Origin of the sequence: Streptomyces sp. NPDC059816, from assembly GCF_042732055.1 — a bacterium.
In the GTDB taxonomy this organism is placed as follows: Bacteria; Actinomycetota; Actinomycetes; order Streptomycetales; family Streptomycetaceae; genus Streptomyces.
Window position 1 is genome coordinate 112,901 of the sequence record NZ_JBHWIQ010000016.1, and the last position, 101,626, is coordinate 214,526.

Annotated in this window: 79 protein-coding genes and 1 pseudogene (1 of these 80 only partly in view); 46 read left to right on the forward strand and 34 right to left on the reverse strand. The window is 71.5% G+C overall.

The genetic code is table 11. From position 1 onward, the window contains the following. From ACFV88_RS21755 to ACFV88_RS21810, 12 genes are all read left to right on the forward strand, one after another. Positions 1–1,565 carry the 3' portion of a nitrite/sulfite reductase gene (locus tag ACFV88_RS21755; protein ID WP_385493354.1) on the forward strand. 145 nt of this gene lie to the left of the window's left edge, so only the last 1,565 of its 1,710 coding nucleotides appear in the window; its start codon lies beyond the left edge, outside the window; the stop codon is at positions 1,563–1,565. Continuing rightward, positions 1,562–1,741 (forward strand): hypothetical protein, encoded by a 180-nt coding sequence (locus ACFV88_RS21760; RefSeq protein WP_385493355.1) that lies wholly within the window; start codon positions 1,562–1,564, stop codon positions 1,739–1,741. The genes ACFV88_RS21755 and ACFV88_RS21760 overlap by 4 nt, the downstream gene beginning before the upstream one ends. After that, positions 1,738–2,493: a phosphoadenylyl-sulfate reductase gene (locus tag ACFV88_RS21765; RefSeq protein ID WP_385493356.1), complete on the forward strand. Its 756-nt coding sequence runs from the start codon at positions 1,738–1,740 to the stop codon at positions 2,491–2,493. Before ACFV88_RS21760 ends, ACFV88_RS21765 begins: the two co-directional genes overlap by 4 nt. Continuing rightward, positions 2,490–3,098, forward strand: coding sequence for an adenylyl-sulfate kinase (gene cysC, locus ACFV88_RS21770; protein ID WP_385493357.1), 609 nt, complete (start codon positions 2,490–2,492; stop codon positions 3,096–3,098). Before ACFV88_RS21765 ends, cysC begins: the two co-directional genes overlap by 4 nt. Beyond that, on the forward strand, positions 3,095–4,072 hold the full coding sequence (cysD, locus tag ACFV88_RS21775) for a sulfate adenylyltransferase subunit CysD (RefSeq protein ID WP_385493358.1): 978 nt from the start codon (positions 3,095–3,097) through the stop codon (positions 4,070–4,072). Before cysC ends, cysD begins: the two co-directional genes overlap by 4 nt. Positions 4,073–4,074: 2 nt before the next feature. Then, positions 4,075–5,448, forward strand: a complete 1,374-nt coding sequence (locus ACFV88_RS21780) for a sulfate adenylyltransferase subunit 1 (RefSeq protein WP_385493359.1) — start codon at positions 4,075–4,077, stop codon at positions 5,446–5,448. A gap of 20 nt (positions 5,449–5,468) precedes the next feature. Continuing rightward, the gene (locus tag ACFV88_RS21785; protein WP_385493452.1) at positions 5,469–5,606 is read left to right on the forward strand and encodes a hypothetical protein; all 138 of its coding nucleotides are present in this window, start codon (positions 5,469–5,471) and stop codon (positions 5,604–5,606) included. A 126-nt stretch (positions 5,607–5,732) separates the two neighbouring features. Next, on the forward strand, positions 5,733–6,854 hold the full coding sequence (locus ACFV88_RS21790; protein WP_385493360.1) for an aliphatic sulfonate ABC transporter substrate-binding protein: 1,122 nt from the start codon (positions 5,733–5,735) through the stop codon (positions 6,852–6,854). A gap of 29 nt (positions 6,855–6,883) precedes the next feature. Further along, a complete protein-coding gene (locus ACFV88_RS21795; RefSeq protein WP_385493361.1) occupies positions 6,884–7,672 on the forward strand; it encodes an ABC transporter ATP-binding protein in 789 nt (262 codons plus the stop codon). Further along, the gene (locus ACFV88_RS21800) at positions 7,659–8,672 is read left to right on the forward strand and encodes an ABC transporter permease (protein ID WP_385493363.1); all 1,014 of its coding nucleotides are present in this window, start codon (positions 7,659–7,661) and stop codon (positions 8,670–8,672) included. The genes ACFV88_RS21795 and ACFV88_RS21800 overlap by 14 nt, the downstream gene beginning before the upstream one ends. A gap of 4 nt (positions 8,673–8,676) precedes the next feature. Continuing rightward, positions 8,677–9,456, forward strand: a complete 780-nt coding sequence (locus tag ACFV88_RS21805) for a sirohydrochlorin chelatase (protein ID WP_385493364.1) — start codon at positions 8,677–8,679, stop codon at positions 9,454–9,456. 142 nt (positions 9,457–9,598) lie between these two features. Continuing rightward, positions 9,599–10,501, forward strand: a complete 903-nt coding sequence (locus ACFV88_RS21810; RefSeq protein WP_385493366.1) for a transglutaminase-like domain-containing protein — start codon at positions 9,599–9,601, stop codon at positions 10,499–10,501. A 35-nt stretch (positions 10,502–10,536) separates the two neighbouring features. On the opposite strand, the gene ACFV88_RS21815 is transcribed toward ACFV88_RS21810, so the two are convergent. Further along, positions 10,537–11,109 (reverse strand): DUF1697 domain-containing protein, encoded by a 573-nt coding sequence (locus ACFV88_RS21815; protein ID WP_385493368.1) that lies wholly within the window; start codon positions 11,107–11,109, stop codon positions 10,537–10,539. Between the two features lie 291 nt (positions 11,110–11,400). On the opposite strand from ACFV88_RS21815, the gene ACFV88_RS21820 reads away from it, so the two are divergent. Next, complete coding sequence (locus ACFV88_RS21820; RefSeq protein ID WP_385493369.1) at positions 11,401–13,692, forward strand: MMPL family transporter; 2,292 nt, start codon at positions 11,401–11,403, stop codon at positions 13,690–13,692. A 102-nt stretch (positions 13,693–13,794) separates the two neighbouring features. Here the strand turns inward: ACFV88_RS21820 and mgt are convergent, their stop codons facing one another. Beyond that, a complete protein-coding gene (mgt, locus tag ACFV88_RS21825) occupies positions 13,795–15,006 on the reverse strand; it encodes a macrolide-inactivating glycosyltransferase (protein ID WP_385493371.1) in 1,212 nt (403 codons plus the stop codon). 206 nt (positions 15,007–15,212) lie between these two features. Between mgt and ACFV88_RS21830 the strand changes: the two genes are divergently transcribed. Then, the gene (locus ACFV88_RS21830; protein ID WP_385493372.1) at positions 15,213–16,091 is read left to right on the forward strand and encodes a phosphotransferase enzyme family protein; all 879 of its coding nucleotides are present in this window, start codon (positions 15,213–15,215) and stop codon (positions 16,089–16,091) included. A gap of 45 nt (positions 16,092–16,136) precedes the next feature. Here ACFV88_RS21830 and ACFV88_RS21835 read toward each other — a convergent pair whose 3' ends face one another. The 5 genes from ACFV88_RS21835 to ACFV88_RS21855 form a co-directional block, all read right to left on the reverse strand. Then, on the reverse strand, positions 16,137–17,276 hold the full coding sequence (locus ACFV88_RS21835) for a methyltransferase (protein WP_385493373.1): 1,140 nt from the start codon (positions 17,274–17,276) through the stop codon (positions 16,137–16,139). 314 nt (positions 17,277–17,590) lie between these two features. Next, the gene (locus ACFV88_RS21840; protein ID WP_385493374.1) at positions 17,591–18,322 is read right to left on the reverse strand and encodes a 3'-5' exonuclease; all 732 of its coding nucleotides are present in this window, start codon (positions 18,320–18,322) and stop codon (positions 17,591–17,593) included. A gap of 90 nt (positions 18,323–18,412) precedes the next feature. Further along, positions 18,413–19,654: an SAV2148 family HEPN domain-containing protein gene (locus ACFV88_RS21845; protein ID WP_385493446.1), complete on the reverse strand. Its 1,242-nt coding sequence runs from the start codon at positions 19,652–19,654 to the stop codon at positions 18,413–18,415. Positions 19,655–19,781: 127 nt separating this feature from the next. Continuing rightward, positions 19,782–21,083, reverse strand: coding sequence for a copper amine oxidase (locus ACFV88_RS21850; RefSeq protein ID WP_385493376.1), 1,302 nt, complete (start codon positions 21,081–21,083; stop codon positions 19,782–19,784). A 40-nt stretch (positions 21,084–21,123) separates the two neighbouring features. Further along, positions 21,124–22,002: a Tat pathway signal sequence domain protein gene (locus ACFV88_RS21855; protein WP_385493377.1), complete on the reverse strand. Its 879-nt coding sequence runs from the start codon at positions 22,000–22,002 to the stop codon at positions 21,124–21,126. 179 nt (positions 22,003–22,181) lie between these two features. Between ACFV88_RS21855 and glgX the strand changes: the two genes are divergently transcribed. From glgX to ACFV88_RS21870, 3 genes are all read left to right on the forward strand, one after another. After that, entirely contained in the window at positions 22,182–24,335 is a 2,154-nt protein-coding gene (gene glgX, locus ACFV88_RS21860; RefSeq protein WP_385493378.1) for a glycogen debranching protein GlgX, read from the forward strand. Between the two features lie 103 nt (positions 24,336–24,438). Next, positions 24,439–26,940: a malto-oligosyltrehalose synthase gene (gene treY, locus ACFV88_RS21865; RefSeq protein WP_385493379.1), complete on the forward strand. Its 2,502-nt coding sequence runs from the start codon at positions 24,439–24,441 to the stop codon at positions 26,938–26,940. Between the two features lie 218 nt (positions 26,941–27,158). Then, positions 27,159–28,412 carry a M14 family zinc carboxypeptidase gene (locus ACFV88_RS21870; RefSeq protein ID WP_385493380.1) on the forward strand — a complete coding sequence of 418 codons (1,254 nt, stop codon included), beginning with the start codon at positions 27,159–27,161 and terminating at the stop codon, positions 28,410–28,412. Between the two features lie 226 nt (positions 28,413–28,638). Here the strand turns inward: ACFV88_RS21870 and ACFV88_RS21875 are convergent, their stop codons facing one another. Further along, positions 28,639–29,184 carry an FHA domain-containing protein gene (locus ACFV88_RS21875; protein WP_385493447.1) on the reverse strand — a complete coding sequence of 182 codons (546 nt, stop codon included), beginning with the start codon at positions 29,182–29,184 and terminating at the stop codon, positions 28,639–28,641. A 213-nt stretch (positions 29,185–29,397) separates the two neighbouring features. On the opposite strand from ACFV88_RS21875, the gene treZ reads away from it, so the two are divergent. Continuing rightward, positions 29,398–31,170: a malto-oligosyltrehalose trehalohydrolase gene (treZ, locus tag ACFV88_RS21880; protein ID WP_385493381.1), complete on the forward strand. Its 1,773-nt coding sequence runs from the start codon at positions 29,398–29,400 to the stop codon at positions 31,168–31,170. 49 nt (positions 31,171–31,219) lie between these two features. Here treZ and ACFV88_RS21885 read toward each other — a convergent pair whose 3' ends face one another. The 7 genes from ACFV88_RS21885 to ACFV88_RS21915 form a co-directional block, all read right to left on the reverse strand. Next, a complete protein-coding gene (locus ACFV88_RS21885) occupies positions 31,220–32,248 on the reverse strand; it encodes a phosphotransferase (protein WP_385493382.1) in 1,029 nt (342 codons plus the stop codon). Between the two features lie 32 nt (positions 32,249–32,280). Beyond that, entirely contained in the window at positions 32,281–33,405 is a 1,125-nt protein-coding gene (locus ACFV88_RS21890) for a M24 family metallopeptidase (RefSeq protein ID WP_385493383.1), read from the reverse strand. 229 nt (positions 33,406–33,634) lie between these two features. After that, positions 33,635–35,911: a germacradienol/geosmin synthase gene (locus ACFV88_RS21895; RefSeq protein ID WP_385493386.1), complete on the reverse strand. Its 2,277-nt coding sequence runs from the start codon at positions 35,909–35,911 to the stop codon at positions 33,635–33,637. Between the two features lie 230 nt (positions 35,912–36,141). After that, positions 36,142–36,549, reverse strand: coding sequence for a peptide-methionine (R)-S-oxide reductase MsrB (msrB, locus tag ACFV88_RS21900; RefSeq protein WP_385493387.1), 408 nt, complete (start codon positions 36,547–36,549; stop codon positions 36,142–36,144). Between the two features lie 76 nt (positions 36,550–36,625). Further along, entirely contained in the window at positions 36,626–38,014 is a 1,389-nt protein-coding gene (murC, locus tag ACFV88_RS21905; RefSeq protein WP_385493388.1) for a UDP-N-acetylmuramate--L-alanine ligase, read from the reverse strand. Positions 38,015–38,181: 167 nt separating this feature from the next. Further along, the gene (locus ACFV88_RS21910) at positions 38,182–38,655 is read right to left on the reverse strand and encodes an indole-3-glycerol phosphate synthase (RefSeq protein ID WP_385493389.1); all 474 of its coding nucleotides are present in this window, start codon (positions 38,653–38,655) and stop codon (positions 38,182–38,184) included. A 132-nt stretch (positions 38,656–38,787) separates the two neighbouring features. Continuing rightward, positions 38,788–39,717 carry a pyrimidine reductase family protein gene (locus tag ACFV88_RS21915; protein WP_385493390.1) on the reverse strand — a complete coding sequence of 310 codons (930 nt, stop codon included), beginning with the start codon at positions 39,715–39,717 and terminating at the stop codon, positions 38,788–38,790. Between the two features lie 37 nt (positions 39,718–39,754). Here ACFV88_RS21915 and zapE point away from each other — a divergent pair, with 37 nt between their 5' ends. The 12 genes from zapE (at position 39,755) to ACFV88_RS21975 (ending at position 55,932) form a co-directional block, all read left to right on the forward strand. Beyond that, positions 39,755–40,852, forward strand: a complete 1,098-nt coding sequence (zapE, locus tag ACFV88_RS21920) for a cell division protein ZapE (protein WP_385493391.1) — start codon at positions 39,755–39,757, stop codon at positions 40,850–40,852. Between the two features lie 435 nt (positions 40,853–41,287). Then, positions 41,288–41,773 (forward strand): hypothetical protein, encoded by a 486-nt coding sequence (locus ACFV88_RS21925; RefSeq protein WP_385493392.1) that lies wholly within the window; start codon positions 41,288–41,290, stop codon positions 41,771–41,773. Between the two features lie 539 nt (positions 41,774–42,312). Next, positions 42,313–43,749 (forward strand): SulP family inorganic anion transporter, encoded by a 1,437-nt coding sequence (locus ACFV88_RS21930; protein WP_385493393.1) that lies wholly within the window; start codon positions 42,313–42,315, stop codon positions 43,747–43,749. Positions 43,750–44,097: 348 nt separating this feature from the next. Then, positions 44,098–45,648: an alkaline phosphatase PhoX gene (locus ACFV88_RS21935; RefSeq protein WP_385493396.1), complete on the forward strand. Its 1,551-nt coding sequence runs from the start codon at positions 44,098–44,100 to the stop codon at positions 45,646–45,648. Between the two features lie 733 nt (positions 45,649–46,381). After that, positions 46,382–47,071 carry an alpha/beta fold hydrolase gene (locus ACFV88_RS21940; RefSeq protein ID WP_385493449.1) on the forward strand — a complete coding sequence of 230 codons (690 nt, stop codon included), beginning with the start codon at positions 46,382–46,384 and terminating at the stop codon, positions 47,069–47,071. A gap of 186 nt (positions 47,072–47,257) precedes the next feature. Beyond that, positions 47,258–48,139, forward strand: coding sequence for a polysaccharide deacetylase family protein (locus ACFV88_RS21945; RefSeq protein ID WP_385493397.1), 882 nt, complete (start codon positions 47,258–47,260; stop codon positions 48,137–48,139). Positions 48,140–48,192: 53 nt separating this feature from the next. Beyond that, complete coding sequence (locus ACFV88_RS21950; RefSeq protein WP_385493398.1) at positions 48,193–48,396, forward strand: hypothetical protein; 204 nt, start codon at positions 48,193–48,195, stop codon at positions 48,394–48,396. Between the two features lie 97 nt (positions 48,397–48,493). Further along, positions 48,494–49,270, forward strand: coding sequence for a peptidyl-tRNA hydrolase (locus ACFV88_RS21955; RefSeq protein ID WP_385493399.1), 777 nt, complete (start codon positions 48,494–48,496; stop codon positions 49,268–49,270). 1,343 nt (positions 49,271–50,613) lie between these two features. Then, entirely contained in the window at positions 50,614–51,375 is a 762-nt protein-coding gene (locus tag ACFV88_RS21960) for a DUF4142 domain-containing protein (protein WP_385493450.1), read from the forward strand. Positions 51,376–51,592: 217 nt separating this feature from the next. Continuing rightward, a complete protein-coding gene (locus ACFV88_RS21965) occupies positions 51,593–52,963 on the forward strand; it encodes a DUF692 domain-containing protein (protein WP_385493400.1) in 1,371 nt (456 codons plus the stop codon). A gap of 266 nt (positions 52,964–53,229) precedes the next feature. Next, entirely contained in the window at positions 53,230–54,057 is an 828-nt protein-coding gene (locus ACFV88_RS21970) for a TIGR04222 domain-containing membrane protein (protein ID WP_385493401.1), read from the forward strand. Positions 54,058–54,225: 168 nt separating this feature from the next. Continuing rightward, positions 54,226–55,932, forward strand: coding sequence for an alpha/beta hydrolase (locus tag ACFV88_RS21975; RefSeq protein WP_385493403.1), 1,707 nt, complete (start codon positions 54,226–54,228; stop codon positions 55,930–55,932). A 10-nt stretch (positions 55,933–55,942) separates the two neighbouring features. On the opposite strand, the gene hemQ is transcribed toward ACFV88_RS21975, so the two are convergent. Together hemQ and hemG are read right to left on the reverse strand one after the other, a co-directional pair. Then, entirely contained in the window at positions 55,943–56,662 is a 720-nt protein-coding gene (hemQ, locus tag ACFV88_RS21980) for a hydrogen peroxide-dependent heme synthase (RefSeq protein ID WP_385493404.1), read from the reverse strand. Positions 56,663–56,667: 5 nt separating this feature from the next. After that, complete coding sequence (gene hemG / locus ACFV88_RS21985; RefSeq protein WP_385493405.1) at positions 56,668–58,140, reverse strand: protoporphyrinogen oxidase; 1,473 nt, start codon at positions 58,138–58,140, stop codon at positions 56,668–56,670. A gap of 187 nt (positions 58,141–58,327) precedes the next feature. On the opposite strand from hemG, the gene ACFV88_RS21990 reads away from it, so the two are divergent. Then, positions 58,328–59,425: a DUF4349 domain-containing protein gene (locus ACFV88_RS21990; protein ID WP_385493406.1), complete on the forward strand. Its 1,098-nt coding sequence runs from the start codon at positions 58,328–58,330 to the stop codon at positions 59,423–59,425. Positions 59,426–59,488: 63 nt separating this feature from the next. On the opposite strand, the gene ACFV88_RS21995 is transcribed toward ACFV88_RS21990, so the two are convergent. Beyond that, the gene (locus ACFV88_RS21995) at positions 59,489–60,679 is read right to left on the reverse strand and encodes an RNA-guided endonuclease InsQ/TnpB family protein (protein ID WP_385493407.1); all 1,191 of its coding nucleotides are present in this window, start codon (positions 60,677–60,679) and stop codon (positions 59,489–59,491) included. Positions 60,680–60,840: 161 nt separating this feature from the next. On the opposite strand from ACFV88_RS21995, the gene ACFV88_RS22000 reads away from it, so the two are divergent. Then, positions 60,841–62,226, forward strand: a complete 1,386-nt coding sequence (locus tag ACFV88_RS22000; RefSeq protein ID WP_385493408.1) for an FAD-dependent oxidoreductase — start codon at positions 60,841–60,843, stop codon at positions 62,224–62,226. Positions 62,227–62,336: 110 nt separating this feature from the next. On the opposite strand, the gene hemE is transcribed toward ACFV88_RS22000, so the two are convergent. Then, a complete protein-coding gene (hemE, locus tag ACFV88_RS22005) occupies positions 62,337–63,413 on the reverse strand; it encodes a uroporphyrinogen decarboxylase (protein ID WP_385493409.1) in 1,077 nt (358 codons plus the stop codon). 103 nt (positions 63,414–63,516) lie between these two features. On the opposite strand from hemE, the gene ACFV88_RS22010 reads away from it, so the two are divergent. From ACFV88_RS22010 to ACFV88_RS22030, 5 genes are all read left to right on the forward strand, one after another. Then, positions 63,517–64,188 carry a DUF3000 domain-containing protein gene (locus ACFV88_RS22010; RefSeq protein WP_385493411.1) on the forward strand — a complete coding sequence of 224 codons (672 nt, stop codon included), beginning with the start codon at positions 63,517–63,519 and terminating at the stop codon, positions 64,186–64,188. Between the two features lie 447 nt (positions 64,189–64,635). Then, positions 64,636–65,298 (forward strand): LuxR C-terminal-related transcriptional regulator, encoded by a 663-nt coding sequence (locus ACFV88_RS22015; protein ID WP_385493412.1) that lies wholly within the window; start codon positions 64,636–64,638, stop codon positions 65,296–65,298. A gap of 78 nt (positions 65,299–65,376) precedes the next feature. Then, positions 65,377–66,678: an HRDC domain-containing protein gene (locus ACFV88_RS22020; RefSeq protein WP_385493413.1), complete on the forward strand. Its 1,302-nt coding sequence runs from the start codon at positions 65,377–65,379 to the stop codon at positions 66,676–66,678. A 200-nt stretch (positions 66,679–66,878) separates the two neighbouring features. Next, positions 66,879–68,099: a thiolase family protein gene (locus ACFV88_RS22025; RefSeq protein WP_385493414.1), complete on the forward strand. Its 1,221-nt coding sequence runs from the start codon at positions 66,879–66,881 to the stop codon at positions 68,097–68,099. Further along, positions 68,096–70,228, forward strand: a complete 2,133-nt coding sequence (locus tag ACFV88_RS22030; RefSeq protein WP_385493416.1) for a 3-hydroxyacyl-CoA dehydrogenase NAD-binding domain-containing protein — start codon at positions 68,096–68,098, stop codon at positions 70,226–70,228. The genes ACFV88_RS22025 and ACFV88_RS22030 overlap by 4 nt, the downstream gene beginning before the upstream one ends. A gap of 58 nt (positions 70,229–70,286) precedes the next feature. Here the strand turns inward: ACFV88_RS22030 and ACFV88_RS22035 are convergent, their stop codons facing one another. The 7 genes from ACFV88_RS22035 to ACFV88_RS22065 all read right to left on the reverse strand — a co-directional run bounded on the left by ACFV88_RS22035 (position 70,287) and on the right by ACFV88_RS22065 (position 79,081). Next, positions 70,287–70,652, reverse strand: a complete 366-nt coding sequence (locus ACFV88_RS22035) for an NTP pyrophosphohydrolase (RefSeq protein ID WP_385493417.1) — start codon at positions 70,650–70,652, stop codon at positions 70,287–70,289. Positions 70,653–70,715: 63 nt separating this feature from the next. After that, positions 70,716–72,242 carry an amino acid permease gene (locus ACFV88_RS22040; RefSeq protein ID WP_385493418.1) on the reverse strand — a complete coding sequence of 509 codons (1,527 nt, stop codon included), beginning with the start codon at positions 72,240–72,242 and terminating at the stop codon, positions 70,716–70,718. 188 nt (positions 72,243–72,430) lie between these two features. Continuing rightward, positions 72,431–74,350 carry a 1-deoxy-D-xylulose-5-phosphate synthase gene (gene dxs / locus ACFV88_RS22045; RefSeq protein ID WP_385493419.1) on the reverse strand — a complete coding sequence of 640 codons (1,920 nt, stop codon included), beginning with the start codon at positions 74,348–74,350 and terminating at the stop codon, positions 72,431–72,433. Positions 74,351–74,478: 128 nt separating this feature from the next. Then, positions 74,479–75,771, reverse strand: coding sequence for a sugar ABC transporter permease (locus ACFV88_RS22050; RefSeq protein WP_385493420.1), 1,293 nt, complete (start codon positions 75,769–75,771; stop codon positions 74,479–74,481). Beyond that, positions 75,768–76,595: an ATP-binding cassette domain-containing protein gene (locus tag ACFV88_RS22055; protein ID WP_385493421.1), complete on the reverse strand. Its 828-nt coding sequence runs from the start codon at positions 76,593–76,595 to the stop codon at positions 75,768–75,770. The genes ACFV88_RS22050 and ACFV88_RS22055 overlap by 4 nt, the downstream gene beginning before the upstream one ends. Positions 76,596–76,599: 4 nt before the next feature. Continuing rightward, positions 76,600–77,718: a substrate-binding domain-containing protein gene (locus tag ACFV88_RS22060; protein WP_385493422.1), complete on the reverse strand. Its 1,119-nt coding sequence runs from the start codon at positions 77,716–77,718 to the stop codon at positions 76,600–76,602. Between the two features lie 139 nt (positions 77,719–77,857). Further along, entirely contained in the window at positions 77,858–79,081 is a 1,224-nt protein-coding gene (locus tag ACFV88_RS22065) for an ROK family protein (RefSeq protein ID WP_385493423.1), read from the reverse strand. A 658-nt stretch (positions 79,082–79,739) separates the two neighbouring features. On the opposite strand from ACFV88_RS22065, the gene ACFV88_RS22070 reads away from it, so the two are divergent. Further along, entirely contained in the window at positions 79,740–80,264 is a 525-nt protein-coding gene (locus tag ACFV88_RS22070) for a response regulator transcription factor (RefSeq protein WP_385493424.1), read from the forward strand. A 105-nt stretch (positions 80,265–80,369) separates the two neighbouring features. On the opposite strand, the gene ACFV88_RS22075 is transcribed toward ACFV88_RS22070, so the two are convergent. From ACFV88_RS22075 to ngcE, 3 genes are read right to left on the reverse strand one after another with little or no spacing between them, the layout of a single operon-like run. Beyond that, positions 80,370–81,284 carry a carbohydrate ABC transporter permease gene (locus tag ACFV88_RS22075; RefSeq protein ID WP_385493425.1) on the reverse strand — a complete coding sequence of 305 codons (915 nt, stop codon included), beginning with the start codon at positions 81,282–81,284 and terminating at the stop codon, positions 80,370–80,372. Next, positions 81,284–82,207: a carbohydrate ABC transporter permease gene (locus ACFV88_RS22080; protein ID WP_385493426.1), complete on the reverse strand. Its 924-nt coding sequence runs from the start codon at positions 82,205–82,207 to the stop codon at positions 81,284–81,286. The genes ACFV88_RS22075 and ACFV88_RS22080 overlap by 1 nt, the downstream gene beginning before the upstream one ends. A 50-nt stretch (positions 82,208–82,257) precedes the next feature. Then, positions 82,258–83,706 carry an N-acetylglucosamine/diacetylchitobiose ABC transporter substrate-binding protein gene (gene ngcE / locus ACFV88_RS22085; protein WP_385493427.1) on the reverse strand — a complete coding sequence of 483 codons (1,449 nt, stop codon included), beginning with the start codon at positions 83,704–83,706 and terminating at the stop codon, positions 82,258–82,260. Positions 83,707–84,206: 500 nt separating this feature from the next. Between ngcE and ACFV88_RS22090 the strand changes: the two genes are divergently transcribed. The 4 genes from ACFV88_RS22090 to ACFV88_RS22105 all read left to right on the forward strand — a co-directional run bounded on the left by ACFV88_RS22090 (position 84,207) and on the right by ACFV88_RS22105 (position 90,125). Beyond that, a complete protein-coding gene (locus ACFV88_RS22090; protein WP_385493428.1) occupies positions 84,207–87,551 on the forward strand; it encodes a GH92 family glycosyl hydrolase in 3,345 nt (1,114 codons plus the stop codon). Positions 87,552–88,403: 852 nt separating this feature from the next. Further along, entirely contained in the window at positions 88,404–89,270 is an 867-nt protein-coding gene (locus tag ACFV88_RS22095) for a helix-turn-helix domain-containing protein (protein ID WP_385493429.1), read from the forward strand. Between the two features lie 31 nt (positions 89,271–89,301). Then, positions 89,302–89,625, forward strand: coding sequence for a hypothetical protein (locus ACFV88_RS22100; protein WP_385493430.1), 324 nt, complete (start codon positions 89,302–89,304; stop codon positions 89,623–89,625). A 314-nt stretch (positions 89,626–89,939) separates the two neighbouring features. Continuing rightward, positions 89,940–90,125: a hypothetical protein gene (locus ACFV88_RS22105; RefSeq protein WP_385493431.1), complete on the forward strand. Its 186-nt coding sequence runs from the start codon at positions 89,940–89,942 to the stop codon at positions 90,123–90,125. A gap of 194 nt (positions 90,126–90,319) precedes the next feature. On the opposite strand, the gene ACFV88_RS22110 is transcribed toward ACFV88_RS22105, so the two are convergent. Together ACFV88_RS22110 and ACFV88_RS22115 are read right to left on the reverse strand one after the other, a co-directional pair. Next, on the reverse strand, positions 90,320–90,670 hold the full coding sequence (locus ACFV88_RS22110; protein ID WP_385493432.1) for a hypothetical protein: 351 nt from the start codon (positions 90,668–90,670) through the stop codon (positions 90,320–90,322). A 219-nt stretch (positions 90,671–90,889) separates the two neighbouring features. Continuing rightward, positions 90,890–91,564, reverse strand: a complete 675-nt coding sequence (locus ACFV88_RS22115) for a hypothetical protein (protein ID WP_385493433.1) — start codon at positions 91,562–91,564, stop codon at positions 90,890–90,892. Between the two features lie 96 nt (positions 91,565–91,660). On the opposite strand from ACFV88_RS22115, the gene ACFV88_RS22120 reads away from it, so the two are divergent. From ACFV88_RS22120 to ACFV88_RS22130, 3 genes and pseudogenes are all read left to right on the forward strand, one after another. Further along, entirely contained in the window at positions 91,661–91,981 is a 321-nt protein-coding gene (locus ACFV88_RS22120) for a trypco2 family protein (protein ID WP_385493435.1), read from the forward strand. A gap of 1 nt (position 91,982) precedes the next feature. Beyond that, a pseudogene (locus ACFV88_RS22125) lies at positions 91,983–92,528 on the forward strand (trypsin-like serine protease); the annotation flags it as partial. A 324-nt stretch (positions 92,529–92,852) separates the two neighbouring features. After that, positions 92,853–94,946, forward strand: coding sequence for a tetratricopeptide repeat protein (locus tag ACFV88_RS22130; protein WP_385493451.1), 2,094 nt, complete (start codon positions 92,853–92,855; stop codon positions 94,944–94,946). Positions 94,947–95,440: 494 nt separating this feature from the next. On the opposite strand, the gene ACFV88_RS22135 is transcribed toward ACFV88_RS22130, so the two are convergent. Genes ACFV88_RS22135 through ACFV88_RS22145 form a run of 3 tightly spaced genes read right to left on the reverse strand, consistent with a single transcriptional unit; the run spans position 95,441 to position 99,442 of the window. Beyond that, complete coding sequence (locus ACFV88_RS22135; protein ID WP_385493436.1) at positions 95,441–96,013, reverse strand: DUF6262 family protein; 573 nt, start codon at positions 96,011–96,013, stop codon at positions 95,441–95,443. A 28-nt stretch (positions 96,014–96,041) separates the two neighbouring features. Then, positions 96,042–98,501 carry a tyrosine-type recombinase/integrase gene (locus ACFV88_RS22140; protein ID WP_385493437.1) on the reverse strand — a complete coding sequence of 820 codons (2,460 nt, stop codon included), beginning with the start codon at positions 98,499–98,501 and terminating at the stop codon, positions 96,042–96,044. Continuing rightward, positions 98,498–99,442 carry a tyrosine-type recombinase/integrase gene (locus ACFV88_RS22145; RefSeq protein WP_385493438.1) on the reverse strand — a complete coding sequence of 315 codons (945 nt, stop codon included), beginning with the start codon at positions 99,440–99,442 and terminating at the stop codon, positions 98,498–98,500. Before ACFV88_RS22145 ends, ACFV88_RS22140 begins: the two co-directional genes overlap by 4 nt. A gap of 626 nt (positions 99,443–100,068) precedes the next feature. Between ACFV88_RS22145 and ACFV88_RS22150 the strand changes: the two genes are divergently transcribed. Then, on the forward strand, positions 100,069–101,523 hold the full coding sequence (locus ACFV88_RS22150; protein ID WP_385493439.1) for a hypothetical protein: 1,455 nt from the start codon (positions 100,069–100,071) through the stop codon (positions 101,521–101,523). Positions 101,524–101,626 lie beyond the last annotated feature (103 nt).

Here is a 101,626-nt window from a genome sequence, read left to right on the forward strand (position 1 = left end):
ACGGTCTCAACGTACGGACACGTATTGAGACGATCTACTCCCGGCAGGGTTTCGACTCCATCGACCCGAACGACCTGCGCGGCCGGATGCGTTGGTGGGGTCTGTACACCCAGCGCAAGCCCGGGATCGACGGCGGCAAGACCGCGATCCTGGAGCCGGAGGAGCTGGACGACAAGTACTTCATGATGCGCGTCCGCATCGACGGCGGTCGCCTCACCACCGAACAGCTGCGCGTGATAGCCGAGATCTCGCAGGAGTTCGCACGCGGCACGGCCGACATCACCGACCGGCAGAACATCCAGTACCACTGGATCCGCATCGAGGACGTGCCCGAGATCTGGCGCCGGCTGGAGGCCGTCGGCCTGTCCAGCACCGAGGCCTGCGGCGACACCCCCCGGGTGATCCTCGGCTCCCCGGTCGCCGGCATCGCCGAGGACGAGATCATCGACGGCACCCCGGCCATCGACGAGATCTACCGCCGGATCGTGGGCAACCGGGACTACTCCAACCTGCCGCGGAAGTTCAAGTCCGCCGTCTCCGGCTCCCCGTTGCTCGACGTGGCGCACGAGATCAACGACATCGCCTTCGTCGGCGTGCACCACCCCGAACTCGGCCCCGGCTTCGACGTCTGGGTGGGCGGCGGCCTGTCCACCAACCCCAAGCTCGGTGTCCGTCTGGGCACGTGGGTGTCCTTGGAGGACGTGCCGGACGTCTACGAGGGCGTCATCGGCATCTTCCGTGACTACGGTTTCCGCCGGCTGCGCAACCGCGCCCGGCTGAAGTTCCTGGTGGCCGACTGGGGACCGGAGAAGTTCCGCCAGGTCCTGGAGGACGAGTACCTGCTGCGCAAGCTGAACGACGGCCCGGCGCCCGAGCAGCCCGTGCACCGCTGGCGCGACCACGTGGGCGTGCACCGCCAGAAGGACGGCCGCTACTACATCGGGTTCGCCCCCCGCGTCGGCCGGGTCGACGGCACCATCCTCACCAAGGTCGCGCAGATCGCCGAGGAGCACGGCAGCGGGCGGCTGCGGACCACCGCCGAACAGAAGATGCTGGTCCTCGACATCACCGAGGACCGGGTCGACTCCGCGGTGGCCGCCCTGGAGGCGCTGGACCTGCGCGTCACGCCCTCCCCGTTCCGGCGCGGCACCATGGCCTGCACCGGTATCGAGTACTGCAAGCTCGCGATCGTCGAGACCAAGGCGCGCGCCGCCACGCTCATCGACGAACTGGAGCGCAGGCTCCCGGAGTTCGAAGAGCCGATCACCATCAACGTCAACGGCTGCCCCAACGCCTGCGCCCGCATCCAGGTGGCGGACATCGGCCTCAAGGGCCAGCTGGTGCTGGACGACGACGGCAACCAGGTCGAGGGCTACCAGGTGCACCTCGGCGGCGCGCTCGGCCTGGAGGCCGGTTTCGGCCGCAAGGTGCGCGGTCTGAAGGTGACTTCGCACGAGCTCCCCGACTACGTGGAGCGGGTCGTCCGTCGTTTCGAGGCCGAACGCGAGGACGGCGAGCGCTTCGCCACCTGGGTCACCCGTGCCTCGGAAGAGGCGCTGTCATGAGCGAGCGCGCCGCCCCCTTCCACTGCCCCTACTGCGGCGACGAGGACCTCCGCCCGAACGAACAGGGCCACGGCGCCTGGGAATGCGCGGCGTGCAACCGAGCCTTTCAGCTGAAGTTCCTCGGGCTGCTCGCCCGTGGGCTCCGCCGACAGGACACCGGAGGGGACTCGATATGACCGCCACGGGAACCACCGCACCGCACGACACGGACGGCCGCCGCCCGGCCGACACCACCGATGAGCGCGCCGCCGAGCTGAAGGCCCTCGCCGAGCGGGCCGGACGCGAGCTGGAGGACGCCTCCGCGCTCGCCGTCGTCACCTGGGCCGCCACCACCTTCGGCCCCCGCTTCTGCGTCACCTCCTCCATGGAGGACGCCGTCGTGGCCCATCTGGCGTCCCGCGCCCTGCCCGGCGTGGACGTGGTCTTCCTGGACACCGGCTACCACTTCCCGGAGACCATCGGCACCCGGGACGCCGTGGAGGCCGTGATGGACGTCAACGTCATCACCCTGACCCCGCGTCAGACCGTGGCGGAGCAGGACGCCGAGTACGGGCCCCGGCTCCACGACCGCGACCCCGACCTGTGCTGCGCGCTGCGCAAGGTCCAGCCCCTCCAGGACAGCCTCACCGGCTACGAGGCGTGGGCGACGGGCCTGCGCCGCGACGAGTCGCCCACCCGGGCCGGCACCCCGGTCGTCGGCTGGGACGCCAAGCGCCGCAAGGTGAAGGTCTCCCCCATCGCCCGCTGGACGCAGGACGACGTGGACCGTTACGTCGCCGAGTACGGTGTGCTGACCAACCCCCTGCTCATGGACGGCTACGCCTCCGTGGGTTGCGCACCGTGCACCCGGCAGGTCCTCGAAGGCGAGGACGCCCGCGCCGGACGCTGGGCCGGCCGGGGCAAGACCGAGTGCGGTCTGCACGGATGACCGCCGCCCGTCCGGGGGGCACCGCCCCCCGTCCCCCACACCAGGAGACCGAGCATGCCGAGGAGAAACACGTGAGCGGAGCCACCATCTGGCTCACGGGTCTGCCCAGCGCGGGCAAGACGACCATCGCGTACGAGCTGGCCGGACGGCTGCGCGCCGACGGCCACCGGGTCGAGGTCCTCGACGGCGACGAGATCCGCGAGTTCCTCTCCGCGGGTCTCGGCTTCGACCGTGCGGACCGGCACACCAACGTGCAGCGCATCGGCTTCGTCGCCGAACTCCTCGCCCGCAACGGCGTCCTCGTCCTCGTTCCGGTGATCGCGCCCTACGCCGACAGCCGTACGGCGGTGTGGGAACGGCACGACAAGGCCGGCACCCCCTACGTCGAGGTGCACGTCGCCACGCCGGTGGACGTGTGCGCGGTCCGGGACGTGAAGGGCCTGTACGCCAAGCAGGCGGCGGGCGAGATATCCGGCCTCACCGGGGTCGATGACCCGTACGAGCAGCCCGAGGCGCCGGACCTGCGGATCGAGTCCCAGGACCAGACCGTCCAGGAGTCCGCGACCGCGCTGCACGCACTGCTCACCGAGAGGGGCCTCCTATGACGGCGACCGCGGCCACGGCCCGCGACGGCCACGGCGACGACGTCCGCACGGGACGCGGACCGGCCGGCCAGGAGAGCCCCTACACGCTCTCGCACCTCGACGCGCTGGAGTCCGAGGCCGTCCACATCTTCCGCGAGGTGGCGGGCGAGTTCGAGCGACCGGTGATCCTGTTCTCCGGCGGCAAGGACTCCATCGTCATGCTGCACCTGGCGCTGAAGGCGTTCGCGCCGGCGCCCGTGCCGTTCACGCTGCTGCACGTCGACACCGGGCACAACTTCCCCGAGGTCCTCGACTACCGCGACCGGACGGTGGCCCGCCACGGGCTGCGGCTGCTCGTCGCCTCCGTGCAGGAGTACATCGACCGCGGCGCACTGCGGGAGCGGCCCGACGGCACCCGCAACCCCCTCCAGACCGTCCCGCTCACCGAGGCGATCCAGCAGCAGCGGTTCGACGCCGTGTTCGGCGGCGGGCGCCGCGACGAGGAGAAGGCACGGGCCAAGGAGCGGGTGTTCTCGCTGCGCGACGAGTTCTCCCAGTGGGACCCCCGCCGCCAGCGGCCCGAACTGTGGCAGCTCTACAACGGCCGGCACGCACCCGGTGAGCACGTCCGGGTGTTCCCGCTGTCCAACTGGACCGAGCTGGACGTGTGGCAGTACATCGCCCGGGAGTCCATCGAGCTGCCGGAGATCTACTTCGCGCACGAGCGCGAGGTGTTCATGCGCTCGGGCATGTGGCTGACCGCCGGTGACTGGGGCGGCGCCAAGGACGGCGAGCCGGTCGAGAAGCGACTGGTGCGCTACCGCACCGTCGGGGACATGTCCTGCACCGGAGCCGTCGACTCGGACGCGACCACCCTGGACGCCGTCATCGCGGAGATCGCCGCGTCCCGGCTCACCGAGCGGGGCGCCACCCGCGCCGACGACAAGCTGTCCGAGGCCGCGATGGAAGACCGCAAGCGCGAGGGGTACTTCTAGCCATGACCAACAGCACTGCGACGGCCGGGGAACTCGCCGGCCTCTCGGCGACCACCCTGCTGCGCTTCGCGACCGCCGGTTCGGTGGACGACGGCAAGTCCACCCTGGTGGGGCGGCTGCTGCACGACTCCAAGTCGGTGCTCGTCGACCAGTTGGAGGCCGTCGAGCACGCCTCCCGCAACCGCGGTCAGACGACCCCCGACCTGGCGCTGCTCACCGACGGCCTGCGCGCCGAGCGGGAGCAGGGCATCACCATCGACGTGGCGTACCGCTACTTCGCGACCCCGCGCCGCCGGTTCATCCTGGCCGACACGCCGGGCCATGTGCAGTACACCCGGAACATGGTCACCGGGGCGTCCACCGCCGAGCTGACGGTGATCCTGGTGGACGCCCGCAACGGCGTGGTCGAGCAGACCCGCCGGCACGCGGCCATCGCCGCCCTGCTGCGGGTCCCGCACGTGGTGCTCGCGGTGAACAAGATGGACCTGGTGGAGTTCGCGGAGCCGGTGTTCGCGGACATCGCCGAGGAGTTCACCGCCTACGCGACCGAGTTGGGCGTCCCCGAGGTGACGGCCATCCCGATCTCGGCCCTGACCGGGGACAACGTCGTGGACCCGTCGGCGAACATGGACTGGTACGGCGGCCCCACCGTCCTGGAGCACCTGGAGACCGTGCCGGTCAGCCATGACCTCGCGGAGTGCCACGCCCGGCTGCCGGTGCAGTACGTGATCCGGCCGCAGACCGCCGAACTGCCCGACTACCGCGGCTACGCGGGGCAGATCGCCGCCGGGACGTTCCGGGTGGGCGAGCAGGTCACCGTGCTGCCCTCGGGCCGCACCACGACGATCGCCGGGATCGACCTGCTCGGCCAGCAGGTGGACGTGGCATGGACCCCGCAGTCCGTGACGCTGCTGCTGGCCGACGACGTCGACGTCTCGCGCGGCGACCTGATCGTGCCGACCCTCGACGCACCGGCCACCACGCAGGACATCGAGGCGACGGTGTGCCACGTGGCCGACACGCCGTTGGTCGTGGGTCAGCGGGTGCTGCTGAAGCACACCACCCGCACCGTCAAGGCGATCGTCAAGGAGATACCGTCCCGGCTCACCCTGGACGACCTCTCCCAGCACCGCGAGCCGGGGCAGCTGGTCGCCAACGACATCGGCCGGGTGAAGGTCCGCACCGCCGAGCCGCTGGCGGTGGACGCGTACGCGGAATCCCGGCGTACCGGTTCGTTCCTGCTGATCGACCCGGCGGACGGCACCACCCTGGCCGCCGCCATGGCGGGCGAGTCGTTCGCCACGAACCGCGCCGGGGGCGGCGCCGCAGGGGACGGTGGCCGTGGGGACGGCACCGAGGACGGGTGGGACTTCTAGGCATGAGTACACAGGGGGAGGTGACCGGCCTGATGGACGAACGGGCAACCGGCGTCGGCGTCGGCGCTGATGTCTTCTCGACGTTCGCCAAGGAGGGCGGCCGCGTCGGCAGCGGCGCGCTCGGCAGTGGGCAGGGAGGTGTCGGGCGATGTGTGTGAAGACGTACGCGCACCGCTTGCGCGCCCTCACCCCCCACCTGCTGTACCGAGCTTTACGTAAGCCTGCCGACTTCCCGGCCACGACCTGAGTACGTGAACGCCGGGCCAACGAGAGGACCACCTCCCGTGCCTGCCACGCTTCGATCCACCAGCTTGCGACGCGGTCTGGCCGCCGCCGTCGCCCTCCCGCTCCTCGCGGTCAGCGCGACCGCCTGCGGCTACGGGTCCAAGTCGGACGACGACAAGGACGACAAGGCCGCCCCCGCCGCCAACGCGAAGAAGCTGTCCGCCGACACCGTGAAGATCGGCTACTTCCCGAACCTCACCCACGCCACCGCGCTCATCGGTGACCACCGCGGTCTGTTCCAGAAAGAACTGGGGGGCACCAGAGCCTCGTACGCCCAGTTCAACGCGGGTCCCTCGGAGATCGAGGCGTTGAACTCCGGTTCGATCGACATCGGTTGGATCGGCCCCAACCCGGCGATCAACGGTTACGTGAAGTCCAAGGGCTCCAACCTGCGGATCATCGGCGGATCGGCGTCCGGCGGCGTGAAGCTCGTCGTCAACCCGGACAAGATCAAGAAGCTGGACGACGTCAAGGGCAAGAAGATCGCGACGCCCCAGTTCGGCAACACCCAGGACGTGGCGCTCCTCAACTGGGCCGCCGAGCGGGGCTGGAAGGTCGACGCCCAGAGCGGCAAGGGCGACGTGAACGTCGTCCGCACCGACAACAAGATCACGCCGGACGCCTACAAGGCGGGTTCCATAGACGGCGCCTGGGTGCCGGAGCCCACCGCGTCCAGGCTGGTGGCCCTCGGCGGCAAGGTCCTCCTCAACGAGGCGGACCTCTGGCCGGACAAGAAGTTCGTGATCACTCACGTCATCGTGTCGCAGAAGTTCCTCGACAAGCACCCGGACGTGGTGGAGGCCGTACTGCGCGGCACCGTCAAGACCAACGCGTGGATCAAGGCGAACCCGGAGGAGGCCAAGAAGGCCGCCAACGACAAGCTGAAGGCCCTGTCCGGCAAGCCGCTGCCCACGGACGTCCTCGACAAGGCCTGGCCGTCGATCGAGTTCACCAACGACCCGCTGGCGTCGACGCTGAAGACCGGGGCGGAGTACGCGGTGAAGGCCGGTCTGCTGGAGAAGCCGAACCTCCAGGGGATCTACGACCTCACGACGCTGAACAAGGTCCTGTCGGCCGAGGGTCAGCCCGAGGTCGACGACGCCGGACTCGGCGTCAAGTAGCGGATTCCCGACCCCAGGAGGTGACGACCATGGCCACGACGTTCGCCAAGGCCGCCGACGGTACCCAGACGACCGCTCCCGCGGCGCGGATCGAGCATGTTTCCAAGTCCTTCGCCGGTCCCGCCGGGCCACAGCTCGTCCTGGACGACATCACCCTCGATGTCGCGCCGGGCGAGTTCGTCACCCTCCTGGGGGCCTCGGGATGCGGCAAGTCCACCCTGCTGAACCTGGTCGCCGGGCTGGACAAGCCCACCGGCGGCACGATCAGCACCGAAGGGCGGCCCGCCCTGATGTTCCAGGAGCACGCCCTGTTCCCGTGGCTCACCGCGGGCAAGAACATCGAACTCGCCCTGAAACTGCGGGGCGTGGCGAAGACCAACCGCCGCGACCGGGCGGAGGAGCTGCTGGAGCTGGTCCGGCTGAAGGGCTCCTACGGCAAGCGCGTGCACGAGCTGTCCGGTGGCATGCGGCAGCGGGTCGCGATGGCCCGCGCACTGGCGCAGGACAGTCAACTACTGCTGATGGACGAGCCGTTCGCCGCGCTCGACGCGATCACCCGGGACGTGCTGCACGATGAGCTGACCCGGATCTGGCGCGAGACCAAGGTGTCGGTGCTGTTCGTCACGCACAACGTCCGCGAGGCGGTGCGGTTGGCCGAGCGGGTGGTACTGCTGTCCTCCCGACCGGGCCGGGTGGCGCACACATGGCAGGTCGACATCCCGCAGCCGCGCCGCATCGAGGACAGTGCCGTCGCGGAACTGTCCGTCGAGATCACCGAAAAACTGCGTGGGGAGATCCGCCGCCATGGCCAGCACTGACACGACGGCCGACCAGGACGGTACGGGCTCCGGGAAGGACGGCGCGTCCGCACCCGGCGGGCGTTCCGGCACCGCCTCGGTCACCAAGGAGGGCAAGGCGTCCGCACCGGCCGCCGGGGGCCGCGCAGAGAAGACCCCGGACCTGCACGACCTCGCAGGTGTGGAGGCGGGACTCGACGCACTGGACTCCGTCCAGACCAGCCGCACCCCGCTCCGCGAGACCCTGCTGCGCAAGGTGCTGCCGCCGGTGATCGCGGTGGCGCTGGTGCTGGTGGTGTGGCAGGTCCTGGTCTGGGCCGAAGTCACCGACAGCTACAAGCTCCCCGCCCCGTCCGAGGTCTGGGACGAGGTCGTCACCGCCTGGGAGCGGGGGGTCCTGCTCGAATACATCTGGACCAGCGTTTCGCGGGGTCTGCTGGGCTTCCTGCTGGCGCTCGCGATCGGCACCCCGCTCGGGTTGCTGGTCGCCCGGGTGAAGTTCGTCCGGGCGGCGATCGGGCCGATCCTGTCGGGTCTCCAGTCGCTGCCGTCGGTGGCCTGGGTGCCGCCCGCGGTGATCTGGCTCGGCCTCAACGACCAGATGATGTTCGCGGTCATCCTGCTCGGTGCGGTCCCCTCGATCGCCAACGGGCTGGTCTCCGGCGTCGACCAGGTGCCCCCGCTGTTCCTGCGGGCGGGACGCACCCTGGGCGCCACGGGGCTGCGCCACACCTGGCACATCGTCATGCCGGCGGCCCTGCCGGGCTATCTGGCCGGACTCAAGCAGGGGTGGGCGTTCTCCTGGCGTTCGCTCATGGCCGCGGAGATCATCGCGTCCTCGCCCGAGTTGGGCGTCGGCCTGGGCCAACTCCTCGAGAACGGCCGCAACGCGAGCAGCATGTCGATGGTGTTCCTCGCCATCATCATGATCCTCGTCGTCGGCATCGCGATCGACCTGCTGATCTTCAGTCCGCTGGAGCGGTGGGTGCTGCGCAGCCGCGGTCTGCTGGTGAAGAGCTGATCACATGACCGAACCCGTCCTCCTCGTCATCGCCCACGGCAGCCGCGATCCGCGTCATGCGGCGACCGTCCACGCCCTGGTGGAGCGGGTCCGGGCGCTACGGCCCGGCCTGCGGGTGGAGACCGGCTTCCTGGACTTCAACGTGCCTTCGGTGCCGTCGGTCCTGGAGTCGTTGGCCGCCCGGGGGGTCAGCGAGGTCATCGCGCAACCGCTCCTGCTGACCCGGGCGTTCCACGCCAAGGCGGACATTCCCGCGGTCCTGCGGGAGGCACCGGCGGGGATGCGGGTGCGGCAGGCCGCGGTGCTGGGGCCGTCCCCCCTGCTCACGGCCGCGCTGGAGAGACGGTTGTACGAAGCCGGGCTCACGCCCGGCGACAAGCCCACGACCGGGGTCGTCCTCGCGTCGGCGGGCTCCACAGATCCGGAGGCGATCGCGGTGATCGCAGAAATCGCGCGGGAGTGGCGGCACACCGGTTGGTGCGCCGTGCGGCCCGCGTTCGCCTCCGCGTCCCTTCCCCGCACCGCGGACGCGGTGCGGGCGCTCCGGGCGGAGGGGGTCCACCGGATCGCGGTGGCCCCCTACGTCCTGGCCCCCGGCCTGCTGCCGGACCGGATCGCCCGGGGTGCGGCCGAGGCGGGCGCCGAGGTGCTCGCCGCGGTACTGGGCCCGGCGCCGGAGGTGGCCCGGGTACTGCTCCAGCGGTACGACGCCGCGGTGCGCGCCCCGGGCGGGCACCGCTCCGGGACGGCCGCCGTGGAGGGACGGGTGTCACTCGGGGCCTGACGGTACGCATGCATCCCGTCAGATCGACGCTCCACGCTGATGGCCGCGCACCCCGCCCGGGTGCGCGGCCATCAGCCGTTCCCCCTCGGGGGCGTGCGGTGGTCCTTGACACCGGTCGGGGAAGAATCAGACGCTGACCCCCATGAATTCGAACACCAGTTTCCTTTCGCAGACGCCCTACACCGACCCCGGCCCCCTGGGCGAGGGCGGCATCCTCGATGTGCGGGCCCTGCCCCGGGACCCCTGGGAACTGGCGGGGCTGGTGCGCGGGGTGCTCATCCACATCGCGGAGGCAGCGGCCCGCGACTACGCGATCCCCCTCGAACGGCTCCACGAGGACCCCCAGTCACGCTACGTCTCGGTGATCCTGCGCCTGTTGCGGGAACGCTCCCCCGCGCCCCTCACCGAGGAACGCCCCTACGCCGAAAGGGTCCTGGGGACCTGTCGCGACTTCGCGGTCCTGCACTGTGCGCTGCTGCGCGCCACCGGCACCCCGGCGCGGGTGCGCTGCGGCTTCGCGACCTACTTCCTGAACGGCTACCACGACGACCACTGGGTCACCGAGTACCGACTGCCCGACGGAACCTGGCGACTGACGGACGCCCAGTTGGCGGACGGCCGCTACGACGTGTCGTTCTCCCCCGCGGACGTCCCCCGCGACCGGTTCCTGGTGGGCGCCGACGCGTGGCGGGCCTGCCGCGAGGGTCGCGCCGACCCGACTTCCTTCGGGGTGAGCAGCATCGAGGGGGTCTCGGGTCTGTGGTTCGTCGCCGCGGACACCGTACGGGACCTCGCCGCGCTGAACGGCGTGGAGGCGCTGCCGTGGGACGGCTGGGGCATCGCCGCGGTGGAGGGGGACGAGGACCCCGCGTTCACGGCCGCCGACCGGGAACTCCTGGACCGGGTGGCCGCGGCGACCGCGGCGGACGACCTCCCGCTGCTGCGGCGGCTGTACGCGCACCCCCGGCTGAGGGTGCCCGCGGAGATCCTGTCGTTCACCACGTTCACGGGCGTGCGGCGGGTGACCCTGCCGATCGCCGACTGAGCGGGGCCGCCCCGGCGGTTTCGTCAGCCAGCCAGTCAGCCACGGGTCATCTCCACGAGGCGGATCACGGTGTTCCAGTTGCGGCTGGTGGCCACGGTGTCCCGCCACAGTGCGGGCCGGCCGAGCGCCTCGGCGAGCCGGGAGCGACCGAGGCCGTCGGGGACGTACAGGTACAGCGCCCGGTCCCCGATGCGGAACTCGTCCGGGAGGAACGTCGACCGGTCCAGTGCGGCGAACCGGGCCGCCTCGACCGGCTCCGAGAGGTAGGTGACGTGCAGTTGGCGACCTTCCAGCCCGGCCGTCGGGAAGGGGCAGTCCTCGACCACGGCCCTGAGGTAGGAGTGGTCCCGGACCAGGACCGGCACGGTGAACCCGAAGTGCTCCTCGACGGCCCGGCCGAGTGAGGCGGCCAGAGCGTCGGTGCGGGACTCCGTGGTGACCCCGGCGGCGTTCCGCCCGGCCACGGAGAACACCGCGTTGCCGCTCTGGAGGTGGGTGCGCACGTCCCCGTGGCCGAGCCCTTCGATGAGCCGGCGCAACTCGGCCATGGGAACCTTCCGGTGACCTCCCACGTTGATTCCCCGTAGGAGAGCCGCATACGTCGTCATACGGGTCACCCTAGGGGGCTTGGGGGCCGCTCTCAGGGTCGCCGCGGGCCAAACGGGGCACGGCCCGGGCAGGTTGGGGCGTCGATGCACCCCCGAGTCGGTTCCGCCCTGCCCCTGAGGAAGCTCGGGGTCGGCCGTCCTCCGTCGTGGTGACGGCGCCCCGGCCGCTGGGAGGACATCGGGGCCCCGCCGTTCACCGGGTAGTACGACGTCAACCCCCCTGTCCGCGCCATAACTTCGTGGGAGGCGGCGGCGCACGGCCCCGCCGCGGACGAGGGGGCACATCCCGACATGGGACACAGAGACGTACGCGTGCGGGGATTCGCCGCACGGGCCGGCGGATGGAGCGCCCGGCACAGATGGGCGGCCGTCGGCATCTGGGTGCTGTTCGTGGTCCTGTCCATGGCGGCCGGGTCCGCGGCGGGCCGGGTCGAGGTGTCGTCCAGCGACCAGCTGAAGGGCGAGACCAGTCAGGCCGCCCGCATCATCGAGGACGCGGGCATCGAGGAGCCGGCCAGCGAGTCGGTGCTCGTCCAGGCCAAGGCGCCCGGCGGCAAGGCCACCGACGAGGGGTTCCGCGCCGCGGTGGCCCAGGTGATGGCGGCCGTCCAGGCGACCGGCGAGGTCACCGAGGTGACCTCGCCCTACGACACGCAGAGCATCTCCAAGGACGGTCGCACCGCACTCGTCCAGTTCGACATGCGCGGGGATGGCGAGACGGCCGGCGAGCGGGTCGAACCGGTCCTCAAGGCCGTGGCCGAGGTGCAGAAGGACCACGACGCGCTGCGGATCGAGGAGATCGGCGGCGCCAGCATGAAGAAGACGTTCGACGACGCCTTCGGAGACGACTTCAAGCAGGCCGAGTACTCGGCCGTGCCGGTGGCCCTGGGCATCCTGCTCATCGCGTTCGGCGCGCTGGTCGCCGCGCTGCTGCCGGTCGCGCTCGCCATCACCGCCATCATGGCGACCATGGGGCTGATGGGTGTCGCCAGCCATCTCCAGCCGATGAGCGACACCGCCAACTCGGTGATGCTGCTGGTCGGCCTGGCGGTCGGCGTCGACTACTGCCTGTTCTACCTGCGGCGGGAGCGCGAGGAGCGGGCCGCCGGGCGGGACGCCGCGACGGCGCTACAGATCGCCGCGGCGACCAGCGGCCGGGCCGTGATCGTCTCCGGTGTGACGGTGTGCGTGGCCATGGCCGGCATGATGTTCACCGGGCTTGCGGACTTCCAGGCGATGGGGCTCGCCTCGCTCATGGTCGTCGCGGTCGCGATGGTCGGCTCCGTGACCGTGCTGCCCGCACTGCTGTCCCTGCTCGGCCAGCGGGTCGAGACGGGCCGCATCCCCTTCCTCCACCCCGACAAGCGTCGCAAGCGGACGGGGCGGTCCGGTGCGGACGCCGAGTCCCGGTTCTGGAAGGCGGTCCTGAAGGTCGTCCTGGCCAAGCCCGGGCTGTCCCTGGTGCTGGCGGGCGGGGCACTGCTCGCCGTCGCCGCACCGGCGCTGGGCATGCGCACCCAGGAACTCACCCTGGACCAGGAGTTCGGCGACTCCGTGCCGATCGTCGCCACCTACGACCGGCTGAACGAGGCGTTCCCCGGCGGTTCCGACCCGGCCCAGGTGATCGTCCGGGCGAAGGACGTCGACGCCCCCGAGGTGAAGGCGGCCCTGGCCGACTTCCAGAAGCGCGCCGTGAGTTCCGGTGCCTCGCGCGGCCCGGTCGACATCAAGGTCCACGCCGAGGAGAACGTGGCCGTGGTCTCGGTGCCGCTGGTCGGCGGCTCCGACCAGGACCGGGCCGAGAAGAGCCTCGCCGTCATCCGGGACGAGGTGCGGCCCGCCACGCTCGGTGCGGTCGACGGGGTCGAAGCGCCGGTGACGGGCCAGGTCGCCGGGTCCAAGGACTTCAACGACCAGATGACGGGTTCCGTCGCCCCGGTCTTCGCATTCGTGGTGGTCTTCGCCTTCCTGTTGATGCTGCTGTGCTTCCGTTCGCTGACCATCGCCGTCACCTCGATCGTCCTCAACCTGCTGTCGGTGGGCGCGGCGTACGGCATCCTGGTCGCCGTCTTCCAGCACGGCTGGGGCGCCTCCCTGGTGGGCGCTCAGGGCGTCGGCGCGATCGTCACCTGGCTGCCGCTGTTCCTCTTCGTGATCCTGTTCGGGCTGTCGATGGACTACCACGTGTTCGTGGTCTCCCGGATCCGCGAGGCGAAGACCCGCGGTGACGCCACCCGGGACGCCATCACCCACGGGGTGGTCACCACGGCCGGTGTGGTGACCAGTGCGGCGGTCATCATGGTCGCGGTGTTCGCCATCTTCGGCACGCTGTCGATGCAGTCGATGAAGCAGATGGGCGTGGGTCTCGCGGCGGCCGTGCTGATCGACGCGACCATCATCCGGGGTGTGCTGCTGCCCGCCGTGATGGCCCTGCTGGGGGAGGCCAACTGGTACTTCCCGAAGTGGTTGCGCTGGCTGCCCGATCTGACGCACGACGAGACGCCGGAGCCGATCGCGGCCCCCTCGGCGGCCCGGCCCACCACGGCCGGGGCCACCGACGAAGGGGTGCGGATACCGGTCTAGCGGATACCGGTCCAGGAGCCGGCTGACGGGACCGGGACCGGGTGAGCGGCGGTGCGGGACAGGGCACGGGGCCTGTCCCGCACCCGTCGTGTTCGGGCGGGGTCAGCCCGGGCGCACGGCGCCGGGCAGTTCCGCCTCGATCAGGTCGGCCGCGCGGCGCGTCCCGCCCTCGGCGGTCATGCTCCGCCGGATCTCGGCGAGGCGTCGCGCCACCTCCGGGTCGCCCACCAGGTCGAGCACGGCGGACCGCAGGGCGTCGGCCGTGGCCCGGGCCGTGGGGAGGTGCCGGGCCACCCCGAGGCCCTGGAGCACGTCGGCGTTGCCGAACTGGTCGACGGCCTGCGGGACGGCGACCATCGGGGTCGCGGTTGCCAGGCCCTCCTGGCTGCCGCCGGCTCCCGCATGGGTGACGAAGGCGTCCGCCTGCCGCAGGACCGCGAGTTGCGGCACCCAGGAGTGGACCTCCACGTTGGCGGGGAGCTCGCCGAGTTCCTCCGGCGTCACGAACCTGCCGATCTGGAGGACCAGATGCCAACCGGGCAGGTCCCCGAACGCCTTCACGCACTCCCGGTAGAAGTCGGGCTGTTTGGTGAAGGTCGACCCGAGCGACACCAGCACCACCTTCTGGGCACCGGCCGGGCGCTGCCACGCTCCGGCCTCGCTGCGCTCGCCCTGGCAGGCGCCGACGAAGTCGTACCGGGACGTGTCGACCCGGTCCGCGTTCGGCTGGAGCGCACGCGGGATGAGGACGAGACAGCGGTCGGGTCGCCCGCCGAAGTCCTCCACCGACAGGTCGATGCCGTTCTCCGCGAGCCAGTCGCCGAACGCCTCGTAGTACGCCCTGCCCCGCGGGGTCTGCTTCAGCGGTTCGACCATGGGGCGGGCCACCTCCTCCTCGTACCCCTCCCAGGCCACGATGCCCGGGGAGAGTTGGACGAGGGGGACGTTCCAGCGGTGGGCGAGGACCCGGGCCGGGTACGAGGTGATGTCCTGGAGCACGAGGTCCGGCTCGTCCCCCCGGTAGGCCGCGAGGAGTTGGGGCAGTGCCTGGCGGGCGTCCTCGAAGAACGGTGCGATGTTGTCGATCAGCTCGGTGCCCCAGCCGTCCGGATCGTCGTCGGTGGGCAGGGTCGAGGTCCAGAGCTTGGGCTCCGCGCCGGTCTCGGCGACCTTGTCCGCGAAGGCCGGCGGGATGGCGTAGGTGACCCGGTGACCGCGGGCCACCAACTCCCTGATCACTTCGAGACTCGGGTTCACATGGCCGTGGGCGGCGATGGAGAACATGGCGATGTGGGCACGGCGGGGGGTGGTCATGGCGTCACCATAGACGAGACGATACGTCTCGTGCAATTAGATTCCCGGTCCGCCCCTCACCCACGGGCCCGCCACCGCCTCTCGCCCCTGCGCCGGGCCCGTGCGTCCGCCTGACCGGGCAGGATGCGACACTGACGCGCGACGGGACCCCCACCAGGACGGCGGGCGGACCCGAGGTGTGCGGTGGGATCGGCGGAAGGCTGGGGATGGACGAGGCACGGGCGCGCGAGGTCCTGGACGCTGCACGGCTGCCGTTCGCGGGAACGAACGCCCTGGCGGGCGCGGACGCGGAACTGCTGGCCCTCGGGGAGAACGCCGTGTTCGCGGTGGGCGACCTGGTCGTGAAGGTCGGCCGCGGCCCTCAGCTGCTGGAGCGGGCCCGGCGGGAGTTGGACGTCGCCGCCTGGCTGGCCGCGGCGGGCGTTCCCGCGGTCCGCGCCGCGCAGGCGGACGCCCGGTTGGTGGAGGGCCACCCGGTGACGGTGTGGCACCGGCTGCCGACGGCGGTCCGTCCGGCGCGCGGCGAGGACCTGGCGGTCCTGCTGCGCGAGGTGCACGCCCTTCCCGCGCCGGACGTACCGCTGCCCGGGCGCGACCTCCTCGGCGGGGTGGAGCGTTGGCTACGGCTCGCCGGTGCCGCGATCGACCCCGCCGACGCCGCCTTCCTCCGGGAGCGTCGCGACGGCTTCGCCTCCGCCGCCGCGGCCCTCACCCCCCGACTCGAACCCGGTCCGATCCACGGCGACGCCCTCCCCCGCAACGTCCACGTCGGACCCGACGGTCCGGTGCTGGTCGATCTGGAGACCTTCTCCTACGACCTGCGCGAACACGACCTGGTCGTCATGGCGCTGTCCCACGACCGGTACGGGCTGTCCGCGGACGCGTACGCCGCCTTCACCGACGCGTACGGCTGGGACGTGCGGTCCTGGGACGGCTGCGCGGTCCTCCGGGGCGCCCGGGAGACCGCGAGCTGCGCCTGGGTGGCGCAACACGCCCCGGGCAACCCGAAGGCGCTCGTGGAGTTCCGTCGTCGGGTGGCCTCGCTCCGGGACGGCGACGCGACGGTCCGCTGGCACCCGTTCTGACGGGCCGTCCGGCCCGGCGGGTCGGTGACGGCCCGGCGCTGGACGTCAGGCCGGTGCCAGGCGCCACAGCGAGGTGACCTCCGCCGCACGAGCGGCGTGCAGCGGATCGGCGGTGTCCCGGGCCCGTGGATGCCGCGGCCCGGTGTCGAGCCTGGCCACCACGCGCAGGCCCGCTGCCGCCACCTCGGCCCGTAACGCGCCGCGCGTGCGCAGCCCCAGGTGTTCGGCCAGGTCCGACAGGACCAACCAGCCCTCGCCGCCCGGCCTCAGATGCGCGGGCAGCCAGTACAGGAAGTCGCGGAGCATCCGGCCGCCGGGATCGTAGACGCCCTGCTCCAGCGCCGAGGTGGGCCGGGCCGGAACCCAGGGCGGGTTGCAGACGACGAGGTCCGCGCGGCCGTCGGGGAAGAGGGCGGGGCCCCTGACGTCGACGTGTCCGGCGGGGTGCAGTCGGCGCAGGTTCTCGCGGGCGCAGTCCAGGGCGCGCGGGCTGGCGTCGGTGGCCACGACGCGGTCGACGCCCCGGCCGGCGAGGACGGCGGCGAGCACGCCCGTTCCGGTACCGAGGTCGAAGGCGGTCCGGCGGTCCGTGCCGTGGCCCGCCCGCGGGGGGAGCGGGGCACGGGCGACCAGGTCGACGTACTCGCCCCGGACCGGGGAGAAGACGCCGTAGTGCGGATGGATGCGCGCACCCAGCGCCGGCACCCACACGCCCTCGGTGCGCCACTGGTGCGCTCCGATCACCCCCAGCAGTTCGGTGAGGGAGACCGCCATCGGCTCGGACCGCCGGCCGTACGCCTCGGTGCACGCCCGGCGCACATCGGGAGCCCTGGGCAGTCGGAGTCCGTGTGCGCCCTCCAGGAGGACGAGCAGGCTGCCCCGTACCCGGGCGCGGTGGGTGCGGAACCGGCGGTACTGGTGGAAGGACTGGGCCGGGCCGTCGCCCGGTCGGGGAGGCTTGCGGTCGACCCGGCGGGTCATCGCCCGCAGGAGCTGCTGCGCCTGGGGGTAGTCACCCCGCCACAGCAGGGCGGTCCCCTCGCAGGCCAGCCGGTGTGCGGTGGCGGCCGTCAGCCGGTCGTCGACGGCGATGACGCGACGCGGTGGCGGGGCGGCGCTCTCGGAATGCCAGGGGGCGCTGCGGGGTGCGGGCGCGCCGGGCTCGGTCCAGTGGATCGTGGACACCACGAACTCCTCGTGATCGAAACGTGCGGGGGCACGAAGAGCGCTTCGACGAGGAGCGGGAGCATGCACGGGCCACGGCCCGCGCCATCGCGCGGGTCGGGCCGTCAGGGCTGGTGGGGCTACCGCTCCCGCGTCGAGGCGCGGGGGGTGCGATCGCCGAGGACCATGCCGAGCGTCACGGTGAGCCCTTTCGTCTTCGTTGGAGGAGGGGAACGAGCCTGGCACACGGGCTCCGGCGCGGGCAAACCGCCCCGGCCCGCGGCCCGTCGGCGCCTTCCGCAGCCGCTTGCGGTGCGCCGGTGGGCGCCGCGCGTCTAGACGACGCCGGGTGCCTCGTCGACGAGGTCCCGTAGCGGCCAGGTCGGATCGACGAACGCCGCTGCGTCGCCCTTGCGCCGGAGGAAGCCCTGGAAGTCGGCGGCCCATTCCGCGTACCACTGGATCTGTCGGCCGTGCAGTTCCGCCGGGGCCAGCTCCGCGACCTTGGGGTGCCGGACCGCGATCGCCCGGGCCAGCCGGGCGGCGGCCAGGGCGTCGGCGCCGGCCTCGTGGGCCGTGTCGAGCGCGACGCCGTACTCGGCGCAGACGGCCTCCAGGTTCCGCTTGCCCCGGCGGTAGCGGTCGACGGTCCGGTCGATGGCGTACGGGTCGATCACCGGGGCGGGATCGCGGTCGCCGAGCCTGCTGCGCAGGGAGGGCAGGCCGTACCGGTGCAGTTCGGCGGAGAGCAGGGTGAGGTCGAACGCGGCGTTGTAGGCGACGACCGGCACGCCCGTCCGCCAGTACCCGACGAGGACGTCGGCGATGGCGTCGGCGACCTGGTCGGCGGGCCGGCCCTCGGTCGCCGCCCGCTCCTCGGTTATCCCGTGCACGGCGACGGCTTCCGCCGGTATCGGTACGCCGGGATCGGCCAACCACTCGCGCCGTCCGAGTACCCGGCCCTCCTTCACCTCGATGACCGCCGCCGTGACGATGCGCGAGGTGCGCGGGTCCGTCCCGGTCGTCTCCAGGTCGAAGCCGATCAGCAGCCCTTGGTGCCAGCTCATGGGACCCCCTCCTTCGTGGTGCTTTCCCCCAGTGGCCTCACCTTTGCACGGGCCACTGACAACCAGGTGCCCAGGTCGAGGTCCCGACAGTCAGGAGACCGGCCGGGAGTCGGTCCACGCCAGGTCGAACTCCTCGCGGTACGTCTCGAACAGGGAGCCTTCATCCGATTCGTCCGGCTTCAGCAGGCGACCGCCGCCCCGGAGGACGAGTACCGGGGCCTCCATGCCGCGGGCCCGCCGCAGATAGCTCTGCACGACCCCGACGCCGTCCGCGCCGTCACCGTTCACCAGGTAGGAGGTGAACCGCGGGGTCTCGTCGAAGACCTGGATCTCGAAGGCCCCCGGGTCCCGCAGCCGGGAGCGCACCCGTCGCATGTGCAGGATGTTCATCTCCACGGAGCGGCTGAGCTCGCCCCGCTTGAGTCCCAGCTCCCGTTCGCGGCGCTTGATGGCGCTGGAGGCGGGGCTCAGGAAGAGCAGCCGCACCCGACACCCCGACTCGGCGAGCCGCACCAGCCGCCGTCCGGAGAAGTTCTGCACCAGCAGGTTGAGCCCGATGCCTATCGCGTCCAGGCGGCGGGCGCCGCCGAAGATGTCCTCGGCAGGGAACCGGCGCAGCAGGCGCACCCGGTCCGAGTGGACCGCGACCACGTCCGCGTAGCGGTCGCCGACGAGGTCCTCGACGGCGTCCACCGGCAGCCGGTGGCGGGAGGGTGTGTCGGCGCCCGCGCCGAGCATCTCCAGGAGGCGCGACGAGGCGCGCTCGGCCTGTGCGAGGACCGCCTCCGACAGGGCCCGGTTGCGGGAGACCACGTTGCGGGTGACCTCCAGCTCGTCGAGGGCGAGTTCGACGTCGCGGCGGTCGTCGAAGTACGGCTCGAAGCAGGGCCAGTGCTGGACCATCAGCTCGCGTAGCTGCGGAAGCGTAAGAAAGCTCAGCACATTGTCGTCGGCGGGGTCCAGCAGATAGCCCTTGCGACGGCTGACCTCCCGTACGGCGACGGCGCGCTGCACCCACTCCTGGCCGGCGGGCCCGGCGGCGGCGACGACCCAGTCGTCACCGTGCACGGGCTCGTAGACGGGGCGCAGCACGGCGGCCACGACCGCGCGCAGCCGCTGTTCCACCAGGTTCAACCAGATGTAGGCCCGCCCCGCGCGCTGGGCGCGGGTGCGGACCTCGCTCCACTGCTCGGCGCCCCAGTCCAGTTCGGGTCCGATCTGTGATCCCGTCTCCATCGGACGGGCCAGGGACACCGCTCCGGGTGGGACCTCTGCGGAGCCCTCCTGTGGACCGCCGTCACCAGGAGGCAGCTCCCGCCCGCCCGAGCTCACCTGCCGCACCGCCTTCCGCACCCCTTGTGACCCCCCTGGTCAACGATCAAGGAAGGGTACTCCGGGAGCGGTCGGCGGTGCAGCCCGATGGGAAGGGTGGTGGATTCCCGTGCGGACGGGTTGACGGCTAGTCGAGCGGGCCGACGTTGCCGTTGCGGTTCTTGAGGTCGTCCGGGGTGAGCGGGTTCATGGCCGTCACGTCACGCGGCACGAGCGAGAAGCCCTGCCAGTGGACCGGCATGGGCTCCTGGTCCTCGTCCCTGGCTATGTGGTGGAAGCCGATGTTGACCCAGGTGACGGGGTTCTTGAGGGCCTGACCGTTGGTCCACTTGTCGACGCTGTTGGGCGTGCCGGTCGGGCAGCTCGGGTTGCCGCTCGCGTACTTCTCGCACTTCTTGTACTCCGTGAAGTACACGTCGCGCTTGGTGAACGACCGGCCCGGGAACTTGTCGGTGCGGCCCGGCACGATCTCGTAGCTGCGCGGGTGACCGTCCTTGTTCTTGCCGGTGGTGCTGACCAGCCGCCACCAGCGCATGCTCTTGGCGTCACCGCCGAGTTCCTTGGTGACGGGGGTGCGCTTGGTCTTGGTGATCGGGCTGCGACCGCCGCTCGCCGGGGTCACCGTGGAGTCGTACTGCTCGACCTTGTTCTTGGTGTTGCCGTCGAGCGCGCTGTCGATGCGCCAGAACACGTTGTGGCTGTGGCTCTCGGCGTACGCGGAGGCGTTCTTGCCGATGGGCCAGCCCTGGCTGTCGCCCCCGTCGTAGTCGAACGGGGAGAGCATGCCGGTGGCGCCGACGTTCGAGGAGATGGTGCCGTCGGAGGAGAAGCGCCACTCGGTGATGTACTCGTACCAGGACGCCTTGTTGATCGAGTAGACCAGCAGGTCCTTGCCCTGGGCCTGCCAGACCTTGCTGCCCGAGTCGTTGGCGAGACGGTAGGCGTGGCCCCGGGCGCGGGTGGTGGTGCACAGGCCCTTCACGTTGCCGCGGTCGGGGACCTTGACGGTGCGGATGGTGCCGCCGGGGCACTCGCCGGTCTTGAGGTTCTGGAGGTCGTAACCGAAGGTCGTGGCGGTCAGGTCCTCGTACTCGTTCTTGCCGTCGTCGTACGGCACGTGGATCTGGGCGAGCCGGGCGCTGTTGAGCACCCGGATGGGACGCGCTTCGCCCTTGGGCTGGTAGGTGACCTTGTCCAGGACGACGCCGGCCAGCGGGTCGTAGCGCCAGCACATGCGCCAGGTGGTGCCGCCGTCGAGCTTCTGCTCGATGCGGTAGGCGGCGCTACAGTCGGCGGCCGGAGCCGGTGCGTTGCGCGGTGCCTGCGGGGCGGCCTGGGCGGTGCCCACGGCGGTGCTGCCCATGAGCGCGGTCACGGCGAGGGCCAGTCCGGCGCCCTTGTGGGCACGCGAGATTCTGTGGTCGAGCATCGGGAAGAAACTCCTCGTCGAGAGGGAGGCAGGAAGAGGGTCAGCCGAGGCGGCCGACGGTGCGCGCGCTCAGGTTGACGACGCTCGCGCGGGTGTCGAACCAGGGCCCGTCCTTGACCTTGAAGACGACGCTGATGCAGCGGTCCTTGCCGCAGTCCTTCAGCCCGGCCGGGACCTTCATCGTGGTCTGCTTCGTGAAGATCATGCCGCTGAGTTCCGCCTGGCCGGGCTCGGTCAGTTCCTTGCCGGTGGCGTGGCGGAAGTCCTTCTTCAGGTCCTTGCCGAGCGGGTGGGCGATCAGCACGCGCGCCGCCTCCGCCAGCTCGTCCCGGCTCGGCGGCGGCTGCGCGCCCTTCGCGGTGACGGTGTCCACGACCTTGCCGGAGGACAGGTCCACCGTCTTGGTGACGGTGGCCTCCTTCTCGTAGTCGTAGAACACGACCTCGGCCCTGCGCTTGCTCTCGGTGGCCGGCGCGTTCGGGTCCGGCTCCTGGAGGTTGGTGTACAGGTGCTCCGGGCCCTTGGCCCCCTCGGCGTTCCGGGCGGACCGCTGGAGGTCGCCGGTCGCGGCGAGCTGCTCGGCCTGCTGGAGTTCGTCGTCGGTCAGCGGGTCGCTGCCGATGCCCTTCTCCCCCTCGGCGGGAGCCGGCACCACGTCGGCGGGCGGCGGGGTCGTCGTGCTCCCCGAGTCCGCCGGCGCCTGCGAGCCGTCCGCCGCCTTGTTCCGGTCCCCGTTCGCCGCCGCGTCGGCGCCGCCGTCCTGACCCGATGCCCGCCCCTGCTCCTGGCTCTGGGCGGGACGGTCGTCGGCCGCCTCGTCCGCGCCGGCCATTCCGGGAAGGGTGACGGCCACCATCACGGCCGTCCCCGCGACGGCGATCGCTCCGCCCGCCATGACCTTCCCGACATGGCGTCTCACCAATTGACGCACTGTTTCCCCCAACTCCCCCGTGTGTGAACCCGTCTGTCGACCGGGTTTGCGGTCACCCGGTAGGACGGACCGGGGTCCTAGGAGGTTGCCTGGATCTCGGGAAGACTCTGCCCCCGGTGGCCCCGAGGACGAAGGGCCAGGAACCAGAAAGGGGAAGAGACTCCCCCATGCAGGTCTGGCCCGGACAGGCGTATCCGCTGGGTGCCGCGTACGACGGCGCCGGCACGAACTTCGCGGTCTTCTCGGAGGCCGCGCACCGCATCGAACTGTGCCTGCTGCACGACGACGGTTCCGAGACGGCGGTGGAACTGCGCGAGACCGATGCGTTCGTGCGCCACGCCTATCTGCCCGGAGTGATGCCGGGTCAGCGTTACGGGTTCCGCGCGCACGGCCCCTACGCACCCGAACGGGGGGTGCGCTGCAATCCGGCGAAGCTGCTCCTCGACCCGTACGCGCGCGCGGTGAGCGGGGCGGTCGACTGGGGCGAGGAGGTGTACGGCTACCGCTTCGGGGCGCCGGACCGCCGCAACGACCTCGATTCGGCCCGGCACACGATGGCCTCGGTCGTGGTGAACCCCTACTTCGACTGGGGGGACGACCGTCCGCCCCGTACGGAGTACCACCGCACCGTCATCTACGAGGCCCATGTGAAGGGCCTGACGATGAGCCATCCGGCCCTGCCGGACGAGCTGCGCGGGACGTACGCGGCGCTGGCGCACCCGGCGGTCCTGGAGCACCTGACCGAGCTGGGGGTGACCGCACTGGAGCTGATGCCGGTGCACCAGTTCGTCAACGACCACCGGCTCGTCGACATGGGTCTGGGCAACTACTGGGGCTACAACACCATCGGTTTCTTCGCCCCCCACAACGCGTACGCCTCCTGGGGGGACCGGGGCCAGCAGGTGCTGGAATTCAAGTCGGCCGTGCGGGCCCTGCACACGGCGGGGATCGAGGTGATCCTGGACGTGGTGTACAACCACACGGCGGAGGGCAACCACCTCGGCCCGACGCTCTCCTTCCGCGGCCTCGACAACGCGTCCTACTACCGTCTCGGTGAGAGCCGGCGCCACTACACCGACACCACGGGCACCGGGAACTCGCTGCTGATGCGCTCCCCGCACGTCCTCCAGCTGATCATGGACTCGCTGCGGTACTGGGTCACCGAGATGCACGTCGACGGCTTCCGCTTCGACCTGGCCGCGACCCTGGCCCGGCAGTTCCACGAGGTGGACCGGTTGTCGTCCTTCTTCGACCTGGTCCAACAGGACCCGGTGGTCTCCCGGGCGAAGTTGATCGCCGAACCCTGGGACCTGGGCGAGGGCGGCTACCAGGTCGGCAAGTTCCCCCCGCTGTGGACGGAGTGGAACGGCAAGTACCGCGACACGGTGCGCGACCTGTGGCGCGGCGAGCCGCGGCGGCTCGCGGAGTTCGCGTCGCGGCTGACCGGCTCGTCCGACCTCTACCAGGACGACGGCCGCCGGCCGCTGGCCTCCATCAACTTCGTCACCTGCCACGACGGCTTCACCCTGCGCGACCTGGTCTCCTACGACGAGAAGCACAACGAGGACAACGGCGAGGACAACCGGGACGGCGAGAACCACAACCGTTCCTGGAACTGCGGGGTGGAGGGCGAGAGCGACGACCCGGGAGTGCGGGCCCTGCGGGAACGGCAGATGCGCAACCTGGTCGCCACCCTGATGTTGTCCCAGGGGGTGCCGATGCTCAGCCACGGCGACGAGTTCGCCCGCACCCAGCGGGGCAACAACAACGCCTACTGCCAGGACGGCGAGCTGTCCTGGGTGCGGTGGCCCGGTGGACCGACCGCCGGCGCCGGCGGGGAAGGGGACCCGGAGGACGAGCTCGCCGCCCGTCAGCTCGCCTTCACCCGGGCCATGGTGTGGCTGCGGCGCGACCATCCGGTCTTCCGCAGACGACGGTTCTTCCGCGGACGCCCGGCCCAGGACACCCAGGGCGAGTTGTCGGACCTGGTCTGGTTCACCCCGGAGGGTGAGGTGATGCGCCAGCGGGACTGGAGCGCGGCCCAGGCCCGTGCGTTGAGCGTGTTCCTGAACGGCGACGCGATCTCCGAGCCCGGCCCCCGGGGGGAACCCGTCCGCGACGATTCGTTCCTGCTGATGTTCAACGCCTCCCCCGAGCCCCTGGACTTCGTGGTCCCGCCCGACCACGGACACCGGTGGTGCACCGTGGTCGACACCGCCCACCCCTCGGGCGTCCCCCCGAGGGGCGCGGACGGGGTCAAGGCCGGGGACCGGCTGACCCTGCTGGACCGGAGCCTGGTGGTGCTCCAGCGGGCCGTCTGACCCGGCCCCGCCCGCGCCGGAACGAGGACCGGACGGCGTACCGCTGCGCCACCTGACCGGTCGGGGTGACAGGGAGCCCGCCCGGGCGGGTACGTACGTCCCCATGACGCCTCAGCCCGCCGAGCCCCGTGTCCCCGCACCGCCGACCGCCACGTACCGCCTCCAGCTCCAGCCCTCGTTCCCGTTCGCCGCGGCCGAGGCGGCCGTGCCCCATCTGGCCGCGCTCGGCGTCTCCCACCTGCACCTGTCCCCGGTCCTGGAGGCCGTGCCGGGGTCCACCCACGGCTACGACGTCGTGGACCACGGGCGGGTGCGCGACGAGCTGGGCGGCGAGGACGGGCTGCGGAAGCTGGCGCACACCGCACGGGGGCACGGGCTGGGGCTGGTCGCCGACATCGTGCCCAACCACATGGCGGCGCTGCCCCGGCTGAACCGGCCGCTGTGGGAGACCCTGCGCGACGGCCCGGCGTCCCCCTTCGCCGGCTGGTTCGACATCGACTGGGAGGCCCAGGGCGGACGCGTGCTCCTCCCGGTGCTGGGACGCAGGATCGGTGACGAGCTCGACTCGCTCCAGGTCGACGGGGGCGTCCTGCGCTACCACGAGCACGCCTTCCCGTTGCGGCCCGGCACCGAGGGGCTGCCGCTGGAGCGGCTGTTGGACGCCCAGTGGTACCGGCTCGGGTGGTGGCGGCTGGCCCGCACCGAACTGAACTACCGCCGCTTCTTCACCGTGGCGGACCTGATCGCGGTCCGGGTCGAGGACCCCGAGGTGTTCCGCGCGACCCACGCCAAGGTGCTCGACCTGGTGCGCGAAGGGGTGCTGGAGGGCCTGCGCGTCGACCACCCGGACGGGCTCGCCGACCCCGGGACGTACCTGGGCCGGCTGCACGAGGCGACCGCGGGACGGTGGACGGTCGTGGAGAAGATCCTCACCGCGGGCGAGCGGCTGCCGGCGTCCTGGCCGGTCGCCGGGACCACCGGGTACGACTCGCTGCGGCAGGTGGACGGCCTGTTCACCGACCCGGCGGGGTCCCGGGAACTCCTGCACCAGTACCGCAGGTTCGTCGCGCCCCCGGCCGACCGGGGCGGCCACTGGGAGGACACCGTCCGCAGGGCCGCCCACCGGGTGGTCAACCGGGAGCTGGCCACCGAGGTGGAGCGCCTCACCCGCGCCTGCACCCGACTGTGCGCGGCGGACCCGGTGCTGCGCGACCACGCGCCGTGGGCCCTGCGCACGGCGATCCGGGAACTGTTGGTCCGGCTGCGCGTGTACCGGCCCTACGGGGGCGCGGACCTGGCGCGGGTGCTGTCCGAGGAGTCCGTGCGCGAGGCCAGGGCGGCGTTCGCGGTGCCCCAGGAGGCGGCGGCCGTGGACGCCGTGCGGTCGCTGCTGGCGGGTGGGCCCGGCGACGACACCCCCGAGCGGCCCGAACGGCACGAACGGCCCGCCGGGGCCGAGCAGTCCGACGGGTCACACGGGTCCGACGGGTCCGAACGGTCGGCGTTCCGGGCGAGGTTCGCGCAGACCGCGTCCGCGCTGCACGCCAAGTCGGTCGAGGACACCGCCTTCTACCGGTTCGCCGCCCTGCTGTCGGCCACCGAGGTGGGGGGCGCCCCGGACGCGCCCGCACTGCCGGTCGACGCCTTCCACGCGCACGCCGCGCACCTCCAACGCGACTGGCCCCTCACCGGGACGGTGCTGTCCACCCACGACACCAAGCGGAGCGCGGACGTCCGGCTCCGGATCGCGGCCCTGACCGAGCGCCCGGACCGGTGGGCGGACCTGCTCGCGGAGCTGACGGAACGCTCCGCGCGCCCCCCGGGCCTCCCGGCGCCCGACCCGCAGGTCGCGTGGGTGGCGTGGCAGTCGGCCGTCGGGCTCGGCTTCCCCGGCGACGGCCGACTGGCGGGGGCCGTGCTCAAACACGTGCGTGAGGCGGGGCTGCGCACCTCGTGGACGGAGCCGGACCCGGTCTACGAGCGGGCGGTCGAGGACTTCGTGGCGGCGGGGCCCGGCGGCGGGGCGCCCGAGCGGGTCACCGCCCTGCTGGCGGAGCTGGCGCCGCAGGTGCGGGTCAACGTACTGGGCGCCGCGCTGTTGCACCTGACCATGCCGGGCGTACCGGACCTCTACCAGGGAACCGAGCGGGAGTACCTGGCCCTGGTGGACCCCGACAACCGGCGCCCGGCGCACTTCGCTCCGGCCGGGCCGCCGCCGACCGACGCCGGGGTGGTCGGGCCCGGGCTGTCCGCCGAGAAGACCTCCCTGACGACGACGGCGCTGCGGCTGCGCCGACGGCACCCGGACGCCTTCGGCGAAGGGGCCACGTACACGCCCCTGTACGCCACGGGGCACGCCGCGGACCACTGGGTCGCCTTCGTGCGCTCCGGGGGCGCCCAGCAGGTGCTGGTGGCCGTCACCCGACTGTCCGCACGGCTCGCCGGAGCGGGCGGCTGGGGCGCCAGCGAGGTGGAGCTCCCGGACGGCAGCTGGCGCGATCTCCTGGTCCCGGGGCGCGAGTTCGCCGGGACCGTCCCGGTGGCGGCCCTGTTGTCGGAACTACCGGTGGCCCTGCTCGCCCGCGGGACGGACCCCGTTCCCTGACGGCCGGCCCTGCCCGGTGGCGGGCCGTGCGGGTGCGGTGACGGGAGTGGCCCAGGCGGCGCGGGCACGCCCCCTCCGTACGGCGGGACTACGCCCGACCGCGGAGCCCGCCCGTACGGTCGAAGGAGTGCATTGACCGGTCGCCCGCCCTGAACTCCTTGACAGTGAACGGGACCCGTGGACTACTGCGCATGCGTCGGCAGGAGGACCAAACGGGGGTGAGTCACCTGACGGAGCAGCGCTACCCCACGGTCGCGGAAGTGGTCGCGGCGGCCCGGAGCATGGCGGCCGGTCGGCCGGACGTGAGCAGGTTGCGGCAGGTCGGCACCTCGCGCGCGGGAAGACCGATCCATCTGCTGTCGGTGGGCGGCGCGGGCCCGGCGGTGCTCGTGGTCGCGGGGGCCCACGCCAATGAGCCGACCGGCGGTTCGACCGTGCTGCGGCTGGCCGAACTGACCCTGCGCGACGCGTCGTTGCGCGCCGACACCGCTTGGCACTTCCTGCTCTGCGCCGACCCGGACGGGGCCCGGCTGCACCGCACCCCCGCGCCGCGCTCCCTGTGGGAGTACCACCGGCACTTCTTCCGCCCGGCCGGCCCCGAACAGCCGGAGTGGGCGCCCTCCGTGCTGCCGCCCGACCGGCTGCCCCCGGAGACCCGCACCCTGACGGCGGTCATCGACGAGGTGCGGCCCTACCTCCAGGTGTCCCTGCACGGCACGGACCTGGGGGGCAGCTGGGTGCAGCTCACCCGGGACGTGCCCGGACTGGTGGAGCCCTTCGTCAAGTCCGCCGCGGACCTGCACATCCCGGTGGAGGCCGGCCCCTCGGACGCGGCCGGCTGGCCGGCCTCCGGCCCGGGCGTCCATGTGATGCCTCCGCCGGGCTCGCACCCGGTGTTCCCCAGCATGCCCGACGACGTCCGGCTCAGCACCTGGCACCGGGCGCACCGGTACGGCGGCCTCACCGCGGTCGTCGAGGTGCCCATGTGGGCGAGCGAACTCGTGGGGGACCCCGCTCCGCACCCCGCGCCCGGGCGGGAGCTGCACCGGTTGTCCCTGCGGCTGCGGGCCGACGCCCGGGTGGTGGAGGAGTTCCTGCGGGAGGCGGCGCCCCGGCTGCCCCGCTCGGACGGTGCCCTGTTGCGGGCGGCGCGGTGGGCCCTGGAGCTCGTGCCGGGACTGGCCGACGACTGGTCGGGGCCGCCGCCGGGCAACGCCGGGGCCGCGTACGTGGGGAGCGTCGACGCCTTCGGCCGGCGCGTGCCGCTCCGGGCCGCCGCGATGCTGCTGCGCGTCCTGAAGGGCATCGACGACCGGGCGGCGCCGCGGCTGGAACAGGTGGTCACCCACTGGTGCGAGGCGTTCGCGGAGCGGTTCCGGGCGCGGTGGGTGCCGGTGGAGCACCAGGTGGAGCACCAGACGCGCACGGTGCTCGCCGCGGCCCGGCACGCCCGCGCGATCCGGTCCCGGTAGTTCCTCGCCGGTGGGTGTGCACGGCCGCGGCGACGCGGTCGGCCCCGGAGCGGGAGCGGCCGGGGGCGACCGCTCCCGGAACGCCCGGGGTCGCCTATGGGGGCAGCACCCGTACGAAGATCGGCACCAACTGGTAGTCCGTTCCAACGGAGTTCGCCCCGGTGCCGGCCCCGGTCCGCACAGGTCGCGGCCCCCGGGCCCTGCCGAGGGTTCGGGGGCACCGCGGTCAGCCGGCGGTCACCCGGAAGGTCAGGTGCCCGAAGCCGACGTGGTCCCCGTCCCGCACCACGGCGGAGCCGACGACCCGCCGCCCGTTCACGGTGGTCCCGTTGGTCGACCCCAGGTCGTGCAGCACCCACAGTCCGCCGCGGTGGACCAGCTCCGCGTGCACGCGGGACACCGTCTCGTGGTTCAGCCGCAGCCCGTTGCCGGGGTCCCTGCCTATCCGCAGCGGCTGGTCGCCCGAGTACCCCGGCAGGAGCAGCTTGGGCAGCCGCTCGCCCTGCCACGCCCTGCGCATCCGCTCGGTGAAGCCCGAGACGGCCGACACCCCGCCGAGCACCGCCTGCGTCCAGCGGCGCTCGCTCCGCAAGTCGGCGGTGAGGGCGACGAGTTCTTCGGCGTGCCGGGCGACGAGGGCGAGTTCCATCCGCCGCAGGTAGGTGTCCTGGGACAGCCGGCCCTGGGCGACCCCGTCCCGCAGGGCGGTCAGCGCCCGGTCGCGGTCGGTGTCGGAGACCCGGGCGACGGGGGAGAACGGCTCGGCGGGCACCGCGGACACGGACGGCACTGGCCGCGGGAAGGACTCGGAGGACGACGTCACAGGACCGATTGTCGGACAGCGCGCCCCGAGGTGTCCACAAGCGGGCCGGGACACGGGATCTCCTCGAACGGCGGTGCCTCGGTCGTCGTGCGGCGTGCTTGCCGCACCATGGACCACGGGTCGCCGCGGCCCGGGACCGAAGAAGACGAGAGGTAGTCGTCCGTGCTGTTCGAGGTGTGGGCACCAGAGGTCGGAGAAGTCGTCCTGTACGTCGACGCGACGGTCGACGCGGAGGGCCCCGGCGGGGGCGGGCGCACCCTGGGCCGGGACCCGGAGCGCCCCGGTTGGTGGGCGGGCGAGGCCGAGGCCGTCGACGGCACCCGGTACGGCTTCCGGCTGGACGGCGGTCCGGTCCTGCCCGATCCGCGTTCCCGCCGCCAGCCGGACGGCCCGGAGGGGCTCAGCGCGGTCGTCGACCACGGCGCCCACCCCTGGCGCGTCCCCTGGTCGGGCCGGGAGTTGACGGGCGCGGTGCTGTACGAGCTGCACATCGGCACCTTCACCCGGGAAGGCACCTTCGACGCGGCGGCCACCCGGCTGGAGCACCTGTCCCGACTGGGGGTCACCCATGTGGAGCTGATGCCCGTGTGCCCCTTCCCCGGCCGGCACGGCTGGGGCTACGACGGGGTGTCGCCGTGGGCCGTCCACGAGCCGTACGGGGGACCGGCCGGTCTGCGGCGGTTCGTGGACCGGGCCCATGAGCTGGGCCTGGGCGTGGTGCTCGACGTGGTGCACAACCACCTGGGCCCGTCCGGCAACCGACTGTCCGCGTTCGGCCCGTACTTCACCGACGCCCACCGCACTCCGTGGGGCGAGGCCGTGAACCTGGACGCGCCCGGCTCCGACGAGGTCCGGGCGTACTTCCGGGACAGTGCCCTGGCATGGCTGCGGGACTACCGGCTGGACGGACTGCGGCTGGACGCCGTGCACGCGCTGCGGGACACCCGCGCGTACCCGTTCCTCGAGGAGCTGTCGGCGGCCGTCGACGCGCTCGCCGAGGAGTCGGGACGGCCGTTGTTCCTCGTCGCGGAGTCCGACCTCAACGATCCACGGCTGATCACCCCGCGCCGCCACCACGGCCTCGGGCTGCACGCCCAGTGGAACGACGACTTCCACCACGCGGTGCACACCGCGCTCACCGGGGAGGCCGGGGGCTACTACGCGGACTTCGCCGAAGCGCCCTTCGCGGCGCTCGCCAAGACGCTGACGGGCGGCTACTTCCACGACGGCACGTACTCCTCGTTCCGCGGACGCCGACACGGCCGCCCCCTGGACCGCGCCCGCGTCTCCGGGCACCGGCTGCTGGGGTACGCGCAGACCCACGACCAGGTCGGCAACCGGGCCCGTGGCGACCGGCTGTCGGCGACGCTGTCCCCGGGGCTCCTCGCGTGCGCGGCGACCCTGACCCTCACCGGACCGTTCACCCCGATGCTGTTCATGGGTGAGGAGTGGGCGGCCTCGACCCCGTGGCAGTACTTCACCGACCACCGGGACCCGCAGCTCGCCGAGGCCGTGCGGGCCGGCCGGCAGCGGGAGTTCGCGGCGCACGGATGGGCCGCGGGGGACGTGCCCGACCCGCAGGACCCGGCGACCCGCGAACGGTCCTGCCTGCGGTGGTCGGAGCTGACGGACGAGCCCCACGCACGGGTGCTCTCCTGGTACCGGGAGCTGATCGCCCTGCGCCACCAGCAGCCCGACCTCACCGACACGGACCTGTCGGCGGTCCGGGTGATGTGTGACGAACGGGCGCGGTGGATCGCGTTCCGCCGCGGTGACGTGCGGGTGGTCGTCAACGCCGGCCCGCAGGCCGTCTCCGTCCCGTTCGGCAGCCGTCCCGCGCGCGTGCTCGCCTCCTGGGACCCCCTCTCGCCGCCGGGCGTCGAGGGGATGCTCACCGTACCGGGCGAGTCCTGTGCGGTCCTCCTCCAGCCCTGAGCGCCCCCTCGGCCGTCGGACGCGCAGGTCCGACGGCCGGCGCGCGCCCTCAGTCGTCGTCGCTGAGCAGCTCCAACAGGATCGGCTCCCAGGCACGGGCGAGTTGGGTGCGCAGCAGCGGCACGGGACTGTCGTCGGTGCCGTGCAGGCGGTCCGCGAGTCGGATCACGGTGTCGCAGCGGGCGAGCCACAGGCCCCGCAGACACTCCCGGGCGCCGTAGCCCGCGAGGGTCGCCGCCCGGACCGCGGCCGGGGCCCCCACCGAGATGCACAGCCCGCCGATGTCCTCCGCCGGGTCGCCGACGAAGGCGTCCGTCCAGTCGAGGACCCCGCAGATGCGCCCGTCCCCGGTGACCCGCAGGTGCTCCCCCTTGAGGTCGCCGTGGACCACCACCTCGCCGCTGCGCGGGGCGAGTTGCGCCACCGCGCGGGGGGTCAGCCGGGCGAGCCCCGCCACGTCGAACTCCCGGTCGGGTACGAGCTGCCAGGCGGCGTGCCGCGCACCGGCCCGCAGCTCGTCCAGTGAGCGGGTCGGTGTCCGGGGCAGGCCCAGGGCCTGGGCGTCCTTCGCGGACGCCTCCCGCAGTCCGGACAGCAGGGCCGCGAGGTCCGACTCCCCGGCCGCCGAGACGGGCGCCTCCTCGCCCGAGGCACCGAGCAGCCGGTGGTCGAGGGTGTGGGCCAGGGCGCCGTTCCAGGTGCCGGCGGCGGCGCTGGCGGGCACCGGCACGCCCACGTGCCGGCGGATCAGTTCGCGCAGCCGCAGTTCGCGACCCAGGCGCGCGGACGTCGTGCGGTCGGGTGCCATCCGCAGCACGTGCCGGGTGCCCACCCACCAGGTGAAGAACTCGCCGCCCTCGGTGACGGCCCGTACCCGGGGGGCGTCGTCGGCTGCGGCGGCCGTGGCACGGTCGGTCGGGTCGGTCGGGGTTTCGTGCAGGAGCGTGCGGACCAGGTGCCGCACCTCGTCGTCGGTGGGGCGCGGGGCGCGGTCCGGGGGCGGGCCGCCCGACGGCTGGTGGCCGGGGGGCGGGGCGGGGTCGAGGCGTCGCCGGTCATCGGTGGGAGGTTGCTGCATCTCTCGATTCCAGGGCCGGTCCGTCGCGCGGCTCAGTGCACGATCGCCATGTCGCGCGCGGTGTTGTTGAGTCGACGACCGCCGTCCTCGGTGACGGTCACGATGTCCTCGATCCTGACGCCGAAACGCCCCGGAAGGTAGATGCCCGGCTCCACCGAGAAGCACATCCCGGGGACCAGCGGCTGTTCCTCGCCCTCGATCATGTAGGGCGGCTCGTGGGTGGTCACCCCGATGCCGTGGCCGGTGCGGTGGATGAAGAACTCGCCGTACCCGGCGTCCTCGATGTGCGCGCGGGCCGCCCGGTCGACCTCCTGGCAGGCGATGCCGGGGCGGACCGCGCGGACCCCGGCTTCCTGGGCCTCGCGGACGATGTCGTGCACGGTCTGCTCGGCCACCCCGGGCTCCCCCACGTGCACCGTCCGGGAGGTGTCGGAGCCGTAGCCGTGCAGGAGCCCGCCGAAGTCCAGGACCACCGTGTCGCCCTCCCGGATGACCCGGTCTCCTGCCTCGTGGTGCGGGTTGGCCCCGTTGGGTCCGGAGCCGACGACCGTGAAGTCGACCTGTGTGTGTCCGAACCGTCTGAGCAGGTCCGCCAGGTCGCCGGCGACGTCGGTCTCCTTGCGGCCCGCGAACGGAACCCCCTTGATCTCCTCGTAGGTGGCGTCCGCGGCGGCGCCGGCCGCCGTCAGGCGTTCGAGTTCGGCCGCGTCCTTGACCGCGCGCAGCATGGGCAGGGCGGTCGTCAACGCCGTGTACGTGGTGTCGGGCAGGGCCCGCTGGAGTCCGAGCAGGTGCATGGCCCAGGCGTTGTCGCTGACCGCGAAGCGGCCGGCGGGGCCGAGCAGCGGCGCCGTCGCGGCGTAGGGGTCCTGGCCGTCGGTCCAGTCGCGCAGGGCGAGTGCCGGGGCGCCCGGCGCCTCCTGCGCGTCCGGGGCCTCCAGCGTCGGCACCACGAGGACGGGGTCGCTGCCGGGTGCCACCACGAGTGCGGTGAGGCGTTCGGTGATCGCCGTGGGCCGGTACCCGGTGAGCCACACCAGGTCCGGGCCGGGCGCCACGACGATTCCGTCGAGGCCGGCCTCCGCCGCGGCGTGCGCGGCGCGGGCCAGGCGCGCGGCGTAGTCGTCCGCCGTGAACGGTTCGGGGGTGCTGGTCATGGGTGCCTCCGTCCCTTCGGCCCCGTTCCCGCACCAGCGGGAGCGGGCCCCGGGGACGCGTGCTCGCCCCTCGGTCAGCATCCTGCCCGGGCGCACCGGGTGACGCGACTCCATTGCGGGAGCCGCCCCGGCGGCCGGCGGTCCCCCGACCCGCCCCCGGTCCCCTCGCCCGGCGGTGCGCCCGGCGGTGACCCGCACGGGCACAGCCGGACGAGGGGGCGGGTACGGGTCACCCGGTGGCGGCCCGGGCGGCGGCCTTCCAGGCGAAGGGCTGGCCCGGGTTCGCCGGCACGATGCCCGGTCCCCGACCGGACGGCACTCGGTGCGTGCGCGGGCGGAGCGCCCCCATGCCGTGGGACAGGTGCTCGGGGGCGTACCGCTGGCACTGGCGGTGCCAGGTCAGGATGCCGGCCAGCCAGTTCTCCAGTTCCCCGACGTACCCGGCGAGGAGCTCCCGGGCCTCGTCGTCGAGGTCGAAGTCGTCGTACAGGATCGGCAGTTCATGGGCGACGACGTGCTGGAACTGGCGCAGCCGACCGTTCATCAGGTCGTGGACCATTGAGACGCCCCTCGGGTAGTCGCAGCCGAAGAAGTTCTGGACGACGAGGATCAGGTTGTGCACCTCGCCCTCGTACTCGATCTCCTTCTGGTAGGAGAACACGTCGTTGATGAGCATCCCGTAGTCGATGGCGGCGTTCTCCAGCGAGCGCATCGGGCCGCTCTCGTAGACCTCCGGAGGGACCTTCTTGCCGTGGGCGATCCGGGACAGGCTCAGGGTGAGGTCGGAGCCGAACGTTCCCCTGCGCATCTCGACGTAGTCGACGGGGTCGGGGATGCGGTGCTGCACCTGGTTCGCCAGCTCCCACATCCAGGCGTCCAGCATCGACTCGACGGATCTGCGGAACAGCAGCCGCGCCCCGCGGTCCATGGGGCCCGCCGTCCTCGCCCACAGGTCCACCAGCCCCCGTTCCAGGGCGTTCGCCGGGGCCGTCCCGAGCGCGTCGGGTCGTCCTCCCCCGCTGAGGTCGGGCGTCGCGGTGGTGAGCGGGCCGTCCACCGGCATGAGCGCCTTCAGCCGTTCGGTGAGCGCCTTGGCCCCCGCCACGTCGCGGGAGCGGCCGTACACCACCGGGTACCAGTCGTCCCCGTAGGTGCCCCAGGCCAGCCAGGCCGCACTGAGGTCGAGGGCGGCCCGGGTGCCCGTCGGATCGAGCCCGGCGGAGCACAGTGCCAGGTCGTAGCGGCGCAGCGCGGCCTCGTCCCACAGCCCTTCGTAGACGAAGCCGACGGCCCGGCACCAGTCGACGAGCCCTTCGCGGGCGGCCGCCAGGTGGGGGTTGAGCGTGGTCGTGAACGGCAGGGCGAAATCGGGGATGATCGACGGGCCCACCCGTTGGTGGGGGACGTGGGCGTGGGCGCGCAGGCGCTCGGAGCCGGCCGCCCCGAGCAGTTCCGCGATCCGGGAGGACGCGGTGCCCGGGCCGGTGGGTCCGCCCAGCGGCGAACTCTCCTTGACCGCGCCCTCGTTCATGTAGCGGCTGGAGCGCAGGTGCCATTCGTGGCCGCCGGACTGCCAGTCCTGGAGGCCCTTCACATAGGCGGCGACCGCGGCGCACTGGGCCGGGTCGAGCCCTTCCTCGACGCAGAGGGCGGGGGTCTCCGTGAGCGCGGTGTGTTCGAACTGGTGGAGGCGCGAGGTCAGGATGTCGTTGACCGTGTCGGCGGCCTCCTGGGTGGTGCAGTCGAAGAACGTCTCCAGGACCAGGACGCCGTTGCTGAGTTCGCCCTCCTCCTCGACCTCGCGCTGGTAGGAGAAAAGGTCGTTGCGCAGGTGGACGCCGTCGGAGAACGTCTCCATGAGGACGCGCAGCGGACGGGATCGGGCGACGGCGGCCGGAACCTCGGCGGTGGCGTACTCGACGAGTCCGGCGGACCACGGTGCGCCCCCCACCTTGCGGCGCATCTCGATGTACTCGACGGGGTTGGCGATCCGGCCCTCGTTGATGTTGGACAGTTCCCAGAGCGACTCGTTGAGCAGGTGTTCCGTGCTGACCGCGAATCTCATCCGCCACGCCGACGACATCGACGGCACGGTACGGGCCCACAGGTCGGCGAGTCCCGCCTCCACCGGATTCGTCGGTTCGGGCACGGGCGTCGACGGGTCCCTCGGCATGAACAGCGGGAGTCGGTCCAGGTACGCCTTGCCGCCCGCCCGGTCCTGGCTGCGTTTGAAGGTCTCCAGGAAGTGGTCGTCGAAGAAGAACACCCAGACGTACCAGTCGGTGATCAGCGACAGGGTCGGGCCGTCGCACTCGGGGTGGGTGTAGGCGCAGAGCAGGGCGTAGTCGTGGGCTTCGAGGTCGTCGAGGTCCCAGATGCCGGAACCTTCCAGCATCCCCATCGCGCGGGCCCATGTACGGGTGTGGGCCCGGGCCTCCTCCAGACGGGGGTTCAGGGTCGCCTCGTACGGCATGTAGAACTTCGGTAGTTCGAACGGCTGGGTCATGGCCCCGCCCTACCCCGGCGGCGTCCATGCATCCGCGACTCATCCCATGATCGCTCCATAGCGTGAAACGACGACCGGTCGAACGGAGAAGCCCGAGGTCGGATGCCGGAGAACCATCGCACACGCGTTCGTCGCACAGGAGTACATGGCTCGGGAACGCGGTGCCGGGCGGCCTCCGCGGGGGCGGGGCGGGCGCACCGGGACGGGTGCCCGGCGCCCCCGAAGGTCGCTCAGCCCTCCTCGGGCGCCAGCCGCAGCGAGATGCTGTTGATGCAGTACCGCTGGTCCGTGGGGGTCTGGTACCCCTCACCCGCGAAGACGTGCCCCAGGTGGGAGCCGCACCGGGCACAGCGCACCTCGGTGCGGCTCATCCCGTGCGAGCGGTCCTCCACCAGTTCGACCGCATCGGTGTCCTTGGGGTCGAAGAAGGACGGCCAACCGCAGTGCGAGTCGAACTTGGTCTCCGAGGTGAACAGCTCCGCCCCGCACGCGCGGCAGGAGTAGACGCCCTCGGCCTTGGTGTCCGTGTACTCGCCGGTGAACGCCGGCTCCGTACCGGCCTGGCGCAGCACCGCGTACTCCGCCGGTGCCAGTTCGGCGCGCCACTGCTCGTCCGGCTTCTCGATGTCGTACGCCATGGAACGGTTCCTCACTTCCGTCGGCCGAGCCCGTCCGGAGCGGACCCGCACCGTCCGCGGTGCGGGTCCCGCCCGGCTACTCGGCGAGTCGGTCCAGGATCAGCGGGCCGAGGTCCGTGACGTCGCCCGCGCCCATGGTGAGAACGAGGTCGCCGGGTCGTGCCATTCCCGCCACGACCTCGGGAGCCGATTCCTTGTCGTGCACGGCCCGCACCTCGGCGCCCGCGGCCCGTGCGGCGTCGATGATCAGCGCGCTGGTGACGCCCGGAACGGGGTCCTCGCGCGCGGGGTAGATGTCCAGCACCACGGAGGAGTCGGCGAGGGTCAGGGCCTCGCCCATCTCCTTGCCGAGTTCCTGGGTGCGTGAGAACAGGTGCGGCTGGAAGAGCACCAGGATGCGGGCGTCCCCGACGGCGGCGCGCATCGCCTCCAGATCGGCCGTCATCTCGGTCGGGTGGTGCGCGTAGGAGTCGATGACCTGGACCCCGGCCTGCTCGCCCTTGAGCTGGAGGCGGCGCTTGACCCCGGTGTAGGAACCGAGCGCCCGGGCGAGGTCCTCGGCGGGCACGCCGAGCGCCACGCCGGCGGTGAGGGCGGCGACGGCGTTGTGCGCGTAGTGGCTGCCGGGCACCGAAACGGTGAAGGTCAGCTCACGGCCGTCGAGGAGGACGGTGACCTCGCTCTTCAGGCCCTGCGGCACCACCGAGAGCACCCGGACGTCGGCGTCGGCAAACTCGCCGTAGGTGACGACGCGCGCTCGGGAACCCACCCGGCGGGTGAGTTCGCGGGCGCCCTCGTTGTCGGCGGAGACGACCAGGGTGCCGCCGGGCACGATGCGGTCGGTGAACGTCTCGAACGACTCGTAGATCTCGTCCATCGAGGCGTAGTTGGCGTGGTGGTCGAGTTCGACGTTGAGGACGATCGCGACCTCGGGCGCGTACTTGTGGAAGCTGCGGTCGCTCTCGTCGGCCTCCGCCACGAAGATCTCGCCGCCGCCGTGCTCGGCGTTGGAGCCGGGGGCGTCGAGATCACCGCCGATGGCGTACGAGGGGTCGAGACCGAGCGTCCGCAGGGAGACCGCCAGCATCGAGGTGGTGGTGGTCTTGCCGTGCGTCCCGGCGACGGCGATGGGGCGCAGCCCCGTCATGAGGGAGGCCAGGGCGTCGGCGCGGTGGACCACGGGCACGCCGAGGACCGCGGCCCGGGCCAGCTCCGGGTTGTCGGAGCGGATCGCCGAGGAGACGACGACACAGCTGGCGTCGTCCGCGAGGTGGTCGGCGGCATGGCCGATGTGGACGGTCACGCCCTGCGCCCGCAGCGCCTCGGCGGTACGGGACTCCTTGGCGTCACTGCCGGCGACCTTGGCACCGCGCCGGGCGAGGATCTTCGCGATGCCCGACATTCCGGCGCCGCCGATGCCGATGAAGTGCGGTCGGTCCATGGCGGTGGGAAGGCCGGGTGCCATGCGTGTGTCTCCCTGGGTGCTGTGGCGCTGCGCGCTGCTGGTCGTCGCCGGTTGCGGCTGGTGGTCGCTACTGGTTTGGAGTTGCGCCCGCCGCGCGCCGGGTCGGCAGCCGGTCCCGTACGCCCGAGGGCTCCCGGACGCGCTGGTGGGGCGGCCGGGGCCCCAGCCTATGCCTTGCTGTGCGAGAACAGTTTCAGGACCGGGACGCCCACCTTGTGGCGGGCCCGGGAGGCCCAGTCGCGGTGGAAGAACTCCTCCACGTAGTGGGGGTCGGTGAGGACGATGACCTCATCGGCCCCGACCTCGTCCACCAGTGACTTCAGGGCGTCCAGGGGGTGGTTGTCGACCAGTCGGCCCTCGGCCCGGCACCCGGCGGCCCGCAGCGCCGTCAGGGAGACGTTCAGCGCCTGCCGCGCCGGTTCGGCCGCCTCGTCGCCCTCGGGGGTCTCCCCCTCGCGGGCCGCTTCCTCCAGCTCGCCCAGGGCCACGTCGTCGATGGCGCGCAGCAGGCGGTCCGCCTGGTCACCGCGGGGCTGGAGCAGTACGTGGAAGGTGGCGCCCTCATCACCGTGCAGGGTGGTGACGAACTCCACGTCGACGGACGTGAGGGCCTTTTCGATCATCAGTACGCTCGTGAACACGTCGGGCGCCCTTCTCCATCCGGGGGCCGTCCACGGCCCCTGCGGAAACCATCCTGCCCCGTGATCGCACGGGGTCTGCGTGCTTTAGTCTGCCCGCAGGAAGCTAAGCGGAACAGATCATTCCGCCGAATGTCAGCCTCGGTGGTACCGAGCGAACAAGAAGCCGTCCTCTTCGAGCAGTGACCCGAGGGAGAACCGTTCGGGCACGGGGAGGTCCGGCCCTCCCGCGATGCGCTGCGCGGTCCCGGCCGTGAGCATCGGCGACAGCGTCAGGCACAGCTCGTCGAGCACGCCGGCCGCCACGAACTGGCCGAGCAGCCGGGGCCCCCCTTCGGTGAGCAGGCGGCGCAGCCCCCGGTCCGCGAGGGCCCGTACCGCCCGCGCCGGCTCCACGGCGGCACCGTCCCCGGCGATCACCACCTCGACGCCGGCGGCACGCGCTGCGGCGAGCCGGTCGGCGGGGGCGCCCGCACCGGTCACCAGGAGGCTGGGCACCAGGGGTTCGGTGAACAGCGGCAGCCCGAAGTCCAGGTCGAGGCCCGCGCTCACCACGGCGACGGCGGGGGCGGGCCCCTGTCCGGCGGCGGACCGTCGGGCGGCGAACGCCTCGCGGGCGCGGGCCGGTCGGTAACCCTCCTGGCGTACCGTTTCTGCACCGACCACGACGACATCGGCGAGCCCTCGGAGGGTGCCGAAGATGCGCATGTCGGTGGCGTTGGAGAGGGGCTGCGAACGGCCTTCGTGCTGGGCCGCGCCGTCGAGCGCGGAGACCATGTTGGCGCGCAGCCACACCTCGGGCCCCTGGGGGTAGGCGTAGGCGTCCGCGAGTTCGTCGAGGCTCCACTCCCGGTCCTGCGCGGACGCGGGCGGCGCGTCCGGGGCGGGTGCGGGCGGCGCGTCCGAGGCGGAGGCGGCGGCGGCGGCGGGCGAGCCTGCCGCCGGGGCGGATGCGGGTGTGCCGGCCGGTGCGGGGGTGCCCACTGGTGCGTCGCCGGTACCGGCGGCACCCACCACGAGCGGACGGCCGGGTGTCTGGTCGGTCACAGGGAACAGGCGTCGCATGTCGTGCAGTCTCGCACGGCCCTTAGAGTGGGGAATCGTGTCCTCATCCACCGCAGCCGCGGGCCCCAGCCCCATAGCCGACGTCGTTCCCGTGTCCCTCTGCGCCCGTGAGCCGCAGGTGCCCGCGGAGCGTCTGGTCGCCGAGATGGTCCCCCCGCCGCGCTTCGACGCGGTCCGTTTCGCTACGTACATCCCGGACCCCAACCAGCCGAGCCAGAGCGAGGCCGTCCGGGTGCTCAGCGGCTTCGCGGCCGGGCTGGGCGGGGCGCACGCGACCGGGGCCGGCAAGCGGCGGTGGTTCGGCGGTCGGGCCAAGCCGGCGGCGCCCTCGGGCCCGCGCGGCGTCTACCTCGACGGCGGCTACGGCGTCGGCAAGACGCACCTGCTCGCCTCGCTGTGGCACGCGACCCCGGCACCGCCCGCCCTCAAGGCGTTCGGAACCTTCGTGGAACTGACGAACCTGGTCGGCGCGCTGGGCTTCCAGCAGACGGTGCGCACCCTCGGCGGCCACCGGCTCCTGTGCATCGACGAGTTCGAGTTGGACGACCCCGGGGACACGGTGCTCGTCTCCTCCCTGTTGGGGAAGCTGGTCGACGAAGGCGTGGCACTGGCCGCCACGTCGAACACGCTGCCGGGCAAACTGGGCGAGGGCCGGTTCGCCGCGGCGGACTTCCTCCGCGAGATCCAGGGCCTGTCCGCGAAGTTCCACCCGTTGCGCATCGACGGCGAGGACTACCGGCACCGGGGCCTGCCCGAGGCTCCCGCACCGCACTCGGACGAACAGGTCACCAAGGCGGCCTACGCCACGCCCGGCGCGTCGCTGGACGACTTCCCCCAGCTGCTGGACCACCTCGCTCGGGTGCACCCGAGCCGGTACGGAGCGCTGACGGACGACCTCAGGGCCGTCTGCCTCACCGGTGTCGAGCCGGTGCCGGACCAGTCGACGGCCCTGCGGCTGGTCGTCCTGGCCGACCGTCTGTACGACCGCGAGGTGCCGGTCCTCGCGTCCGGCGTCCCCTTCGACCGGTTGTTCAGCGAGGAGATGCTGAAGGGCGGCTACCGCAAGAAGTACTTCCGGGCCATCTCCCGGCTGACTGCGCTCGCCCGCGACGCCCGGACGCTCGTCGAGCACTGACGCCCCCTGCGCCCGGCTTCTCCGCCTCTCCCCTGCCGCCCCGCCCCCACCCCGCCCTGCCGCTGCCGTGCCGCCGCCCGTGGTGGGGGCCACCTCCGGAGGTGGGCGTGCCTCCCGGCAACGGCTGCGCCGTACGGGTGACTCGGTGCTACGGCGCGCCATCTGGCCAGACAGCGCGTTCGAGCGCGAAACAGCGCGCACCAGCAGCGCACGCTCCCCATCATTCGGCCATCTCCGATCTCCACATGATCGGTTCCGGTCGATCACGCGCACGCAACGTCACGGTAACCACATAAGCGAGTCGGGCCGTTAACGTGGAGATTGCCTTGGGGAACGTGATGCCCGGTCCCGGCCGTTGAGGTCGGCAGACACCGGTGGCCCGCCGCGCCGATACCCCCAGATCGAGCGCCGCAGGACCGATGGGGAGGTGAACGCATGTGTGACGGCCTCGGTACACGGCTGCCGCCCTGCATCATCGCCGCCCTGCTGTTCGCGCTCCATCTGTTCACTCCCACTTCTCCGTTGGCAACCGCACACACTTCCGAGGGGGCCGTGCGCCCACAGTCCACGGCCACCGTCGGTCCACGCCCCGGCCCCGTCGCCCCGACGGCGACGTCCACGAGCCCACCAGCGGAGAGGACCGCGACGGCGGTCCCGGTCCGGGTCACCCGGATGGCCGAAGGGCCCGGGGCCCACGACCGTCTGCGCCACGAACACCCGGTCGAGGAAGCGGTGCAGATCCTGCGGGCGCGCGACCGCCACCGCTGTGAGGAGCACACTCCGCAGCGTCCCCCGCTCCTGAACCGCCTCGGCACCACGACCCCGCTGCCGGCCACCCCGCGGGAGCCGCGGGACGACCGACCCTCGGTCCGACTCAGACCGGCCGACCGCCCGGCGACACTCCAGGTCTTCCGCTGCTGAACCCGCCGCCGGACGGCTCCTGACCGCTCCGGTTCACTCGAAAGGCTCAACACCGGGCACGGAAACCCTCGATGACCCCGTCCGCGGCCAATACCTGGATCAGCCAGCACAGCGGCCCCACCGGGGTCGACGGCAGCACCCCGGCTCCACGTCCGGTGGTCGCCCGACCGTCATCGGTGTAGCCGCGGGCCCCCATACTCGGCCCACGCGGAGCCCGGTCGGTTGCTCTTGCCCGGTCCGCCCACACGCCTGCCCCCCGTTCCCCCACACGCAACACCCACGCGCTGTTCCAGCGCGCAGGAGGCATCCGTATGAACACCCTCAAGAGGCGCGTCAAGCGCCCCGCTTCCGCCGGCCCCCCGGGGTCCGACAGTTCCTCCGCTCACACCGACCCCTCCGACCCCTCCGGTCTTCCCGGGTCCACTGGCCCTTCTGGCCCCTCTGGGTCTGCTGGGCCTACTGGGTCTGCTGGGTCACCGCGCTCACGCGACTCGTCCGACTCCCCCGCCCCCAGCGGATTCGCCGCGCTCCGGCCGGACTTGAGCGCTTCGATCGTCGTCTTCCTCGTCGCCCTCCCCCTGTGCGTGGGCGTCGCCGTCGCCTCCGGGGTACCCGCCGAACTCGGCCTGGTCACGGGCATCGTGGGCGGACTCGTGGCAGGTGCGCTCCCCGGCAGCAGCCTTCAGGTGTCCGGCCCCGCCGCCGGTCTGACCGTGCTCGTCCTGGAGGCCGTGCGGGCCTACGGGCTCGCGGCACTGGGGGTCATCGTCCTGGCCACCGGTGTCCTGCAACTCCTCATGGGCGCACTGCGCTGGGGCCGTTGGTTCCGGGCGATCTCGGTGTCCGTGGTCGAGGGGATGCTCGCCGGCATCGGACTCGTCCTGATCGCCGGCCAGTTGTACGCGATGACCGGCGCCGAGGCACCGGCCGCCGGGCTCGACAAGATCGCAGGGCTGCCCGGCATGCTCCTCGACACCTTCGGCACGTCAACGGCCCGACTGTCGCTGCTGCTCGGCGCGGGCACGATCGCCGTCCTGGTGCTGTGGCGGCACGTACCCCACGCGGCCCGACTCGTACCCGCTCCGCTCGCGGCAGTCGCCCTCGCCACCACCGCATCAGTGGCGTTCTCGCTCCCGGTCGCGAAGGTCGAGGTCACCGGGCTACTGGACTCCGTACGACTCCCGGAGACGGGGGACTTCGCGGCCCTCGCGAACATCGGCATGCTCGGCACCATCCTCGCGTTCACCCTGATCGCATCGGCGGAGTCCCTGTTCAGCGCGGCGGCGGTGGACCGCATGCACCACGGCCGACGCACCCACTACGACAAGGAGTTGATGGCTCAGGGCGCCGGCAACACGGTGTGCGGACTGCTCGGTGCGCTGCCGATGACCGCGGTCATCGTGCGCAGCGCGGCGAATGTGCAGGCCGGCGCGAGGACCAAGGCGTCCCGGGTGCTGCACGGCCTGTGGCTGCTGCTGTTCGCCGCACTGTTCCCCGCAGCGTTGGCGATCATCCCGCTGCCCGCGCTCGCCGGTGTCCTGGTGCACGCGGGGAGCAAGCTCATCCCCGTGCGCGCCTTGCCGCCGCTGTGGCGCGACCACCGGGGCGAGGTGGTGATCCTCGGAGTCACCGCCGTCTCGATCGTGGCCATCAGCATGTTCGAGGGGGTGGTGATCGGGCTGTCGATGGCCGTGGTGAAGACCGCCTGGGAGGCTTCGCACGTACGGCTGGAGGTACAGGACACGGGCGAAGGGACCGTACGGGCGCGGCTGTCGGGCAATGCGACGTTCCTGCGCCTGCCGCGCATCCTGGACACCCTGGAGGCGCTGCCCCACGACCGTGCGGTCGAGTTGGACCTGTCGGGTCTCCACCACCTGGACCACGCGTGCCGGACCGCACTGGAGAACTGGTCCGCCCGCCACGGCACGGGCGGACCCGAGTGCGTCACCGTGACCCCGGTAGGGGGCCGGGCCTGAGGTGACGTTCCCGAGGGGCGCCCGCCCGGGCTCCCCTCGGGAACGCGTACGCGCCAGGTGCCGCCCGACCCGGGAGCCACCGTCCGGGCACGTGGTGCCCCTGCCGGGCCCTGGTCTCCCCCGCGCCCGCACCTGCCGACGTCACAGGCAGCGCGCCCGTACGGAGGATGCGCCGGCGCATCGGGTCGAGCGGTGCGCGCCCGTGCTGCGCCAGCGGGCGGGCGACCGGGTTGCGCCACGCGGGTGGGGACACGGGGCCGGGGTGGTTCCGGGGGTGTGGGGTGCGTGCTACACACAAGGGTTCCTCGTGGTCGTCGCACGTCCTGTCCACCCACAGGAGGTTCCCCCATGGCACGCGCCCAGGAACACGAGCCCACCGAGGCCCGTCGCTCGTCCCCTCCCCCGCCCGCCCCGTACGTTCCCCCCGCCCCCTCCGCCCCGTACGAGGGTTCCGCCCCGGCGGCGCGCCCCGGTCCGGGCGCCGGTGCCCCCGCTTCCCCGGTGACGGAGGCCGCCGGGCGCCCGAACCGGCGCCGGGTACTGGCTCGTACGGGTGCCTTGGGGTTGGGCATCGCGTTCGCGGGCAACCTCTCCGAACTCTTCGCGGGCGATGCCAGCGCACGGCCCCCCGCGGGTCTCGGGAACGACGGTTACGGCCCGCTGGTCCCCGATCCTCAGGGGCTCCTCGACCTACCGCGGGGATTCCGGTACCGGGTGCTGTCGCGCGAGGGCGAACCGCTGCGCTCGGGCGAGGGCCCGGTCCCCGGCAACCATGACGGCATGGCGGCGTTCGCGGGACGCGGTCACCACGGCGGACGGACCCATCTGGTCCGCAACCACGAGAACCGGGCGACCGCCGCGCTACCGGTCCCCACGGTCCCCGGACTGACGTACGACCCGATGGGCAAGGGCGGATGCACGACGCTCACCCTCGACCGCGGACACACCGTCGTGGACGAACGCGTCTCCCTGGGGGGCACGGCCGTCAACTGCGCCGGCGGGCCCACCCCGTGGGGTACCTGGCTCACCTGTGAGGAGACCGAGGACCAGGCCGGCACCAACGGCTACGCCAAGGACCACGGGTTCGTCTTCGAGGTGGACCCCGTGGACCCCCGCAGGACCGGAGCCGAGCCGCTCACCGCGATGGGCCGCTTCCAGCACGAGGCCGTGGCGATCGACCCGCGTGACGGCACCGTGTACGAGACGGAGGACGCGTTCCGCCGTCCGTTCGGCCTCTTCTACCGCTTCCTGCCCGCTCGGCCCCGCGGCGGGCTCGGCTCGCTGCGGGCGGGCGGACGCCTCCAGGCGATGCGCGTGCCGGAGGTCCCCGACCTCTCGTCCGTACGGGAGGCGGGCGCCCGCTTCGACGGGGTGGAGTGGGTCGACGTTCCTGATCCGCTCGCCGTCGAAACCCCCGTCCGGCACCAGGACTTCGGCCCCGCGGGAATCACCCACGCCCAGAAGCTGGAGGGCTGCTACTGGGGCGGGCGCTGCGTGTACTTCGTGTCCTCGTACGCCCGCAGTCGCGAGGGTTCGGCCGCCGACCACTACGGGCAGATCTGGCGCTACGACCCCCGGCGGGCACGGCTCACCCTGGTCGTCGTCTTCGGCCCCGACGCCGACGTCCAACTGCCGGGCGAGCGCCCGGACAACATCTGTCTCGCACCCGGTGGCGGCCTCATGGTCTGCGAGGACGGCGGTGGCGGCCAGCACGTGTACGGAGTGACCCGCAAGGGGGAGGTGTACGCGATGGCCCGCAACAGGCAGGACATCGGCACGCCCCAGGAGCCCGACTGGGGCGAGTTCGCCGGAGTGACGTTCTCCCCGCGCGGCGGCACGATGTACGTGAACTGCTACACCCCGGGGACGACCTTCGCGGTCACCGGCCCCTGGCGCTGACCCGGGACGCCCACACCCTCGTCAACCCGCCCCACCCACCTCCCTCACACGGGTGAAACGGCGGGAAATCGGGTCCAGCTGTGCGGAATCAGGCACTCCGCCGGGGCGGCCCCGCGTTCTCCCTCTGATTGATGCGGGCGGCGCTCGGCGCACGGGGCACGGACCACGGGACGTGCGGTCGGGCTCCGCTGAACACCCGGGGGCGCCCCCGGGCTCCCGGATCAATCGGCGGCCGGCTTCGCGACCCGGTCGCCCGGAAGGAAGCCGAACGGACGGAGGGAGGCGGGGCCCGAGCAAAGGAACGAACGAGCGGATGGCCGACACCCGTGACCGCGGTGCCGGCGGGCCGGACGACCCCCTCGTCCCTCGAATGCACGCATGAGGAGCACCGCGCGCTCGTGATCGCGCAGGCGCCGACCCGTGAGCGTCGCCCCGCGAGCACGACCCGCGGACTCCTCTCCGTGAGCGAGCCCAACGGCCCCACCTCGGCGCCCTGGTACGCCGAGGCAGCCGCCCGCACCCCGACCAGGCGGGGCGCGGCGCAGGGGCCAGGGCCACGCCTCACGGGCGCGCCCGCACGTTCCGGGATCCGGAACGCCGCGGGTGCCGACGGGATGCCCGACGTCACGCACATCGTCTGCTCGCCCCGAGCAGGTGAGCGGTGTTAGACATGCCCGAAACACGTCATGCCACCGTCCACGGGCGTGACGCGGACGAAAGGGGCGTCACCAGCATGCGGTTGCACACCTACGAGTGGGGAACGGGTGACCGGACGGCCGTCCTCGTGCACGGGATCATGTCGGACCACCGGACCTGGCGGCGAGCGGGGCCCGCGCTCGCCGCGCGCGGATACCGGGTGATCGGTGTCGACCTGCGCGGCCACGGGCGCAGCGGCCGGGGCGAGTACGGAGCCCACCTGTTCGCCGACGACCTGGTCGAGACCCTGCCGTCGGGTATCGAGCTGGCCCTGGGCCACTCACTGGGCGCGCTGGCCCTGTCGCTGGCCGTCGAGCGGCTGGCACCGGCGCGGGTGGTGTACAGCGATCCGGCCTGGGCACTCGGCGACACCGAGCTCGACGCCGCCCACCTCGTGGCGTTCCGATCCGCGAGCCGGACCGACATCGCCTCGCTCAACCCCCGCTGGGAAGCGGAGGACGTCGACCTCGAACTGGCGACGCTGCACCTGTGGGACCCGGGGACCGCGCTCAGCCTGTCGGGGGCGGAAGCCGTGAACCGCATACCCGAACGGGCCGTGGTTCCGTCGCTGGTCCAGATCGCGGACCCGAGCCACTTCGTGTCGGAGCCGCTGCGCCAGGAGCTCGAAGTGCGCGGGTTCGAGGTGCGGACCGTGGCCGGGGCCGGGCACTCGATCCATCGTGATGACTTCGACGGGTTCATGAAGTCGCTAGAGGGCTGGAGCTGAGCCCGTGGGGGTGACGGCCACCCCGTGGGGTGGCGGTCGCCATCACGACACCGAACCGGACGGCGACGGCCGCGGGGGCGGGCGCCCGCCCTCCATGACGGTAAGCGGGTGATGTTCGGGCCCCGGGGCGACACCCCCGGCCAGCCGAAGAACGAACTGCCGCTTATATGACTATACGTTCCGCATGTGATCATTTCTGTGCGGAGAGTCGCCGTGGTCGGATTGCTGGGGGTCGTACTCGCGGGGTGCGGAACGGAGGTCGCCCCTCGCCCCGGACGGGACCGAGCACCGTCAACGACCGTGTCACCCGCGCCCGCGACCACCCCTACGGAGGCTCCGGTACTGGCACCCGGTCCAGGCGGCCTGACTCCGGTCTTCATGAACGGACCGCGCACCGAGGACCGCACCGTCGCCCTCACCTTCGACGCCGACATGACCGCCGACCAGGGTCCCCGGGCCGCAGCGGGGGAACAGTTCGACAACCCGGGACTGATCGCGGCGCTCCGCCAACTGAAGGTGCCCTCGACGGTCTTCATGACGGGGCGCTGGGCGGAGGAGTACCCCGACCAGGCGCGGTCCATCGGGCACGATCCACTGTTCGAGGTCGCCAACCACTCCTACAGTCACCACGCCTTCACCCCCGACTGCTACGGACTCCCGACCGTCGAATCGGATCTGATGCAGCCCGACGTCGAGCGGGCGTTCCGCGCCTTCCGGACAGTGGGCATCAAGGACGCGAAGCCGTACTTCCGGTTCCCCGGCGGGTGTTACGACGATCGCGCGCTCCGGACCCTCGCGCCGGTGGGAGTGACGGCAGTGCAGTGGGACGTGGTCGGCGGAGACGCCTTCGCCACGGACGCCGAGGCCGTGGCGCAGGAGGTGTTGGACGGGGTGCGACCGGGATCGGTGGTGGTCCTGCACTGCACCCGGAGCGCCGCACCGACGACGGAGCGGGTGATCCGGGAGGTCGTTCCGGAACTGCGCGAACGCGGGTACCGGTTCGTGAAGGTGTCCGATCTCATCGCACGCGAACGCGACCGGACCGCGGCCACGCCCGCGAAGCGCTGACCCGGAGCGGCGGGGGCAGGAACCGCACGGGTCCGCGGGCATACCCTTGCCCCATGGACGAGTACTGCACGGGCCCGGAGCAGGCCGGACCGACGCCCGGCGTGGCGGCGACCACAGCCGGGGCCGAGGAGCAGGGGCCGTTCGCCGAGTGCGTACTGTGCCGGGAGCCGACCGAGTACCCACAGACGCATCGCGGGATCACGCTCTGCCCTCGGTGCGAGTGGCTGGAGGCCCAGCGTTCCGCCTGCTCGGGCTGAACCGCACCGACCCGCCCAGCACCGCGGCACCGAGGCATCACGCAGCCCTGGAGCGGACCGCTCCAGCACTTCAGGACGGCCCTGGCAGACTGGACGGGTGAGCATCCCCGAAGCCGCACCCGAAGACCCGAACCACCGCCCCGAAGAACGGGCCGCTCCCCCCGAGCCGGGCGCACCGGACGAGGCACGTACGGAGCGCAGCCGCGACGAGGCACCGCAGTTCGTGCTTCCGATGGTCGTGCGCCTGGAGCGCACCGACCCCCCGGAGCGTACGGATGCACTGGAGACGGCGGCACGCGCGGTGCTGGTCATGCTGAGCGACCCCCGCTCCCGGGACGAGGGCGAGTGGGCCGAGGCAGTGCGCCAGTGGCAGGACGCCCGCATCCGCAAGGTGGTGCGGCGGGCCCGCGGTGCGGAATGGCGACGGGCCGAGGCGCTGCCGGGCATCACGGTGAGCGGGAAGTCCGCGGAGGTCCGGGTGTTCCCGCCGGTGCCGCTGGACGGTTGGCCCAAGGACCTGGCGCGGCTCCAGGTCTCGGGTACCGAACTGGAGGACCCGCAGCCTCCGGGGGCGCCCGCCCCGGGCGGTCCCGTGTTGTGGATGAGCCCGTCCACCACCATGACCGCGGGCAAGGCGATGGCCCAGGCCGGGCACGGGGCGCAACTCGCCTGGTGGGATCAGTCGGACGCGAAACGCGCCGCCTGGCGCGCGGCCGGGTTCCCGCTGTCCGTGCGGACCGCCGAACCGGAACAGTGGCAGCGGTTGGTGACGAGCGGGCTGCCGGTGGTGCGTGACGCGGGCTTCACGGAGATCGCCCCCGGCGACACGGTGGTGGCCGAGGGGCACCGCGGGTTCGGCGGGTTCGACAGCTGAACCTCCGGCCGGGCGGCCCCCTACCCGCGCCGCCCGGCGCCCCGGACCAACCCGTGCGCTCCGCCCCCGCTCCAACCCGTGCGCTCCGCCCCCGGATCACACCCGAGCGGGACTCCCCGCACACCTGTTTGACACACTGAGTAACGCATCGGTGACGATTCATCACCTCACCCACTCCGGCGTCCCTCCACAGGGGATCGTCGGCATCCGAAGGGCGCCGGCGGGGGCAGTGACCGCGGGCGCGGGGGCGTGCGGTGACCGTGGGGGATTCCGGGTGTTCGACGTACTGATCGCAGTGGTGCTGGGTGCACTGGCACTGGTGTTCCTGGTGCTGTTGTGGCAATTGGGCGCTCTGGGGCGGGCGACGTCCGCCACCCACGCACTGCGCCGACGCCCACTCGGTGGCACACGCACGGTCCTGGTCACGGGGACGGTGCTCGTGGCGGCGACCGCGACCGTCGCGCTCATGGGGCTGTCCGGGACCGGGCGCCCCGGAGGCACCGACCCGTCCGACCGCGCCGCCCGGAACGCGGAAGGGGCGGGGGTCGGCGTGTCGGGCGGGCGCCTTCGAGGCGCACCGGAACCGCGCCCCGCCACGAGCGGCCGGGGCGACCCGGACGCGGATCGCAACGACCGGGAGGCCACGGGGTCCGGCGCCCCGAGCGCGTCACCGAGCACCACGGGCGGAACGCCCCCATCGGACACGGGTCTCGGCGCCACCGGGAGCGACGATCCCGAGGGCACCGGCCCGGGGAGGCGTGACGGCCGACCGAACTCCACGGGCAACGGAACCGCCCGGCCCGGGAGCGATCGGCCGGGCGGGACGGCTCCGGGCACCGGGTCCGACGAACCCACGAGCGACCCCGGATCTCCGGGTTCCGGAGCCGGTGGCGGCACCGGAGACAGCACCGGAGACAGCACCGGAGACAGCACCGGAGGGACGACGAGTGGCGGTGCCGGAGGAAGAACGGGGGGTCAGGGCTCCGACCCGACCGAGGAACCGGGCGGACCAGGTGGCACCGGTGGACCCGGTACGCCCTCTCCCGGCGTTCCGAGCCCGTCCACCGCACCCGGCGGACCCGGGCGGCCCGGTCCGGGAACCACCCCGGGGTCCAGTCACTGTCTGATCGGAGGGCTCCCGTCCCTCCTCGACCTGGGTGTCTGCCTGTCCGGCTGATCCGGCGCGGTGCCGGCGGGCCGCGGGCCGCTGAACACCGCGGCGGCGGGTTACGTACCTCTCATTACCGCGAGGTGGGTTGAACCCACGAGGAGTCAGCGGTTGATTCTGGTACCCCCCGCGCGCCAGGATGCGCGCGACACCCCCGCCACGGGAGGCCCTCTTGCTGCGGCGCATCAACGGCACGGCGCTGATCATCGGCGCGCTCACCGCCACCCTGGCCGCGCTGGCCTTCCCGGTGTGGTCGTACGCCGACCGGTCCGGCACTCCGCAGGCGAACCTCGCCGCGGGCACGGTGTCCACGCAGTGGGGTCCGCTCACGGCGACCGACCGGGACTTCATCGTCCGGGTGCGGTTGGCCGGGCTGTGGGAACTCCCCGCGGGTCAGCAGGCGATGGAGCGGGCACCGACCGAAGCGATCAGGACCGCGGGCGACCACCTCGTCGTCGGACACACCGACCTGGACAAGCGGGTCCGGGAGGTCGCCGGGCAACTCGGCGTGGCGCTGCCGAGCCAGCCCAACGCCCAGCAACAGGCGTGGCTGCACCAGCTCACGGACGCCACGGGCGTGCAGTACCAGAAGGACTTCGCGAACCTGCTGCGCATCGCGCACGGCAAGGTGTTCGCCCTGATCGCCCAGGTCCGCGACACCACCCGCAACACACTGGTACGGCAACTCGCCACCGATGCGAACCAGACGGTCCTCGACCACATCACGGTGCTGGAGAACACCGGAATGGTCGACTTCGACGCCATCGCCAACGGGGCCGCCACCGGTACCGCGAGCCCCACCGGACCGCCCCCGCCGAGCGGTGTCGCACCTCCCGCGCCGGGCGTCACCGCCGACGCGGACATCTCCACCACCTCACGCCCCTCGGCGACGGTGCCCGGCGTGGTCAACACGGACCGGGCGGAACCTCAGAACTAGCTCTGAACATCCTCCACCGGGATTCGGCCGGGCGCGGCGGGGCCATGAACCCGTCGAACGCGCACGCCGCGTCCGTCCGGGCCGCCGTACGCCACCGACGCACTGCCGCACCGTGCACCGTCCCGACCCCGTCGGGCGGGGCCGCCGGGCAGGGGCACGGGGCGCACCCCGTACGGTCAGCGACGGTACGGCGCTCGGCTCACGGAGGAGGGGGACCATGACCACGACCGCGCTACGCACGGCACCACCGAGGACGCCCCGGCTCGGCACCGGCATCGGATGGCGTCCCGAGATCGCGGACGCCATCGAACGGATGTCCGGAATCGACTGGGTCGAGGTCGTGGCCGAGAACCTCTGCCCGGGGCACCTGCCCGAGTCCCTACTGCGGTTGCGCGAGCGCGGCGTCACGGTCGTTCCGCACGGGGTCTCGCTCGGCCTCGGCGACGCGGACCGGCCGGACGAGGGCCGGCTCGCCCAACTCGCCGCCCGCGCCGAGGCCCTCGGGTCGCCGCTGGTCACCGAGCACATCGCCTTCGTGCGGGCCGGGGGCGGGCTGACCGCCTCGCCGCTGCTGGAAGCCGGTCATCTGCTGCCAGTCCCCCGCACCCGGGACGCCCTCGACGTGCTGTGCGAGAACGTCCGGATCGCCCAGGACCGTCTCCCCGTTCCGCTCGCCGTGGAGAACATCGCCGCACTGATCTCCTGGCCGTACGAGGAGATGACGGAGGGCCAGTTCCTGTACGACCTGGTGGACCGCACCGGGGTGCGCCTGCTGATCGACGTGGCGAACCTGCACACGAACCACGTCAACCGGGGCGAGGACCCGGCCCGGTCCCTGGACGAGCTGCCCGTGGAGGCCATCGCCTACGTGCACGTGGCGGGTGGGGTCGAGCGGGACGGGGTGTGGCACGACAGCCATGCGCACCCGGTGCCCGAAGCGGTCCTGGAGATCCTCACGGACCTCACCTCCCGGGTGGACCCGCCGGGGGTGCTGCTCGAACGGGACGAGGACTTCCCCGAGCCGGACGAGTTGGCGCGGGAGTTGGGGTCGATCCGGGCCGCCATGTCCCGGGCCCGCCCTGCCCCGGCGACCCCGGCACCCCCCACGGGCGCCGGGCACCGTCGGAGCCCCGGGGCGGCCACCCCGACCGCCGACGACGGGCCCGCCGCACGACAGCGGGTGGCCCTCGCCCAGACGGCGCTGCTGTCCGCGCTGGTCGCCGGGACCCCGGTCCCCGAGGGCTTCGACCGCGCGCGGCTCGCCGTGCAGGGCCGGGCGTTGCTGGCGAAGCGGGCGGACGTGGTGGCGAAGGTCGCGCCGGAACTCCCGGTGATCCTCGGGAGTTCCTACCGTAAGGAGTTCCTCGCGTACGCGAACCGTCGGCCGATGACGACCGGCTACCGCGCCGACGCGCTGAGCTTCGCCGAGCACGTCCTGCGCGCCGGCGTCCCCGGCGACGAGGAGGCCCGGCGGGAGCTGACGCGCTGGTGGGTCGACCGGTCCGGGTCCCGGCCGCCGTCCCGGCACCCGTGGTCGCGGCTGGTGCGCTCGGTCCGGGTCGCCCGTGCCCTGCGGTCCCCGGGGTGACGGGCCGACGCGCCTGTGCGGGACCACGGGCCCTGCGGGCCGCCTGCCCCGGGGGCGCGCCGGCGGTACGGCCCCGGTACGTCTTCCGTCGGCGGGGGCCCGGCGGACCCGCGTAGCCGATCCGCTCCCCCGGGCCAGGGCGTCGACCGGCACGGACGGCGCATATGGCCACGCCAGGCCACGGGAGCATCACGACGCGGCAACACCTGGTCCACATCGCGGATGGACGATGGCGGGCACCCCGGCGGTTCGCATAGAAATCCGCCATGTTCTGGCTCATCCTCCTGCTGGCCTGTGCGGTGGCCGGCACCTCGTGCACCCTGCTCTGTCGCGCGGCCGTCCGCGCGGCGGTCGCGGAGGGCACGCCCATCCCTCGTGGGCACCGACTGACCGTCTACGAAGCAGCGTTCCTGTCCGGCGGTCCCCACCGCGTCGCCGAGGTGGCGATGGTGTCGATGGCCCGTCAACGCCGACTGGTCCTCGCGCACACCGGCTGGGCGACCGTGGTCGACCCGCGCGGCCGGGACGCCCTGGAACGGACGGTGCTCGGCGCGATCGGCTCCGCCGGACAGGCGCGGATCGCCCGGGTACGGGCCGCGGTCGCCGGTGACGAGGCGGTGCGCGCCCTCGGTGACCGGCTGGCGGCAGCGGGCCTCGCGGTGCCGGAGCAGACCCGCGGCACCGTCACGCATGCCGTCCTGCTGGTCCGGGTGTCCTCCCTGGTGGTCCTGGGGCTCGGCGCGTTGGCGTGGGTCGCGGCCCCGCCGGCACCGGGCGGTGCCGCGACGACGCACGCCGCCTGGTTCGCCCTGCCCCTGTTGCTGACGGCGAGTTGCCTGCTGATCGCGCGCGTCGAGGCGCGACCGTACACGCGCTGGGCGTCGGCGTCCGGGCGTGCCCTGGTGTGCGGCCTCTCGGCCCGGCCCGGCGGGGACGACCGCACGTATCTGACCGCGGTGGCGGTGGGCGGGGTGCCCGCGGCCGACGATCCCGGCCTGGTGGCGGCGTTCGCCCACCGGGACCACGACGGTGGTGCGGACCGTGCGCTGCGTCCCGGGCCGACCGACCGGGGGTCCGCGCGGCGCGAGCGTTGACGCCGCGCAGCGGGGCCATTGCGCCGACATCCGTCCGCCGGTGCTTTACATCACCCCCACGCACCCCAATCATCCCTTTTGTCAGATGATCCGTACGGGCTTCGGCCTCCCCACCGGGCGACCGACAGTTCCGTGCGCGGCAACGGCGGAGCGAAGAGCAGGAGCACCATGAGAGCAGCCGTCCGCTGGGGCACCGCCGGGTCCCTGGTCCTGTCCGCGCTGTGGGCGGCCCCCACCGGCGCGGCGGGCCTGTCGACCGCGGTGGCGCCCGCCGACCTCCGCCCCGTCGCCCCCCTCTCCGCTCCCCCGACCAGCGGCTCGACGAACGCCCGGGAGGCGGCCGGAGCCCAGGAGGCGGCCGGAGTGCGGGCCGCCGTAGCCCGGGCCGCCGTGCGGGGCATCAGCTTCGGTCCCTGTGCCGAGGAGGAGAACCTCCCGGCACCGGTGGAGTGCGGCACGGTCGAGGTGCCCCTCGACTACGCCCACCCCGACGACCGTCGGATCGCGCTCACCGTGAGCCGGGTGCCCGCCACGGGCACGGACCCGGACGGCCACCCGACCCCGCGGCAGGGCGCCCTGGTGTTCAACCCGGGCGGACCGGGCGGCAACGGCACGTACTTCCCGTTGATCGGCGGCGTCCCCGCCTGGCAGCGCATCGCCGCCGCGTACGACCTGGTGGGCTACGCCCCCCGCGGGGTGGGCCGTTCGGCGCCGCTGTCCTGCCAGGCGCCCGGGGACTTCGTGAAGGCCCCCACCCAGGCCCCCGTCCACCCGTCCGCGTCCTACAAGAAGGAACGCGTCGCCGAGGCCACCTCGTACGCGCGGGGCTGCGCCCGCCGGGCCGGAGACGCCTTGCAGCACTACACGACCCTGAACAACGCACGGGACCTCGACGTGCTGCGGGCCGCGCTCGACGAACGGCAGTTGACGTTCATGGGGGCGTCCTACGGAACGTACCTCGGCGCGGTGTACGCGACGCTGTTCCCCGCGCACGTGCGCCGGATGGTGTTCGACTCGGTGGTCGACCCCCGGCCGGATCGGATCTGGTACCGCAACGACCTCGACCGGACGGCGGCCTTCGAGCAGCGCTGGGCGGACTTCCGCAGCTGGGTCGCCCGGCACGACGACGTCTACGGGCTGGGACGCACCGCCGCCGCCGTGCAGCGTTCGTACGAGGAGGTGCGGGCGGCCGTCGCCGCGGAACCGGCGGGCGGCAAGGTCGGGCCGGGACAGTTGCACGCGGCCTATCTACGGACCGCCCACTACGACGACTACTGGCCGATGCGCGCCGCCGCGCTGTCCGCCTTCCAGGACGGCGACCCGGAACTGCTCGTCGCCCAGGCGGCACCGATCCCGGAGGTGGCCGCCGAAACGGAGAACGCCCACGCCGTGTACACGGCCGTGCGGTGCAATGACGCTCCCTGGCCCACGGACTTCGCCGACTGGGACGCCGAGCACACCGCGCTGGCCGCCACCGCCCCCTTCGCCGCCTGGGACAACGCCTGGACCCATCTGCCGTGCGCGTACTGGCGCGCGCCCCGGCAACAGCCGCTCGACGTGCGGGCGGACGCGGCGGGTCTGCCGCCGACGCTGATCCTGGCCGCCGAGCGGGACGCCGTGACCCCGTACCGGGGGGCGCAGGAGCTGCGGGAGCGGCTGGGCGGTGCGCGGCTGGTGACCGAGCGGGACGCCGGGCAGCACGGGGTCGGCGGCGGGTCGAACGCCTGCGTGAACGCCCACCTCGACGCGTACCTGCTGACGGGACGGCTGCCGGAGGCGGACACGGAGTGCGCGGGGCACGCCCAGCCGCGTCCGCTGGCCACCCGTGGAACGGAACGCGGGCCCGACCCGGCGTACCGGGTGGGCCCGCGATGAGGGTCGGCGGTCAGGCGAGCGAGGCGACCAGCTCGGCCATGCTGCGACGGCGTCCGGTGTAGAAGGGGACCTCCTCACGGACGTGCATCCGCGCCTCGGAGGCCCGCAGATGACGCATCAGGTCCACGATCCGGTGGAGCTCGTCGGCCTCGAAGGCCAGGATCCACTCGTAGTCGCCGAGGGAGAACGAGGCCACGGTGTTGGCCCGGACGTCGGGGTAGCCGCGCGCCATCTTGCCGTGGTCGGCGAGCATCTTGCGGCGCTCCTCGTCCGGCAGCAGGTACCACTCGTAGGAGCGGACGAACGGGTAGACGCTGACGTAGTCGCGCGCGGTCTCGTCGGCGAGGAAAGCGGGGATGTGGGAACGGTTGAACTCGGCGGGCCGGTGTAGCGCCATGTTCGACCAGGTCGGGACGAGGGCGCGGCCGAGCTTGGTGCGGCGGAAGAGGTTGTACGCCTCCTGGAGCGCGTCGGCGGTCTCGGCGTGCCACCAGATCAACAGGTCGGCGTCGGCGCGCAGGCCCGACAGGTCGTAGGTGCCCCGGACCTTGACGTCCTTGGCGGCGAGCTGTGCGAACAGCTCGTCGACCTCGTCGGCGTACCCGGAGCGGTCCTCCGGGAGTACGTCACGAAGGGTGAAGACGGACCACAGCGTGTAGCGGATGACCTCGTTGAGGTCCTTGGCCAGCTTGCCGCGGTGGGGAATCCTTGCGGGGGCGTCGTCGCTCATGTTCCTCATTCTCCTGCGCCGCCGTGGCGGCTTTGCACCGGGTTGCTCATCAGATGGTCCGTACGGTCCGGATCGCCCAGGACCAGGTCGGCCGCGGCCTGCCCGCCGCCCACGCACGCGGGCACGCCGACCCCGTCGTAGGCGGCGCCGCAGAGCGCGAGACCGGGGAGTTTCGCCAGGCGGTCGCGGATCCGTGCCACCCGGGCGTGGTGGCCGACCGGGTACTGCGGCAGCCCGTCGTTCCAGCGGGTGACCCGGCTGGCGACCGGTCGCGCGGTCAGTCCCGCGGCGGCGCCGAGGTCACGGCGGGAGACGGCGACGAGGTCGGCGTCGTCGCGCTCCAGGTCGGCCTCGTCGCCGTGGCGGCCCACGGAGGTCCGGACGACGAGCAGGTCGGGGTCCTCGGCGGCGATCCAGCCCCACTTCTGGGAGGCGAACGTCGACGCCTTGATGGTGTGCCCGTCGACCGGCGGCACGAGGAAGCCGCTGCCCGGGGGCAGGGCCACCTCCGCGCGCCGGTAGGCCAGGGTGATCAGCGCCATGGAGGCGTACTCGACGGTCTCCAGCTCGGTCGCCGCGCCCGGCGCCTCGGCGGAGAGCAGCCGGGCGGCGGTCGGGGCCGGGACGGCGAGGACCACGCCGTCGACGTCCAGGCTCAGGTCGACGGCGGTGACCCGCCAGCGGCCGTCCGGGGTGCGGCGCAGTCCGGTGGCGGGGGTCGCGAGGCGGATCTCCCCGCCGCGGGCGCGCACGGCGTCGGCCACCGCCAGCGGGAGGGTGCCGACGCCGCCCTCGATGCCCATGAAGACGGGGCCGGGCGCGGGGTTCGTGGCGGCTCGGCGCTGGATCTCGCGCACCGCCGCCGTGAGGGAGGAGTGGGTGCGGGCGGCCTCGAAGAGCTGGGGGACCGCCGAGCGCAGGGAGATGCGGTAGGCGTCGCCCGCGTAGACGCCGCCGAGCAGGGGTTCCACCAGCCGGTCGACGACCTCGTGGCCGAGCCGGGCGGCGACGTAGGTGCCGACCGCCACGTCGTCGCCGAGGTCGGCCGGGTCCACCGGCGGGAGTTCGCCTTCCGCGGCCACCCGGCGCAGGCCCTCGGGGGACAGCACGTCGGCGAGGGCGTCGGCGCTCGCGGGCACGCCCATGACGTGCCCCTTCGGCATGGGCCGCAGGGCGCCCCGGGTCCACAGGGACGCCGTGGTGGTGGCCGGGGCACGGAGGCGGTCGCCGAGGCCCACCTCCCGGGCCAGTGCCACCGCCTCGGGCCGGCGCGCGAGCAGGGACTCGGCGCCGAGGTCGACGCGGGCGCCCGCGATCTCACCGGGCAGCAGCTTCCCGCCGAGGCGATCGGACGCCTCCAGCACCGTGACGCGGGCACCGGTCGCCAGGAGGCGGTGGGCCGCGGCCAGTCCGGAGATGCCGGCGCCGATGACGACGAAGCTACGGGGCGGTGCCGGGGCGGTGTGCTCTGCGCGCATGCCCCAACTCTGTCAGAGGTGGGGGGCCGGTTCGCAGGGCCGTTGGTCCCGGTGCGGGTCCGGATTCCCCGGCCGACCGGCGAGTCCGAACCGTGATGCGTTCGCGATGCGTTGGCGACGTCGCGGCGGGGTGCGGTGACGTCGAAGGAGTGTCGGACTGCGCACCACTTCCCAGGGGGAGTCGAAGATGAGTGTTCTGCGAGAGCCCGGTCCCGTGCGGGGCCACCGTCCGGTACGGCGGCGGGCCCGGTGGGTCGCCGGCGTCCTGCTCACCGGGTCGCTGACGCTCGCCGGCTGCGCCGGATCGGGCGGCGACCAGGGGGAGTCGACGAACAAGGGGGCCACGGGGGCGGACGCCCAGGGCTACGCCCCGCCCGGTGACGCCGAGGGCGCCCTGCGCGCGGAGGGCGCTGCGGGCTCCGAGGGCAAGGCCGACGCACGGGCGCCCGGGGGCAAGGCCGACTCGGGGAAGCCGGAGTCGGACGGTGACCTGCGAACGGACCAACTCGCCCAGCGGAAGATCATTCGCACCGCGGAGCTGGTGGTGCGGGTCGAGGACGTGTCCCGGGCCCTGGCCACCGTACGGTCGGCCGCCGAGTCGGTCGGCGGGATCGTCGGCGAGGAGTCGACGGAGCGCGACGACGACGGACGCGAGCAGTCCGAGGTCGTCCTGCGCGTTCCGCAGGAGAAGTACGACGACGTCCTGGAGAAGCTGGGCGACACCGGTACGGTGCTCCGCCGGAACACCGGGGCCGAGGACGTCACCGAACAGGTGGTCGACGTCGAGACCCGCCTCAAGAACCAACGGGCGAGCGTGGCCCGCATCCGGGAACTGATGGACGAGGCGACGAAGATCAGCGACGTGGTGGCACTGGAGGGCGAGCTGAGCAGCCGTCAGGCGGATCTGGAGTCGCTGCTCGCCCAGCAGACGTCGCTGAAGGACCGCACGACGCTGGCCACCATCACGCTGTCGCTCACCGAGCGCCCCGACGCGGGCCGGGACGAGGAGTCCGGCTTCCTGGACTCGGTCGGCGACGGCTGGGGCGCGTTCGTCGCGACGCTGCGCTGGCTGTCGATCGTCCTCGGCGCCGCGCTGCCGTTCCTGGCCCTGGCCGGGGCCCTGTACGCGGTGTGGCGTTGGCTGTTGGGTCCGTGGGTGCGCCGTCGTCGCCCGGTGCCCCCGGCCGGGCCCGCAGCCGGGGGCGCGGTGAGCGCCACGGGCGCCGTGGGGCCCGCGGCGCCGGCCACCGTGCCCCCGACGCCGCGGGCGCCCGACGCGGGCTGAGCCCCCCGGTGCATGCACGTAGCGTGCTCACTTGACGCTCCCCTCCCTAAAGGGAGGGGATTCTTACGGCTCGCGCCGTGAGACTTCCTGTTTCGTCGCCGACTGCCCGCCCGGAGAACTCCGTCGAGGTCTTACACCAGCTCCGCAGGCTGTAACCGCCCGCCCGGCGGCCAGAAGGTTCTTCGCTGCGTTCACGTCCCGGTCGTGGGTGGTGCCGCAGTCGCACGTCCAGGTGCGGACGTTCAGCGGCATCTTCCCGGCGAGGGTGCCGCAGGTGGAGCACAGCTTGGAGGAGGGGAACCAGCGGTCCACGACCACGAGGTTCCGTCCATACCAGGCTGCCTTGTACTCCAGCATCGTGCGCATCTGGTGCCATGCGGCGTCGGAGATGGCGCGGGCGAGGCTGTGGTTCTTGGCCATGTTGCGCACGGTCAGGTCCTCGATCACGAGCGTTTGGTTCTCACGCACGAGACGAGTAGTGATCTTGTGGAGATGGTCGCGGCGGCGGTCGGTGATCCGGGCGTGGATCTTGGCGACCTTCCGCCGGGCCTTGGCCCGGTTGGCGCCGTCGCCCTTGGCCTTCTTCGCCAGACGGCGCTGGGCCAGGGCGAGACGGGCGCGGTCGCGGCGCTCGTGCCGGGGGTTGGCGATCTTCTCCCCGGTCGAGAGGGTGAGCAAGTGGTCCAGGCCCGCGTCGATGCCGACCTCCGCGCTGGTGGCGGGGAGCGGCTTCACGGAGGGGTCCTCGCACAGAATCGAGACGAACCAGCGTCCCGCGTTGTCCTGCGACACGGTCACCGTGGACGGCTTCGCTCCCTCGGGGAGCGGGCGCGACCATACGATGTCCAGCGGCTCCGCCATCTTGGCCAGCGTCAGCTGTCCGTCACGGAAGCGGAAACCGCTGGTGGTGTACTCGGCGGACTTCCGGGACTTCTTCCTCGACTTGAAGCGCGGGTACTGGGCCCGCTTGCCGAAGAAGTTGGTGAACGCCACCTGCAAGTGCCGCAGACACTGCTGCAACGGCACGGAGGACACCTCGTTCAGGAACGCGAGTTCCTCGGTCTTCTTCCACGCCGTCAGCATCGCGGACGTCTGGTGGTAGTTGACCCGCTCCTGTCGCGTCCACGCCTCCGTGCGTGCGGCGAGCGCCAGGTTGTAGACCTTGCGAACACAGCCGAGCGTGCGCGACAGCTCGGCCGCCTGCGCATCGGTCGGGTAGAAGCGGTACTTGAACGCCCGCTTCACATGACTCATGGCCACGCTCACAAACTAGCGGTACCACAGGTGAGAATCAAACCTGCGGGTCAGAGCACGATCTTTCACCCAGGGGACGAAACCCCGCTCACTGCCCTGCTCCGCAGGGGTTTCGCTTCCTCCCCCACCTAAAGATTGGGGGCATCCACGAAAGGACTCAGATGAACGATTCGAGGGAGCGGCTGGTCATCATCGGCGGTGACGCGGCGGGCATGTCCGCCGCGTCACAGGCGCGCAGGCTCAGGGGCCCGGCGGAGCTGGACGTGGTGGCGTTCGAGCGGGGGCACTTCACCTCGTACTCGGCGTGCGGCATCCCGTACTGGGTCGGCGGCCAGGTGGCCGAGCGGGACGAGCTGATCGCGCGGACGCCCGAGGAGCACCGGGAGCGCGCGATCGACCTGCGGACCCGTACCGAGGTGGTGGAGATCGATCCGGAGCGACGCCGGGTCCGCAGTCGGGACCTCGACTCCGGCTCCGAGGAGTGGACGGACTACGACAAGTTGGTCATCGCGACCGGTGCCCGACCGGTGCGCCCCCCGCTGCCGGGCATCGACGCGCCCGGCGTGCACGGGGTGCAGACCCTGGACGACGGGCAGGCGCTGCTCGACACCCTGGACGCCACCGCGGGCCGCCGCGCGGTGGTCGTCGGAGCCGGGTACATCGGCGTCGAGATGGCCGAGGCGATGATCAACCGGGGCTACGAGGTCACGGTCGTCAACCGCGGTCGGGAACCGATGTCCACGCTCGACCCGGACATGGGCCGGCAGGTGCACGACGCCATGAGCTGGCTCGGCATCACCATGGTCAACGACACCGAGGTCACCGGGGTCCGTACGGGGGAGGACGGGCGGGTCCGGGCCGTGACCACCGCCGACGACGCGTACCCGGCCGACGTGGTGATCCTCGGGCTCGGCGTCCGGCCCGAGACCTCGCTCGCCCGCGCGGCGGGCCTCCCGCTCGGCGACCACGGCGGACTGTTGACGGACCAGGCGATGCGGGTGCGCGGCCAGGACGCGATCTGGGCCGGCGGCGACTGCGTGGAGGTCCTGGACCTGGTGTCGGGGCAGGACCGGTACGTCCCGCTGGGCACCCACGCCAACAAGCACGGCCAGATCATCGGCACCAACGTCGGCGGCGGGTACGCGACCTTCCCCGGGGTGGTCGGCACGGCGGTGTCCAAGGTGTGTGACCTGGAGATCGCCCGGACGGGGCTACGGGAGAAGGACGCCCGCGCGGTGGGGCTGCGCTACGTGACCGCCACCATCGAGTCGACGAGCCGGGCGGGGTACTACCCGGGCGCGCAGCTGATGACGGTGAAACTGCTGGCCGAGCACCGCACCGGACGGCTGCTCGGGGCGCAGATCGTGGGCCGGGAGGGCGCGGCGAAGCGGGTGGACGTCGCGGCGGTGGCGCTGACCGCCCAGATGACCGTGGAGCAGATGACGCACCTGGACCTCGGGTACGCGCCGCCGTTCTCCCCCGTGTGGGACCCGGTCCTGGTCGCCGCGCGCAAGGCCGTGCGGGCGGTCCGGGAGGCGGGCTGGTAGACACGGGCCGTCGGACGCGCGCTCCGGCTCCCGTCCGGCCCCAGAAGAAGAACGGCCGGAATCCGACGCTTGGCGGCGGCTCCCCGCGGAAAGGGGAACCGCCGCGGCGATCAGCGTGCCGTGCGGGTGTGCACGTCCTCCACGAGCCGGGTGAGGGCGTCCGGGTCGGTGTCGGGCAGGACCCCGTGCCCCAGGTTGAAGATGTGGCCCTCCAGACCGCGGGCCGCCTCCAGCACCTCGCCGGTCTTGGCGACCACGGCCTCGGTGCCCGCGAAGAGCACGGCCGGGTCGAGGTTGCCCTGGAGCGCCTTCCCGGGGCCCACCCGACGTGCGGCCTCGTCCAGCGGCACCCGCCAGTCCACGCCCACCACGTCGGCCCCGGCCTCGCCGAGCGCACCGAGCAGCTCACCTGTGCCGACGCCGAAGTGGATGCGCGGGACGCCGTAGCCGGCGACGGACTCGAAGACCTTGCGGGACGCCGGGAGCACGGACCGCCGGTAGTCGACGGGGGCGAGGGCACCGACCCAGGAGTCGAAGAGCTGGACGGCGCTGACGCCCGCCTCGATCTGGACCTTGAGGAAGGCCGAGGTGATGCCGGCGAGCCGGTCCAGGAGGTCGGCCCACAGCTGCGGGTCGCCGTACATCAGCGCCTTGGTGTGTTCGTGGTTGCGGGACGGGCCGCCCTCCACGAGGTAGCTCGCCAGGGTGAAGGGCGCGCCCGCGAACCCGATCAGCGGCGTGGCGCCCAGCTCGGCGGTGAGCTGCCCGATGGCCTCGGTGACGTACGGGACGTCCTCGGGGGTGAGGTCGCGCAGTCGGTCGAGGTCGGCGCGGGAGCGGATCGGCTGCTCGATGACCGGGCCGATGCCGGGCTTGATGTCGAGGCCGACGCCGATGGCCTTCAACGGGACGACGATGTCGCTGAAGAAGATCGCCGCGTCGACGTGGTGCCTGCGGACCGGCTGGAGGGTGATCTCGGTGACCAGGTCGGGACGCATGCACGAGTCGAGCATGGCGATGCCCTCGCGGACCTTGCGGTACTCCGGGAGGGAGCGGCCCGCCTGGCGCATGAACCAGACCGGGGTGTGCGGCACGGGTTCGCGACGGCAGGCCTTCAGGAACGCGGATTCCCGGACGCCCTCTCGTGTCGCGGTCGACCGGTCCGTGGGGTTCTCGTTGGCACTCACGTCGGAAAGTCTCCCATGCGGGTGGGGGCGCGATCCGGACAGCCCTCGCCCGCAGGGGTGTCCCTCCCTGCACCGGCGCCGGCTTCCCCTTACTCTTCCCGGCATGGCTGCGGCTCAGGAACGACTGTCGGACGACGCTGGTGGGACGGACAACGGCGAGGGGGTGCCGGGCGGGAACCCGGCGGACGCCGGGCCGCCGGCCTTCCGTGCGGCGGTCGACGCGGTGCGCACGGCACGGCTGCGGCCCGGTGTCGAGATCGAGCCGGTCCGACCGCCCCGACGGCTCGCCCCGCACGCGTACGCGTGGGAGGCCGCGGTGGTCGACGGGGACGAGGACCTGGCGGACGGACGGCTGGTGCTGCTGCACGATCCGGCGGGCCATGACGGCTGGCGGGGCACGTTCCGACTGGTGACGCTGGTCCGGGCGGAGTTGGAGCCCGAGATGGCCGCCGACCCGTTGCTGCCGGAGGTGTGCTGGTCCTGGCTGACGGGCGCGCTGGAGGGCCGGGGCCTCACGTACGGGGAGCCGAGCGGCACGGTGACCCGGGCGGGTTCCCACTACTTCGGCGGCCTGGCCCGCCGCCCGGCCACGTCCCAGATCGAGATCCGGGCGTCCTGGACGCCGCAGGAGGGCGACCGGGGCGTGCCGGACACGGCCGCGCACCTGACGGCCTGGTGCGATCTGTTGGGCCAGGTCGCGGGGCTCCCGCCGTCGCCGTCGGCCGATGCGTCCGTGGTCACCCTGCCGCAGCGCCGCGGTCCGCAGACCTCCTGAGACGCCCGCCCCTCCCCCGCTGCACCCGCCTTTCCCGCCCCGGCCGCCCTGGCTGCCCCGTCCGGCCTTCCCGCGACGCAACGGCCCTCGGCGCGCCCCGGCGACGCCCCCCACGGACGGACGACACCCCCGGCGGCTCCCCGGCGGCTCCATGGCCGCTCCGGCCCGACTCCCCCCAGCTCCACGGCCCGGCTCTCCGGCGACTGTGGCCCGGTTCCCCGGGCCACGCCGACTCCGGGCTGCTGCGGCGCGGCTCCGGGACATACGGGGCTACGTGCAACGATCGCTCAATCGTCCGAATTGCACGAATTGTTCTCACGAATTCGTGATCTTTCTCTAAAGGCGACCGGGTTTGATGCCGAAGAGGTCTGTGACCTTGAAAGCGACGGTTCATCCCGGCTTCATCCCCAGAGCCGGCCCCCCGTCCCGCCACCCCAGGAGGGCCCTGTGTCCGTTCTCCTTGAGCAGCCCGCAAGCCTGGTCGCCTACCGCCCCAACAAGCCGACCGCCATGGTGGTCGTGGCGGACCCTCGGGTCCGCTCCACCGTCACCCGCCACCTGTGGGCGCTCGGGGTGCGCGATGTCATCGAGGCGTCGTCCATCGCAGAAGCCCGCCCCCGCGTCGGCAACCCGCGTGACATTTGCGTCGCCGACGTCCACCTTCCCGACGGCAGCGGTCTCACCCTGTTGTCCGAAACCCGTGCCGCGGGCTGGCCCAACGGCCTCGCCCTCTCCGCCGCCGATGACATCGGCGCCGTTCGCAACGCCCTCGCGGGCGGAGTGAAGGGTTATGTCGTTACCGGTACGCGTACCAATCTCGGCCTTCCGACCCGGCCCGGCGCCGCCCCCATCGGCGCCGCCGCGGCCCGTATGCACCGCCGCCCTCCGGGCTCTCCGAGCCACCCGGGTGGCTATCGCGAGCTGTCCGGCCGTGAGGTCGAGGTCCTGAGACTGGTCGCCGAGGGCCAGTCCAACAAGGCCATCGGGGTCTCCATGGGACTGTCGGCCCTGACCGTCAAGAGCCACCTCGCCCGGATCGCCCGCAAGCTGGGCACCGGCGACCGCGCCGGCATGGTGGCCGTCGCCCTACGCACCGGAATCATCCACTGACCGATACCGATCGCTCGCGCGTCCGCCGACGGAACGTTCCGTCGGCGGACGCGGTGTTTTCGCAAGTACCCTTGACAGGTGACAGACGCCCAAGAGACCGCAGCAGACACATCACTGCGAACCACCGGGGGCGCCCCTCCGGACGACGGCGTCACCGGCGTCACCGCGGACCGTGACCCCATCGCGCTGCTGGAGCCGCGCGAGGGCATCCCGCCGGTCGTCGCCGACGCGGGCGCCCTGACCGACGTGATCTCCGCGTTCGCCCGGGGCACCGGCCCGGTGGCGGTGGACGCCGAGCGCGCCTCCGGCTACCGCTACGGACAGCGCGCGTACCTCGTCCAGCTGCGCCGCCAGGGCGCCGGGACGGCACTGATCGACCCCGTCGCCTGCCCCGACCTCACCGCGCTCGGTCAGGCCCTCGACGGAACCGAGTGGGTGTTGCACGCCGCGACCCAGGACCTGCCCTGCCTGCGGGAAATAGGCATGCAGCCCAGCGAGCTCTTCGACACCGAGTTGGCCGGACGGCTCGCCGGGTTCCCCCGCGTCGGCCTCGGGGCGATGGTCGAGAACGTGCTGGGGTACGTCCTGGAGAAGGGGCATTCGGCCGTCGACTGGTCGACCCGGCCGCTCCCCGAGCCCTGGTTGCGGTACGCCGCGCTCGACGTGGAACTGCTCGTCGACCTCCGGGACGCGCTGGAGGAGGAACTCGACCGACAGGGCAAGCTCGACTGGGCCCGGCAGGAGTTCGCGGCCATCGCCTCGGCGCCGCCCGCGCCCCCGCGCAAGGACCCCTGGCGCCGCACCTCCGGAATGCACAAGGTCAAGCGGCGGCGACAGATGGCCGTGGTGCGGGAGCTGTGGGAGGCGCGCGACCGGATCGCCCGGCGCAGGGACATCTCGCCCGGGAAGGTGCTCGGGGACGCCGCGATCGTCGAGGCGGCACTGACGCTGCCCACGAACGCACGGGCGCTCGCCGCACTGCCCGGCTTCGGCGGCCGGTCCGGTCGACGGCAGCTGGTGGACCAGTGGCAGGAGGCGATCGACCGGGCCCGGGCCCTGTCCGAGGGTGAACTGCCCCAGCCCGGACAGACCGTGAGCGGTCCGCCGCCGCCCCGGGCCTGGGCCGACAAGGACCCGGTGGCCGCGGCGCGGCTCTCCGCGGCGCGGGCCGCGGTGTCCGCCCTGGCGGAGCAGCTGTCCATGCCGCAGGAGAACCTGATCGCCCCGGACACCGTGCGACGGGTGTGCTGGGAGCCGCCGACCGTGGTGACCGCCGAGTCGGTGGACGCGGCGCTGGCCGCACTGGGTGCCCGTCCCTGGCAGATCGAACAGGTCGGCCCCCTGCTGGTGGACGCACTGCGCGCACCCGCCGACGCCTGACCGGAGACCGGATGCGGCCCGCTCGGAGTCACCCGCTGACTCCCGGCGGGCCGTACGCGTTCCGCCCGCTGACACGCGCAGCCGGGGGCGGGGGCTGGGCAGTCTGGTTACTCGCAAGTAGCATGGCGGTACCGCGGTGCGCCGGTGCCTTCGGCTGGGCGGGCCGCGTCGTGCCAGTTCGCGTCTGGAGGAGAGCCATCGTGCCTCGTACCGTCAGGGACGTCGTCTTCGTCGACGGCGTCCGTACCCCGTTCGGCAAGGCGGGCCCGAAGGGCATCTACCACGAGACCCGGGCCGACGACCTCGTGGTGAAGTCGATCCGGGAGTTGTTGCGCCGCAACCCGGGGCTCGACCCGGCGAAGATCGACGAGGTGGCGATCGCGGCCACCACGCAGATCGGCGACCAGGGCCTGACCCTCGGGCGCACCGCGGGCATCCTCGCCGGGCTGCCCCGCTCCGTACCCGGCTACTCCATCGACCGGATGTGCGCGGGCGCGCTGACGGCCGTGACGACGACCGCCGGGTCCATCGCCTTCGGCGCCTACGACGTCGTGGTGGCCGGCGGCGTCGAGCACATGGGCCGTCACCCGATGGGCGAGGGCGTCGACCCCAACCCCCGGTTCGTCAGCGAGAAGCTGGTGGGCGAGTCCGCGCTGTTCATGGGGATGACCGCGGAGAACCTGCACGACCGGTTCCCGCACCTCACCAAGGAGCGCGCCGACGCGTACGCGGTGCGGTCCCAGGAGAAGGCCGCCAAGGCGTACGCCAACGGCAGGATCCAGCAGGACCTGGTACCGATCTCGGTCCGGCGGACCACCCCCGAGGCCGGCGAGACCGGCTGGGGACTGGCCACCGAGGACGAGCCGATGCGCCCGGGGACGACCCTGGAGACGCTGGCCGGTCTGAAGACGCCGTTCCGCCCGCACGGCCGGGTCACCGCCGGAAACGCGGCGGGCCTGAACGACGGGGCCACCGCCTCGCTGATCGCCGCCGAGGACTTCGCCCGGGAGCACGAGCTGCCGGTGCGGATGCGCCTGGTCTCGTACGCCTTCGCCGGTGTCGAGCCCGAGGTGATGGGCTACGGGCCCGTGCCCGCGACCCACAAGGCGCTCGCCAAGGCCGGTCTGTCGATCTCCGACATCGGGCTGTTCGAGATCAACGAGGCGTTCGCCGTACAGGTGCTCGCCTTCCTCGACCACTACGGGATCGCCGATGACGACCCCCGCGTCAACCAGTACGGCGGCGCCATCGCCTTCGGCCACCCGCTGGCCTCCTCCGGCGTGCGGCTGATGACCCAGCTGGCCCGTCAGTTCGAGGAGCGGCCCGAGGTGCGCTACGGCATCACCACCATGTGCGTCGGCTTCGGCATGGGCGCGACGGTCATCTGGGAGAACCCCCACTTCGACGGAGGCGCCAAGTGAGCACGAGCACCGCTGAGCAGCTGAAGGGCGCCGCCGAGGCGTTCCCCGACGAGGTCGTCACCCAGGCGCACGTACGCCATCTGGACCTGCCGAAGGGGGCCGGGCGGTTCGCGCTCATCACCCTCGACAACGGGCTCGACCACACCAAGCCGACCACCTTCGGGCCGCGTTCCCTGGCCAACCTGGACGCCGCGCTCGACCAGGTGGAGCAGGAGGCCACCGCCGGGGCGATCGTGGGCGCGGGCATCACCGGCAAGCCCTTCATCTTCGCCGTCGGCGCCGACCTCAAGGGCGTCGAGGTGCTGACCCGGCACGAGGACGCACTCGCCATCGGCAAGGGCGGCCACGACGTCTTCAAGCGGCTCGCCGGCCTGGCCGTGCCGACGTTCGCCTACTACAACGGCGCGGCGATGGGCGGTGGCGTCGAGGTCGGGCTGCACTGCACCTACCGGACCGTGTCGAAGGCGGTGCCGGCGTTCTCGCTGCCCGAGGTGTTCCTCGGGCTGGTCCCCGGCTGGGGCGGCTGTGCGCTGCTCCCGCAGCTGATCGGCGCGGAACGCGCGGTCTCGGTGATCATCGAGAACGCGCTCAACCAGAACCGGCAGCTGAAGGGCGCCCAGGTCTTCGAGCTGGGCATCGCCGATGCGCTCTTCGAGGGCGCGGACTTCCTGGAGCAGTCCCTGGTGTGGACCGCCGGGGTGCTGACCGGTGAGGTCACCGTCGAGCGGCCCGAGCCGGACCGGGGCGAGGCGTGGGACCTGGCCGTCGCCCGCGGCCGGGCCCTCGCCGACGCCAAGGTGCACGGGGCGGCCCCGGCCGCGTACCGCGCGTTGGACATCATCGCCGCGGCCAAGGACGGCGACCTCCAGGCCGCGTTCGACACCGAGGACCGGGTGCTCGCCGACCTGATCATGGGTGGGGAGCTGCGCTCCGGCCTCTACGCGTTCCACCTGGTGCAAAAGCGCGGGAAGCGGCCGGTGGGCGCCCCGGACAGGAGCCTCGCCCGACCGGTCACCAAGGTCGGCGTGGTGGGTGCGGGGCTGATGGCCTCGCAGCTCGCGCTGCTGTTCGTGCGACGCCTCGAAGTGCCGGTGGTGCTCACGGACATCGACCAGGAGCGCATCGACCGGGGCGTGGGCTACGTCCATGCCGAGATCGACAAGCTGCTGCTCAAGGGCCGGGTGAACCAGGACACGGCGAACCGGCTGAAGGCGCTGGTCAGCGGGGTGCTGGACAAGGCGGAGGGGTTCTCCGACGCGGACTTCGTGATCGAGGCCGTGTTCGAGGAGATCGGCGTCAAGCAGCGGGTGTTCGCCGAGGTGGAGGCGGTGGTCCCGGCGCACGCGATCCTGGCGACGAACACCTCCTCGCTGTCGGTCAGCGAGATGGCCTCCGAGCTGAAGCACCCGGAGCGGGTCGTCGGCTTCCACTTCTTCAACCCGGTGGCGGTGCTGCCGCTGTTGGAGATCGTCCGGGGCGAGCGGACCGACGACGCCGCATTGGCGACGGCGTTCGCGGTGGCCAAGCAGTTGAAGAAGACCGCGGTGCTGGTGAAGGACGCCCCGGCGTTCGTGGTGAACCGCATCCTGACCCGCTTCATGGGCGAGGTGCAGAACGTCATCGACGAGGGCACGCCCGTCGAGGTGGCGGAGCGGGGCGTGGAGCCGCTGGGCCTGCCGATGTCGCCGCTGGTGCTGCTGGAGCTGGTGGGGCCCGCGATCGGGCTGCACGTCTCCGAGACGCTGCACGAGGCGTTCCCCGACCGCTTCCGGGTGTCCCCCAACCTGGCGGCCGTGGTGCAGGCGGGCAAGCGCGGTTTCTACGTCCACGACTCCGGCCGACCGGAGGTGAACCCCGAGGTCGCGGCGCTCCTGGTGCAGGGCGACAGCGTGCTCGACGAGGAGCAGGTGCGGGCCCGGGTCCTCGACGCGGTCGCCCAGGAGATCGGGCTGATGCTGGACGAGGGCGTCGTCGCCGGGGCCCAGGACATCGACCTGTGCCTGATCACCGGGGCCGGCTGGCCCTTCCACCTGGGCGGCATCACGCCGTACCTGGACCGTGAGGGCGTCAGCGAGCGGGTGAACGGGAAGCGGTTCCTGGCGCCCGGTGTGGCGAGCGTTCCCGCGTAGGACGCACGTACGGGGCGGGTAGGGGGCGTGCGGCCCCGTACCCGCCCCGTAGGCGTGCTCAGGGGTAGACGGTCCGGGGGCCGACCGCACGGGCGCCCGCGGCGGTGACCCGGGCGCGCAGTTCCCGGTCGGCGGTGACCACCACGCACTCCTGGGCCGCCCCGGCCGCGAGTTCCGCGATGAGGTCGTCCCCGCTGCCCGCCGCCTCCTCGATCCGGACCCCGGGCACCGGGGCGACGCCCCGGGCCGCGCCCTCGACCACGAGCACGATGTCGAGGGGCCCGACGAGGTGCGCGACGCCCTCGGCGGCTCGGACCGCCAGCCGGTCGCGCAGCCGCTCGGCGGCACCGCGGCGGTCCTTCCACCAGCCGTCGGGGACCGACCCCACGACATTGGCCCCGTCGACGATCAGCAAGGTCGTCATGCCCGGCCTCCTCCCCCGCCGTTGCGGCTCCGCTGTTGCGCTCCCCATCATCGCCCGGCCGGCTCACGGGTACGGGACCTGGGTGTCGTCGTCCGCGGTGGGCGGGGTGGGGCGGCGCGGGAGGCCCTTGCCCAGGCGGCTGTGCGACTTGCCGTAGAGGAAGTAGACGACCACGCCGAGCACCATCCACAGGCCGAAGCGCAGCCAGGTCTCGGCGGGGAGGTTCAGCATCAGCCACAGGGACGCCAGGATCGACAGGACGGGCAGATAGGGCACCAGGGGGGTGCGGAAGGCGCGGTGCAGGTCGGGACGCTGGCGGCGGAGCAGGATGACCCCCGCGGCGACCACCACGAAGGCGAACAGGGTGCCGATGTTGACCAGCTCGGCGAGTTCGCTGATGGAGGTGAAACCGGCGACGATCGCCACGACCCCGCCGAGCAGGATCGTGGAGCGGTAGGGCGTGCCGAAGCGGGGGTGCACCTTCGAGAAGGTCCGGGGGATCAGTCCGTCCCGGCTCATCGCGAAGAAGACGCGGGTCTGGCCCAGCAGGAGGATCATGCAGACCGAGGTGAGGCCGATGGCCGCCCCGAAGCTGATCACGCCCGCCCAGAAGGGGTGGCCCACCGCCTTGAACGCGTCCGCGAGGGGCGCGTCGACGGTGAGGTTCGTGTACTTCTCCATGCCGGTGACGACGATCGACACCGCGACGTACAGGACCGTGCAGATCAGCAGCGACCCGAGGATGCCGCGCGGCACGTCCCGCTGGGGGTTGCGGGTCTCCTCGGCGGCGGTGGCGACGATGTCGAAGCCGATGAACGCGAAGAACACCACGGCGGCGGCGGTGAAGATCCCCATCACTCCGAAGTCGGACGGGGTGTAGCCGAACATCAGCTGGATCAGCGGTGCGTGGATGTCGGAGCTGCCGCTGGTGGACTGGGCCGGGGGGATGAACGGGTCGTAGTTGGAGCCGGTGATGAAGAAGGCGCCCACCACGATGACCAGCAGGACGACCGTGACCTTGATGCCGACGACCACGCCGGTGACCCGGGACGACAGTTTCATGCCCACCACCAGGACGCAGGTGAGGGCGAGGACCAGCAGGCAGGCGAGCAGGTCGAAGTCGAACGACCCGTCATGGGTGCCGGACAGTGCCCGGGGCAAGTGCAGGCCCGCCGTGTCGAGCAGCGACTGGATGTACCCCGACCATCCGACGGCGACCACCGCGCAGCCGAGTGCCAGCTCCAGGATCAGGTCCCAGCCGATGATCCAGGCGGGGAACTCCCCCAGCGAGGCGTAGGAGAACGTGTACGCCGACCCGGCCACCGGGACGGTGGAGGCGAACTCGGCGTAACAGAGGGCGGCCAGGGCGCAGACCACGCCGGCGACGACGAAGCTCAGCGCCACCGCAGGGCCCGCGGTCTCCTTGGCGATCTTCCCGGTCAGGACGAAGATGCCGGTGCCGATGATGACCCCGACCCCGAACACGGTCAGGTCCAGCGCGGACAGAGACTTCTTGAGCGCGTGTTCCGGCTCCTCGGTGTCCTGGATGGACTGCTCGACCGTCTTGGTCCGGAAGAGGGTGCTGCTCACCGGCGTACCTCCGCGTGTGTCGTCCCCGACATGATCGAGAGGCCCGCCGGTGCGCCGGTCCCGGCGCGCGGGTGTTCACCCGTACGGGGAGCCACCGGGTGCGGTGGCGCCCCGTCCCCGGAAACGGCGACGGGCCGGTGCCGGGCCCCGGGGGGGGCACGGCACCGGCCCGTGGGCGGCAGTACGGGTCAGTCCCGGGTGCTCTCCACGGCGGACGCGGTCGCGTCGAGGCGGCCGTCGAGCCGGGACACCAGGCCGGTGACCTGGCGGGCGATGTCCGGTGCGGTCAGGCCGATCTCCGACAGGACCTCCTTGCGGGAGGCGTGGTCGAGGAACCGCGGCGGGATGCCGAAGTCGCGCAGCGGGACGTCGACGCCCGAGTCGCGCAGGTGCTGGGCGACGGCGGAGCCGACGCCGCCGGCCCGGGAGTTGTCCTCCACGGTGACGACGACCTGGTGCAGCTCGGCGAGCGGGGCCATGGCCTCGTCGACGGGCTTGACCCAGCGGGGGTCGACGACGGTGGTGGAGATGCCCTGCTGGTCGAGGAGGCCCGCGATCTCCAGGCACATCGGGGCGAGGGCGCCCACCGACACCAGCAGGACGTCGGGGCGGTCGGTGCCCGGCTCGCGCAGGACGTCCATGCCGCCGACCTTGCGCAGGGCGCGGACGGCGGGACCGACGGCGCCCTTGGAGTAGCGGACCACCGTCGGGGCGTCGTCGACCTCCACGGCCTCGCGCAGCTGGAGCCGCACCTGGTCGGCGTCGCGGGGCGCGGCGATCCGCACCTCGGGCACGCACTGGAGGATCGACATGTCCCACATGCCGTTGTGCGAGGCGCCGTCGGTGCCGGTGACGCCCGCCCGGTCGAGGACGAAGGTCACTCCGCACTTGTGGAGGGCCACGTCCATGAGCAGCTGGTCGAAGGCGCGGTTGAGGAAGGTCGCGTACACGGCGAAGACGGGGTGCAGACCGCCGGTGGCGAGCCCGGCGGCGGAGACCGCTCCGTGCTGTTCGGCGATGCCGACGTCGTAGACGCGGTCCGGGAACGTTTCCGCGAAGTTCTTCAGGCCGACCGGCTGGAGCATCGCGGCGGTGATCGCGACGATGTCGGGGCGCTCGTGGCCGAGCTTGACCATCTCCTCGCCGAACACGGAGGTCCAGTCCATGCCGCCCTCGGCGATGGGCAGGCCGGTGTCGGGGTGGATGGGGCCGATGCCGTGGAAACGGTCCGCCTCGTCCTGTTCGGCGGGCTGGTAGCCGCGGCCCTTCTCGGTGAGGCAGTGCACGATCACGGGCCCGCCGAACCGTTTCGCGCGGGACAGCGCGGACTCCAGGGCGTCGATGTCGTGGCCGTCGATGGGGCCGACGTACTTCAGGCCGAGGTCCTCGAACATGCCCTGGGGGGCGATGAAGTCCTTGAGGCCCTTCTTGGCGCCGTGCAGCGTGTCGTACAGGGGGCGGCCGACGACCGGGGTGCGCTCCAGGAGGTCCTTGCCGCGGGCGAGGAAGCGCTCGTAGCCGTCGGTGGTGCGCAGGGTCGCCAGATGGTCGGCGAGGCCGCCGATGGTGGGTGCGTAGGAGCGCTCGTTGTCGTTGACGACGATGACCAGCGGGCGGTCCTTGGCGGCGGCGATGTTGTTCAGCGCCTCCCAGGCCATGCCGCCGGTGAGGGCGCCGTCACCGATGACGGCGACCACGTGGTCGTCCTTGCCGAGGACCTGGTTGGCCTTGGCGAGGCCGTCGGCCCAGCCCAGCACCGTCGAGGCGTGGCTGTTCTCGATGACGTCGTGCTCGGACTCCGCGCGGGAGGGGTAGCCGGACAGGCCGCCCTTGGCCCTCAGCCGGGAGAAGTCCTGGCGGCCGGTGAGCAGCTTGTGCACGTAGCTCTGGTGGCCGGTGTCGAACAGGACGCGGTCCTTCGGGGACTCGAAGACCCGGTGCAGGGCGATCGTCAACTCGACCACACCGAGGTTCGGGCCGAGGTGGCCGCCGGTCTTCGACACCGCCCCGACCAGGAAGGTCCGGATCTCTCCGGCCAGCTCGGTCAGCTCGTCCGGGCTGAGCCGGTCCAGATCGCGCGGTCCCGTGATGCGGGTCAGCAGCGGCACCCGTGCCTCCTTGCATTAGAGCTCTTCGACCTATTCGCCGGGTCCGTCGAGTCTAGTGTTCCCCCGGCGGGCGGCCACCGAAGGGCCTCCCCGTTCACCCGGGGAACACAGTTCCCCGGCCGATTCGCCTACCCCCGTCCGGTCACGGCACGCTTGTGGCGGGACACCGAGTCGAGGACGACCGCCGCGAGGAGCACCCCTCCGGTGATCATGTACTTGACCGGTTCGGCAAGGGATTCCAGCTGGAGGCCCTTCTGGATCGAGACGATCACCAGGACGCCGAGCAGCGCGGACCAGGTCCGCCCGCGCCCGCCGAACAGGCTGGTCCCGCCGATGACGGCCGCCGCGATGCAGCTCATCAGCAGGTCACCGGAGCCGGCTCCCTGGTTCGCCGCGGCGATCTTCGAGGCGATCATGAGTCCGCCCAGCGCGGCGAGGGTCCCGGCGACGGCGAACACCGCGATCCGCACCGCGGCGACGTCGGTCCCGGCCCGTCGGGCCGCCTCGACGTTGCCGCCCAGGGCGGTCACCCGTCGGCCGAAAACCGTCCGTCTGAGGACGAAGTCCGTGAGAACCACCACACCCAGGAAGATCACCAGGGCGAGCGGTAGGCCCTTGTACTGGTTGAGGACGTGGGCGACGGCGTAACAGAGTGCCGCGAGCAGGGCCGTCCTGGCCAGCAGCTCGCCCACCGGCCGCCACGGCAGCCCCGCGGCCCGGCCCTCGCGTGCGGCGCGGAGGGTGACGAGGAGGTGCCCCGCCACGACCGCCGTGGCCAGGCCGTAGGCGGCGGAGATGTCGGTGAAGTAGTGCCGGGTGAGCCGGGCGAGGAGCCCTGAGTCGTCCAGGTTGATCGTGCCGTTGGCGCCGAGGAGCTGGAGCATCAGGCCGTTCCAGGCGAGCAGCCCGGCCATGGTGACGACGAACGCGGGCACGCCCACGCGGGCGAAGAAGAAGCCGTGCACCAGCCCGGCCGTGGTGCCGGTGAGCACCGCGAGGAGCAGCGCCGGGCCTTCGGGCATCCCGTGGGTGACGTTCAGCACCGCGAAGGCGGCGCCGGCGAGGCCGCTGACCGAGCCGACCGACAGGTCGATCTCGCCCAGCATCAGCACGAAGACGACGCCGACGGCGATCAGCCCGGGGCCCGCGGCGTCGATGAGGACGTGGGAGAGGTTCTCGGCCGAGAGGAAGGCCGGGTTGAGCGAGTGGAAGACCGCCCCGATGACGACCAGGGCGACGAGGACGGGGAGGAAGCCCGTCTCCCCGGCTGCCAGCCGTCGCCGCAGCTCACCGGTCCGCTCGCCCCGTCCCGGGGGCGGCACCAGGTGCCGGGGGTCGGCGGGGGCGGCCGGCGGGGCCGGCGGGCGGTCCAGGTCGACGGGGCCGTCCGGGGCGGGCCCGCTGAGGTTTCCGGTGCTCATCGGGCCGGCTCCGCACCGCGGGCGGCGCGCCGGGTGACGGCGTTGTCGGTGGCGCCCGTGATCGCGGCGATGATCTCCTCCTGGGTGGTGGTGGCGACCGGGAAGTCGCCGTTGTTGCGGCCCAGCCGCAGGACCGCCACCCGGTCGGCGACGGCCAGCACCCCGGCCATGTCGTGGCTGACCAGGACGACCGCGAGGCCCCGCTCGCGCAGTCGTTCGACGAGGTCGAGGACGTGGGCGGTCTGTTCGACGCCGAGGGCGGCGGTCGGTTCGTCGAGGACCACCAGTCGGGGTGCGCCGAGCAGGGCGCGGGCGATGGCGATCGTCTGGCGTTGTCCGCCGGACAGCGCGGCGACGGGGATGCGCAGGTTCGGGACCCGCACGGCCAGGGACGTCAGCAGTTCGCGGGCGCGGCGTTCCATCCCGATCTCGTCCAGTACCGCGTGCCGCCGTCGTTCGCGGCCGAGGAACAGGTTGCCGACGACGTCGAGGTTGTCGCAGAGCGCGAGGTCCTGGTAGACGGTCGCGATGCCGAGTTCCCGGGCCGCGCGGGGGCTGTCGAGGCGTACAGGTCGGCCGTCCCACTCGATGCCGCCGCCGGCCGCGCCGACCGCGTCGTCGGGAAGGTGCGTTCCGGCGATCGTCTTGACCAGGGTGGACTTCCCGGCGCCGTTGTCCCCGACGAGGGCGAGCACCTCGCCCGGGTGGACCTCCAGTTCGACGTCGGTGAGCGCCTGCACCGCGCCGAAGCGCTTGGAGACCCCGCGCAGCGCCAGCACGGGCGGTGCGGGTTGTGCGGGCCGTCGGGCCGTCCGGTGCGCCACCGGGTCAGCCCCTCAGGCCGAGCCGGTCGCAGGCGGCCGCGTAGCGGGGGGTGCAGATCTCGGCGCGGGAGTGGACGCCGTCCGCCAGGACCGTTTCGGCGAGGTTGTCCCGGGTGAGGGCGACCACCGGGACGAGCACGGCGGGCACGTCCTCGGTGGTGGCGCTGTCGACGGTGACCCGGGTGACGGAGGTGGCCGGTTCGCCGCGGGCCAGGGCGACCGCGAGTGCGGCGGCGGCCCGGGCGCCCGGGCCGTAGGGCTTGTAGACGCTCATGTACTGCTCGCCGGCGACGATGCGTTGGACCGCGGCGAGTTCGGCGTCCTGACCGGTGACGGGCGGCAGCGGGGAGACCCCGGCGGTCTTGAGGGCCTGGATGACGCCACCGGCCATGCCGTCGTTGGCGGCGTAGACCCCGATGACGCGTTCCTTGCCGAGGGCGGTGAGTGCGCTCTCCATGTGGGAGTTGGCGTTCTCCGGCTTCCACTCCTTGGTGTCGAACTCCCGGCCGACGCGGACCCGGCCGTCCAGGACCGCGTGCGCGCCCGCCTTGAACAGGGCGGCGTTGGGGTCGGTGGCGGAACCGTTCACCATCACGACCTCCCCGGCCCCGGACCGGTCGCCGAGGGCCGTGAGCAGGGCCCGGGCCTGGACGCGCCCGACCTCCTCGTTGTCGAAGGAGGTGTGGGCGTCGACGGGTCCCTCGGCCAACCGGTCGTAGGCGACGACGGGCACGCCCGCCTCCTCGGCCCGGCGGACGGCGCCGGCGACGGCCCGGGAGTCGACGGCGTCGAGGATGAGCACGTCGACCCGGTTGGTGATCATCGAGTCGACCTGCTGGGTCTGGACGGCCGCGTCCTGCTTGGCGTTGGCGTAGGTCACCCGCGCCTTGCCGTTCGTCAGTTCGGCGAGGTGCCGTTCGATCAGGGGGCGGTCGAACTTCTCGTAGCGGGCGGTCTGGTTCTCGGGCAGCAGCAGACCGACCCGGAGGGTGTCGCCCGGTGCGGGGCGCTGCCGTTCGCCGGGGCCGCCGCCCGCCTGTTTCGCGCTGCCGCAGGCGGCGAGCAGGACGGCCAGGGCCGTTGCTCCCAGGGCCACCGCGGTGCGGCGGGTGGATGCGGGCACGTGCGACACCTCCCTGACGCCGCCGGGTCGGTGGAGCCGGGCGGAGGGTCGCCGCCCGGCACCCGGCAGGCGTCAAGAAGTAAACCCGGGCGGGGACGGCCGTGGTGCGGTCCGTGCGCGTGGCGCGGCCCGGGCGGGGCTACGGGTTCACCGGAACGGACGGGTCCGTCAGGGTGGGGTCCCCCATGGCGTCGAGGGCGAGGGCGAGCGCCCCGAGCAGTTCGGCCCGGTCGCCCAGGGCGCCCGGCAGGATGGTCAGCTGGCGGGCGGCGCTCGGTACGGCGTACCGCCCGACGGCTTCGCGCACCGGCCCGATGAGGAGTTCCCCGGCTTCGGCCAGATCGCCGCCGAGCACGATCCGGCTCGGGTTCAGCAGGTTGCACAGGCTGGCGACGCCGGTGCCGATGTGGCGTCCGACGTCCGCGATCACCCGGCGGCACCCGGGGTCGCCGTCCCGGGCGAGCCGGACCACGGCGGCCGTCGTGAGCCCGTCCCCGTGGGTGGCCCGCAGCAGGGGCAGCACGTGGCGGTCGGCGGTGAAGGTCTCCAGGCAGCCGCGGTTGCCGCAGCGGCAGACCGGGCCGGACTCGTCGAGGGTGAGGTGGCCGATCTCCCCGGCCGTGCCGCCCGGGCCGCGGTGGAGGCGTCCGCCGATCACCAGTCCGGCGCCCACCCCGTCGGCGACCTTGACGTACGCGAGGTCCCGCACGCCCCGGCCGCTGCCCCAGACGAGTTCGCCGAGGGCGCCCAGGTTGGCGTCGTTGTCGAGGTGGACGGGGAGGCCGAGCCGGGCGCTCAGCTCCTCGGCGGGCCGGGCGTCCGCCCAGCCGGGGAGCCCCACGGTGGGTCCGACGGTTCCGGTGACGACGTCGACCGGCCCGGGGACGCCCAGGCCGACGCCGCTGATCCGGGTCCGGTCCACACCGGTCTTCTCGATGAGCTGTTCGACCAGTTCCGCCGCCCGGTCCAGGCCGTACGGGGCGGCACCGGGGCGGTCGGTGGTGGGTCCGGGGGGCACCTCACGCCCGGGGCCCAGTGACTCGACCTCCTCGGCGAGCACCTGGTGGGCCTGGTTGCCGACGGCCACGCGCAGGTGGGTGCGGCCGACGGCGACGCCGATCACGATGCCCGCATCGCCGTTCAGCGACACGCTGCGGGCGCGCCGGCCGCCGGCCGAGGTGGGGGTGACCTGGACTTTCTCCTGGTCCCTGAGTTCTCGGACGATGTTGGAGACGGTCGCCGCCGACAGTCCCGTGGTGCGGGCGATCTCGGCCTGGGTGAGCGAGCCCGCCCGCCGCACGGCTCGGACGACGCGCTCCAGATTGGCCCGGTGCAACGACGACTGCGACCCCGGAGTCTCCACGGCCCCTCCACTCTGACGTGCGTGGTGGGCGGACGCGGGGGCGCCGCCCGTGCCGGGTCGCGGCGGTGGGACCCGAGGTGTGTACAAGTGATGAACACCAACGTCCGTCGAGCCGACGGTCGCGGTCAAGTCCATGACGCCCGTCGATCTCGCCGTCGATCACTCCGATCGCTCCGGGCGCCCCGATGCCGCGGGATGTGCGCGGCACGCGCCCCGCCGAGCACGCGCGCGCCCGTTTGTCCAGCGGAACACGCCTCACGGGCCCGGAGAGGCCGATACCCGACCCCGTACCTCCGCACGGGGAATCCATCCGTCCCGCCGTGCCACCCGGCGGGTCCGCGCCCCTGCCGCCTCCGGGAACACCACCCCACCCCCCGCCGATCGGCGGGGGCAGTGTTACAGATACCCCCCATTGGGTGGGAGGTAATGACCTGCCAGTGGTGTAGACGTATACGTGACCACATTTTTACGTAGGGCACATGCGCTCATGAGACCCGGGGGGGCCGTGATCGACATAGGGCTGTTTGACGACAGCGAAGTATACCGAGCAGGGATCGAAGCCGTTTTAAACAAGGAAACGGACATCAAGGTCGCTGTATCGGGAAAGGTGCATGAGGCGGCGGCGCAATTGCGCCACGCACGCCCGCAGGTCGTCCTCTTGGGGACCGTCCGCGGGCACGAGCAGTTGCTCGGTGCGCTGGGGCGGCTGCGCCGGATGGGCACACCGCCCGTCCTGCTGCTGATCCCCGCACAGGAACGGATCTCGCTGCACGGATTGTTGGAGGCCGGGGCGCTCGGCATCACGGACCGGGACGGCGGGGCGGCCACGCTCGCCCACGCCATCCGGACCGTCGCCGCCGGCGGCTGGTCCCTACCCTCGCAACTGGCCCGGACGGTCGTCACGGGCTATCTGCGCGGCGGGGCCCGGGAGCACGGCAACCGGGCGCTCCAGGAGGTCCGCGAGAAGCTGACGCCTCGCCAGCAGGAGGTGCTGACGCTGATGAGCGAGGGTCTGACCAACCCCGAGATCGCGGACGCACTCGCCGTGGGCACCGCGACGATCAAGGACCACGTCCAGACCATTCTGGACCGGCTGGGCACGCCCAACCGGACCTTGGCCGCCCGGCTCGCCTGGGAGGCGCAGTTGGCGACCTGCGGACCGGCGGGTTCCGCCGTGCCGTGACGGTCCGCGCGGGCCGGTGACGGCCCGCGCGGCTGTGCCGCACCACACGGCCGAGGGGCCCGGGGAGTTCCCCGGGCCCCTCGGCCGTGCGTGCTCGCGGTGTTCCTACTTCAGCGCGCCCGCGGTGAGTCCGGCGACCACCTGGCGCTGGAAGACCACGTAGGCGGCCAGCACCGGCAGCATCGCCATCACCAGGCCGGCGAAGAGACCGGACCAGTCGCCCTTGTAGCCCTGGCTGACGGCCAGTTGCACCAGTCCCTGGGTCAGCACGCGCTCCTCCGGGTCGGTGTTGAGCACCGTCGGCAGCATGTACTGGTTCCACTGCCCCAGGAAGTTGAAGATGCCGACGCTGATCAGACCCGGCTTGGCCATCGGCAGCATGACCTGGAAGAACGTCCTGGTGTGCGAGGCCCCGTCCACGAACGCCGCCTCCGCCACTGAGGACGGCAAGGTGCGGAAGAACGAGGTCAGGAAGAACACCGTGAACGGCAGTGAGTAGGCGATGTACACCAGGATCAGGCCGTGGATGGTGTTCAGCAGCCCCATGTTGTTCACGACGTAGAACAGCGGCACCAGGGCCAGCATCACCGGGAAGCTCATGCCCCCGACGAACAGGTAGTAGAGGAACCGGTTGCCCGGGAACTCGAACCTGGCCAGCACGTACGCGGTCATCGACCCGAGGACCAGGGTGCCGATCAGCGACCCGCCCACCACCAGGATGGTGTTCAGGAAGTAGTCGGCCATGTTGGCCTCGGTCCAGGCCCGCGACCAGTTCTCGAAGTGCAGCTTGTCCGGGAGCGCCCAGGGCGACCTGAAGATGGACTTGTCGTCCTTGAAGGAGGTCATGACCGCCCACAGGAGCGGCATCACCACCAGGATCGCCCAGACGATCAGGATGCCGTGCGAGAAGACGTTGAGGACCTGTCCCTCGGACTTCTTGCGGTCGCCGGTGCGCGGTGCGCGCGGCGGGGTCGCCCGGGGTGCGGGAACGGCGGGGGTGGGGGTCTCGGTGGTCTTCATCAGAACTCCAGCCGCTCGCGCCGGCCCAGCCGCATCACGATGGCGGCGAAGGCCAACGTCACGACGAGCAGAGCGACACCGATCGTGGTTGCGTAGGCGGCCTGACCGTCACGGAACGCCTTCTGGTACACGTACAGCACCATGACGGTGGTGGAGTAGTCGGGTCCGCCGGGGCCGACCGTCATGATCTGCACGACCGCGAACGACTCGGCTCCCAGGGCCAGGATGCCGATGTAGACCCAACCGGACTGGACGGTGTCCCACAGCAGGGGCAGCGTGATCCGGAAGAAGGTCGTGAACCGGCTGGCACCGTCGAGCAGAGCCGCTTCGTACAGCTCCGACGGGATCGACGCCATGCCCGCCGAGAAGAGGACCACGAAGAATCCGACCGTGGACCAGACGAGGACCGCCATCACGCACCACAGTGCGAGGTCCGGGTCGCCCAGCCACACCGGGAGGTCCTCGTATCCGACGCCCTTGAGAACGGAATTGATCGCGCCGCTCTCGGGGTTGTACGCGAACTGGAACAACAGGGCCACGATCGCGATGGAAAGGACCTGCGGGAAGAAGTAGACGATCTTGTAGAAGGCGGACCCGCGCACTCCACTGACCACCGGGCCGCCCTTGCGGCGCCGTCCGCCCACATTGATCATAAAGGCGAAGAACAGCGCCAGGCTGAGCGTCACCAGCGGCAGCAGCAACGCGAACAACAGGCTGTGTTGCAACGATTTCCAGAAGATATCGTCGTCGAACATCCTGGTGTAGTTGTCGAAGCCGACCATCTTGAAGTCCGGGCTCAGACCTGTCCAGTCCGTGAACGAGTAGAAGATGGACTGGATGAATGGCCAAATGACGAAGAGTGCGTACAACGTCAAGGGGACCACGAGGAATCCCACGATGAACCGGTACTTACCGTGCTGCATTGCTACCGACCCCGATCTGCTAGCGGGTGCCGCCGCTGGTGACCCATGGCTTACTGGTGCTTGTAGTGCTTGATCGAGTCGTCCTTGGCCGTCGCGTCGGCGAAGTCCTGGATCTTCTTGATCGTCTCGGTCGGGGTGAGCTTCCCGGACATCATCAGACCGAGCGCGGCGGTGCCGATCTGCTCCTTCTGGAGCTGGACGTACCAGTCCTGGAGACGCGGGTTCACCACGTTGTCGCCGGCGAGCTTCAGCGCCGCGACGCCGGACGTGAGACCCGGGGTCAGGTCCAGGCCGTCGGTGCCGCCGTTGAGCGCGCTGAGCGACTTCACCTTGCCGGTGAAGTTCTTGGAGGACTCCTCGCTCAGCATGATGCGGAGCATCTCCATGCCGCCCTCGGCGTTCTTGGCCTGCTTCGGAACGATGAAGGGCTCACCGCCGGACGCCCACATGGTGCCGAACGGCATCTTGTCCGAGCTGTCGATGCCGGTCGGCGCGGCGACGGCCAGGTTGAAGTCGGCCGGCATGGTCTTGGCGGCCTCGTTCTCGACCCACGAGCCGTTGGGGATGAAGAGCGCCTTGCCCTCGGTCCACGCGGTCTGCGACTGGATGTGGTCCAGGCCCGCCGTGCCCTTGAGGATGTAGCCCTTCTTGTAGAGCTCGTAGTACGCCTCGAAGCACTCCTTGACCGCGGGGTGCTTCCACGCGTTGGGCTCGAGGTTGTCGATCGCGTCGAGGACCTGGCGGCCACCGCGCTTGGCGATCATCGGGTACAGCGAGAAGGGGATGTAGTACGGGTGCTTACCCGCGTACGTCCAGCCCGCCATGCCCCTCTTCTTGGCCTTCTTACAGACCTCCAGCATCTCGTCCCAGGTCTTCGGGTACTCCGCGTCGAGGGAGTCGAGGGCCTTCTGCGAGTACCAGACGCCGTACACGGTGTAGGCGTAGTAGAGGATCCAGACCTCGTCGCCGTCGAACTGGCCCATCTCGATGATGCCGGGCCGCAGGGTGTCGCGGACCTTCTTGTTCGGGTCGTCGACGGACGGGGCGTCCAGCAGCGGGGTCAGGTCGGCGAGCTGCTTCTTGCCGACCAGGACGCCCATGTCCATCTGCTCTGCGCCGGAGTTGTCGATGAGGTCCGGCGGGGTGCCCCCGTTGAAACGGGGCGAGAGAGTGGACTGGATCTTCTGGGTCGGAAGGAACTTGACCTTCGGCGCCCCGGAGAACTTCTTCTCGTAGATCTTGTTGGCGTCCTCGGCGTACTCCTTGCCGAAGCCACCGTCGAACAGGACGAATTCCAGCTGCGCCTTCTCGTTGACGGCCAGCGGGTTCTCGGCCGACTTCTTGCCCTTCGCGACCTTCTCGTCGCCGCCGCTGTCGCCACTCGCGCAAGCGGACAGGAAACTCATCGTGGGAACCGCGATCACGCCGATCGCAGCGGACCGCTTGATCAGATCGCGGCGGCCAAGGCCACCCTGCTCGTTCTGGGCGGAAGATCCCATGCTCAAGTCCTCGCCTTCTCCAGGACTCAGGCGGTGAACCGGACCCTCCCCGGCACCGCGGTGTGATGAAGCTGGGGTCGAACACAAAACCACGGGATCGGCTGGAATGCGCGGAACGGGCGTCCCCCAGACGCCGCTGTCCCGCCTTCCCCCATCCCCCCGGTCGGTCCGCGGCTCGAAGTGCTGCGGACGCGCACAGGTATAGTCCACTTGCAGACACCCGGGCAAGATCGAATGCGAGTTTGAGCGTCAGTCTTTCCCTAGTTGAGACCTCACGGATATCAGCGCGGTACGCCACCACCCCCCGCTCGTGCCCGACATGGGATGAATTCGCCATCGCGCATCCGATGACCTGATGAAATGCCCGCGCGACGCCCCCCGGGAGCTCCGTCCGCCCTGCGACACAAGGGCAACACCCTTGCCGACACCGGCCACTTGCCACGCTACTGTTCGTTGCGCAGCGCAATTGACAACGTTGTCTCCCTGCTGCGGAGGAGCACATGCGGCGTCGAATCCGGCACGGAACCCACCGAACCGCCGTAGCGGTCTGCACGGCCCTGCTGCTCCTGGGGGCCGCCGGACCGGGCACGGCCGACACCCCGCCCGACACCGCGTTCGCGTCCTCCTTCGAAACCGGCCACCCCTCGCCCGACCGGCCGGACCCCGACGGCACCGACCCGTCCGGGCAGTCGCCGGCTTCGGGGGCGACCCTGGAGTCCTCCGTCGACCGCGGTCCCACCCGCTCCCCCACCGCCAAGACCCACGCCGGGTTCACCGGGACCGGAGCACTGCACTACCGGGGCGCGCACCGGGCGGACGGACGGGCGCACGCCCGTCACGAGGTCTTCGACGTGGACGTCCGGGTGGACCCGGACACCGAACTCGGGTACCGGATCTTCCCGGAGCTGGCCGATGGGGACCTCGACTACCGCGCGACGCACGTCTCCGTGGACCTCGTGTTCACCGACGGCACCCTGCTGAGCCGACTGGGCGCCCGCGACCAGCACGGCTTCCCGCTGAGCCCGCACGGCCAGGGCGCGGCGAAGGTGCTGTACGTCAACCAGTGGAACGACGTCGTCTCCCGGATCGGTGCGGTGGCCCGGGGCCGGACCGTCGACCGGGTGCTCCTGGCCTACGACGCGCCAAAAGGTCCGGGGCAGCTCGGCGGATGGGTGGACGACCTGGTCCTGCGCACCGCGGGCGACCGGGACGCCGACCGGGACGCCCGACCCTCCGACCTGGTCTCCACGGTCCGCGGCACCCACTCCAGCCGCGCCTACTCGCGCGGCAACACCTTCCCCGCGACGGCGGTTCCGCACGGCTTCAACTTCTGGACGCCGATCACCGACGCCGGCTCGCTGACCTGGCTGTACGACTACGCGCGCGGGAACGGCGCAGACAACCTGCCGACCCTCCAGGCGTTCGGCGCCAGCCATGAGCCGAGCCCGTGGATCGGGGACCGACAGACCTTCCAGATCATGCCGTCCACCGCGTCCGGCACCCCCGACGCCGGGCGCAGGGCACGGGCCCTGGCGTTCCGGCACGAGAACGAGACGGCGCGCCCCCACTCCTACGGGGTGACGTTCGAGAACGGTCTGCGGGCCGAGATGGCCCCCACGGACCACGCGGCGGCGCTGCGCTTCACGTTCCCCGGCGAGGACGCGAACCTGCTGTTCGACAACGTCTCGGACCGGGCGGGGCTCACCCTCCGCCCGGACAGCCGCGAGATCACCGGGTACTCCGACGTGCGCTCGGGGCTCTCGGCGGGGGCGACCCGACTGTTCGTGTACGGGGTCCTCGACCGGCCGGTGCGGCGCGCCGGCCCGCTGACGAGCGACGCGGGCGGCGAGGTCGCCGGCTACGTCCGCCTCGACGCGGGTCCCGAGCGCACCGTCACGCTGCGGCTGGCGACCTCGCTGATCTCGCTGGAGCAGGCGAAGGACAACCTGCGCCAGGAGATCCCGGAGGGCACCCCGTTCGAGGCGGTGCGGGCGGCGGCCCAGCGGCAGTGGGACGCGCTGCTCGGCCGGGTGCGGGTGAAGGGGGCGAGCCCGGAACAGTTGACGACCCTGTACTCCAACCTGTACCGGCTGTACCTGTACCCCAACTCCGGCTTCGAGACGGTGGACGGCTCCCCCCGCTACGCCTCGCCGTTCTCCCCGCAGCCCCGCCCGGACACCCCCGTGCGCACCGGGGCGCGGATCGTCCCGGGCAGGGTGTACGTCAACAACGGCTTCTGGGACACGTACCGCACCACGTGGCCCGCCTACGCGTTCCTCACCCCGGGGCACGCCGGGCGCCTGGTCGAGGGGTTCGTGCAGCAGTACCGGGACGGCGGGTGGACCTCGCGCTGGTCGTCGCCGGGGTACGCGGACCTGATGACGGGCACCTCCTCCGACGTGGCCTTCGCGGACGCGTACCTGAAGGGCGTCCCCTTCGACGCGGAGCGCGCGTACGAGGCGGCGCTGAAGAACGCGACCGTGGTGCCGTCCTCCTCCGGGGTGGGCCGCAAGGGCATGGCCACCTCACCGTTCCTCGGGTACACGAGCACGGCGACCCGTGAGGGCCTCTCCTGGGCCGTGGAGGGCTTCGTGAACGACCACGGCATCGGGCGGATGGCCCGGGCCCTGTACGAGCGCACGGGGCAGCGCAGGTACCGGGAAGAGGCCACGTACTTCCTCGACCGGGCGCGGCACTACGTGAACCTCTTCGACGCACGGGTCGGGTTCTTCCAGGGGCGGGACGCCCGGGGCCGATGGCGGCTGGACCCGTCGGCGTACGACCCGCGGGTGTGGGGCCACGACTACACCGAGACGAACGGCTGGGGGTACGCCTTCTCGGTACCGCACGACACCCGGGGACTGGCCAACCTGTACGGCGGCCGGGCGGCGCTCGCCGGACGGCTGGACCGGTACTTCGCCACGCCGGAGACGGCCCGGTTCCCCGGGTCGTACGGTCGGGTCATCCACGAGATGACCGAGGCCCGGGACGTGCGGATGGGCCAGTACGGGCACGCGAACCAGGTCGCGCACCACGTGGCGTACCTGTACGACGCGGCGGGGCAGCCCTGGAAGACGCAGGCGAAGGTCCGCGAGGTGGTGGCCCGGCTGTACACGGGCTCGGCGATCGGGCAGGGCTACCACGGGGACGAGGACAACGGCGAGCAGTCGGCGTGGTACCTGTTCTCCGCGCTGGGGTTCTATCCGCTGGTCCTGGGCGGCGGGGAGTACGCGGTGGGCTCGCCGCTGTTCACCGAGGCGACCGTGCGCATGGACAACGGCCGCACGCTGGTGGTGCGGGCGCCGCGCAACAGCGCCCGGAACGTGTACGTGCAGGGTCTCACCGTCAACGGGAAGCCCTGGCGTTCGACGGCCCTGCCGCACGAGGTGCTGGCCCGGGGCGGGGTGGTGGAGTTCGCGATGGGGCCGCGGCCCTCGTCCTGGGGGACGGGGCCGGGGGCGGCGCCCGCCTCGCTCACCGGGGACGACCGGCGGCCGGTGCCCCGTTCGGATCTGTTGCGGGGCGCGGGGGCGTTGTTCGACGACACGTCGGCGACCTCGGAGCGGGTGAGGTCGGTCGAGTTGCCGACGGTGCGGCGGGGCCGGCCGGTGCAGTACACGTTGACCTCGGCGGATCGTGGTGGGGCGCCCAGCGGCTGGGTCCTCCAGGGCTCTGCGGGGGCGGGGTGGCGGACGCTGGACCGGCGGGCCGGCGAGGGGTTCGCCTGGGGGCGGCAGTTGAGGGTGTTCTCCGTTCCCTCGGGGGGTTCCCCGGCCGTGTACGAGCGCTACCGCTTGGTGTTCGACCGGGAGGTCGCCCTGGCGGAGGTGGAGCTCCTGGGCTGACGCCTGCGTGGGGGCCCCTTGGGTGGGCCCCGGTGAGCGTGCACTGTCCCTGTGCGGGTGCGCTGTGGTCGTCCGCGCCGTTCCCCGCGCCCCTTCAGGTACGCCCTGGCAGGCGTGCGCTGTTCCTGTGCGGGTGCGCTGTGGTCTCGCGCAGTTCCCCGCGCCCCTGAGGGGGCACGCCTCGCCGTCGCACATCCGCCCGCCCGCCAGGGCGTACCCCCACAAGACGCCGCCCGCCCACCCGGGCGTACCCAAGGGGGCGCGGGGAACTGCGCGAGACCACAGCGCACCTGGACGCGACAGCGCACCCCGCAGGTGGACGTACCGAAAGGGGCGCGGGGAACTGCGCGGACGACTACCGCGCACCGCACGAGACGGCGCACGCCTGCCAGGGCGTACCCAAGGGGGCGCGGGGAACGGCGCGAGCAACCACGACGCACCCGCACAGGAGCAGCGCACGCCCGCCCAGGACCGCAGCCGGATACGACAGAGTGCCGCACCCCCAGGCGGAGCGCGGCACTCTTCGGTGGACTACTTGCGGATCAGCGACCGCAGCACGTACTGAGACGTGCTTCCGCTGCGCGGTAGTTTTGAGGGATTTCGAGGGATGATGGCGTTCTGGCAGTGATTCTGACATCAGATCGCCACAATGACCATGGCTTTCGGGCATGGGAAGCGCATCTGGCCGAGCTTTCCAAAAGCTAACGCAGCACCTCGAAACGCGCGACACGGGTAAGTCAACGTGCTTCATTGGCGATTGTTGCCGGTAAGAGATCTCAGGAGACGCTTGACCGTTTGTGCTCTGGACATGGTTGACACGTTCGGCTGAACGTCCGCTGCCCCCACCTGCCGATGCGGCAGGGGTGTGCTTCCGTCGGAGTCGTGGATGTACAGCAGTTGGCCGAGTACCGCTACCGGGCTGTCCGCGAAGTGCTCGGCGGGTCTGCGATCGGTGAGGTCGCGGCCCGGTACGGCACCTCGCGCCAAACCCTGCACATCTGGCGACGGCGGTTCGAGCAGGAAGGCGTGCCCGGTCTGCTGGATCGCTCCCGCCGGCCACGGAACAGTCCCACGCGCCTGCCCGCCGAGGTCGAGGCTGAGATCTGCGAACTGCGCCGCCTGCATCCCCGATGGGGTGCCCGCCGGATCTCCCACGAGCTGTCCGCCCGCGGGCTGGAGCAGGCGCCGTCGCGGACCACGGTTCACCGGGTGCTGTCCCGCAATGGCCTGGTCCGCGCCCAGGAACAGCAGCATCCGCGCACGTACCGCAGCTGGCAGCGTGAGGCGCCGATGCGCCTGCGGCAGATGGACCAGGTTGAAAGGGGGCAACCGTCGGGTTCATCATCTGCAGCAGTCGACACAGCCGAGAACAGCAGCGAGGCACCACGGTCAGTTCAACGCACGACCGTGAGCGTGGAACACGCCAATAGTCAGAGCGCCTCGCGACCACGATGGCCTCGCCGCCCAACCTCTCCGGCCGTACTCGAGGACCTCCGGAAGGCGGGAGCCGCCAAGGCCGAGGGTGCGCCTCCTCTGTCACGGGCGCAAATCGACCTGATCGTCGCCATCCTGCGCCAGGCAGCCTCTCAGGCCAGTACACGTCATGCACGCGGAGCGCCACACCGGACAGATGAAGGGCCGCAGGAGCGGCACTCGACACCGGCAGCACAGAGTGCCACGCTCCTCTCGCGTTCACGCTCACCCAGCGCCGCAGCGTGAACCCGCCGGTTCGGGTGTTCGCGGTGATCGGGTGGAACAGCTCGGCAGCCAGGCCCTGCGGTCGCTCGGGCGAGGGCGGGTTGGAGCCTTGTGCGGCCTCGAGGAGCGTGAGGCGTCTGCGGTGGAGCTCGGCGAGGAAGGCCGCTACGAGCGGGTCACGGTCGGAGTTGGGAAACGCACCGTGGACCTCGACCGGAACTCCGAACTGGCCCAACTGCTCGGGGGCGTTCGCGCCGCGACCTCAGGCGACCCGCTCCACCACGTCGATCACGCATCGTTCCACATCACGCTCTTTATCAATAGGTCGAGCAAAGAATCCCAGGTGAAGCGGGTCACATGGCGTCTGGCATGTTAGGCATGTGGCCACACGGGCACCTGCTGTGGAGCCGCAGCCTCGGCGCGGCCGGCCTTGGCGGATGCCTACGCGACGAAGGAGCACTCATGCTGCGTGTCCCGCCCGTACGGTGCCCCGACGGCGAGGCGATCGCGCGACTTCTGAATGGGGGTTCGCGGCGCTCAGCAGGTACTGCGCGAGAGCTTCTGGCGGCGCAGATTGCGGAGCGGAAGGACTCGCCCGTAGACCACGGGCGAGTCCTTCGCGATCGACTCGTTTGGCCGTTGTTCTGGGCCCGAACCGCGAAGCACCCAGCGGGGTACGGGATTCTTCTCGTGTTACCTGAGGAGCTGCCAGCGCTGAAGGGCTCGGTCGAGAAGAAAGGTCTGCTGCTGATGATGGCGGAACTCGCGCCAGTCTGGAGCGAGGACTACCAGAGGCTGGCGCCGATGGCGCTGCGCTACCTGCAGAAGGGCCTACCTCCCAACTGGGCGCGCGATCTCGAAGCTGGGACCGATTAGGTCGAACTCCCAGGCATGCACCACCAGTTCCCCGCATGACTGTGGCCAGCAGTGGCAACCTACGGCGCGCGGTGACGATTACAGCGATTCCTGGAGGCCGCCGACAAACGATCTCCTGGCCCTCGCAGGGGCATCCGACCATCATGGGGAACCCCACTGATAACGCCCGGAGTTGGATGCCAGAGCACGGACGGCTACATGCCGCGGAGACGGTCGGCGGTCTCCTGAATCCGATCCCGCACAGGCTGCGGCATGCCCACGGGAGCACCTTCGGCGTCTGCCATGTAGAAGCCCAGCAGCCCGCGCACCTCCGCCGAGTAGGGGAGCCCGAAGTGCTCAGCTACTCGGCGACCGAGATCGTTGACCTCCTGAATCGGGTTCTTGGCGTCCGACTCGTCGAAGAGCAGCCGGAGCCCCGGCACACGCGGCAGTGCCCTCGTCGCCATCGGTCCAGCGTCGCCGACGACACGGTCCACGATCGCCTGGTAGGGGACGTAGCGTACGGTCCAGGGGCTGATCGTCACGCCCATGATGGTTTCGCTCATGACTCAACTCTAAGTTCAACAAGGCCAATTAAGCGTATCGCCGTACTCCCCGCTTCCTTTGTCAGCTATGCGGAAGGCTTACCCGAGCGGCTCCAGCGCCCTACCCCGACGTGCGACGTTCCAGCCACCGGGACGGGATGGAGGGCCAGCTCCGAGCACAGCGAGGCCCAACTCTGCGCCGCCCGAACTCCACCACTGCATCAGCGGCCCACAGCCCCGCTACGGGAGGGCGCGGGCGGCGAGAGCGCGGAGCTCGGGCGTGGTGCGGCCGGGCAGCAGCAGTCCGGAGATGAGGTACCTCACCACAGGGCGGGAGTGGGTCTCCTGGGGTGCCTGGTGCTCGGCGGCGAGCAGCGCGCGCACGCATTCGTCCCGACGTCCGCGTTGGGCAAGGGCGGCTGCCACGTCGGTGTAGTACCGCGCCCGCCGCTCCACGCTGGGCAGGCTCTGCGGCGGCAACGCACGGGCTGCAGCCAGGGCCGCCGAGGGGTCGCCCGTGGAGAACTCGGCAGAAATGCCGTGCAGTTGGAAGGTCGCTGGGCTGAACCCGCCACCGTGATCGCGCAGCGCGGTAGTGCCGCCGAGCTCCTTCGCGATTGCGGCTGCCTCGTCCGTCAGCTCCCGCATCCCCTCTCGGTCGCCGAGCCTCGCGGCACTGTACGCAGCTGACTGGATCAACAGGCCGCGTTCGGCGGCGCCGCTGCTGGATGCGCGCAGGCCAGGGTCGTCGGCGGCGTTGAGCGCGATCGACAGCACCTGTTCTTCCCAGCCGGCGCGTCGGGCGAGGACTGCGAGATTCCGGGCGGCTTCTGCCACTGTGAGGGGGCGTCCGGCGGCTTCGGCCATCTGGCGTGCGCGGTCGGCTCGTAGGCGCAGGAGAAGTTCAACCCTCATGTGATCCAGCGCTTTTGGCAATTCAACGGTGCGGTTGGCACACTGCTGCCTCTAGCGTTTTCGGGTCAAGACAGCGACTGAGGGGGACGGCCAGAGGTGGCGACGACCGGATTGGCTGCAGCGATCGAGGAACTGCGACAGGAGCTGTACAAGGCCCAGGACCAAGGGGCTCGACAGCAGTTTGCCTTCCAGATCGAGGAAGCTCAGCTGGAGCTGCTCCTAGAGCTGCGCGACGAGGGCAAGGGGGACGGGAAGCTGCAGTTTGGGGTGGCTACCGTAAGCGCGGGCGGGTCTCATTCCTCGGCCCGCACGCATAAGTTGACCTTGAAGTTGCATGTGAAGGATCGAGCAACGGGCGGCACCAACCCCGAGATCAGCCACAACGCATCCGGCGCCTGGGACGACGACGAGGACTGAGTTGGACCCCCGCAGACTGGCAGATATCCGCAGCGGCGATGCGGACCAGCAACACAGCCTGGGCTCCGGCTACCTCATCGCACCAAGGCTAGTACTCACTGCCCGGCATGCTGCCGTGGACAAGAGCACAGGCATTCCGTGGCCCCGGATCGATGTTCGCGTGGGACATCCTGGCCCCGACCACGGGGCCAGGGAGCGGCGCGTGGCGACGGTGTGCTGGATCCACCCCGGTGGTCGCGATGTTGCTCTGCTCCTCCTTGAGACCCCGGTGGAGGTGCCTGGCGCAGTCCGCTGGGGCCGACCTGGTGGAACTGCTCCGCTGCCTTACGGGGCCCTCGGTTTCCCTAGAGCGGTCGTGAAGGCCGATGGCCGACGCAACGTCGAGTACCTGGAGGGGACACTGCCTCCTTTGGCCGGCGGTGCTGCTCCCCATGACCGTTACGTTCTGAACCAGAGCCCTTCCCCGGCCTGGCGTGTGGGCGGCGAGCAAGCATGGGGAGGTGCCTCTGGCAGCGCCGTTTTCTGCCATCAGCATCTCGTCGGCGTTGTCGTACATGACGACGACGCGTACGAGAACCGCCGGCTACACGCCTGCCCCGCTCACGCTTTCATCACAGATCCTGGATTCGTCGCACGCCTGGAACGTTATGGAGACGGTCCACCGGAGCTCGCCGACATCACCCTGCCAGCATTCACTGAGGCTGACGCCGCACCTCACGGGTCAGAGATAGCGGCGGGAAAACGATATGGCTCACGAGGCGAACTGCCTTTGGTGCACGAGGTGACAGATCGTGCACTCTTGGGTATCCACCCGGCAATCCCTCTGCCTGACCACCCTATGCATGGGCTATCCGCAGAGCTCCCGTCGTACGTGACACGCGACATCGACGGAAAGTTGCGCGATACACTGCATTCACATGCTACCGGGAGTGTTTTTGCGGTAATTGTGGGTTCGGCCGCCTCCGGCAAGACGAGGACTGCTTACGAAGCAATCAAGACGGCCGCGCCGACGTGGCGCCTTCTCCTTCCAGCGACGGCCGAAGAGTTGCGGTCTACGCTAGATTCCAATATCCCTTTGGCGCGCACTGTCATCTGGCTTGATGAGCTGCAGAATTACCTGGGACCTGGTGGGCTGGATTTTGTCACAGTCCGACGCTTGCTCATCGATCCAGACAACCCGGTGATTTTGATTGGGACCATTTGGCCAAATTTCTTCAACGAGCAGCGCTCGGGAGGGCAGGGCCTTGTTGCCGGTTGGCAGCCTGGCGAGAGCAGCCGCAATGTCCTTGACTTAGCGAAGCGCTTCGACCTACCGCCGCATATCACACGCACTGAACGTGATCGCGCTAAGTTTCTTGCTGCCACTGACCCCCGAATTGAGGAGGCTTTGACTCAGGAACGGGCAGGAAACCTCACCGAGGTGCTCGCCGCACAACCGGATCTGCTCCGTTACTGGGAAAATCCCGACAATGTATATGGAGCGGCTATCGTCGCGTCTGCGATCGATGCCCGGCGCTGTGGCCATCGCGACCCCATCCCGGCAGTTCTGCTGGAGCAACTGGCCCCTCACTATTTGACTGCTGTACAGCGCGCCAAGGCGGCGCCAGATTGGTTTCCAACGGCCATGGAATGGGCCTGCACCTCTGTTAGGGGAACTACGGCTCCCCTGAACCCATCGGCGAAGCGTATGGGGCACGTTGACGGTTACCATCCTTCCGACCTTCTGCTGCAGCAGGCTTGGGATACGCGCGATGACGCGAGTATCCCGCATGAAGTCTGGCGCCTGCTCGTCGACGAATCCAGTCGAGAACAGTGCAGTCGCATCGGAGTTGCGGCATGGAACGCGTCTCGGATCGATCTGGCCGACAGAGCCTTTCAGCGTGCTGTGGCGACTGAGGAGGATGTGGACGCACTAATCGGCCTTGCCGCCATGCACCACAATGAGGGGAGCCCGGAGGTAGCCCGGGACTGGGCACGGCGTGCGGCTGCGACGAGCCACCGCGCTGGTGTGGCGGTCCTCGGATTCATGTTGGACATGCATGGTCAAGGCGAGGCGGCGCGCGAGGCGTTCCTCCCCGCTGCCGAGGCCGGGGACCAGGACGCGATGCGCGACCTCGGATCGCTCCTAACGCGGCAGGGCGATCTAATTGGTGCGCATTCATGGCTTCGTCGTGCTGTTGAGGCCGGCAGTGTCGAGGCAATGCGGGACCTCAGTGAATTGGAGGATCAGCGGGGCAACAGGCAGGCTGCCCAGTACTGGCTGAACCGGGCAGCTGAGGAAGGCGACGTCAAAGCGATGGCCGCTTTGTCAGATCGCTTGCGTCAAGAGGACCCAGAGGCTTCGGCTTCTTGGTTAGCTCGGGCAGCCGCTGCAGGTCATCCCGATGCCGCGACGGAACTGGGTAGCCACAAGCTCGCCCAAGGCGATCACGAGGCTGCGCAAGAGATTCTCCGAGTGCCTGCACACATGGGCCATTCTTTCGCCATGCTCTTGTTCGGTGTTTCCTATCACAATCAGGAGGACTACGGGACTGCCTTAATCTGGTTTCGCAGGGCTGTTGAAAGTGGGCTGGACGGTGCAATTCCCTTCTACGGCAGACTCCTGGCAGACCTTGGGCACGTTGATGAGGCGCGTATCTGGCTCAAACGGGGAATTGACAAGAAACAACATGCCGCCATGCGCTATACGGCAGAACTTCTTCGCAAGGAAGGCAAGCTTACTGAGGCGACCCGGCTGGACCGGCGCGCCGCCTCCTTGGAGCGTGAGGAGCAGGGAGGCCGAGCTCGCGCGGCGGGTGGCAAGGAAAAGCCAAGGAAGCGCCGCAATCGCAGAACGGGGCCTCAAAACCCTGCCACCAAGAACGATTCCTCGAGTGAACAGCCTCCACTCGGGAACGACTGCGCAAGCGAACAGGGCATCGAGCCGATCAGGCTCTTCCTAGGGCGATCGCCTCGTCAAAGCTGATGACTTCGCGGGCGTCGGGGCGGTCCACGATGGCCGTGAGTCGCGCAGATCGGCGAGCACAATGCTGGCTGCGCCGGAGCTGCTGAGTAACGCGTCGGCGTGCGCTTTCACGATGGGGTCCGCTGTCGACATTCGGGGAGGTGGACAGCCCGGTGCAGATGTGGAGGGTCCAGCGGACACCAACCCCAGGAAGTCCTGCGCAGAAGCTGACGCTGCATCACACTGCTCAGACACGACGCCGACGGCATTCCGAGGGTTCAGGTATCCGACGCTACCGTCACGCGAGGAAGCGTCCTCCGACGATGCCCGGCGCATCCTGCGCCGAGTCCGACCCAGCCACGCGCCCCTGCATGTCACAGATGTGCAGCTGGTCGACGTCACCGCGGACAGCACCACCAAGACGATCACCTGGGAGCGGCTCGCCACCATCCCGCTCGGCGGCGCGTAGCGAGCGGGCCGGCACGCCGAGGGCGTCCCGGCCCGCTTCGCGTGGGTCACTGAGGCGGCAGGTTGCCCTCCCGGATCATCCGGCGCAGGCTCGTCCTGGAAGCCGCGAGGTCGTCCTCCAGCGCCGCAACTTGGAGCTGGAGTGCGGAGGTCTCCGCTCGTGCCTCATCCCGCTCGCCGGTCAGCCGCTGCGCGGCCACGGTCAGCTCGTCGATTCGCGCTACCAGGTCCGCGTTGCCGAGCTGGTCGAGCTGATGGCCGAGGCTGCGCTGCAGTGCCGCCTTGAGCTGGTCGCGTTCCTGACGCAGTGCGCGGGCCTCGGCCCGCGCCAGTTCAAGGTCAGTCTTCAGGCTGATGGCGCTCACGGAGAGACCGGCCGCCCGATCGTGCGCAGGCTTCAGGATCTGCTGCGTGCGGGCCTTGTCGATGTGCTCGCGGACACCGTCCGCGTAGACCAGCCAGTTGGAGACCTTCGCGCGCCGACGGACCTCGGCGAACGTCACGGGCTCCCCGGCGGCCACCATCTGGTCCACCACCGTCAGGGCCCGGGCGCGTTTGCGGGTGCTGTCGAGGCGCCGCGCCTCCACCAGGACGTGCGCCGACTTCCCCCGGCCGCTCATCCACTCGTCTCCTGTCGGTTCACCACGGTCAACGGCAGCAGAGTCCGTCCGTCGCGCGCACCTTACGGAGCACGCGGCTCGCTTCCTGGATCTCGGCCCGGATCTCCTCGGGAAGGTCGCCCATACGTTGGTTCATCCGCTCGATCACGCCCTGGAAGGCGGTGACCTGGTCAGACAGGTTACAGATCACGAAGTCGTCGACTCCCATGGCCTCCGCCATCTCGCGGTCCGCCTTCAGCTCTCGTACGTGATCCTCGATGGCGGGCAGGTACGACGGGTCAGGCCGGTAGAATCCACAGCCTGCGCACTGAAAGCGGATCGGGCACTTCTGCCCGCCGGCCTTCACGTTCGACGGCTCGGTGCAACCGCCGAAGGGAACCGCGACCGACTTCTGCTCGTAAGAGACGCCCGAGGGGAACGGCGCCGTGTTGCCGTGGCGGTCAACGGCGTGGAGCCGCAGCGTCTCCACCGCCTGCCGCTTCCGCTTGATCGTGACGCGGTAGTACCCCATCGTGGTGGAGGCATTTCGGTGATCCATCAAAGCCATGAGGACGTCGAGCGGGGTCCCCGCGTCCGCATGCCGCTGCGCGTAAGACGAGCGGAAGGCGTACGCGAAGATCTTCGACCGGTCGAAGGGAAACGGCGAGCCGTCTTCGCCGGGTGCGTCGGAATCGATCTTGTCCAGGCCATCCACCCACGCCCGCAGCACCTGGCCGAACTCGTGGCTGCTCAGGTGCGGTGACTTCGCAACCTCGCCGATCGCCGGGAACAGGTAGCCCTCGGTGTGCTCGGGGAAGGACAGCTCAAGCCGCCGGCGCTTCCACGCCAGGATCGCCTCGGCCGTGACCCTCTCAATCGGCAGGTACCGCTTGAGGCGCTTGCCCTTGAAGTTGTCCCAGATCAGCGTGTACTCGCCGTCCTCATGACGCAGGCAGTCCAGCGCGAGCCCGCAAAACTCGCGCGGACGGCGGCCGGTGTCCCTGCAGACCACGTACGCGGTCTGCATCAGCCAGTGAGTGTCCTCCGCACTCAGCGGCCCGTACACGCGGTCGCGCCCGATCGAGCCGAGCTGTCCGTCGAGCTGCCGGATCACGTATTCCGGGATGGCCTTGCCGGCCTCGTCCTCCTCCTGCTCCTCCATGACCGGGATACGGTGATAGGACTGCACCGCGAACTTCGGCGACAGCTCGGGCAGCAGGCCCTCGCGCCGGGCGAACTCCAGCAGGTCGCCGAACTTCCGCTTGCGCTGTTTGCGGGTCGCATACGCGTACAACGACCCGTCCTGCTGGGTGGCGACCGCGCAGGCATCGACCACAGCGTCCATATCGACCAGCCGCAACGCCGCCGGATCATGTCCGCCGCCAGGGCGCAGTGACGGGGCAGTCGACGCCACGATGCACGCCTTCCGCGTCGCCGCGAACTCCTCCGAGTCCGGCTGCGTCAGACGGGCCCAGCTGATCAACAGGCTCCGCAGCCCGCCCTGTTGAATCTCCGCCAGGGAGGCGGTGCCACTGCGGGTCCGCCATCCCGAGCGCGTCTTGGTCGACGACAGGCCAAGCGTCCGCAGGTCAATCGTGTCCTGCTGAGCCGGGTCGACCCCGCGGAACTCGCTGTACCCGGCGTGCACCCAGCGGATCAGCTCGTGCGCGGTGTAGAGCCGATTCGTGCCACCCGCCGGGAAACGGTCCGGATCGACCGCGGCCAGGCTGCCCTCGTCCATCAGCAGATCAATCGTCTGCCGCACGGTCCCCGGCGCGATCTTTGCGCCGCGTGCCTCTCGCCTCTGCAGTGCGTAAAGGAATTCGAGGCGGGCCAGCGGTGCCAGAGGAGCGAGCGAGAACTGGTGCGGCGCCATCCACGGGGTGTCCCGCTCCGCCCACTCCGCCTCTGCTCGGACCGTTCCGCGCCGGATCGCCTCCCGCCGACGTCCTCCGTGATACCGGCACAACAGGCTCTTCCCCGAGGCCACCTGGTCGTCGCACCCGGTGACCAGGCATCCGGGCCGGGCCGCCATGGGCTCGGCAATCACGGTCGCCCACTGCTCCCGATCCGCGTCTGGACGGTCACGCCGGTGACGAGTCCACTTCTCCCTGTGCGACGCGCACAGCCCCCCGGCTTCGTCCTCACGACCGCAGCGGACACCACGTCGGGATACCGAGCACTGGCGCTCGGTTCCGGTGGCCCGGTCGCGGCCAGCACTGGGAGCGATGACGAGTTGGTCGGCGATCAGCCCCTCGCGCCGCATCCGTGCGGTGCAGCTGGGGCAGGCGCCGCCCTTGGTCAGGGACGGTCGACTGCATTCCGCCACCTTGCACGGGAACACCCAGGTGAGCGGGTTGGTGAAGTCCCCGGTGAACAACAGTGCTTCAGGGTTCCACTCGTTGGGCCGCCAGGCGGCCACGAGATTGTTGACCAGCCAGGTCTCCCACGCGGCCGAGTCGACCGGGACGGGGAGCTCGTGGACGAGCGTGGTCGATGCGAGGCTCATCGGACACCCGCCAGTTCTCGCCGGGCCGCTACGTTCTCGACCGCGGTCCTCATCTCCCCGTCGGTGATGTGGAGGTAGAGAGCGAGGGAGGACGGCGACTGGTGTCCGAGCAGCGCGGAGACGACATCGCGCGGCTCGCCGGAGCGGATCCACTCGGTCGCGGCGCTGTGCCGCAGCATGTGCGGACGGACGACCAGGCCGACCCGGCACGCCAGCCGGTCGAACATGTCCTTCACAGCCGAGTACGTCATGGCACGGCCGATAGACCCACGGAAGAGGCTCACGAAGACCATGTCGCTCGTCCATGCCTCCGGGGAGAGCACCGCGACGTCATCGCGTTCATGGACATAGTCGACGTACAGGCCGACTGCCAGCTCGGTCACCGGAATTGCCCTGGACACCGGCGACTTCGCAAGCGCGCCATTGGTGTTGATCCTGCGACGCACATGAACGTGCGGGCCCGCTATGGAGCAGCCCAGCGTTCGGGAATTGGACAGCAGGTGCATGTCCTCGCGGCGCAGCCCAAGAGCCTCGCCGATGCGCATGCCGGTCACCCAGAGCAGACCGACGAGGAAGCGGTCCCGGGCGCGGGTCGTGCCGAGCACCACTCGGTCGACTTCGTCCGGGGGCAACCACGCAATCCCCTCGTCGGACACCGTGAACTTGAGCTCCGACGCCTGGATCGTGCGGAACTGCCCGTCCTCCCCGGCCTGGTACCCGCGCGGCAGATACACGAGGTGCTTCTCGTTGGACAGCTGCATCCCGACGTCGACGGGGACCCATTCCTGCCGGACACCGAAGCGCAGAAACTCACACGTCGTGGTCACCACGGCGTTCGCCGACCGCTTCTTCCGGAACCGCGGCTCCAGTGGTTCCCTTCGGCCGCGGGCCGGCAGCGGCACATCGACAAGCCAGTGCAGAAAGCCGCTGATCTGGTTCATCGTGGGGTTCTGCCACGCGGTGCCACAGCTGCGGCGTACGAGAGGTAGAGAGCGGTCCTGCCGGTGTAGTTCCGCTCTGTGTTCGAGGACAGCCCGCGGCAGCGAAGTGACGCGGCGAACGTCGTGCCTTCGGGATGCAACTCGTACGTCCCGGTGTCGACGATCACCCAGGCGACCTTGCCTGTAGTGGGAGATACCGCCTTCTCGCTCCGGAACCTCCGCTCTATCTGACCAGACGTAACAGACATGCCTATCAACTGCTGGATACCCTTCAGGATGTACGGCGTTCCCCCTGAGACCAGACGTCCCAGAGAGGAAGATCATCCTGGAGATAACGCTCTTGATGTGAAGCCAGCACTCCTCCACGCAGGTGATCGGAAACTCCCGCAGGACTGCCCGCCCCCGGGCGACGAGCGACCTCCAGCTCGCGGTCCTGCTCGTGTGGGGTGAGATACGCGTGGAGCAGGGTCTGGCCCTCGGGCCACACATCCTGGGCATGCTGGAACACTAACGGCTTCATGACCATGCACCGCAGGTAGCATCTCGACCCCGAACGCGCTTCTAGCGTAGGCGAGTTGGGTACGGTCCGACCGGCAGTACGGGTTGGTCGGGGGCGGAGGCGAATCATGAAGAGTGCGTACGTCGGGCTCACGGCGTTCGAGAGCAGAGCGGGCGAGGCCGCCCGGACGCTGCTGCGCAACCAGGGGTACGACGGCGGGTGGGGCCTCACCCTGACCTCAGTTTCGTCGATCGTCAACACCAGCGAGGTCCTGCCGATTCTGCGGGCCGCCGGCATCGCCGGACAGCCGGTTCGCCAGGGGCTCGACTTCCTCACCAGCGCCATCCCGGAGCACTCGCGGCCACGGCCAAAAGGCGGCCGTGGCGAGCACACCCGGTTCATCGCCTTCGGCCTGGCCGGACTGCTGTCCCACCCTCGTTTCTTCCATCACCACGGCGTCGCGGAGACCGCAGCCTGGTGCGTCGGCTGGCTGGAGGACCATCAGGTCGACCATGGCTGGCCAGAAGTCCTCGGACTCGACGACACCTCGCTACACCAGACCGCCCTGGTGGTGCACCGGCTCGCCGAGCTCAGAGATGCTCTCCATAACTTCGGACCCGGACTCCTCTTACCCGGCGGGGTGGAGACCAGCAGCCTCCTGGAGCGCGTCGAACCGCTGATCGACCACGGAGTGCACGGCCTGCTCTACCACCGGCGCCCCAGCGGGGCATGGGGGTGGCGTACCTACATCGACACCGATCCGAGCCCAAGTAAAACCGCGCTGTGTCTGCTCGCGCTGTCGACCGTCTGCTCGGGAACAGGGCCCGGCGGGGAGCCCGCCTATCGGGACGGCCCGCGGGAGGCGTGCGGGGTGCACGGCCCGGTGCGGCTGAAGCGGCTGTCCGACGTGGTCGTCGAGGCCGGCCAGTGGCTGTTGTACAACCACCACCGGTGGGAGGAGTTCGTCGAGGATGACAAGGACGTGCAGGGCACGGCCTGGGTGCACATGGCGTACGCGCTGTGCACCCAGGCCGCCATCCGGGCCGGTGCCAGCCCGCGCGATCCCTGCCTCGCCAAGGCGTGGAAGTTGATGAACGGTCTGTGGGACCCGGAGGCCGGACTATGGAACGAGCCGGGCGCCTCGGGCAAGCGCGCCACCATTCGGGCCGCGTACTACACGGTGTCGGCCTACGAGGAAGCGATGCAGCGTCTGGCCCGGATGAACCTTGCCGACCCCGCCTCCGAGGAGGCAAGCGAAGCATCGGCCGAGATGGTCATCGTCCATGTCGCCCTTGGTCCTGGCCGGACGGTCCTCCTGGGGGCACGCGACAGCGAAGGGAACGTGGCGTGTGAGCTGTCGGAGCGCCTGTTCGACGTGGTGAAGGTCGTGTACGACGCTCCTGAGGCCGGAATGTCGACCGAGGGGATCGCGGCGAGGCTCTACGTCGCCCCGTCCTCGGTGCCCAAGTACGTTCAGCGCCTCAACCAGGCCGTCTCTGCGGCCTTCGGAGGTGCCCCGGCCCGGCTCCTGCTGGCCAGCACGGTGGACGGGGCCAGCGGTTACCGACTCGCAGGACGGTAGGCCGCCTAAGAAAGTGTTGGGTAACTGATCAGTCGCATCCTGTGATGTGCTGGTGGTGATCTCCATGGTTGACGCTTGCGTGAAGATCACCGTCATGTGTGTC

Bases quoted from the DNA above. Each gene is read 5' to 3' on its own strand.
- ACFV88_RS21760 (WP_385493355.1), top strand. From the start codon at position 1,562: ATGAGCGAGCGCGCCGCCCCCTTCCACTGCCCCTACTGCGGCGACGAG.
- ACFV88_RS21765 (WP_385493356.1), top strand. From the start codon at position 1,738: ATGACCGCCACGGGAACCACCGCACCGCACGACACGGACGGCCGCCGC.
- cysC (WP_385493357.1), top strand. From the start codon at position 2,490: ATGACCGCCGCCCGTCCGGGGGGCACCGCCCCCCGTCCCCCACACCAG.
- cysD (WP_385493358.1), top strand. From the start codon at position 3,095: ATGACGGCGACCGCGGCCACGGCCCGCGACGGCCACGGCGACGACGTC.
- ACFV88_RS21780 (WP_385493359.1), top strand. From the start codon at position 4,075: ATGACCAACAGCACTGCGACGGCCGGGGAACTCGCCGGCCTCTCGGCG.
- ACFV88_RS21795 (WP_385493361.1), top strand. From the start codon at position 6,884: ATGGCCACGACGTTCGCCAAGGCCGCCGACGGTACCCAGACGACCGCT.
- ACFV88_RS21800 (WP_385493363.1), top strand. From the start codon at position 7,659: ATGGCCAGCACTGACACGACGGCCGACCAGGACGGTACGGGCTCCGGG.
- ACFV88_RS21805 (WP_385493364.1), top strand. From the start codon at position 8,677: ATGACCGAACCCGTCCTCCTCGTCATCGCCCACGGCAGCCGCGATCCG.
- ACFV88_RS21810 (WP_385493366.1), top strand. From the start codon at position 9,599: ATGAATTCGAACACCAGTTTCCTTTCGCAGACGCCCTACACCGACCCC.
- ACFV88_RS21815 (WP_385493368.1), bottom strand. From the start codon at position 11,109: ATGACGACGTATGCGGCTCTCCTACGGGGAATCAACGTGGGAGGTCAC.
- ACFV88_RS21820 (WP_385493369.1), top strand. From the start codon at position 11,401: ATGGGACACAGAGACGTACGCGTGCGGGGATTCGCCGCACGGGCCGGC.
- mgt (WP_385493371.1), bottom strand. From the start codon at position 15,006: ATGACCACCCCCCGCCGTGCCCACATCGCCATGTTCTCCATCGCCGCC.
- ACFV88_RS21830 (WP_385493372.1), top strand. From the start codon at position 15,213: ATGGACGAGGCACGGGCGCGCGAGGTCCTGGACGCTGCACGGCTGCCG.
- ACFV88_RS21840 (WP_385493374.1), bottom strand. From the start codon at position 18,322: ATGAGCTGGCACCAAGGGCTGCTGATCGGCTTCGACCTGGAGACGACC.
- ACFV88_RS21850 (WP_385493376.1), bottom strand. From the start codon at position 21,083: ATGCTCGACCACAGAATCTCGCGTGCCCACAAGGGCGCCGGACTGGCC.
- glgX (WP_385493378.1), top strand. From the start codon at position 22,182: ATGCAGGTCTGGCCCGGACAGGCGTATCCGCTGGGTGCCGCGTACGAC.
- treY (WP_385493379.1), top strand. From the start codon at position 24,439: ATGACGCCTCAGCCCGCCGAGCCCCGTGTCCCCGCACCGCCGACCGCC.
- ACFV88_RS21885 (WP_385493382.1), bottom strand. From the start codon at position 32,248: ATGCAGCAACCTCCCACCGATGACCGGCGACGCCTCGACCCCGCCCCG.
- ACFV88_RS21890 (WP_385493383.1), bottom strand. From the start codon at position 33,405: ATGACCAGCACCCCCGAACCGTTCACGGCGGACGACTACGCCGCGCGC.
- ACFV88_RS21895 (WP_385493386.1), bottom strand. From the start codon at position 35,911: ATGACCCAGCCGTTCGAACTACCGAAGTTCTACATGCCGTACGAGGCG.
- msrB (WP_385493387.1), bottom strand. From the start codon at position 36,549: ATGGCGTACGACATCGAGAAGCCGGACGAGCAGTGGCGCGCCGAACTG.
- murC (WP_385493388.1), bottom strand. From the start codon at position 38,014: ATGGCACCCGGCCTTCCCACCGCCATGGACCGACCGCACTTCATCGGC.
- ACFV88_RS21915 (WP_385493390.1), bottom strand. From the start codon at position 39,717: ATGCGACGCCTGTTCCCTGTGACCGACCAGACACCCGGCCGTCCGCTC.
- ACFV88_RS21925 (WP_385493392.1), top strand. From the start codon at position 41,288: ATGTGTGACGGCCTCGGTACACGGCTGCCGCCCTGCATCATCGCCGCC.
- ACFV88_RS21935 (WP_385493396.1), top strand. From the start codon at position 44,098: ATGGCACGCGCCCAGGAACACGAGCCCACCGAGGCCCGTCGCTCGTCC.
- ACFV88_RS21940 (WP_385493449.1), top strand. From the start codon at position 46,382: ATGCGGTTGCACACCTACGAGTGGGGAACGGGTGACCGGACGGCCGTC.
- ACFV88_RS21950 (WP_385493398.1), top strand. From the start codon at position 48,193: ATGGACGAGTACTGCACGGGCCCGGAGCAGGCCGGACCGACGCCCGGC.
- ACFV88_RS21965 (WP_385493400.1), top strand. From the start codon at position 51,593: ATGACCACGACCGCGCTACGCACGGCACCACCGAGGACGCCCCGGCTC.
- ACFV88_RS21970 (WP_385493401.1), top strand. From the start codon at position 53,230: ATGTTCTGGCTCATCCTCCTGCTGGCCTGTGCGGTGGCCGGCACCTCG.
- ACFV88_RS21975 (WP_385493403.1), top strand. From the start codon at position 54,226: ATGAGAGCAGCCGTCCGCTGGGGCACCGCCGGGTCCCTGGTCCTGTCC.
- hemQ (WP_385493404.1), bottom strand. From the start codon at position 56,662: ATGAGCGACGACGCCCCCGCAAGGATTCCCCACCGCGGCAAGCTGGCC.
- hemG (WP_385493405.1), bottom strand. From the start codon at position 58,140: ATGCGCGCAGAGCACACCGCCCCGGCACCGCCCCGTAGCTTCGTCGTC.
- ACFV88_RS21990 (WP_385493406.1), top strand. From the start codon at position 58,328: ATGAGTGTTCTGCGAGAGCCCGGTCCCGTGCGGGGCCACCGTCCGGTA.
- ACFV88_RS21995 (WP_385493407.1), bottom strand. From the start codon at position 60,679: ATGAGTCATGTGAAGCGGGCGTTCAAGTACCGCTTCTACCCGACCGAT.
- ACFV88_RS22000 (WP_385493408.1), top strand. From the start codon at position 60,841: ATGAACGATTCGAGGGAGCGGCTGGTCATCATCGGCGGTGACGCGGCG.
- ACFV88_RS22010 (WP_385493411.1), top strand. From the start codon at position 63,517: ATGGCTGCGGCTCAGGAACGACTGTCGGACGACGCTGGTGGGACGGAC.
- ACFV88_RS22035 (WP_385493417.1), bottom strand. From the start codon at position 70,652: ATGACGACCTTGCTGATCGTCGACGGGGCCAATGTCGTGGGGTCGGTC.
- ACFV88_RS22050 (WP_385493420.1), bottom strand. From the start codon at position 75,771: ATGAGCACCGGAAACCTCAGCGGGCCCGCCCCGGACGGCCCCGTCGAC.
- ACFV88_RS22075 (WP_385493425.1), bottom strand. From the start codon at position 81,284: ATGAAGACCACCGAGACCCCCACCCCCGCCGTTCCCGCACCCCGGGCG.
- ACFV88_RS22080 (WP_385493426.1), bottom strand. From the start codon at position 82,207: ATGCAGCACGGTAAGTACCGGTTCATCGTGGGATTCCTCGTGGTCCCC.
- ngcE (WP_385493427.1), bottom strand. From the start codon at position 83,706: ATGGGATCTTCCGCCCAGAACGAGCAGGGTGGCCTTGGCCGCCGCGAT.
- ACFV88_RS22090 (WP_385493428.1), top strand. From the start codon at position 84,207: ATGCGGCGTCGAATCCGGCACGGAACCCACCGAACCGCCGTAGCGGTC.
- ACFV88_RS22095 (WP_385493429.1), top strand. From the start codon at position 88,404: ATGCGGCAGGGGTGTGCTTCCGTCGGAGTCGTGGATGTACAGCAGTTG.
- ACFV88_RS22110 (WP_385493432.1), bottom strand. From the start codon at position 90,670: ATGAGCGAAACCATCATGGGCGTGACGATCAGCCCCTGGACCGTACGC.
- ACFV88_RS22115 (WP_385493433.1), bottom strand. From the start codon at position 91,564: ATGAGGGTTGAACTTCTCCTGCGCCTACGAGCCGACCGCGCACGCCAG.
- ACFV88_RS22135 (WP_385493436.1), bottom strand. From the start codon at position 96,013: ATGAGCGGCCGGGGGAAGTCGGCGCACGTCCTGGTGGAGGCGCGGCGC.
- ACFV88_RS22140 (WP_385493437.1), bottom strand. From the start codon at position 98,501: ATGAGCCTCGCATCGACCACGCTCGTCCACGAGCTCCCCGTCCCGGTC.
- ACFV88_RS22145 (WP_385493438.1), bottom strand. From the start codon at position 99,442: ATGAACCAGATCAGCGGCTTTCTGCACTGGCTTGTCGATGTGCCGCTG.
- ACFV88_RS22150 (WP_385493439.1), top strand. From the start codon at position 100,069: ATGAAGAGTGCGTACGTCGGGCTCACGGCGTTCGAGAGCAGAGCGGGC.